The sequence below is a fragment of the Alicyclobacillus acidiphilus NBRC 100859 genome, from assembly GCF_001544355.1.
Classification (GTDB): Bacteria; Bacillota; Bacilli; order Alicyclobacillales; family Alicyclobacillaceae; genus Alicyclobacillus; species Alicyclobacillus acidiphilus.
Map to the genome: position 1 here is coordinate 1 of NZ_BCQI01000013.1, position 89836 is coordinate 89836.

The following is an 89836-nucleotide window of genomic DNA, read 5'->3' on the forward strand; positions in this document are numbered from 1 at the left end:
TGTAAAGATATCGTATCCTCTAATTTTGACCCTTGCAGAGCATTCCTGTAATATTCCGCAGATCTCGATTTTATTAAGCTTACGTTGGTTAACTTTAAGCGACCGGCACTGAATTAACCCAACTATTGCGGCTACTTTACCCACCGCGAGGCTCGTACCTGCCATGAATTCATAACCCGAATCAATGCCTGCCATGCGTGCAAATCCTTGTGGAAGTGCGGGCGGGTAAGTGGTTAAACATAGATGTCTTACGTTTATCTTCCCCTCGCTCGCGTACAGAGGTCCGAAATCTCCTCCAAAACACGCGTAATACGGAACTCCTGTCCTTCGAGGAAGTGCAAGCACGTTATTGTTTTTATCTATAGGAACAACAGGTATCACCCCAGGAACATCCCCAGGGAAATGGATAAGGTTATAATATTCTGGCTGTTTACTCCGGAATGTTTCTATCTGTCCGGCAGATCCAACCACTATGATACCTTTATTATTGGCCTTAGATATCAAATCCCTAAACTCAACGAATAACCCTTGACTTTCCTTTGAATAGTTCTTATAGCTACCAAGACTCAGGTTTATAATATCAACATTGTCCTCGATAGCTGTCTGTAACGCCAATAAAACGGTATTCAAATCCGTACTTTGACCGTCAAACACTCGATAGGGTATTACTCCAATACCTGGGGCAAGGCCCAACATTCTTCCTCGAGCACAAATCACCCCAGCCACCATTGTTCCATGCCCAATTTTATCGTAAGTACTATTATCCTGGGGTAGAAATGATCTGCCTTCGGACAAGATATTCGGTCGTAAATCCGGGTGACTATGGTCAATACCACTATCAATTAAACCGATACATACATCATGCGTGCCAGATTCTATCTTCCAAGCTAGACCACTATTAGTGAGAATTTGAATATCCCAACACCACTTCTGATATAAATCGGCATATTGAAGTTCCGAATCAAATAATTCTGAATTATAACTTAACCCATCCATGTTATAACCCAATTAGTTAACCTCAATCCATGTTCAGGTTTTCGTGTGCCCATATCCCGATCTCTACACGAGACGAGCAATTGCACTTTAATTTTATGTGAGCAACTATTTCTCCAACACGTCTCCGACTTATGTTTAATTCCTTGGCAATCTCAACATCCTTCTTGCCTTGTGCAACCAATTTTGCGACGTCTATCTCGCGTGGACTTAATTGTTCTGTATGATTCATATTAGGCACCCCATGCATGACACGTGGCCTAATAAGGGTTCTAATTGATTGGCCCGTGCCTTAAAGTACTTACCCATTTAACAGCATGAACTAATATATCCTGCCCTTACAGAAAATAAAGCTTTTATATGTCCAATATACTTCCAATTCAGAATACGATCAAGTCCTTGAAACCAAAAATCGGTAGAACAGAGCCGACTTGTTTCCAAATTAGCCCAAGTCTCAATATCGGGCTCTTTTGATAGGCTCCTTCATCGAAGATTCCTTCCGCGAGTTTGGACATTTTCCTCAACTTCTTCTGAAGCAATTCACGCTGTTCAACGGAGAGTCCCTGATCGCCAAGCACAAGAATGGCACTGACGACCAGACCTCGCTCCGTGTCATCCTGCACCTTTGGAATCAGTTCACGCATACTGTCAAAGACATCATCCAGGTTTCCCACGCGCATGTTTGGGCAGGAAGAGGCGCATGCGGTCGCCGGGTTCTCACCGACCAGCACACGGGTGTGCCTCGACTTCGCCCAACGCCAAGTCACCGTCAAGGTGTCTTAGAGAGACGTTCTCAACTCGATAATGTGCGGTACCGATGTTGAGTGTATCCGGCGCGTTTGTGACAATCGCGTGATAGAGCACGACCGTGCGCATCTGCACGCGATGCTCGTTGTCCAATCGCACGTCGTATTTGAAAAAGGCTCTTTTCGTATAGATTGTTGCTCTTTGGACAATAATGTATAATGTCCGACAAATCTCGTCCGAGGAGCGTTTTCAATGAGTTGGAAAGACCTGTACGAAGACTTCGACGAATTGAGTCAAGGTGAAAAACTCGCCTTGTTTGAAGCCATTAAGAATACACTTTTCCCGGAACCACGGTTGAAGTTAGACAAGGTTGCCGAAGAAGTCCGTGACAGTCGGTTTAGTTCGGGTTTGGCGTGTGTCCATTGCGGGAGTACACTGGTCAAACGCAATGGAAAATATCGTTCTCGCCAAAGATACCTTTGCAGAGATTGCGGAAAGTCATTCAACGATACGACGGCAAGCCCCATTTCGGGTACACGTTACCCTGATAAGTGGCTCAAATTTGTCGAGTGTATGCTGAACGGTCTTACCTTGTCCAAAACTGCCAAGTTGTTGGGGATTCATGTATCTACGGCGTTTTACTGGCGACACAAAGTGTTGTATGCCCTTCGCTCCCTCGGTCAAGACACCCTGAACGGGATTGTAGAATCTGACGAAACTTTTTTCTTGGAGTCTTATAAAGGTCGGAAACACATTACCTTTCGGAAACCAAGAAAGCGTGGCGGTGTAGCCCAAAAACGTGGCATTAGCAAAGAGCAAGTGTGTGTTGTGGTCGCCATCGACCGAGATGGAGATATTGTTGCACAGAACGCTGGTCGTGGTCGCATTACGGCAACGGAAATCGACGTTGTACTCGGTACACACCTTGCTCCAGGTTCCTTGCTCTGCACAGACTCTGCTCGGAATTATATTGCGTTTGCGAAGATGAAGGGACTGCATCACGAGATTATCAATGTACGTAAGGGAGTGTATGTTCGTAAAGGTATATACCACGTCCAGCACGTCAATTCATATCACAAACGCTTGAAAAAGTGGATGGAACGGTTCCAAGGTGTTGCCACCAAGTATCTGGACAACTACCTCTTCTGGTTCCGCTACTTGGAACGATACAAAAATCTCTCGCCGTTTGAAGCAAAGCGGGCTATTCTGCGAGATATGTCAAAGCGAGCCAATGATGTAACCGTTGAATATCTACGGGTAGTCTAAAAAACCAAATTCAGGTTATACAGTACCGAACTCTTGAGGTAGTTGTACTGTTCAGCATTCGTATCGCTGAATGCTTCTTCTCAATTTGATGGCAAGTCTTCGTAAATGATAGGTACTATAAACTGAGACTCAGTGAAGTCATAGCGTCGTCCCGATATTCGATTGTAAAAGTGAATTCCTCCAGGCGATTGCGTTTTTAAGATGTCACCGCCGAGTAAGTCGTTCACAACTAATGCGGTAACTCCGCATTGTCCAAGTGCAGGGTTTTCGGGAGTCCATTTTGAACTTGATTTGAGAGACCATACTTTATGCAGAACACGTTGTAAGTCCTGTGGGTTGAGCATTAAGTTAGAATGTTCCATAATCATTCCTCCCAAAAATGTTGATACACATATATTAACAGTAGTCAAATAGGAAAATCAGTAGGTTCATTAGCAACAATCTATACGAAAAGAGCTTTGAAAAAAATCAAACGTGGGCTCGCGCTTCAATATGTGGGATTGCCGGAGGTCCGGCAATCCCGCGGTTGCTTCACTGGCTTGGTCGACGTGGCTGATTCCGAATCCTGGCCACGTAGCGGGAAAGATGCGTAGACCTGTCACGGCTGCACGAGCAACGCCTTCGAATCGACATCGTCTTGTAACCGCGCCCGGAACTGCTCAATGGTCATACTTCCTTGATCTCCCGCCTGGTACTTGCGGACGGAGACCGTGCCCTCATCCAATTCGCGTTGTCCGACGACCAAGGTGTACGGAATCTTCTGCACCTGCGCCTCGCGGATTTTATAGCCAATTTTCTCCGGGCGGGTGTCCGCGTCGACGCGAAGTCCCGCTTCACGAAGTTTGTCGGCAACCTCCTGCGCATAAGGGGCAAAGTCACTTGAAACAGACGCCACGACCGCCTGTACAGGAGCCAACCAGGCTGGGAAAGCGCCTTTGTACTGTTCAATCAAGAATGCCGTGAATCGCTCCATCGTCCCCACAACGCCGCGGTGAATCACGACGGGCCGATGCGTCTTGCCATCTTCTCCAACGTATTCCAAATTGAATCGATTGGGCAGATGGAAGTCCAGCTGGACCGTCGACAAGGTCTCGTCCTTGCCAAGCGCCGTCCTCACCTGCACGTCGAGTTTCGGGCCGTAGAACGCGGCCTCGCCCGGCGCTTCGACGTAATCCAGGCCAAGGTTGTCCATCGCCTGTTTGAGCATGCCCTGCGCGAGTTCCCACATCTCGTCGTTTTGAACGTACTTTTCCTTGTTCGCCGGATCGCGATAACTCAACCGATGATAATAATCCGTGATGCCAAAATCCCGATACACGCGCTCAATCAGGCGCACGACGCGTTCGAACTCGGACTGGATCTGATCCGGCCGACAGAAGATGTGCGCGTCGTTCAACGTCATCGCTCGCACGCGCTGCAGGCCCGCCAAGGCGCCTGACATCTCATAACGATGCATCATGCCGAGTTCGGCGATGCGAATCGGCAGTTCGCGGTACGAGCGAAGCGCATTTTTATACACCATCATGTGGTGCGGACAGTTCATCGGACGCAGCACCAGCTCCTCGTTGTCCAACTGCATCGGCGGATACATGTCCTCGTGGTAATGCTCCCAGTGTCCCGAGATCTTGTACAGTTCGACGCTGGCGAGGTGTGGTGTGTAGACGTGATCGTACCCGAGCGACTCCTCCAAATCGACGATATACCGTTCGATGGTCCGACGAATCTTCGCGCCGTTCGGCAGCCAGAGCGGAAGACCCTGACCGACTTCTGGCGAGAGCATGAAGATATCGAGCTCCTTGCCGAGTCTGCGGTGATCCCGCTCACGAGCCTCCTGCTGCAACCGGTTGTACTCATCCAAATCCGACTTCTTCGCAAACGCGACCGCGTACAAGCGCGTCAACATCTCCCGGCTCGAATCCCCTCGCCAGTACGCGCCAGCCAGGTTACCCAACTGGAACACCTTGATGCGCCCCGTCGACGGGAGATGCGGACCGCGGCAGAGATCGACAAACTCCGCTTGACGGTAAATCGTCAGCGTTGTGTCGGCCGGCAGGTCTTGAATGATCTCGACTTTGAACCGATCCCCGCGGGCCTCGAACATCGCCAAAGCCTCTTCGCGCGAAATCACCTGCCGTTCAAGCGGGTAGTCCGCGTCGATGATCTTTTGCATCTCCGCCGCAATCAGCGGCAAATCGTCCGGCGTGAAATCGTGATCGGCAAAATCGTAGTAAAATCCATGTTCGATCACGGGCCCAATCGCAAACTTGGTGCCTGGAAAGATTCGCGCCACAGCCTGTGCCATCACATGCGCGCAGGTGTGCCGCATGACGTCGACACCATCGGGATCCTTGAGCGTCAACAGTTCAACCGTCACGCCGTTCACGAGTTCCCGCGACAAATCGACAACCTGTCCATCGGCCTTCGCGGCAACCGCTTCCTTGGCCAATCGCGGACTGATGGACGCCGCGACGTCGGCATACGTGGAACCTTCCGGGAACGTTCGGACGGAACCATCCTTCAGTAAAATCGATATCTCGTTTGACACATGTATTCCTCCTCATCTGGCGGACGGCCCGGGCATCATGTCCGAAACCGGCGAAACGAACCCGTTCGCACGCCCAAAAATGGAAAAACGCCCTCATCCCCTATGGGACGACGACGCTTGTCTCGTGTTTCCACCCAATTTCCCCGCCCCCGGATCACAACCCCCCCGGTCTGCAGGCTCGGTACCGTAACGTGGTAAACGGTTCCCGTTTTGGCCTTTGGCCTCCCCGTGAACTGCTTGGAAAGTGGTGTCTCAAAGGAGCGGCGAAGGACACTTGCAGCCACGGTGCCCTCTCTCTTGGCGTCGCTGATTCTTTAAGCTCGTCTTTCCGCATCGCAATCATGTCAAATTCTCTACGTGCACACTACGACAATGCTCGGTCGTGTGTCAAGTCCAGTCGATCGAAGGAAAATCAAAATCCTCCTCCAAGGAACCCATTGGCGGTTGCGATCCACGCAACCTCTCACACGCGTCGCATCGCTCACACATCCGCGCTCGTTCGGCAAAAACCCGGCGAACCGTCTCGACGAACGACGGCCACGAAGCGTCCGGATGCAGATCGTGCAGAACAATTCGACACGGCGATCGCGTGATCAAAATACTCATCGCCAGATCTTCGCTGTCGATCTCGTCCGTCTCCGATTCGATCGCCGCTTGCACAATCTGCTCATCACGAACCAGTTGCCCATGTTCGTCGGTGAGCCACACGCGATCACGGCCGCAAAACACGTGGACTTCCTGCATGATGGACGGTTGTTCATCCAGCATGAACCTCAGCATGGCGACGGATTCTTCGTACTCCCTGTCCAATTCAAAGCGACGAAGCCGATCCGCGAACCGGTCAAACAGCACCGACACGGGTTCACGCAGGCGAAATCGCGTAAATCCGTCGATCGAAAGCGTCGTTCCAGCGCGAACCAACGACGCGATCTCTTCCCGCACAGCTTCTTCCCATTGCTCAAGCGTCTTGTCCCCCAATGGCGTTTGCTCTGTACGAATCTCGTGCAGGTAGACCAGGGACAGATATTCCAATTCGTCGCGACTCACGTGCTCGTGGCTCTTTCGAGCGCGGCGAATCAAGTTGTCGTACAACCATTCGCGGAACAGCACCGAAGTGATGCCTGCAGCCACCTGATTCACGGCCTCCTTCGGCACCTGCAGGACCAGCCGATCACCAGTGAGATCGACCAACGCGTCGACCTTCCCCATGACTACGCCCAGCCGCTCGGCAAACGTGTCGAAAGCGTGCCGAGATCGCAATTCAAAAGCGTACAAGCGCACCTCTCCTGACAGCCGTTTTTTCCAAGTATCTCCTGGACACGTGTCAGTATGAGGTCTTCGCACCCGCTCTATACGTCGCGAGGCGTCACGAGTTGAATTCCATTCCTTTGAATCTCGCCTTGCCCAACCACAGCGCCGTTGCGATCGCGAGCACGGCCGGAATCAAATCCCACAGCACCGTTCTTGTGACCGAAAGTGAAAGCGCAGGGACGAGATGGTGCAAAATCGTGGCTGGAATGTGCGATCTCGTCATCGGCGAGAGCATCTCGTGCGGATCGAACGCGTCGAACGAGCTAGTCTTCGCGGCAGTGCCGGCAAAGGCAGTTTTGAGATCGCCGTGAAACAGATTTTTCTGGATGACACCGAAGATGACGATTCCAATCGTCATGCCAAGCTCGCGAATGAACGAGGTCGTCGAGCTCACGGACCCGCGCGATCGAATATCAAACTCGCCCATCGCCGCCATGCTGACGACGGAAAATGTCGGTCCAATGCCAACGCCGACAACGCCCATGTACACCATGACTTGCCACGTTGCACTCGACGGACCCAAGGTCGTCAGGAGGTACAGCCCTCCGACGAATACGGCGCATGCCCCCAGCAGAATGTTGCGATACGATGTCCGACTCGCCAAGGCGCCGCCGACCGGCGACGTCAAGGCCGATCCCAGCATCATTGGAAGCAAATCGATACCGGCCCGAATCGCGGTTCCTCCGAGCACGCCCTGGATGTAGATGGGGATATACACCACCGCGACGATATAGGCGCTCCCCGTCAACAACCCGAGAAAATTGCTTCCTGCAAAGACGCGGTTGCGAAACATGCTGAATGACACTATCGGCTCAGCAGCACGCCTTTCGGCCAGCACAAACAGAACGAACAGCACGCACGCCACGACGAAGCCAGCGATGATGGGAAGGGAGTCCCATGCATATTGGTTGCCGCCAAATTCGAGAGAGAACATCAGACACACGATGGCCGGTACCAGGGTCGATATGCCGAACCAGTCGATTTGCTGCTTGCTGTGCATCTTGGACTCATGGTAGAAGAATGCTACGAGAATATACGTCACGATGCCAATCGGGACATTGATGTAGAAGACCCAACGCCAACTGAAGTGGACCGTGATGTACGAACCGAGCAGCGGCCCAAAAATGCTTGCGATACCAAACACGGCCCCAAACATGCCGGAAAATTTGCCTGCTTGTTCGCGCGGTACCACATCGAAGATGATCGTGAAGGCAATAGGCATCAACGCGCCGCCGCCAATTCCTTGAATCGCCCGGTATAGCGCCAATTGGTCCATGTTTTGCGCCGTTCCGCAGAGTACCGACCCCAACAAGAAACAAAGCAAGCCAAATACGAAAAATCGCTTGCGGCCGTACATATCCGACAGTTTTCCAAAAATCGGCATACCTGCCATCTCCGTCAACATGTACGCCGCCGTGATCCAGACAATCTTGTCGAGACCGCCCAGTTTCGCAACAATCGTTCCCGTTGCGGTCGACACGACGGTGTTGTCGACAGCGCCGATAAAAATCCCCAAAAGAAGTCCCGTGACGACAAAAGCGATGCGTGTCTTCCGAACCGGTTGCTGAGAAATGATAGATGCCATATCGAACCTCGTCTCCATCGTCGTTTGTCGGCTATGCGCAACCACGCATCGTGCGCGATCCCGCGTCTGAAACGCACGCCCTGCGATCATCGACCGAACCACCCAAGAAGCATTCTACTAAGTCCTGGGTATGGTGTCATCAGACCGGAGGCGTAGTTTTGCTACGATTGGTAGGCGGGCAGGCCAGACAGCTTGTCATATGTAACAAACGTACAATTCATCGCCAGGGCCGTTTCAATGATATACGGAAGAGCATCGACGGTCCCTGCGACATGCCCCGCGCAGTGATGGAGAACCACAGCGTTTGAACGCAAATGAGGAATGACGTTCGCGGCGACGCGAGGGCCGGGAATCCCAGACCAATCGACCGAATCGACATCCCACAATACCGGAACCATCCCTTGGGATTCGACAACCTGCCTCACCCGTTCGTCGATATCACCGTATGGCGGTCGAAAGAAAGCCGGCAACTTGCCGATCACGTGTTCAATCGCGGACGACGTCCGCTCGAGTTCCCGTTGCACCTCGTCCGACGTCAATTTGGTCAAGTACGGATGCGTCCATGTGTGATTACCCACCACGTGCCCCGACGAAGCCATACGTTCCACCCGGTGCGGATAGATCCCCACCTGTTGGCCGATACAAAAAAAGTGGACGGCACGCCGTAGTGATGGAGAATGTCCAAGACCTGATCCGTGTACCTGTCATCCGGGCCATCATCGAATGTCAACGCAAGAATCGGAACTGCCTCCACGTCTTTCACCATGATTCTTCCCCTTTCATGATACAGCTCTGGATACGCCGGGCCGGGAGCCGGGCGCAGGAGGCGGGCGAACTGTGCGCCACCACGCGATCACGAAGGTCTCGTGAGCCAATAAGCGGCCGGGAGACGCTTAAGTGTGTCGAATCATCCGACCTGTGACGAATAAGCTGCCAGGAGACGCTTAAATCACTGAAACCGTTCGATCCCGGGGGGCATGAAGGCAAATAGACGTCTCAGCGACGCTTATTTGCCGTAGATCCGGCCATTTTCACGAAATAAGCGTCTGAGGGCCGCCTATTTGCCCGATCGCCCTCGCCAGCCCTCGCGATCGCGCCGCCTCTCCAGCGCCACCGTAACATTGGAATGAAATTCTTCTTTCATCTCTTCAAAACCTTTTTGTCTTTACTCTGATGAATGGTGGGGGTGTATAACGGTGTGAAAAGTGGAAATCGAGCGGGCTCTATCGTGGGATCCGATAATCTCAGCAAAACGAACGGGGGCCGGGGCCAGTGCGACGCAGCCGAAGCAGTCCCCACACGACCCCGCTGTCGACCCCGCCCCTGCACGCCTACGCGTTCTCTACGTAAAACCGGCATTCCTCTTCCCATGTCTCCGAGGGTGCCAAGAGTACAAATCCAGACACGTCATCCGGCAGACCTGTGTTGGGTGCGTTGACCATATTGGTCTGTGGTTCGGGACAGAAGAATTCACCGCCGGCGCCGTCATTCCAAATCATCCAATGGCGGTAGCGCAGTCCCACATCATACACCAGCTTGACGCCAAGCCGTCGATCCGTAAGAACCATACGATTATGGCCCTCCACGGGACGCGCGGTGTAGTGATTGTCCATCGGCTCGAAGAACGGACTGATTCCGCCATGCGCGATCCGTTGTTCTCCCTCGTTCAAAGGCTGGAAGCGCCCCGTCGGAAGTTTTCTGTCACTCAGTTCCCAACGTTCGCCAATCGTCGCAGTGAACACGTAATCGTCCTTGTCGCTGCCCTCCGCGAATGGTACATTGAGCGCCGTGTGGAAGCCGAGCATGCAAGGCATCGGCCGATCGCTGTGGTTCACGATGCGAACCTGTTGACGAAGTCCATCCTCGGACAACGCGTACAGGACCGAGATCGAAAAAGCGTGCGGCCAATGCGCGTACATCGGATGCGATTGGTCAATATCTTGCCGGATCTCGACAAAGGTTTCCCGACCATCTTCTCCTTGACCCACAACCGGCCATTCCGCTCTATAGAGGAAACCGTGAATGTGGTTATGCGTGGACTCCTCATTGACAGGAAGCTCGTAGCTTTGGCCAGCTGCCGTGAAACGGCCATCCTCGTAACGGTTTGGCGGAAACAAGATGGGAATCCCAAACCGAATGGGTGAGCGTTCAAATCGCTCCATGTCCTCCAACGGTTCCCGAATGAATCGATAGTTCTTGGCGGTGTCGCGAAATGAAACGAGATTGCCGCCCTTTTCGGGCAGCAAAATCGCTTGATAATCGCCACGGGTCATGGTGAGAGCAGGCACTCCGCCATAAGTGGTTTCTACAACTGGCATCGAAACATCACACCCCTTCGGGTCTATATGCAACGCGTTCGTTGAACAGTCCGATTTAGGTTTCAGAAACTCTGCTTCGGAGGTCAAACTCGATTTGCTCCAAGCTCCTGCCCTTCGTCTCGGTCACCTTGCCAATGACGAAGATGAGCGCCAGTATTCCCATCGCGCCGTAAATGATGAACACTGTGCTAATACCGAGCGCATCCAGCATCGCGGGAAATGTCAACGAGACAACGAGGTTCGCCGCCCAATTGGCAACCGCGCCGATGCCCATACCAACGCCGCGAATTCCCAGTGGGAAAATCTCTGACAACATGACCCAAACGACGGGACCCCAACTGATAGAGAAGAAGAAGATATAGACAGCGAGACAGATCAGCGTCAGCCAACCCGTAGCAGCGGACTTGCCAAGGGCCGCGTTCGCAATGCCCAACACAAACAACGACAAGGACATCCCAATACTGCCGGCGACCAGGAGTGGTTTGCGACCGACGCGATCGATCAATCGAACCGCGATCAACGTCATGATCACCTGCACACTTCCGATACCGACCGTTCCAAGGATCGCGGCCGCAGAGCCAAGGCCAACTTCGGTAAACGTCGTCGGCGCATAGTAGATGACCGTGTTACAACCGATAATTTGCTGGAACACAGCCAGACCAATGGCCAACCAGATGGCCGGACGCACCCATTTTGCTTTGACCTCTTGCCAACCGCCTTGTTCGAGTTCGTTCGTCCGCTTGATGTCACTCAGTTCCTCTTCGACGCCCTCGCCTTTGCGCAAGTGGTTGAGTACTTGGCGCGCCTCTTGTTCATTGCCATGCTTCAACAACCAACGCGGACTTTCCGGAAGAAAGAGCATACCGATAAAAAGGATGGCGCCTGGAACAAAGGCCAGTCCCAGCATCCACCGCCACGCCTGAGACGGTGTGAAGACATAGTTGATGATGTACGCCAGCAGAATACCGATGGTAATCATGAGCTGGTTCAAGCTGGACAATGCGCCACGAATGCGAGTCGGGGCCATTTCGGCGAGATACATCGGCACCATGGTCGAAGCAGTACCGACTGCAACGCCCAAGACAATACGGAAAAAGACCAACACACCGGTGCTCGGCGACAAAGCCGAACCGATGGCGCCGATACAGAAAATGAGAGCTGCGGCGAGCACGACTTTCTTTCTGCCGAGTCTGTCCGTCAGCGGCCCGCTGATTGCGGAACCGATAATGGCGCCAATGAGGATAGCGCTTACCACAATCCCCTGGCCAAAAGCCTGCAAGTGAAGCGTTTTCCGAATAAACAGAATCGCACCTGAAATGACGCCTGTGTCGTAACCAAACAACAAGCCGCCAAGAGCGCCAAAGAAGTAAATCACCGAGTTGCTGATTCTAAGGTTCAAAGGGTGTTCCTCCTCACTCGAAGCACACATCAGCGTTCGCCCAAGTCATTAGGTTTTTTCCCAAACACTTGAATAGACGTTTGCAAATAAAACGCCGCAAACCCTGCGAACGCTGGTTGTGAACTTATATCTAGCAGAATCTCCGAATTTATATTTATCTGTATGTTTCTACCACGTGCCGCTGACGTCGACTCGAATGCGAGCGGCGCACGCGGACGGTATATCCGGGTATGTCCCTGTGCCAACGGCTGCACGTGTAGAGTGTTCCCTGCGATGTCTGCCCGTCATTCCAAAAAAGACTGCCCGTTCCAACGAATTTACAATGAGGCGTCCGATCGCCGACGTGATTTCGCCAGTGACTTCAATCGATTCGTACACCGTAGACAGCCAATTCATCGGGATCGGCGCCAATCAGCACGGCTTTCACACCGGACGTGCCGACGTCAATCCGGAAAAAGCCTGCTGCCTCTGATGTCATCGAAATCATTCCACTTCAAGCAAGTATTGATTCAACTTCGCCAACAACACTTCCTGACGGCCAGACTTCGCCATCGAAACCGGCTTGTCGATCACGTACTCTTCCAAAGAGGCGAGGGTCGCCTTACCATCGACGATGTCTTTGCCGATACCGGTCGTGTAACTTTGGTAGCGCTCCGCGATCGCGTCTTCGAACACGCGGTCTTCCAACAGCTTGGCAGCGACCTTCAGCCCGCGAGCGAAGCTGTCCATACCAACGATATGGGAGTAGAAGAGATCTTCCGGCGTCATCGAAGCGCGACGAACCTTGGCGTCAAAGTTCAGGCCGCCCGAGTGAAGCCCGCCGTTCAACAGAATCTCGTACATCGCCAAGGTCGTGTCGTAAAGATTCGTCGGGAACTCGTCCGTATCCCAGCCAAGCAGCGGATCGCCTTGGTTTGCGTCGACAGAACCCAGCATGCCGTGGATCCTGCTGACACGAAGTTCATGCTGGAAGGTATGTCCTGCAAGCGTCGCATGGTTCGCTTCGATGTTGAGCTTGAACCGATCCGCCAAACCATAGGTTTGCAAGAACGAGATAGTCGTCGCCGCGTCGAAATCGTATTGGTGCTTGGTCGGTTCTTTTGGCTTAGGCTCAATCAAGAATTGGCCTTTAAAGCCGATCTCGTCGGCATAGTCGCAAGCCATATGAAGCAGACGCGCTTGGTTGTCCAGTTCCAGCTTCATGTCGGTGTTCAACAACGTCTCGTAACCTTCGCGGCCGCCCCAGAACACGTAGCTTTCGGATCCGACCTCAAGCGCGATTTCAAGGCTCTTTTTCACCTGCGCGGCAGAGAAAGCGAATACATCCGCATCCGGCGAAGTAGCGGCACCATGCGCGAAACGAGGATTCGAAAACATGTTTTGCGTGTTCCACAGCACTTTTACACCCGAAGTTTTCATGTAGTCCTTGATCATCGACACAATCACGTCGAGATTGCGGTTGGTTTCCCGAAGTGTGTCGGCCTCCGGAGCGATGTCGCGATCGTGGAAGCAGAAATACTGAACGCCCAATTTGTCAAAGAATTCGAAAGCGGCTTCAACGCGCTTCTTCGCAAGATCGAGACCCGTGTATCCGTCCCACGGACGAATCATGTTTGCGAGACCGAACGGATCGCTGCCAGGCAACGTGAACGTATGCCAATAGCTCACCGCAAAGCGAAGCTGCTCAGCCATCGTTTTACCCAGGACGATTTCCTCGGGATTGTAGTACTTGAATGCGAGCGCATTCGTAGACTTGTTTCCTTCGTAGCGAATTTTACTCACTTCTGGAAAATACGCCATGTCCATCACCTTTCGGCCTATTGGTTTGTTCAACAAACTTAACTTATGGTAACAAACATAGGGACACAATTCAACGTGATCTTTCCGCTTTCGTTGGCTGAATTGGTGGATATCGTCGAAATTGAACCATAATGGACCATAAAAACCGGAAGGCCTGTTTGATAGCCTTCCGGAAAACACCGTTCAATTTGTATGGAACGTAAACAAATGCAAAGATAGCTCCATGGACACTCATCCGCGATCTTTGACCCGACTCAACGACAGCTTGTCGTTCGGAACGACGGACGTCGCCAACTCGAGTTGCTTGTTCGATGTCTCTCGGCCAAAGAACAGGAAAGGCAAACTGAAAGCGATAAGGACGATGGCAATGGCAAAGAAAATCGTTTCGTTGCTCCATACCTTCAGAAGCGTCGGAATGAAGTATGTGGTGACCACGCCACTGAGTCCCCGGGCGATCATTTCATTGATATAGACGCCGCGTCCACGCAAATCTGTTGGATATTGTTCCGCGACGCACAGTTTCGATACGGGGAAAATACCCAATCCAAAAAACGCGGTCAAAAAGCCTGCAAGAAACACGCTCCAGGTGGCCGACGTGAAAGCGAACAACAGACAGCCGACAGTCGCCAATGCCACATACCAAGACAAAATGTTTTTGCGGCCATAGTGATCGGACAAATGCCCCTGGACAATCGAACCCACGCCGGCCAACAACATCATCAGCCCGGTGTAGAGGATCGAGTTCGACGTCGCGAAGCCCCGCGCAATCAAGAGCGTCGGTCCAAACACCTGCAATACATAGAACAACAGGAGCGCCGCAGTGAGATGAAGCACCACCATGATCGTGCGCCCCAGCAGCGGCTGGCGCAGCAGCGCGAGCACCGTATCGAGCAACGCGTGCGGCGTCGCTTCGAGCGATGCCTGAATGGCGTCGTCGTGCAGCGACTCATCGTGCGGCAGGGAGGCTTGATTTTCCAGTCGTTCAACCATGTGGCGAACGCGATCGATCTTCCCTTTCTCCAACAGGTAGCGCGGCGATTCCGGCAGGAAGAAGTAGATTGGAATCAACATCAGCAGCGGAATGCCGCCGAGCAAAAACGGAACGCGCCATGCGAAATCGGGTGAATATGCGTGCAGAGCCCACAGCGAGACGACGCTGGGTACGATGTACGCCGCGGTCAGGATCCCGTTGGCATAGCCGACACTGATGGCGCGCCGCGACCGCCCTGTGAATTCGGACAAAATCAGGTACGGCATGGGCAGTACCGCACCTTCGCCGACACCCGCCAACAGACGGATGGCAAACAAGGACCAAACATTGGCGACAAGTGCCCCAATGATGGTGAGCACTGAAAACCACAAAATCCCAAGCAGCACAACCCTTCGTCTGCCATACCGGTCCGCGATGACGCCCGACGGGATCATCCCAATCACGACACCCAAGGTAGACGCAATGGCCAGCAGTCCGGTTTGAGACGCAGACAACTTCCATGATTTTTCCAGTGTGGACAGAACCGGTCCAACAATACCGATATCGAACGCCTCGGCGAGCCAAACCAAAGATAGAAGCGCAATGAGAGCAACGATGCCTCGCGTGATCGGGATTCGGTCCAAACGCGTAAGTAGGTTGACTTCGGACGTATTCGTCATCATGCTTGTCCTCCTTGACAATGAACGACACACCGTACAGCCGCACATGCATCAGAGTTCATGTACGGTGATTTCACTTCGCACCAAGAATCGAAAATTCACACCGCTCTGTCCGATTCCTTTCGATATGTAAAATGTCCCCTTGTCCGAATGATGCAGTCCCTGGTATACGCCAGACGCGGCGAGAGGACCCATCGGCTGAAGATAAAAGATGCCCGGCAGCGCGAATTGCTTGCCGTGAAAGTGCCCTGCAATGAGGTAGTCGTACCGGGTCCTGATGGCCAGCGTGATCGTCGGATCATGCGTAATGATTAATGTTGGTTTACCCGTTTCAACGTGTTTGAATGCCTCATCTTCATCGTGGTGACGCGTGCAATAGTCGTCGATCCCGACGATTTGCAAGCGTTCCAGCGAGACGCTCTCGTTTCGCAGCACACGAACGCCAAAGGATTCGAGCAATTCCACAAGGGCGTGAGGGTTCTTCAGCCGATAGTCATGGTTGCCCAGGACCGCAAAGGTTGGCACATGAAACTCTTGGATCATACGGAGAAATGGAACGAGACGCAACATCGCGGCTTCAGTGTCGAGGAAGTCTCCCGTCAAACAGATAATGTCCGGCTGTTCCGAGCGGATCGCGTTGGCCAACGTCGATTTGCGTATTCGGTTTCGTTCAATATGAATGTCGCTGATTTGAACGATCTTGCAGCGCGCACCGAGTGGAACACGCATACGCTCCACTTTTAACCACTGCGTTGGCAACACACTCGACAGATAAAAACCAATGACCGCCAGCGCCAGCCCACAAGCCACAACGCCCAAGATGGAGAAACTGGTCACAACAACACCTCATGTTCCCTGGGAAATGACCGGTCATTTCGCCAATGGTTTTTTCTTATCTCCGTCCCCCCCATCTTACACCGTTACAGTCCTTGACGAGCTTCCATGGACAACGATCCGGACAGCGATCACAGATATGCGCCCGCCCCTCGAACAGACGCAGCACGGTTTCCGAAAAACTCGGCCACTGCGCGTCCGGGTTCAAATCATGGATGACGATGTTGCGCGGCGATCTCGTGATCAACGTCGTCATCGCGCTGTCTTCCTCGTCGACATCCGCTGAATCGTCGTCAGCTTCACTGACCAGATCAATCCAAGGATTGTCGATGACGGCGCCGTTTCGATCCGCCAAATACACGTGATCTGGCGTGCAAAACACGTGCAATTCCTCATCATAGAGCGGCTGCTTCTCCAAAATGGAACGCAGCCCCGCAACAGCGCGCTCAAACTCCAATTCTCTCGCCTGGCGGCGAAGTTGAGCCTCCACCACTTCGCGCAATACAGATGTCAGCGGACGAAGTCGAAAATGCCCAAAACCGTCCACTGACAAGCGATGATTGACGGCAATGATGCCATACAGCGATCGCCTGCTGCGCTCCAGCCAGTTCGCGTAGCGATAACCCTCGGCGATGTCCGCCCCTCGCCGCCACTCGTTGACAACCTTGCACACGCACGCCCTCACGTCGGCATTGGTCAGCCTCGTCGGGGCATCGGTTTGCTCCGCGATGAGTTTTTCGGGAAGCCACGAGACAAGCAAAAATTCAGCCAGACGCTCCGCGAGGCATGCCAATTCGTCATTTGGGCAACGCACGAAGACAATCTGCTTCTCCTCATACACTTGCACGTTCGTTACGTATGGGCATGCCTTGCATTGGGTCACTAAGGCTGGGAACGCGAAACTCGACGTCAAAACCAGACTCGCCACGTTCACCAGTCCTCTCGCGAAGATTTGTGTTACAGACTGGTGTAGCTTACACGTTGCCACGCATGACCTGTATAGGCGTGTGCGGGAACCCGCGCAAAATTACGCTCGTGCCAAGGTCGGCAGCGATGCGATGCGCGTCCACAACTCCGGCGATGCTTTTTGCAGGTTCACGGGCTGTATCACACCATGCTTCACGAACGCATGTCTGGTCGATCCGCGCGCACTCAGACTGCCGTCTGACTTCAATACATCGTACTCGAAGTGAAGCCTTGTCCGACTGCACTCGACGAGCTTCGCGACAATCTCGATATGCTCTTCCGCGCGGAGAGGCAAGATGTATTTGCAAGCGACATCCGTGACGACAATGGTGATGCCGGTATCGTGAAATTCTCTCATGTACTGAATGCCGTGCTCCGCGAGGAAGTGCATTCGAGCAACGGAAAACCAGTCTATAAAAGACGGATGGTAGACAATACCTGCGGGATCGCATTCGCCCCACCGCACTTCAAGACGTGTCGAAACAGTTTCGGCCATCGTTTTTCCTCCATGGACAATGTCACCCCGGCGTGGCGGGACATGTTCCATTGTACCAAAACTCCGATGTGCCAAAACGCTGACGGCGTTCATTCTCCATGTGGACGCGCGTAGCCGTCCGAGGCGGCTTCCGGCTGCACAGGTTGCGCCTGCACTGTCGGTTGCACCTCCTTCGTGTCATTGGACACACCGCCATCATGAAATGGCTGTTGTTCCTCCGACGAGGTCGTCGAAGCCGCCGAACCACTTGGCTGGGTCTTGTCGTGGGATATGAAAACCGTAACCAATGTCACGGCTGCCGCGACGACATTGGTGGCAGCGTTGATCTCCGGGTTCGTGATGACATGCCACCCGATGGCGTCGGTGGCTACCTTCGCAGCCCCAAGCAACCCTGGAACGAGGGTCGTCAATCGCTTATTCTGCAACAACGCGAAGAGGCAAGCCCAAGCCTTCGACAGTCTCTTCATCACAATCCCTCCAAACACGCTCTTCTGAAGTACATGAATATGAAATGCGGCGTCGCGCTGTAGACAGGGACAACCTTCTCGAGTGGACAAACAGGGTGCGGATCCGGGGCAATCGGTGGCCTTGACGGATCGATGGTCGGACTTGGCCATTGAGACAGAAGGCTCGCCCATCTAGAATAGACATGCAGGGACGAGCACGCGTTTGTACATGTCTCTAAGGAGGTCCGTCGTGATGAATGCAGTCAGCCGAACTGTGGCAGCGGGGATCGCGTCATTCGCCGCGATTACAGGTTTCACCGCGTCGGGATTCGCCACGCAAGTCACCGCAGCGACAACCAGCGCGCCGCAGGCCGTGGTCGAGCAAGACGTCGCTGCACAAAAAAATTCCTTTTCCATCCAGTCACCGTTAGCGACGGCCGAAACGCTCGTCAATCAGGCACTTTCTCAGAATCCATATGTCCATCAATTGCTCTCCGGGGTGTCGTACCGTTCTGTGGGATCGACAACAACCGTGACCATGCAGTGGCTGCAAACGGCAGCGCAAACACACCAATTGGATCAATCCATCAAACTGGTTGAATCGACCCTGTTGACACCTGGGATGAGTGCGTACGCGAAGGAATTGGCCATTCACGATTGGATTGTTCAACGCGTCACCTACGACACGTCCTTGACGCGTTATACACCTTACGACGCCTTTCAAGGATCGGCTGTCTGCCAAGGCATCGCGGCCCTCGCCTATCGCATGTTCTCGTTCGCGGGCATTCCAGTCCGCTTTGTACAAGGAACAGCGGATGGACAATCCCACCTGTGGAACGAAGTCGAGGTTGGGGGACACTGGTACCAACTGGACATCACCTGGGACGATCCCGTCGGCGGATCGTCGACAAAGCCAAGCTACAACTACTACAATTTGACGAACGCTCAAATGGCGGTCGATCACACGTGGAATGCCAAAGGTTTGCCCGACGCGACGACCGACTTCGCGACGGTGATCCACAATTTGGCCCCATCGACGAAGGATCCGAGCATCCTGAAGCTTTCAAACAATGTCGAAGTCATGAGTGAGTACGAGCCAAAGGTACAATTGAACAACCTGCTCGCCGCTATGCAAAGTCACATCTCGCTCCAACAGCACCACTTTGTGCTGCAGGTCCATGCGACCCAGGCCGAAGTGCAAAGTACATTGACGCAAAGCGCTTTGGGCACACTCAGAGATTACTCCAGCCTCTCGTACAGTTGTCAGACGAGCCGTTTACCTGGTTATCAATTGTTACAGGTCGATGTCACCTGACACTTTTGGTAATTTGCGATCATCGCCGTATACTGGACGTGTGACAGGTTTGTCATAGACCCAGAGAGAGAGATTGGAGGCATGTGACATGACATCCAGGTTGGCAGGTCAAAGAGCCATCATTACAGGTGCAGGCAAAGGGATTGGCCGGGTGGTCGCGGAGTCGTTCGCAAAAGTCGGCATCCATGTCGGATTGATTTCTCGAACGGAATCCGATGTGACCAGTTTGGCGGCACAACTGCAGCAGTCATACGGCGTTCGCGCTTTCGCTGCGGCGGCTGACGTGAGTGTGCGCAGCGAGATCGAACAAGCGGTAGCGGGCCTCATCAGCCAATTGGGCGGCGTCGATATCCTGATTAATAACGCCGGTACAGCCTCGTTCGGAACCGTTCTCGAGATGCCTGTCGAGCAATGGGAACGAATGATTCAAGTCAATTTGTTGGGAACGTACTACACAACCCGTGCCGCACTGCCGACCATGATTGAACAAAACAGCGGCAATATCATCAATGTCAGCTCTACGGCCGGCGAACGCGGTTCAGCAACCACATCCGCATACTCTGCATCGAAGTTCGGCGTCATGGGTTTCACGGAGTCTTTGATGCAAGAAGTTCGCAAGCATAACATACGCGTCACTGCGCTGGCGCCCAGCACCGTGAATACCGATCTTGCCAAGCGAGTTGGACTCAAACTCGGTGATGAAGATCACCAGATGCAGCCGCAAGATGTCGCAGATTGGATTCTTTCCATTCTCGAACTGCCCCATCGGGTTGTCGTCAAGCAGGCGAGTCTGATCATGACCAATCCGCAATAAGTCGACCGATACGTGAAAACCACGAGATCGATCTCCAACATCGATCTCGACACCGAAAAGGGCCGAAGCGCCGTCATTGCGACGCTTCGGCCCTTTGTGCGTGTACCTCACCTCAGGACGACGTGTTGTTTTCACTCTCGCTGCTGTTGCCAAGCCCCGTCGCGTTCTCCATATCCGTGCTGTTATCTGAAGAAGAACTATTTTCTGAGGAACTGCTTTCTGAGGAACTATTGTCCGATGAGCTGTTCTCAATCGAACTGTTAGCCGTCGATTCGTTGTCAGTACTCGAGTTGTCGCCACCGCTCGTGTTCGTGCTGTTCTCGCTCCCGCCGCCCGTAAAGTTCTGCATCTCTGTTCCGGCGTCGCCGCAACCCACCAGCACAGACGACACCAATGCGACCATGGCAATGAATCGCTTCGTGTTCATTTTCCACACACCCCTCGAGAATACGGATGGTGGATAATTTACCCTCCATATCCAAACATCATGCAATCGGGTGATCGCAAAAGGTCATCCGTCCTCGATTGTTGTTTCTCGCATTGTCCCTTATCATTTGAAGAGCACGCATGCCTCATCGTCATACTTGTTGGTCTATTGAACTGTTTGGAAAGGTCGTCGATCCCGTTGCTGTCCTCATCCACCCGCAACATCTTGTTGATTGTGCTCACCATGACTTCGGGTTGCGTCGATGCTATCAGTTTCCTTGCGCTCGGCCAGGTGTTTACAGCCGCCATGACAGGCAACACCGTGCTGCTCGGCCTATCGCTCATCCACGAATCGGCGTTTTCCCCGCTTGGATACGTTTCAGCCATTCTTGGTTTTATGGCTGGAGCGGCAGCCGCAGCCAGGTTGATATGGCACCGACAAAAAGAAGTCGGCTGGACGCCCGCAGTCACCAAACTGCTCACCTTGGAACTTGCAGCCCTCGCGGTTTTTGCGGCGCTCATTTCGATCACGCCCCGCTCGTCCCATCTTGTGCTCATCGCGCTGCTTGCGTTTGCGATGGGCGTGCAAGGTGTGGCGGCGCGACGCATCGGTGTGAACGGCATCACGACCACGGTGATCACCAGTACGCTCACAGGCCTCATGGAATCCCTCGTCTGGAGTATCAAGACGGCACCCAAGCGCACGAGTGAGCCGCCTTCCCATGGCGGACCGTCGCCCACTGCCTCACCATCTGGCGGCGATGCTCAAAAACGGCCCTGGGGTCCCATGTTGATGTGGTTTTCCGCGATTGTGTTCTATGGCGTAGGAGCAGCCGCCTCCGGCGAATGCGAACGTCACTTCGCTTTGCATGCTGTCTGGCTGCCCATCTGCATGGTCGCAGCCCTCATCCTGTTCGCATTCGAACGACACAAGAGCGAATCCCGGTCGCCGCAGCGCACGTGATCGACCTCACCAGGCCATCACAGAAGTAGGGCATCAAAAAGGCGGCCACTGCATGTATGCAGTGGCCAAATTCTATCGTTAGGGGGGTCAAGAAGAGATGCAATCGGCAATTGGCAATTGGCAATCGACACTCTTCACTGCCTGACATCATCATAGCGTCGACAAATTGAATTTCCATTGAATTACACGGAATTCTGATGAACGAATGGCGAATTGGTGTGAAAATGATTCTTCACGAACCACAAGCAACATGGTATAGTCGTTTGCGGCGGCCATTTTGCCAGATCGGCTCAGCCTGTCCACAACAGGTTGTTGCATGGGTTCTCGGATATTGACGATGTTGATTTGATGAATGGCTACAAGCGTAGTATAGTGTATGAACGATCTTGCATGCCGGGGTGGCGGAATCGGCAGACGCAGCAGACTTAAAATCTGCCGGGCCAAAAGCCCGTACGGGTTCAAGTCCCGTCCTCGGCACCAGATGTATCAAGGGATTTCGAGAGTTTTCTCGGAGTCCTTTTTTCTGTTTTCAGGGCATTGTCTACCGGATTTCTACCCTTCGTGTTCCGAAATATGATTACACCTACAAAGTCCGTTCCCGATTAAACGCGCGCAAATTGAGCAATACAGGAGATCGACCCAAATGCGACATTCGAGGATTTTTGGGGTTGATATCCAGAAGTGCAGGTCAAGAGACGACACAGCTGACGTATATAATGCTGATTTCGATCTCATAACAACACATACAAAAGTATTTACACATACAATTGTATGTGTTATATTTGTTTCAGGAGGTGGGCACCGTCAAGAGTTACTCATCAAGAGAACTTATCAGCATGCTGGAAGCGAACGGCTGGGTACTCAAAGCGGTTGAGAGAAGTCATCACCAGTACATACATCCTAAAACGCGCAACAAAGTGACGGTACCTCATCCGAAAAAAGACATCCCAGTTGGGACAGCGAGAAATATCCTAAAGCGAGCAGGGCTACTGGAGTAGCTCTGCCGAAAGGTGGACTATATATGCACGATTTGCCATCGAAGTACGTTTATCCCGCTATTTTTGATTACGCAGAGGATGGTATCTCCGTGGCGTTTCCGGACCTACCCGGTTGCTTTACGTGCGGATCAAACGACATGGAAGCCCTGGACATGGCAAAAGAAGCGTTGGGTCTGCATCTCTGGAGTATGGAGGAGGATGGGGAGGAGATTCCGGAGCCAAGCGCGCCACTGGCCGTGCCTCATGAGGGGAATCAAATTGTGTGTCTTGTGGAGGTTTGGATGCCACCCATCCGTAGCCGGCTGACGTCGCGATCAACAAAGACGACTGTAACACTGCCGCAGTGGCTCAAAGACAAGGCCGATGAACACCAGGTGAATTATTCTCAACTGCTTCAGAATGCGATAAAAACACACCTTGGATTGGATGATACTCCACGGGGATAATAGGAAAATACCGCGCTTCACACTGACTGACATCGGTGCCGCGCGGTATTCCATTCATCCCGAATTTCATACTCGATTATTCCCTGACTCAATTTTAAGAAATGAAACTTTTGATGTCCTTGTAATTTACCGAACCAACGACCGCCAAGGACCAGCGTGGTATCGCTCGGTCGCTACTTCGATCTGTGTAGTTGATGAAGTGAAAGTAAAGCACGACTTTCGAAATGCCGATGATTTTGTGGCCTATTGCCGAAATTACAGTGTGTTTTCCGAGTCTGAACTCCGTGATTGGTATAATGATTCAAGCAAGAGAAGCGTCTTTGCCATCAAAATGACGTATAACATCGCTCTGGCGAGACGTCTTACTCGAAAAAAGCTTATCGAGGATATCGGGCTGGATCAACACGTCTATTGGGGGTTCATGCCCATAAGCAAGGACCAATTTAAGCGCATTGCTGAGGCAGGTGGAATTGATGAAAGTTTTATTATCTATCAGGCCTAATTTTTGCGGCGAGAAGAACTATGAATATCGAAGAGCGATTTTCAAGCAAGACGTCGACACTATAGTCGTTTATTCGACGAGCCCAGAAGGAAAGATCGTCGGGGAGTTTGAGGTTGAGGAGATCATCCACGATACCGTTGAAAATCTATGGAACGTAACCCGTGATTCATCAGGGACTAGTAAAGCGTTCTTCTTGCAATACTTCCACGACAAGAAGAAAGGCTATGCCATTAAGATAGGGAGGCGGCTTTTATACGAATCACCTATAGATCCAAAGACATCGAATTCTCAGTTTCGGGCGCCACAATCCTTTTGTTACGTGGAATAGAAGAGGCAGTATACACCGCCTCTTCTTGTCTGTCCAAGTACCTCTGAGTTATTTGCCCAGAGGCACGGACGACTGGCGCCTCGTCAGCCAAGCACACATTCACTGTTTAGTAACTGCTTGTTGATTGTTCATTTTCGGTCTACGTTTCCTCACGATTTTCTCACCAAAAAAGGCCACGAGCGATTTGCCCGTGACCTTGTCCCTATGAGGGGTTACTTATGCAACGTTTGCCGCTTGCAGACCTCTCGGTCCTTCCACGATATCAAACGTAACTCGTTGGCCCTCTTCGAGCGTCTTGAAGCCGTTGCCTTGGATTGCGCTGAAATGTACGAATACATCTTCTCCGCCTTCAACTTCGATAAAACCAAAACCCTTTTCCGCATTAAACCACTTAACGATTCCTTGATTCATAAGAATACCTCCGCGTGCTCCCGTGAGCACTTTGATTTGTTCAACTGTTAACTTAAAAAGCCGCCCTGTCCTGCACCCATATGAGGCGCAGAAAGAACGGCTCAGTATGTTATACATTGCAGAACGCTTTTTGAACATACACTCATGATATCATCAAAAATCGAATTGTCAACAATAAAGCACAAAATTGAAACATTATAATATCGATCAAGCTAGCTGTCAGCATGAACCGCGCACTTGACTAGCATCGCCGCAATGTGGGGGAACTCGCCTTTTCCGTGAACCTTTTCCTTGTTCCTCGTTGGACGTCCTCTTAGCCCTAAAAAAAGCTGCCACATTTCTGCGGCAGCGAATGATTCTTACAGCGAATTGTTTGTTAGATCTGTCACCTCCGGTGACGGCGCCTTCTGACGATAATCAGAAGCCTTTGACCGGGATGAAGTACAATCACTCGCGTGCTTCCAGTGCTCATGTGATCACCTCCGTGCTCCATACGTATGCTTGTCATTACATCTCGCACCGGACATTCATTGATATGGACAGCGATATCGTAGTCTAGAGCACACACATTTCCGCGCGTTCTTTATCATTCTCTCGCCTTGTCCACCTTTGTACCTGTCTCCATGACACTTCGGTGAATACGTTGTATCACGCCGCCTTGTGCATGGCTGTTGTTGAAACTTCCAGTCTCAATTTAGAAGGGAGGCTACACATATGGACGGATGCTTTGGTGGATATACTCGATGGGCAGTTGTCTTCTTGATCATCTTCGTGCTGTTCATCCTCTTGGTTCCATACGGGGGTGCATATTGACGCTACGCGGGCCACGGGAAAAATTCCCGTGGCCCTTATGAAGGACTGCAACATTTCGACAGACGCTCTTACATGTCCCAATGCTTGGTGAAACTCACCTACCTCCATTCGCGTATTTTTGAACAGCTTGGCCAAATCGCCCTACCACAGCCGATCACGGATCCATACACTGCGTACATCTCAACACGAGGGAGGTGACAGTCATGGCATCCGATTATCAAACAGCTACTCGACAAATCAGTCTCTTGGCACGTAAACTGGCGAACAATCTGACTTTCCGCAAACAGTTTGAAGATGCCGTAACCGCCCCAGCTGCCGTGCGTCGAGCCCGAGTCCGGTCTGCGCTCACGCAAAACGGCATCAACTATCCGTTTCGCATTGCCTTTAACGCGCCAAGCGCTCGCAATCCATGGGTACAGGTTTGGGCACCTGTGATGGATCCCGCGAACAACGTGATGACGAATGTAGGATTTACGTATCGCATCCTGTCTTAACGATCCGTCGATAGAGAGAGGTCGCTGCCTCTCTCTATCCATCTATCCATACATGTGGCCAAGCTGAATGCGCATATATTCGTCTCAATTCCTCCACCGAGGTGAGCATGTGAAAACTTACGATTTTCAAGCATTCATCCGTGGTGAGCTTGTGCCAGCCAGAAAGCGGCACCGTCGTGTAACGACCTTTCGCAGGGCTGTGTGTCCACTTGTTGTCTTCGCGCTCGACCCCAAACTGCAGAGTTTTATGATCAGCGTCATATCCACCTAATCTCCAATGGACAGTCGAACTCGTAATTTTCAGGCCTGATACTTCGACATACTTCGCATCCCGCATCACATATACTGGTCATCGCCAACCAGGTGGGGCAGCAAATGTGGCTGCCATGGCCGTCAGCGTAGGTGGGGCTGACGGTTTTCAGGTGAATGAGTGCAGCCTGTGAAGTCACAGGCTGCACTTCATTCCAGGCCCCGTCCAAGGCGAGTCGATTTAATCGACTGATTCAACGGACGGCCGAGCGTACTCTTCCTTGATCACCTTTTCGCCAAAGGGCCATTCCTTTTTGCGAGCTGACCATACCAAGAAGACAATGATTCCCAGAACCGTCCACGCAATGGCCAAACGAATCGCGGGCCAACCAGATGAGTAAAACACGTATCCCCAGCCAATAAACGCCAAAATGCTTGGCAGTGGGTACAGCCATTGACGAAATGGCCGCTTCAAGTTCGGCTGGCGTTTCCGAAGAACGGTCAAAGCGACGATTTGGCCCATGAACTGAATGACGATGGACGTTGCCATCAGCGCGTTAATGATTTGCGTCAGATTGAAGAAACAGCAGATCGCCATGATGCAGCCCATTACCAAAAGACTCACGTGCGGGAACTTCAATTTTGGATGCAAGCGCGCAAAGGATTTAAAGAACAAACCATCTCGAGCCGCGTTGTATGGAAGTCTCGAGGCGCCGAGCAGACCTGCGTAAACGGATGCAAAACAGGTCCAAATGATCAACAGCGTGATGAGGATTGCACCAGGTTGTCCCCACACTTTTTGAATTAATTGCGTTCCGATGTCCGTGCTGTGCATGGCCGACTGCCAAGGGATATTCCCAATGATGCTGATGTTCATGCTAAGGTCAATGATGCCTACGAACAAAATGGATAACAAGATCGTCCGTGGAATGGTTCTTCCTGGATTCTTGACCTCATCCCCAAGATACGATGCCGTGTAGTACCCCATATAGTCGTAAATCGATATGAGCATCCCACTGCCAAGGCCAACGAAGAACTTGGATGGGGCAAACGCGCCCTGCGGGAACGAAAAAGCTAATTGTGCGCTGAAATGCGACGCTGCCGCAATGATGACGAGCACGACAGTCAGGATGACACCCACCCACAACACAGTGGTCAGCTTGGCGACCGAATGAATTCTCCGCCAAAGCAGGACAATGGTAATGAAGGTAATCAAAACGGCTGTCAATTTCGCTTCCAGACCCGTCATATGCGGGAAAAAGTATTGCAAATAGTCCGTCAGTCCAATGGCGCCCGTGGACATAATGAGCGGAGTGACGATGATGGTGGACCAAATAAAGAGGAATGGCATAAGTTTTCCAGTTCGGTATTGGAACGCTTCACGCAGGTATACGTACGTACCACCCTCTCCTGGCATGGCGGCACCGAGTTCGCTCCAGACCAATCCATCCAGCATCGCCAAAAGAGCGCCAATCAGCCAGCCGAAAATCGCCTGAGGGCCGCCCATCGTCGATAAAATAATCGGGATCGTGATGAACGGTCCAGCGCCCATCATCTGTGACATATTGGTTGCCGTTGCCTGGAACAGTCCAATGCCACGTTCCAGTTTTGGTCCTTCTTGACCCATAGGATGTTCACCTCGACTTTGAAATGGAAGAAAATGAATCATAAACCCCAGACATGACGAAAATCGGGCAAGCTGAAGCACCGTATGCCCCAGCAAGTTCTCCTAATTTCGCCAATTTCAGATTCGTGTGAATTGGCATGATTTGTTTCAGACGCTGCTTAATTCCGTCGATCAACACTTCCCCTCTTTGGGCGACGCCGCCTCCAAGAATGATCGATGCGGGATTGACGAGCGCAATCATGTGCGCCAACGCAAAAGCCAGGTATTTTATGGTTCTGTCCATCACGTATAGACCTAATTCGTCTCCGTGACTGGCTGCCTCAAACACCGTTTCGGCCCGAATGTCGCCTGCCTGGAGTGTTGAGTTGGGGTACGACGGTAAAAGCGTCTCCGCCTGCAAGCGAATTCCTGTCCCTGATGCGAGTCTCTCGAGCGCACCAAATTGGGAGATGTCTCCCCCATTGTCTGCGAACGGATCGACCGGGACATAGCCAACCTCGCCGGCATAGCCTTCAAAGCCTCGGTGAATTCGGCCGTCGATCATGAGCGCTGCCCCAATTCCGGTTCCAATCGACACAAATATGGTGTCTTTGTCGTCACCACCGGCGCCCATCCACTTCTCGCCGATCAGCGCCATATTGACGTCGTTGTCGATGATGATGGGGCCGGGCAGACTCGATTCAAATGCCTCCCTCAGGTTCACGTCAACCCAATTCAACCCTGGCGCGGCCACCACTGTTCCATCGACATGATTGACTAGACCGGGAACGCCAATTCCGGAACCGACAAACTTGTCCAGTGAAACACCAGATTCCTCTAAAAAGATTTGGGCTTCCTTGCGCAAATGCTCCACCGGATCGAGTCCATCGCGATGAGACGGGATTTTTCGCTGCGAAATGACCGAACCGCTTAAATCGGTTACCATAAACAGCGTCTTCGTCCCGCCTATGTCCATTCCGAAGGAGTAGCGAGCCGTTGGAACAAACTCGAGGTGAACCGATGGACGTCCCCCTTTGACCGTCGAGTCCCCTTTGCCCACTTCACGAACAAATCCTTCTGTGAGAAGGTCATCGACAATATTGGAGACAACGGATCGGCTGATTCCCAACCGTTTCGCGATTTCGGCCCTCGAAATCGGTTGATTCATCCACACCTCCCGGAGCACGTTTGTCCGGTTCACATTGCGCACGACCGTCCCAATGCGCATAGACTCACATCCTTAGCACGATGTTTGTTTGTTCTAGTACCAAACAAACGTTTTGTCGATTATAACTCGGCTTCGCGCTGTTGTAAACGCATTCACACAATACAGTTTTTGTCTAAATCGCATCAACGAGTCTGTCCGTCCGTGCGAACTGCCATCTTGTCGATCACGGCGAGAAATTGCTTGAGCACCTCTGACTGATCCTCACGGCGCCATGCGACACCCATCTCCACTTGAGGCCTTTCGCCTGTGATGGGCAAATACCGGACGTCGCGCGTGTGAACGTGCTGCGTCGATCCCGGCAAAATGCTGACGCCAATCTCCGCACCGACCAATCCGACAACCGTCTGAACCTCTGTCACCTCAAGACGAATGGAGGGGCTCACCCCTGCTTCGTGAAAGAGAGTCACGATGCTGTCGTACAGACCGGGCCATATCGACCGCGATACCAAAATGAGCTGCTCCCCCCGCAACTGCTTCATCGTGATCGACTTCTCCGCAGCCAAGCGGTGGGATACCGGAACGACCGCCACGCACTGATCTCGCCGAATGGTGCGAACTGTCAACGCTGGATGGGACGTCGGTGGGCGCAACACCCCTACGTCGATGGTGCCGTTGAGCAGCGCGTCAATTTGATCTGGCGTGGGCATCTCGTGCAACACGAGATCGACATCGGGGTACTGGTCCTGGTACACGCGAATGACGCTCGGCAGCACATCGTAGGTCGCAGAGCCAACGAACCCGAGAACCAGCCTGCCCATCTTACCAAGCTGCGCTTTGCGCGCCATCTGTTCCGCCTGTTGAAGCAAGGCAAACAGGCGCCTTACCTCGCCGAGATACACGCGTCCCGCGTCCGACAACTCGACACGGCGGTTGGTCCGATGAAACAGAAGCACACCGAGCTCATCCTCAAGCTGACGTATTTGCTGGCTGAGAGGCGGCTGTGTCATCCCTAGGCGCGACGCGGCGCGGCCAAAATGCAATTCTTCTGCCACCGCGATGAAGTACTCCAATTGTCGAAGTTCCACATGGATTCCCCTCTGCAATTAATTCGTATCACGACTCAATTACACAACTTTTATATATTAGACGCACATCATGATCAAGCGTATCCTACTTAAGGAAGGAGGGTTTTCATTGTTTGTGGCTATACGATCGAAAGTGACGCACATCTTTGGGATCATCCTGCAAGTCGCGTGTTTGTTTGGACTCAGCGAGATCGGCACGTGGATATCCAAGGCGTTGGACGTGCCTGTTCCAGGAAGCATTTGGGGACTCATCATCCTGTTTCTGTTGTTGAAATTCAAAATCGTCAAGCTGGAATGGGTTTCTTCCGGAGGGGACTGGCTCATCCGCGAAATGCTGTTGTTCTTCATCCCATCTTCAGTGGGCATTCTCTCCTATGGGAACCTGATGCTGCACCAAGGCATTCAGATTGTGGTGACCATCGTCACCAGCACGGCGCTTGTCATGCTCGTTACCGGCGCGATCGCCGAAACCGTATGGAAGTCGAGACAGCGACGAAACGTGAAGTCAAGGTACGCCAAAGAGGAGGCTTCCTCATGTTGATGTGGATGGGCCTGGTGATGACCGTGGTGTTCTACTGGGGAGGTAAAACGTTATACAAAAAAGTTCGATTTGTTTTGCTCAACCCAATGATTACGTGTCTGATCGCACTCATCGTGGTGCTGCTGTGCACACACATGTCGTACTCGACGTACTTTTCGCGGAGCAAGCTGCTGACGGACATGCTCAACCCGGCGACGGTCGCTTTGGCTATTCCGCTGTATCGCCATTTTGACGTACTGAAGCGGCACATTGCCGAATTCCTGCTCAGTTTGGCATGCGGAGCAACGGTAGCGGTGACTTCCTCCGTCTTGCTGGCGCGCGTCATGCGCTTAAGTGGAAGCATCGCGCTTAGTGTTGCGCCGAGATCGGTCACAACGCCAATCGCCATGGATATTTCACAGACGCTTGGAGGCATCCCTGCGTTGACGGCGGTGTTCGTGATTATCACAGGATTGTCCGGCGTCATTCTCGGCCCACTGATCATTCGCGTCTGCCGCATTCAGTCGTCCGTTGCCAAAGGCACACTGTTCGGCATGGGCTGCCATGGATTGGGTACAGCTCGCGCCTTCGAGATTGGCCAGATGGAAGGCACCTGTGCGAGCTTGTCGATGGTGACCGCGGCTTTCATCACTCTCGCGCTGGCCCCAGTATTGGTTCCACTGCTGCGCGCGTGAATGGTCGGCCGCGGCATTCACGACAATCGCCTGTCGATCACGACGGATGAAGCGATCGTCTTTGCCGCAAATTGAAAACTGGACGCCTGCAGCGCGAGCACAGCCACCGTTATGGCATGGGCGACCGACCTTCGTTCTTCCGCCCCTGCATCAGCCAGCCCCTCGGCGAACGTGCGCGCGTGATGCGCGATGTCGGCGACGGCCAACCCTTTTGTCCGAAATTTCTCATAAACCTCCGCGTACGCAGCCAAAAAGTCCACCGGATGAATCACATCGTCGTCATCGGACCGGGGATCGTTGAAAATGAGTCCCAACATGCGTCGAATGGACTCAAAATCCAATGACGATTTCAGATCCTCGATGACAAAGATGGTCGCGACCTGTTCGACGGAATACTTCTTACCGGCCTGCGGCGTCGCGATGATATCCTTCACGTCACGCTTAATCCAGTTTTGAACCGTCGTCGTCGACAGATTCGCGTACTCCATTTGGTTTCCCAGTGCGACAATATCGTTCATGGAGAAACCGATACTTTTCGATCTCGCCCCCTCCAAACCGATGATCTTATGCAAGATTGGCGGCAGCGTCGGAATGCCCCCTGGCATCGCGAGCGACAGGCCTGCGTCGTTTGATGAGCGGCCCGAAGCATCGCCCAATTCATTCGATCTCGATGATCGCATGGCCGACCAAACGGTCTTCACTAAGGCCAACGCCTCAGTAACATTCATAGCCCGCAAATGAATCAGCAGCTTGGCCATTTGGTACCGAGTGAACATGCCATCCACCCCTTCGAATAGTTCTCATGAACTCATTATACGACCATGAACCCAACAAGCATACTGCATGTTGACACCCTTATAACAAGTTCATATAATATGTTCATAAAATAAGTTCATATGAACTTATCAATCCGAGCCTCCCGTTGTAAGACCATGTCACAGGGAGGCGGTAGAGGGAGAATGAATCCAGTTGAAACGTTTGCTTACCATCATCGTCGCAGCGGCTTTGCTGTTCAGCATGCCAAGCGTCGCGTTCGCACGCAGTTACAGCGGCGGACGAAGCTATCACTCGAGTTATTCGAGCCATAGCTTTGGCAGTTCTTCGTCAGGGCGCTCGTATTCGAGCGGCTCAACGTTCGGGCTGCCGAAAACGGGTAGTCCATCGACAGGCACCTACCGCTCGTCGACGAAGAGTTACAGCGGCGGTTCGACGTATCGTTCGAACAAATCGACGACACGTACGACAACCACGCGGACAACGCGGTCGTCGTTTGGCGGTTCGTACGGTTACGGCGCCAGCGGGTATGGATTCTACCCTGGACATTTCGGATCGTTTGTCTCAGGATTCTTCCTCGGAAGTCTCTTTCATCCATTCGGATGGGGATTTGGCGGTCCGTATTACGGAGGCGGTCCAGGCTACTTCACATCCGGCGGCTGGGGAGGCCCTGGCTATTCACCGTTCTGGTCCGTGATTGGCATCATGGTCGATATCATCGTCCTGCTTCTGTTGATCAAATTGATTGTCGCTATTGGCCGCACCGTGGCTCGACGGAGAAGGTCGACCTATGAAAGGCCTGGATATCGAAGGGGGCATGATCCAATGTACGATGACGACTATATCGACGAAACGATAGAACGAACGGAAACGGTCGAGATCGTCAAAACCGTCGCGACACTCGATGAACAAGCGGTCTGCGACGCCTGCTGCGAGTATGTGGCGCGCGTTCGCCATTGCGATCCGAGCGACGTCACCGTGGACCTGCTCTATGACTACGCTGGCCGCTTCGGTGCAGACATCTGGGTTCGCGGAACAGTCGCGCCGTCGCTGGGAGACGCTGAGTTGAGAGAGGCTGTCGCGGCGTTCGTCGCGGATCGGGAACACGTCACACGGGGCAGAGTGAGTGTGAATCTGAAATTCGAGCCTGGACTCGGCGTCCACGCAGAGGCAGAGGTTCTGTAACAAGTTGTCCGATCAGGCTAAGCGAAACAAGAGGCCGCGTCCCCCACGGATAGTCGACCATATCCGCCGGAACGCGGCCAATTGTACGTAGACTATACCGAGACCTGTTGACTATCGGACGCTTGGCCATTTTGTTCGATGAACGACACGATGCGCTGAACCACCGTCGGTATGCTCGGCGATGGATTGCCACCGACAGGCACGAGTTCGTGCGACGCGTGGTTGACCAGGAGCAATTGCGGGTGATCCCCTTGCGCCTGCAGCTTGTCGTACAACTCAAGGGACAGCCTCGGCGGATCGACCGGATCCTGTTTGCCTTGCACAATCAAAAATGGCGGGTCCCCGGAACGGACGTAGCTGACCGCGCTCGCGTCGCGTATCAACTGCGGCGTCAGTACCCCGAAAGCTGGCGTAGGTCGGGAACCGAATTTTGCCAACCACTTATCTGCATAATAACTTCTGTCCACCGGGCCGAACAGATCGACCACCGCGCGAATCGACGTATTCGAGGTATTCGTTGGATTCGACGTGCCGGAGTCGGCAATTTCACTGGATTTCGTCTTCTCCTGCATCGTCAGGCCAACCAGACTGGCCAGTGCTCCACCTGCGCTGTCACCGATCGTGGTGATGGCATTCGGATTTAGATGTAAACTGGAAGCATGGGCCTGCAAGTATTGAACCGACGCTTTGGCATCGTCAATTTGCGAAGGCCATTTATATTTTGGGGCCAATCGATAATTGACTGAAGCAAAGGCGAATCCATCGTTTACAAGCGAACGTTCGATCTCGCTGATGATCCATTCCTTGCGGTACTTCTGGCCTTTGCGTATGACGGCGCTGCCGCTGATGAGCGATCCGCCGTGAAAGTACACGACCGTCGGCAATGCCTGCCCAGGATTGACGTGTACCGGTTCGAACAGATAGAGCGTCTCACGACATCCATCCACATCTTCATACGTCAACGTTCGCCTGCTCCCGACCAACAGCGGATTCCACACCGACGTCTGAAGCGGACTTGGCTTGGCGTATCCTTGATGGTTGCCCATCATCAATTCTGAAACGGGCGATTGTGGATGGGACGGAGTACCGCCAACCGCCGCAAACACGGGGCCGCACGCCACGGCTCCCACAGTACAAGCGATGAACGCAGAGTACGCACTAAGACGAGTATTCGCCAGCACTTGGCGCAAACGTGAGCGCGCACGACCACGTTCAGAGATGGATCCTCGTCTCATAGCGAGTCTCTCCTCCTGCAAATTCCCGAAGAAGGGTTTTTGATGGGTGTTTATCGTCTTCTATCACCCTGTTTGGTCCGAGACTCAGCATAGCAAGACAGCATCAAAAAATCCTCACAATCCGTCGATGAATGGCGAAAAAAAAGTGACCGTTGGAAAACCAACGGTCAAAGTGTGATACACAAGGGGGTCAAGAAAAGGAATTGCAACTGGCGCAACCTGCCTGGGATCATCGTAGCGAGGAAACATTGAATTTCCATTGAATCGTTCCTTTTCTATGGATTCGCGCGCCTGATTTGATATGATCGTGGTAACCTACCAGTTAGGGGATGACGAATGCTTTCTACGACGTTGGACAACCAAACGATCCAAGCCAGGCGATTCGGAGAAGGTGTGGCGAAATGGTGTTTGTTCTGCTTCTCTGCGTTCGCCGTAGTCAACTACACCTGTAATCTGTCCTATTGGCGCTTTCTCGGGCCAATCTGGGACAAACTCGTACTGGCCGTGATGGCGTACATCGCGCTCGTGAGGTACATTCAAGGATATCGTCCAGAGCGGTTTGCGTGGAGCAAATATGGGGGCTGGTACGTCCTGTACTGCGTCGCGCTCATGCTCGCAGGCGATCACAATCCGGTTCTCGTATTTGACGGGTTCATGATGGACGTAGAATTTATTTTATTTGGGATGCTCATGCCTTATATCGTGGACCGCGACGATCTGCCGAAGATTTTGTACTGCGCGGTCTGTACGTCCATACTTCTCGGCATGCATGGCGTCTTCCAATATATAATGAAAGTTCCCGTACCTGCCACTTGGCTGGACGTTGGTGAATCGGTCCGGACCCGCGTCTACTCGCTGATGCAGTCCCCAGCGGAACTCGGCGCCAACATGGAGCTGGCGCTGCCCGTCCTGATTGCGTTGACCTTTGTCGACCGCCACCGCGTTCGGAAGTGGCTGTACCTCGCCGGCAGCGTATGTTGTCTGGCGACGCTGGTATTCACATTCGATCGCGGTTCTTGGCTGGGGCTTGGCTGCGCCGTGCTGATCACGTCGATTGTTTACGAACGGCGCATCCTGCCAATTCTGATCGTGTTGGCGGCCGTACTGTTTCTGGTGCCGCCGATTCACCACCGAGTCATGGATTTATTTAACGAAGTATATATTGTGAAATCCGCCCAGGGCGGTCGCATCATGCTGTGGCAACAAGCGTTTGACGTCATGGCGAAAGCTCCATTCTTTGGCGCAGGACTGGGACGCTATGGCGGAGCCATCGCCACGTCGCATACGTTCTCCTTGTATTCGGACAACTACTATGCCAAAATACTTGGCGAATCAGGGCTCGTTGGCTTGACGCTGTTTGCCGCGATGCAGGTGGCGATATTGCGCGACGTGGCCCGTGTGCTGCGAAAGGCCGCCGGCAGAACACGCCTGCTCGCCCTTGCTGGACTGACAGGCGTGATCGCGATCCTTGTTCACAGTTTTGTTGAGAACTTATTTGAGTATAGTTATACCGCAAATCTTTACTTTTTAATGGTCGGCCTGATCCTTTTGTGGGGACGAACATTGGAAGAAGACGCCGCGGTACGGAGAGGAACTTCATCATGGTCGAGCTGATGTATGGATTGCTGAATACAATATACGGTGCGCTGCAGCTTATCACAGGGCTTGTTGCGCTTTATCAGCTTGCTCTCTCCATCTTCGGGTTGATTCACCGAAAACGCGAGGTCCTGCTTCCGCCATCGAAACGGTTTGCGATTGTGGTGCCTGCGCACAACGAGGAACGCGTGATTGGTCCGCTCATCGACAGTTTGAAAGCACAAGACTACCCATCGGACTTGTACGAGATTCACGTGATTGCCGATAACTGTACAGACCATACGGCGGATGTCGCCGCCATGCATGGCGCCATTGTCCATCGGCGAACCAGCGCGGACCAGCGCGGCAAAGGCTACGCAATCGAGTGGATCATTGCGGAACTAGACAAGCTGAACGTGCAGTACGACGCGTTAACCATGTTTGACGCGGACAACCTGGTCGATCACGAATTTTTGGCAAGGATGAACGATTTGCTCTGCCGAGGCAACAAAGTGATTCAGGGGTACCTCGGTGTCAAAAATCCGTTCGACACATGGGTCAGCGTGTCACTGGCGATTTCTTATTGGTTCGATAACCGGATGTGGCAGAACGCTCGTCAGAACCTTGGCATCTCATGCGCGCTTGGTGGAACCGGTCTGTGTATCGATCACGGAGTTCTCAAAGAGATTGGCTGGAAAGCCACCGGTTTGACAGAAGACCTCGAATTCGGCGTGCGTTGCCTCCGCAATGGCATTGTGCCTACCTGGGCGCACGACGCAAAGGTCTACGATGAAAAGCCGACCGGGTTCACAGCCTCTTTTCGGCAACGTTTGCGCTGGCAGCAAGGACACTTTCAATGTGCGAAAGAGCACTTATTCCCGTTGCTTTGGGAAGGTATCGTCGGACGCAATTTAGCGAAATTCGACATGGCTGTCTATTTGTTTCAGCCGATGCGCTCGCTCCTTCTCTTTTTGGCAGCCGCGATTTTGTTTTTGGTGCACTTTTCGCCAGCGAGCAAAGTGTCGTCCGCTCACTTCATACCAATCATTCCAACCAACGTATGGGTAATTGTGAACGTCTTGCTGTTCGCGCAAATGCCGTTGGCATTGTTGTTGGAGCGCATCAACTGGCGCGCGTACTTTGGCCTTGCCGTCCTGCCGTTCTTCCTATGGACGTGGGGCCCCGTGACGCTGCAGGCGTACTTGACGCGCAGCAATCGCAAGTGGTACCACACGCCTCATAAACGGGCCATTCGCCTGGACGAATTGCGCGGGCGATAAAGTTAGAGGCTCGTTCACCATCGGTCGATGTTATCGACGATGTGAACGAGCCTCTTTTGCCACTGGCATCAAGAACGAACACGCGCAGCCAAATCGGTCAACTCCGTACTCACCCGCACGATCTCATCGATGGTGTCCGCAAGTGAATCCGTTCCCCGCTGTTGAACCAGGGCGTCCTCAAAGAGCGACTGGATTTTCATATCGATTTCCCGCAGCGCTTGCACGACTTTGTTGGTCGCGTCCAGCACAGTTTTGGACGAAGTTCCGGTCTGCTCTGACAGTTTCCGAACCTCGGCGGCGATCACGCGGAACGATTGTCCCGCTTCCCCTGCACGCGCCGCCTCAATGCTCGCGTTGAGACCAATGATCCGCGTCCTTGCAGACACATCCGCAATCACGTTCGCCATATCGCCAATCAATTTGCTCGAACCCTCGATGGCGTGACTTTCTTCGGAGAGTTCCTTCGAAATGGTCGACAACGCGGTGGCCTTCTCGCGAAGCTGGTCCATGGTCGCGGACAATTGCTGAACCATGGCTGAAAGACTGACGGATGTCGAGTGCAGAATATCTCGATCACGCGTTGAAGCAAACATGCACATGGAGCCAACGACCTTGTCGTCTTCGAATAACGGGACACCCGTTCCCTGGTACGGAATGCCACCGCTGACTTCCGGGTTGCCTACCCGCGTAACGACAACACCCTTCGTCGTCACTTCTCTGCCGATGCTGCCGTCTCGAAACGACTGCCCCGCATCAAAGGCTGGAATGAAGAAGTCGCGACCTGGAATGGAGAAAATATAACCGTTCAGATCCGTCACGACAAAATGGGCATAAGGGATCAATTGATGAAATCGAGGAGCGACCTCAATGACTTGCTCTAGAACCATTGGCATTTACACCCCACACGCGTGATTCGACTTTAGATGACCATGATTCGACTATACCAAGCCCGTTCCCTGCATCCTGAAAATGCTCATTGAAATTCTGACAGGACTGTCACACAATGATCCTGGCAAGCGCAAGTACGGACCCGAGAAGCTCAAGTAGAGAGCAGGGGCGTGCTGTCGGGTTAATCATCGAAGGAGTGGCTGGGATGACGGAGATACAGCTAAAAGGGACAAAGGCACTCGTAACCGGGGCGTCAAGCGGCTTGGGACTCGCGATGGCGGAGGCGTTGCTCGACAGAGGCGCGTCCGTCGTGTTGACGTCGAGATCGAAATCCAAGTTGCAGCCCATCGTGCAGCGATATCGTGCGAGTGGACTGGACGCATATGGATTGGCGCTCGATGTGCGCGACATCGATTCGATTGACGCCACAGTCCAGTGGGTCAAGCGGGAGTGGGGAAAGCTTGACGTGCTGGTGAACAACGCGGGTATCGGCATGCGCACCGTGAATCCGAAATTCATGTTCGAACCGCAGCCGTTCTTTGAAGTGTCGCCAGAGGGGTTTCGCGATGTGATCGACACGAACTTAACGGGTTACTTCCTGGTCTCACGCGCGTTCACACCGTTGTTCGTCGAGCAGAAATCCGGGAAAATCATCAATATCTCCATCAATCGTGAAACCATGGTCCGCAAGGGCTTTGTACCCTATGGTCCCTCTCGGGCCGCAACCGACTCCCTGTCCTATATCATGGCAGAGGACTTGCGTCCGTATGGCGTCACGGTCAACATTTTGCTCCCGGGCGGAGCCACCGAGACAGGGATGCTTCCCGAAGAATACAAAGATACATGGAAATCGATCCCGGGTCTTCTCAAACCCGACATTATGGCGCAACCCATCGTGTTTTTGGCGTCGCATTTGTCTGACAACCTCACGGGCGAACGAATTGTGGCGCGCGAATTCGCGGAGTGGATGAGCGAAAGAGGTATCAAACCGTTCGATTGAGCGGGTGATTCAGGCGGAGAAGCATTGGGAAAGGCCGGACATCGCTCATCGATTCCGGCCCTTGTTTCGCAAGTATGTTCAGTTGCTTTGGCGCACTCGCGCCTGCGCAGATTCACCGTCGTGGAGGGCCGTCAACAACTTCTCGAGCTGCATCAACTTGCCTTCGATCCGGTGCAAGTGACTCTGCATATCGTCGATTTCCTGCTCCGCCTTGTAGTTGATGGCGAAATCGATGATTGACTCATGTTTGTCTCGTGCGGCCTGCCGGTTCTGGCTCATCATGATGATGGGCGCTTGAAATGCCGCAATGAAGGATAGACAAAGATTCAATAGAATAAACGGCGGCTTGTCAAAATGGAAAGGATGAGTGATGCTTAAGGAATTCCACAGGATCCAAAATCCCAACACCGCTCCGAAGATGCAAAGAAACATCCAACTTCCGCCGAACGCAGCGATTTTGTCAGCCAGTTTGTCCGACCAACTTGTCTTCTTGTCGTATTCTTCGTCGACCTGCGTGAGAATCTTCGACTCGTACAAACGCACAAGTCGATCAATCCGGCGCGCGTCATCCTCGTTGAGAGGAATCTCGAACCCTTCAATCGTCGCATTTTCCTCACGGAGTTCATTTGGCAAGACGTAATAGTTGCGCTTTCCCATGTTCAACACTCCCTCTTTCCGGGGAATTGAACATCAAAAGCGTACCCATTTACATCGCGCTCAGCCTCCGCAAAACGCGAACATACGCATGGATGAACAATTCCCCGTTTGTTCGTTCAGGACCTGGAGACATACTGTCCAAGTGCTCATCCCCTTCTGCGCATATCACGCACATCTATAGTATTCGCTCAATCGCAAGGCGGCAAGCCCTTTTTCAATTTGTCGACGCGGGCCGCGCGAATCGCAGGCCCTCCTGCAGTGCATAGCGGGATCGAGAAAGGAAAATCCTGTAGACAGTTTGAAGTGCAGAGCTCAACAGAGGAATGAATGAAGAAGATGGCAATCCATTGGTTGACAGTCGCGCTCACCACCGTCATCACATTTACCATATTGCTCGCGTTGGTCAGGTGGATTGGCGAAACACAAATCAGTCAGGCAACCTATTTTAATTGGGTAGCCGGGGCTTGCATGGGCAACATCGCGGCCAACATGATTACGTCCGAAGGCGCGTCAGGGGTGATTACGGGTGCGATCCAGTTGTTCTTTTTCTCTTGTATCACCATTTTGGCGTCGACGCTTTCGCTGAAAAGTCGATGGTTTCGTCGGGTCGCGAGCGGTGAGCCCGTGATTTTGATCCATCGCGGCGAATACAACTTGAAGCACATGAAGAAAAGCAAGATCGATCTCGATCTTCTCCGACAACTGCTCCGCGAACAGGGGTATTTCGACTATCGGCAAATCGAGTACGCCATTCTGGAGCCAACCGGTAGTCTCAGTGTCTTGCCGATGCCCGATGCGGTGAACAAAAGTGAAACGTCCACGGCGCAAACCAAAAACCCGCAGACGGCACAGCGCGAAGAACTAAATCATACTCACTGACACTTGTTCCTTGGCCCGTGAACATAGCCCTAAATCCGATAAAAAATCGCCTTTCGGAAGATGAGCGTGATCATGGCCACAGCCAACAATACAACCAACATCAAGCCTGCCAAACTGCCATTCGTGTGCGGTGAGGATATCCAGGTGATCCACAAGTCGTAACCGCTGTGAATCGCCATCGTCAGTACGATGCGTCCAGTGATGATGGTGAACAATGCGAGTACTGCTCCGAGAAGGCTGAACAGCAGCCAAGCGCGGACCAGATGACTTTGAAATTCAAAAATATGCCCAGCTCCAAAGGCGAGAGAGCTCATCACAAATCCTGTGGCAAACGCGGCGGTTCGAGTGGATCGAAGGTGCCACTTGGAATGAAGCAAGCGACGCAGCACCACGATGACCGTACCCACCATGCTCCAACGCCACAATTCTTCAAGTCCTGCGACCACAGCCACCAAATAATCCGCGATGGATGGATTCGAGGACACATTGGACTCATTGAACTGCAAAAACATCCCCGTGACGGCGCTGAATAGTTGCAAAAAGCCAATCGCCGCCAGAGGAAAAGCGATGTACAGATACAGGCTCCACGCCACTCGCGCGATTCCAGATAATCGCCCTGACCGCAGTGGATCGTCGGGCCGAAATAAAGTCCGACGGAAATGAGGCAACAGCACGATCAACGAACCTATGCTGAGCAATATGTACAAAAGGCCCAGCCAGATCGCTCCAACGCCGTTGTCGAGATTCGCCAGCGTTGAGAAAACAGCGAATACAACCATATAAACGATTTGCCATGTGCGCAGTCCTCGACCCACACTCTCGGCCAAACGCGACCATCTCATAGATGCCTCCGAACATAATCGGCTATCCCTTCGTGAGGGATAGCCAGTGTCGTTTTCTGTAGTGTAGCATACGCGTCGAATCGAACGTTATTGTTCCTTCGCCGACAGCAGCCTGCGATGTTCGCGTTCAAAGTTGCGATTCTTGACGACGTGAACGCCGGCGGCTTCAGCTCGTTGATCGATGGCGTGATCGTGAGCTCCCGATTCGAACCAAAGCACCTTGGCTCCCGCCTGGATCGCGTCGTCGGCAATTTGTTCCACATTTTTGACGTGATCGGGCACATTGACGATATCGACCGGACCATCGATCTCGGCCAGTGACGATACCGCCGGATGTCCAAGCACCGTGTCGCCGGTACGATTGACCGGGATCACCTGGTATCCTTGAGATTGCTGATATGCTGCCGTACGATACGCCTTCGTGCCTGGATTCGGGGTGACACCGACTGATGCAATGATATGCGCGTCGCTCAGCCAATTGGCCAGCGAATCGTCGGATACGTGCGGCATACGAAAACCTCCCTCAGCGTGGGCGAAATGTGTGGCAGCAGGTGTTCCGAGGCGTTGTCGCTGCGTCGGTCCGCTCCAGATCCACCGCGATCTCGTTCGCGATCTCTTCGGTAAACCGGGAATTGGCCTGATCGTCCACTGTCACCATGATGGCTGGCGCTGTACACGTGTTATGGTTCTTCCAAAAGTAGCAGTTTGACACGCTGCATTTGACGTCGACACCCACGTGATCGCCTCCTTTAGACTGATCTGCGACTATGCGCGCACATCGACGCGCCGCGAACGTAAACGCGCGTTCGTGCCATTAGTGTCCTCCGCAATCCGCAGCCCATCCTGGCAATTGCTTCGGAAGTTGGACACAAGATTCCACGTCCGATTCCACGTCGCGGCAAAAAAATTGTTGACTTCCCGATTACCCGGATATATGATGTAGGCAAATACCCATTTGCATGATCATATGTATGATGCATGAGCCGTTCCTTTCTGGCCTCAATGGGTCAGAGTTGGAACGGCTTTATACATGCAAATGAATTTGGTAAGTGCTGAAAGAGCACCATGGAGGAATTGGAATGCAAGAAGGTATCGTTAAGTGGTTCAACTCCGAAAAAGGCTTTGGTTTCATCCAGATTGAAGGCGGCGACGATGTGTTCGTCCACTTCAGCGCAATCCAAGGCAACGGTTTCAAGACACTCGACGAAGGACAACGCGTAACGTTTGACATCGTAGAAGGCCCGAAGGGTCCACAAGCTGCAAACGTTGTTAAATACTAATCCCTAAATATGAAGAGCCCATGTTCTAAGAACATGGGCTTTTTTTGATCGCCGAATGGGCCAGATGGTTGGAACTCATTCCCGTCACTTGCCGGAAATGAGAGGAAGATCGCGAACACTTTGTTCCATTGGCGACTGACACATTGGACAGGTAGGCTCCGACGCAAAAGAAAAGTCCTTTCTCATCCAAACATTGCAGTCGCCGTTGGTGCATACCCAAATATCGGTGGCGACTTCTGGAATCACTTCTTCGTTGCGTTTCCCGAACATCTGCATTTCCCCTCTCGGCAATCATCGTCCGCGCATGATGGCATGGCACTCACAAGTTCGATAAACAAACGACTTCCCCCAATTGAGAAGTCGCAAAGAATCGTGTTTTGAATGGATACCATCATCATACCACAAACGGGCCGAACAGGAAAGTCCATACAGGCCACCTGACGAGCATTTTGAACTGTTCCATCAGCCCCAGATGAACTCCACTTGCCAGCCGCCTGAACCGCCGCTGCCGGAGGGCATGCCGTATGATTGTTGACCAAATCCGCCCCAGCTTCCACCTGGGAAGATGTGATGACCATGACGGTATGGATAACCTGGCCATCCTTGTCCCCAACTTCCGCCGCCTTGTCCCAACGACGGAATCGTGGTATCGGTCGACGTCGTGGTGGTCGTGGAGAACGATTCACCGTCCGAATTCAGTGATGACGGCGCGATAATCACATTGCCGAAATTGTCCACCAACGCAATAGGCTGTACTTCGTTGCTCGACGCGTTGATTGGATTGCCGTTGACGGTGGCGTTGGTGAAGTTGACCGTACCAGCGTCGGCCAACGGATACAAATCGTTGTTGCCATCTGATGGATCTTCACTGATCCACTCCGCCGAAGTGCCAATCGCCGACGCGTATGTAGAGTTCAGCGACACGGTCACTGTCTTCGACTCAGTCGTGCCAGACGGCGTCGTCACGTTGACCACGAGATTCCAGTTCGTTCCGCTTCCCTTCGAAATACTTGCGGATATGGTCGAGCCGACCGGCACCGACATAATGTTGGTAGCTGCTGCCGGAAGCTTCTCCCAGAAAATCTCGGCGTCTTCCTGTCCGTTCGTCATTTGTTCAGTGGTACCCATTTGCAGCAGGTCTTGATTTGTTACACCGCCGAGGCCAATCCACTGTGCGGCGACCGATCCGTCGTCACCCGTCACATTCGGAACAACCCAGCTGCCAGTTACACTCGTGTACGGATTCGATTGCGAAGATGGTGTCGCGATATATCCACCCCAGTTCGCCGATCCCTGGGTATCGCTCGGGATCGAAATCGAGTCCGAAGTATCACTGGCGGCCGTCGTGTTAAAGCGCCCAGCATACAGACGACCCGGATCGTTTGATGCCACCGACGCCGCCTTGGTTCCTTGCTGCTCCGCCGCGGAGGATGTCCATATCCATGATGAGCTCACCCCAATCGCGCCTACGGCCGCAAGGCATCCAATGAATGGTATGTGTCGTTTTCGAAGACGCATGGATGACGCACTCCTTTTTCTCGATACTATTTACATAGTCATTGTAGAGCGATTTCCTTGAAAAAAGCTAAAAAATACAAGATTGCCGGGGGGCACGGGCGCGTAACGGTCAAAACTTCCCTGTGCGCCCCCGATCACGGAGGCTGGCAGCTGACACGGGTTACGCAGATTTATCGTATCTCCTGTATAATCAGAGAGTCAGTGGTTTCAGGAGGTAGGATATGCGGAAACACACAACCATGATCGGCGTGGCCATCATACTGCTTCTCACAAGCGGCTGCTCGACGCCGTGGATCGAATCGAAGGATGAAGCTTCGAGCCGCAGCCAGTTGCACACGCTCTCGGAACAGGTTCAGCGTACGGTAACCGCCATGTTGCAAACAAACGGCGGATCGGACACGTCCCGTGCCCGCGAACTGCGGCAAGAATCCCGAGCGCTCGATCAGACTCAGATCACGGCCCCGCAAGGAAGCGTCGAGGAGGCAACCTATGCCGATGCTTGCGCGCTGGTCGATCTCGAGCAGTCGGTCGTTTCCGATCATCAGCGGGGTGTTTCGGTGCCAAACACGGTGACGAGCCAGTTGTCCGCCTACCTGAAGAAGCTGCAAAGAAATCTTCGCGTCTACCCCAAATGAGATCAGGGCGTCACGGGCGATCAACCAGGTGTCTGATGGTCTCGCACACAGGTTTCGAGGAGGAACGAACCATGAAATATCGGAATCTGAAACAAAGCGGCTTAAAAGTATCTGAAATTACGTTTGGCTGTTGGGAACTCGGTGGTGGACAATGGGAAAAAGAAAGCGATGAGACCAACATCGAAGCCATCCAGACCGCATTTGAGTTAGGGATCAATTCGTTTGACACCGCTGAGGGCTATGGTCAGGGACACTCCGAAGAAATTGTAGGAATCGCCCTGGAAGGAAAGCGTAAAGACGTCGTGATCGCGACGAAAGTCTCACCGAACCACCTTCGAAAGGACGACATTCAGCGTTCCGTCGAACAGAGCCTTCGCCGCTTGCGGACAGACTACATAGACATCTATTATGTCCACTGGCCAAATCAAGAGATTCCGTTGGAAGAGACCATGGATACGTTTCGAAAGCTTCGGGAAGAGGGCATCATCAAGGCAGTCGCTGTCTCGAACTTCTCCAGGGAACAACTGGAGCAAGCGATGTCGGTCACCTATGTGGACGCCATTCAACCGGAGTACAGCCTGCTCGACCGAAGGATTGAGAAAGCCGTTCTCCCCTATTGTGCCGATCACGACATCGCAGTGCTCACCTACAGCTCGGTCGCGAAAGGTATCCTGACGGGAGCGTACCATTTCGGCGGCAAAAAACTCAAAGACGACGATTTCCGCCAAGGTCGCCGACTGTTCCTTCCGGATCACCTGGAGAAAGAAACGGAGCTTGTGAAATTGGTGAAGGACATCGCGGATGCGCACGGTGTGACGCCGTCCGAGATCGCCATCGCCTGGCTGCTGCACCAAGAGGGCGTAACGTCTGCCATCGTCGGAACGCAAAACGCCGACCACCTGAAAGCGAACGTTCGGGCGGTTGAAGTCGCGTTGACCGATGATCAACTGGCACAGTTGAGTCAGACGAGCGAGCGAGTGATCGCCGCGATCGACGGGAAATGAACCACGCCAAATTCCGTGCCGGGCGAAAGCCCGGCGACGGAACAGGACGCTGGCTGACAGATTACTTGCTTTCCAAGGCTTGCGAGTGCCCATAGGAAATCTCGGGCGACTGACCCGGTTTTGCCCACCGGACAGCGTTGGAAATGACCTGCTGAACGTTGCTGTCGTGATAGGTTGGGTAAGTCTCGTGACCGGGACGAAAGTAAAAAATCTTTCCTTTTCCCCGTGTGTACGTGCAGCCGCTGCGAAACACGTCGCCTCCAGAAAACCATGACACGAACACAATCTCGTCTGGCGTGGGTATATCAAAGTGTTCGCCGTACGTTTCTTCTTGCGGAAGCTCGAAGTAGGCTGGAAGACCTTCCGCGATAGGATGGGCCGGGTTGACCACCCAAAGGCGCTCCTTTTCATCCTCTTCCCGCCAGCGCAGATCGCAGGATGTTCCCATCAAGCGTTTGAACACTTTTGAGAAGTGTCCCGAATGCAGGACAATGAGACCCATGCCTTGCCAGACGCGCTTGACGACGCGTTCGACCACTTCGTCTTGGACCTCGTGGTGCGCCTTGTGGCCCCACCAAATCAAAACGTCCGTATCATTGAGAACGTCGTCCGTCAAACCATGCGACGGTTCATCCAATGTCGCTGTTCTCGTGACGAAGCCGCGCCCTTTGAGCGCGTCGCTCAAGGCCTGGTGAATACCGTTTGGATAGACAGACGCGATATGCTCGTTTTCTCGTTCATGCCGAAATTCGTTCCAAATCGTGACCTTCGTAACTTCTCCCATAAGTACACCTCATTCTTGAAACAGGATGTGATTTCAGGCCCCTTGAAACATTCGTCCAGAGACCATGACACGAGAAGATTGACCACTCAGAGCAAGCGGATTAAAACAGGCGGAACAAATCGTCTACCAAATCCTCGCCAATCGCAAAACCTGCGCCCATTTCAGCGGATTGAACGATTGTGTCCCAGAATCCCCCGCGCTGGCCGCCCATTGGCTGCTGGTATTGCCTAGGATACCGCTGTTGAAACTGATCATACTGCGGATGCGTTTGTTCGAGATGATCGATATAATTTACGGCATTCTGGATCAGCCCCGCCGTCTCCTGATTCAAACCTCGAACCGATAGCGCGATTTCCTTCAATGCGAAGATCAAATCTTGCTTGTCCGCACTGTCGATATTCATGGCCTGAATTCGCTGGGCAGCCTGCTGAAGTTGTTGGACAATCGCCGCATTATGCTGTTGAATCGTGTTTGCCTGTCTCCCCATCTGCTCGAAGTTCATCAGCGTCTCTCCTTCCTTGTCCTGTGTAGTGGCACTATAACGATACTACCTAAAATGCACGTTGAAAAGAAAGCGCCTTCCTGAACGATCTGAGAACATTGGCCAAAATTCTGGCGAGATATAGACATTTGTGTCATGATTCATAGTGTGGAAGTTTGCATACATGAAGAGGGGTTCGCTATGATTACGTTTCTGATTGGATTGATTGGCGGTCTGATTGGGATTATCCAGACCCTCATCAATATGGTGTACAAGCAAAATTACTACCTCGGCTATACTTGGCACAGTTACGGTGCCCTTGCGGCGTCCGTGGTCGGTTTGTATTTCGCCTTCTTGACGCGCAAGCGCCCGCGTATCGCCGGGATCGGCATGTACGTGTGCGGGATTGTGGGGCTCATTAGCGCCTCTTATTCGTACTTCCCCGCCGGCATTGCCTTCATTCTCGCTGGTTCCATTGCCTATTTCATCGAGAGCAGACGAACGGAAGACGCAGACGACTGAACTGTCCATCGAAAGGGATTTGCGGTAAGGTAATGATATTCCACGAAGGTTCTCGAACATGAAAGGGGAGCGTTGCATGAGCGGCGTACGTTATGTCATCAGCGTCATCGTATACGAAGACGGGCATCGCGACGTGATTTGGGATTCGTCAGTCGCGGATGAGGACTGTTATACCCAGTTGAAGCAAGTTACCCAGGACATGGAGAACGCGTTTGGCATTACCCCTCCCACTCCGCCCAATCCGCCAAAGGGTCCCAAAATTACGCGTCTGAAATAGAGTTCAAAGGACCAACGGCTCATAGGTCCCGTGCCTTCAGCGTCCGCGCGGCGCAGTTACCACGCGGACACGAGAGGCTTGACGGCCGCGTCCGAGCCAGTTTCCAGAACGCGCTGATAGATGGCGTGGGTCAACAAGTAGGCAAGGGTCGATTCTGCCCCGCGGTTGATGTTCAGCCCCATCTCGGTGAGGGCGTCGGCGCAGCTGCCGTCCGCCGGATCGGCCAATGGCAAATGGGCGTCATTAGCGCCGGAGAACCAATCGACCGCGAGTTGAACGATGTTCCGGTACTCGTCTTTGCGTGTGACGCTCCAGCCTTCGCTCGCGGCCAAGCCAATGGTCATCACCTCGAGCGGCTGTTGATCCCACATGCTGGTTTGGACGTGATCCGCCCACCCGCGGTTGCCGATTGGGCGAAGCCATCCGCCTGGAGCGGTCATCTTGTGCACCAGAAATGCCATGGTTTCTTCCGCGATCTCGAGCGCGCGAGGCCATTTCAGAGCCCGATGGGCGTGAAAGAGCGCCCATGGCAAGACGCCGTTGTCGTAGGTCATTTGCGGCTCAAACCAGCGCCAGTCGGATGCGCGATTGCTATCGTAAAGGGCGCACAGTTGTTCTGCCCAGCGAACGGCGCGAGGGCGAATCTCGCACCGCAGCCACGTTCGCCAGTCATCATCCGATTCAGCGCCGTTCTCTCCGGCCTCAAGCCAATGAATGAGCAGGCAGCTTGCGGCCAAGGCATGGGCGATACCGCGAGCATAACGAAGCTTGTCGGATGCCCTGAACGCGTCGCGGCAAATGGCGCGGTAACACATCAGCCTGTCGTTGTCGAGCGGCGAGATGGACGAGACCGCAAGTGCCCACAGCGTTCGACCAAGGCAATCGTCCGAAGGTGTTTCCGATTCAAGCGTTCGATCATACGCGACGTTGTTGTGGAAGTCGCCCGACTCCCGCTGAACCCACATCAGGAAACTGAAATAGATATCCGCCAGTTCGACGAGTTCGCCTGCGGCCTCCGTATCGCGAGTCCGCTGCGCGTACCGCAGCCACTCCATGCACAACCAGAGCGCCCGCGCGTTGTCGTCTGTCGAGTATCCTTCCTTGCGCCGAGGAATTTTGCCAAAGCAATGTTCCAGCAGCCCTGTATTGTCGGTCAACTTGCGAAGATGGCGGAGGCTAACGGGTAACAAGCGATAACGCCCCCTGCTCCGTTCCCCGACGCGCTTGAACAACCTCATGGAACAACCGAATATGCTCCGAGCCCACGTGGTTCCAATGCATTTGCTTGCCGATCTCGACAATGCGCCGCTCGCAGGCTTCTCGTTTGTCTTCGTCCGTCAGCATTTCGACAATCCGTTTCGCCCACAGCGCTGAGTCGCCGTAAGGAATCAACAATTCGGGCAGGTCTGCGAGCAGATCCTGAGCATACACGTACGGTGTGGTCAACACAGGCCGGCCAGCACCAACCGCGTACGCCAAGGTGCCGCTTGTGATCTGCTGCATGCCCGGATACGGAGTGATATAGAGATCGCACGCTGAGATGAGATCGATCAAATCGGTCTCGGTTAGGTAGCGGTTGATGAATTGCACATGCCCCGCCAGTTGTTTCTCTTCAATCCGTTGACGCAGATGATTTCGGTACGCCTCTCCATCTCGCTTCAACACTTCTGGATGGGTTTGGCCCGCGATCACGTACAAGAGTTCAGGCACGTCGTTGACTGCGGACGCCAGGGCGTCGAACATGGACTCAATGCCCTTGCCGGGCCCCAGCAACCCGAACGTCAAGATGACCTTCCGATTGCTCCAGCCAAGCCTGTCTCGCAACAGCGACTTTGGTTTATTGGACGAGCCAGGCGTTCCGTGCGGGATGTAGCGGATTTGTTCAGGCTTGACCTGGTAGGTTCTCTCCAAGTATTGAACCGCTCTTTGACTCATGACCGTGACGCGCTCGCTTCGCTTGACGAGTTCGTGCTGGATGTCGCGATAGACGTCATCAGGCTGTTCGAACACCGTATGAAACGTCGTGACGATCGGTTTACGCAGAGTCCGGACAAACTCCAACACGTATTCGCCTGCCGTACCGCCGAAAATTCCGAACTCGTGCTGCAGCGAGACCACGTCGATGTCGCTGTCGTTGACTCGCTCCGCCATTCTCCGATACTCTGTTCGCTCGTCGCGCTGCAGTCGCCATATGAAAGAATCGTACAGGTGCGGTTCGTCCCGACCGACCATCGCGATGACTTGGTCTTCTATCCCAGTCGATCGCGCAGCCTGACGAACGCCTTGCCGCAAGTGGTGGGTATACGTCGCAAGCCCGCACCGTTTTGGGACATATGTGCTTAGGTAAGCCACCTTGATCATCGCTGCATCACCGGCTCTCGCTCATTCGCCGTCTCCTGTTCCCGCACAGCTGCCGATGGGGCAGGACGGCAGGCTTGTGTGACAAACGTCCGGCCGACGACCGCGTCAGAGACGAGTTCCTCCGATCCAACGGTCGCACCTGGCCAAACGATCGAACGGGACACGCTGGCCCCCGCCCGTACAACGGCGTGATCGCCAAGGGAGACGTACGGGCCAACCGTGCAGCCACTTTGGACCACGGCGCCTTCGCCGATCACGACTGGCGGGATAATCGTTGCTCCAGGATGTACACGGGCCTCCTTGCCCATCCACACCCCTTCCCGCGTCATTCGATAAGACATGTGCACCGGCGCGCGTTTCGCGAAAATATCGTCGTGAAGTTGCATGTATCGATCGACGGTGCCCATGTCCAACCAATAACCGTCGACGGGCATTCCGTAGACGCCGACACAATGGTCGATGAGGGCAGGGAAGGTTTCTCGTTCAATCGACGTCTCGCGATTCTTCGGGATCCAATCCAGTACGGACGTTTCCATCACATAGATGCCAGCGTTGATATGGTTCGACGGCGCCTCTTCGCGCTTCGGCTTCTCGACAAAGCGCAGAATCTCGCCCTGTTTGGTCAATTCCACGACGCCGTAGTGCGATGGATCGTTCACTTCCGTCAACCCAATCGTCACAAGGCCGCCATGACGTTCGTGAAACTCTAACAATGGCGCGACATTGACCAAATGAACGATATCCGCATTGAATACAAGGAATCGTCCATCCAATAGATGCTCCGCATTCTTGATTGCGCCAGCGGTCCCTAGCAGAGACTGCTCGTACGCGTATTCGATATGGACGCCAAGCGCTTGGCCGTCTTGAAAGTAGGATTGGATTTTGTCCGCGTGGGTTTTCACTGCCAGAACAAATTCGCGGATGCCTTGGTCTCTGAGGTGAACCATGAGATGTTCCAACCAAGGTCGATTGCAAACGGGAGTCAATGGTTTTGGAAGTTCTTCGGTCAACGGGCGCAGCCGCGTCCCAAGCCCACCAGCTAACAATAACGCCTTCATTTCTCATCCCCCATTGGTCGAGTGTGTTAAACAGGAGCCAATAGAAAACGTTCCATGAAAGTTTGACGATCGTCCTCGAGCCCATCATACGCCGCGGCTTGTCTGGCCACCCAAGGCAGGATCATCCTTATTATTAGCACTCCATCGATGTGGCTGCTAAAATTATATATAAACGTCGGGCTTGATTTCAAGCTCGCAGCAAATCCCGATTGACCAGAGCAGACCGAAAACAAGACGAACATACGTTCGTCTTGTATCGCCCGCAAACTACAGTTTCCCGTCCTCAATTTTCATATTATTAGTTTAAATGAAGAAAAAATATAAGTCTATTCTTGACAAACGAATTCATTTATGATAGCGGGACCGCGCGGAAATTTTCAAAGGAGGAACAGAAGGCCCTATGGTCAAGTATCCGCTGTTATCCAGGGCGCTCGCCCGGTCCCAATTCCGCTGGTTTTACTTTGGCCGCACCATTTCCTTGTTCGGCAGCGCCATGACGCCTGTCGCACTCGCATTCGCCGTCCTGCAATCCCCAGGCGGACAACATCTCTTGGGATTCGTGCTGGCCGCCGAAATTCTTCCTCACTTAGCCATGCTGCTGATTGGCGGAAGCCTGGCGGATCGGTACCGTCGCGACAAGTTGATTCAATTGTCCAATATTGGCTCCGGCGCGACACAGGCCGGCGTCGCCGCGGTGGTACTGCTCCACGACAATCCACTGTGGATATTCCCGTTTGCCATCGCCAACGGCGTTCTCGGCGCTCTGACTTCGCCGGCGATGCGAGGCATCGTCCCAGAACTGGTCGATCCGGCGAATATCAAGCAGGCGAATTCGCTTCTCTCCGCATCGCGCAGCGCCGCCAAGATCGTTGGACCGAGCGTCGCGGGTGTCCTCGTGGCGACGGTCGGCGGAGGCTGGGGGATCGCTTTGGACGCCGCGAGCTTCTTCATCGCTTCGGCGTGCATGTCGCCGGTTCGCATTCCTGCTGCGCCTATCGCGCCGCGCACCTCTCTCGTCGCCGAGATGCGCGAAGGGTGGTCGTACTTCCGCCAACGGAAGTGGATTTGGTCCATCACGGTGACGTTCACCGTGTTGAACCTGATCCAGATGGGCGTCTGGCAAGTCCTTGGACCGATCATCGCCGCGAAAACGTTCGGTTCCGCCGGGTGGGGACTGGCACTCGGGATGAAATCGGTCGGTCTGCTCTTGGCGAGCCTCGTTGTACTCCGGTTGCCCATACGGCGCCCCCTGTGCGCTTCCGTGCTTGGAATGGCCCCCAACGGCATACCGATGATTGCGCTCGGGCAAAGTTCCCTGTTACTCTATTTGCTAGGTTCATCGTTCGTCGCCGGATTGGGCCAGACCTTCGCCGGGATCGGATGGGACACGTCACTGCAGAAAGCCGTTCCTCGCGATAAGTTGTCGCGCGTCATGGCCATTGACGAATTCGGATCGTATATCGCGATCCCCGTCGGCGAGATGCTGGCGACGCCGTTGGCCGGCGCGTTCGGGTACAGCGCAATCGCCACCATCGGCGGCATCGCATTTATCGTCGTGTCGCTGCTTCCGCTGGCACAACGACAAGTACGGAGCACGACGATGGAACAAATCGATGTACTGGGCTGAACACGATGCTTCCCTGGTGAACGGCTTGGAGGATTGGGCATGAAGGCTATCGTATACGGACTGCTGGCGTCGTTCTTTTTCGCCGTGACATTCGTTTTGAACAAGTGGATGAGCGATGCCGGCGGCAACTGGATGTGGAGCGCCTCGTTACGCTACATATTCATGCTGCCCATGTTGCTCATCATCGTCCTCCTGCGAAACAATTTCATGCACCTCATCCGTGAAATGCGCCGACATCCGTGGCGGTGGGCATGGTGGAGTTTCGTCGGATTCGGCCTGTTCTACGCCCCGCTGTGCTTTGCGGCGAAATACAGTCCAGCTTGGTTGGTTGCCGGCACTTGGCAGTTCACGATCGTCGCTGGCTCTCTCCTCTCCCCTTTGTTCCACGAGATCATCCAGACCGAAGTCGGGATCGTCAAGACAAGACACAAATTGCCGATGCGAAGCATCGGCATGTCGCTTGTCATTTTGACAGGCATCATCATCATGGAATGGTCGCAATCGACGCAAGTGTCCTTACGGGACACGGTGCTGGGGATCGTTCCAATCGTGATCGCCGCCTTCGCCTATCCTTTGGGGAACCGAAAAATGATGGAGCTTTGCGAGGGAAAACTGGATGCATATCAGAGGACATTGGGCATGACCATCAGCAGCTTGCCGTTGTGGATTGCCCTATCACTGTACCAGTTGTGCACACACGGATGGCCAAGCGCCGGGCAATCCTTGCAGACACTCATCGTCTCCATCTTTTCCGGTGTGATTGCGACGGTTCTCTTCTTTACAGCGACAGATATCGCCCGGACCCGACTTCATGTGCTGTCCGCTGTCGAAGCCACCCAATCTGGGGAAGTCGTGTTTACGTTAATCGGAGAGTTGTTGCTCATCTCGGGAACGACAATTTCTTATGCCGGAATGATTGGCCTCATCCTTGTGGTGGCGGGCATGGTTTTACACAGCCTGGTTTCGACTCGAGAGGGCCACAAACCCTCGAAGCCTTCACCTCCCTCCGTCACGATGGGCTGAGGCGCAATCAGCACCGTAACTTGCCGGTTTCTTCATTCAGCTTTGAAACTAAGCGGCAGTCGTCTCGCGCAGGCCCAGCAAATCGATTCTTCTGCAGCCGAACATGAACAGCGCAAGCACGACGCAGCGAACCATGATGGTGAGGATAGACCACCACAAGAAATATGAATCCGGGTACGCGTGCCCCCAAAAGATTGGGTTGTCTGTAAGATGCCACAACGCTGTTTGAACCGTATCGCGCAGGATGGGCCAGACGGTCAGCACAATCGACAGAATCCACGGAACAAGGCTCACCGCGCGATTGCGAGTCCACAAATAGAGCGCGAGACACACAATCAGCAGAAGGACATATCCGACGAATTCCGAAGCACCGAACGGTGCGAGAATGGGCCAACTGGCAAAGACCATCGTATGGAGTGAATATTGATGCGTCAGTTTGCCAAGAAACCACACAAGGACAAATGGAGCCAGCGACGCAAACACGGCGGCGCGATCAACAGATTTCCTCGTATAAACCAACATGAAGAACACGACCGCTAGACCGACGAACAGTTGCGCATGAGCCGCCGCAGGGTTGTCGTTCCACCAGAGCACCCACTTGGGCGTCGGGATTTGCTGCGTCGTTCCCGGGATTACGTCATGCCATCTCATGTTCGCAAACAAAGAGACGCCGAATACGACAAGACACGCGATGGACAACGAGACAAACCAATACGGCGGAACGCCGTACGTTTCTCGAACGATCCGGCGTCGAACTTCGCGTACAGTCCCAAACGCGGCCATGGCTTTGGCAATCGCTTCGTCTTCCGTCAATCCACGATTCTCCGCCGAGGTCTTTGCCTCGACGAGGTGGCTCAACATCTCTTCCTTCCACGCCCGCTTCTCTCGCTTCGACAGGTACGTATGCCTAAGAATCTGTGAAACGTAATCATCCAATCTGGTCACTGCGTTGCCGCCTTTCCCAAAAACGTCGAGAGCAATTGCTGTTCTTCCGTCCATTCGCGTTGAATTTTCAACAAGCGGCTTTTCCCGCTCTCCGTCAGTGAGTAATAGCGGCGCCGCGGTCCCGAATCCTTGTCCGTTCCCCAGTAGCCGGAGATCAACTGTTCAGCTTCCAGGCGCCTGAGCGCTGGGTAGAGTGACCCCTCTTTCAAACTTAGCGATCCCTGCGTTCGCTCTTTCACCTCCTGAACAATGGCGTAACCATAGGAATCACCTTGCGCCAAAACGGATAGCAAGATCCCGTCCAAATAGCCGCGAAGCCGTTCCATTCGCATCTCTACAACACCGCCTTATATACATAGATTATATATGTATATAGTATACGACGGCATGTAGCGTAGCAAGCCAATAGGTTTCGACTTGTCCGATTTCCGCGAATCTCGTGGTGCATCCGTTCAATCACGCCGATCCGAGCTGTCATTTAGTGTACCAAAGGAGGGATAAACCATGGTGAATGCTGTACAACGCTTTCACGGATCGTTGACGGCCGGACAAACAGCCGTCGTCAAATGTTGATGAGTTGATGTCCATCCGACCGCGATGCAACCCAACCGTTCGCGCCGCAGCTTCATGGGACACCGCATACGGTATACGAGCCGATTCAAAGCGTGATCGCATTCCATATCTTAGAACATGAAACTCGAGAGGAGGTAAGAGCAATGGACGGATGCTTCGGAGCATACACCCGTTGGGCTGTTGTGTTTTTGATCATCTTCGTCCTGTTCTTCTTGTTGGTTCCTGGATATGGCGCAGGGACTGCGTATTAAAGGGATTCCTGACTTGCCAACGGAACCGGCTGACCATGTGACATGGCTCTCGACTCGTGCAGTACGCTGAAACCGATCGCTCGTTGGAACCACAAAATGATGCCATCAAGATGAGGGAGGGGAAGGAAAGTGCAAAAGTGCCCGCCGATTGTGTGTGATCCGATTTATCAATTTGAAGATTGCTTTGTGTACCGCGAGCAACCCATTGTCCAGCCTGTTATCAAAGTTCGCAGGCATATCGTCGTGAACGTGCCAAGATACTACACGCAGCCCCAGGCGAGAGACGTCGTGATCGACCCAGGCTGCCCCGGCGGACGATGCTAAATCTGCTCATGTGCAGATTGAACCCTGCACCAAGAGGGCCACAGAACCCAATCTGGCGGCCCTCTTGTCCGGCGTTCCTAACTTGCCTCGCCGACACTGTCTTCAGTCCGTTCCGGCTTGCGAAATCGTGCGTTACCCATCCAGAATACCAGCACCATCGAAAGCGTCGCTGGCACCAGATCCCACGCCATCGTGTGCGTCACCGACAGAGATAGAGCATGAACCAGTTTGGCGAGAATCGCCCCAGGAATTTGGGCCCGAGTCTGCGGCAGCAGAATCGCCCGAGGATCCATCTTTGCAAACCCTGACGAAACCGCGCTCATGCCCGCAAATTGCGCCTTCAGTTGCTGCTGAAACACGTTCTTCTGCAGGACGCCCAAGACGACGATTCCGATGGTCATCCCAAGCTCACGGATAAACGAGTTCGTGGAGCTGGCAGCACCCCTGTAACGCGCGTCAAACTCGCTCATCGCCGCCATTCCTCCAACCGAAAACGACGGGCCAATTCCCAGTCCGACGACGGCCATGTACGACATCACCTGCAGCGTGCCGCTCGCGGGAGTCAACGTCGTCAACAGGTAAATGCCAACACTGAACACAAGACAGGCTGGGAACAAAATCGCGCGATACGACAGTCGATTGGCCAGTTGGCCGCCAATGGGCGCCGTGATGGACGAACCCAGCATCATGGGAAGCAACTCAAGCCCCGCGTTCACAGCCGAACCGCCGCGAACACCCTGGACGTAAATTGGAATATAGACCACTGCCACCACGAATGCGGCGCCCGTCATCACGCCGACGAAATTGCTCCCCGCAAACGCTCGATTCCGAAACATCGAGAAGGACACGATGGGCTCCTTCGCCCTCGCTTCCGCGATGAGAAAGCCGACGAACAACAGAGCTGCGACGATAAACCCACCAATGATTTGAACGGAATCCCACGCGTATTGATTACCGCCAAACTCCAGGGAAAACGTTAGACAGACGATAGCGGGAACCAGCGTCACAACGCCCCACCAATCGACCATCTGCTGGACGTGGCGCTTCGATTCGTGATAGAAGAAGCCGACCAAAATCAACGTCACAATGCCAGCCGGTACATTGATGTAGAATACCCACCGCCAGCTCAGGTGCTCCGTAATGTACGATCCGAGCAACGGACCCACAATACTCGACACACCGAACACGGCGCCAAACATGCCAGAGAATTTCCCCATTTGTTCAGGCGGTACCACGTCGAAGATGATCGTGAAGGCGATTGGCATCAACGCGCCGCCGCCAACGCCCTGGATCGCCCGGTAGAGTGCCAATTGATCCATGTTCTGAGCCGTCCCGCATAAAATCGAGCCCAATAAAAATACGGCGATGCCAAACACGTAGAATCGCTTGCGGCCGTACATATCGGAGAGCTTTCCGAAGATTGGCATACCTGACATTTCCGTCATCAGATAGCCCGCGGTAATCCACAGAATCTTATCGATCCCGCCCAAATGCGCGACGATATTTCCCGTCGCCGTTGAGACAACGGTATTATCCATGGCCGATACGAAAATCCCCAGCAAGAGTCCCGTGATCACGAGCCCAAGTTCCATCCTCTTTGATTTCAACGACGCCATCCCCCTCCATCGACATCATGTTCACTCTTGCAGAGTGCACCATCCAAATGAAACGACCGTAACATCGTGCAGCTTCGCTCCATAACCTTTGAGGATGGCGTACGTCAATTTGTCCATCACCGCGCCATCAAATATGGCCTTCTTGACATTGGTCTTGAACGATACGTTGGTCAATGTCGCATTGCGAAATGTCGTTCCTTTCAATCCAGTGTTGTTGAAAACTGTGCCATTCAAGTTCATGCCGTCAAATGAAACCGAGGAGAGGTCGGAATGGCCAAAATCCGTACCGTCCAGCTTACTGCCCTGAAAACTTGCCCCCTTTAAGTTGGAAGCCATGAACTTTGCCTGGCTGAGGTTGGCGCGATCGAACTTCACATTCTCCAAATTGCTGCATTTGAACGTGCTGCCGGATAGGTCTGAATCACTGAAATCTGAACCCCTCAAGTTCGAGTAGTTGAACTTGCCGTCGTGCACTGCGATGGACCGGAAATCCGATTTCTCCAAATTGCTCCTGGACAGATCCATGCTCACAGCCTGCTGCAACTGTCTCGAGTTCTCACTGATGTCCTGAATCAGTTCGGATAGATCTCCAATGGAGTCGACCGTCATCTGAAAAGCCGTCTCATCGTCGTACCCCTGGGATTGCATATCCCGCATCTTGTCCCGTAAATTTTGGTACAGTTCTTCCTTTAACTCGTCCATGGACTTCAGTTCTCCATACGATGAAAACATTTGATCAAGGTAGCGCTGCAGCATGCCTTCCATGTCTGTATCTCCCTTTCACATCAGATTGTCTAAGATCCGCTTTACCTTCTCCCAGTTCTGCTTGTTCTCGGCGTACGTTCTTCTGCCTTTGTCCGTAATACGGTAGTATTTTCGCCGCCCTCCTTGGGTCTCATCGCCCCAGTAGGACGCGATATTCTGCTCTTGCTCCAAACGCTTCAAGGAAGAATACATGGTTGCTTCCTTCAACTCATACTCCTCCCCTGAACCGGCCGACACCAATTTCGATATTTCGTAACCGTATTTGTCACCACTCAACAACAATTTCAAGATGATGGTATCGATGTATCCCCTAATCATGTCAGAGGGGATGGTCGCCATGTGTATCACCTCTTCGATTACACAATATAACGAATTACTATGTGTGTCAATGTAATATGACAACATTGGCATATGCGATATTGACACAAACAAGCGCGGGATCGAAAGGACGACTGGTCTGGAGTGGAGTTGCGGAGCCACGGTGGCGGGGGTGGCAGCGTGATCGCGAAGGGTGGCAGCGTGATCGCGAAGGGTGGCAGGACGGCGGGCGAAGGGGCAAATAGGCGGCCCAAGGACGCTTATTTGCCCCCATTGCCCCCGGAATGGCGCGGTTTCGGGCACATAAACGTCTCTGAGCCGCTTATTCCCCGCCAGTCGGCCGATTCGACACACTTAAGCGGCCTACGGGGGCTTATTTGCCGAGTGTCCACCGTCGCCCGGAATCGCGCGGCGGCGTGATCGCGAAGGGTGGCTTATGTGCCGGGCGGCCTGGCCCCCATCAGAACGTCATGGCTCGAAACGTGCCTTTGTATATCCCTGCCCTGTGGATTCATCATCGTCGCCAATCGGGACTTCGATCCGGAAAGTGGTCAGTTCGTCGTCCGATTCACATCGGATGATCCCGCCATGCTCGTGAATAATGTTGCGACAGACATACAAGCCGATACCAGTACCCAATGCTTTACTTGAAACAAAAGGCTCGAAAATCGTCGATATCATTTCCTTCGGGATCGGCGGTCCACTATTGGAAATTTGGATCATCAACTGATTGCCTGCGCGATATCCCTTGATGATCCGCTTTACCGGGGATGCCGACAACGCGTCTAGCGAATTCATAATGATGTTGATCAAAACCTGCCGAAATTCATCTCGATAACCAAGGAGATAAAGCGAATCGTCGATCTCCCGTTCTATACTCACATTGGTACTCACGATCATGGGATAAAGGAACTCCAGAGTTTCGTCAAAGAGGTGCCCAATCCGAAATGTCTCTCTTTCTTTCCTATCGACGCCCTTCTTCGATATCAGTAAAAATTGTGTAATCCTAAACTTCAATTGCTCTAATTCTTTGGTCAAGATATCGATGTATTCAAGAGAAGGGTACTTGCTTTGCAGAAGCTGAACGAAGCCAATCACAGATGTCAGAGGATTTCGAAACTCATGAACAAAGCTTGAAGACATTTGTCCAAGCAGTGTCAACTTATCCTTGTGGGTCTGTTCAATAAACGAAGATTGCTCCGATATCTGTTGATTTTTGAGTTCTGTGTAATGGAGAACTGCGAAGTACAAAAACCGATCGAACAAAGCGTTGATTGTGTGAATGATGGGCGTAAGTTCGCGGATCGTGAACCCCGTCTCAACCAGGCAATCGAGAATTTCGCTTCTGCCAATCGTAACATTGTAAACAAACTCGCCGATATTCACATTCGCTTCAAGACGCTCAGCCGACACTCTTTGCGCGAACTGCAAAATTCTTGCGTCGTTGATTTGTCTTCCGGACAAGTACGCAATCACCACATCAAGCATACGAGTTCCATTCACGATGATGTGGTCCTTGAAACGGTCATTTGAGTCAATCATGACTTGACTCATCCAACTTTCAAGCAGATATTGACGCTTCGCGTCTAGATAATGTGCAACTTGCTTGGCGACCGCACTATCCACGATCATTCCTCCAGCAACCAAGTCGACCTTCTTGTGGAAACAAAACATGAATCAAAATATTCCAAATACCATCCAAGCTAAAATGTATACAGATGAAGAGCAAAATTGCACTGGTAAATCAATCCATGATAGGCTCCCCGATTCGTTTCAGACGGCATTCAGATAGGTTGTGTAGGTTATACCTATCATCGCTGGACCATGAACGTCGTATGGTGTACATACATGGTATGCAACCCACAAACGAAGCGATCTGATGCGACTGGCTAATGCCTGGAGGAATGTAGATGCCCGACGATGATGCAGAACGCGCATCCCAAGGACCAAGTCAAAAAGTTCAACTCATCCTCCAATTTGTGGTGGAAAACGAAAGCGAATCGATCAAAAAAGAGATTATCGTCGATATCAGCCCCACGATCGAAGAGCAGATGCAAGATCAGAATCCTTTTCGAATCATTAACACGTTGACAGCGGCAGTTCTCAAAGTCTTCAGTGCGACGTCATCTTCCGATGAAGCGTCGGTGTCCGAACCTGTAGTGCACGAACCGAAGAAAGTCGACAGCTCCATGGCCTTCACCCCTCGCGAACTGGAGGTGCTCCACTATTTGCTTACCGGAGCGACCAACCAGGAAATCGCGCAGTCGATGGGAATATCATCAAACACGGTCAAATTCCACATCAAAAATGTCTTCCGTAAGCTGCATGTCAAAAACCGCGTGGAACTGGTCGGCAAGTTCACACATTGATTGAAATCGGGTCACAGGTTATCCACAATACCTACCCAGGTGGAGAGTTATCGCAGCCATCCCCGAGGTCTACCCTGAAAGTGTAGGAAATGACCTTTACACGAAGGGGCTGGATAAAGATGAGCGCACCTCTCTATATGTATTTCATCGTTTTCGCGAAGCTCTTCATTCTGGGACTGGCGTTAATCGGCGGCGTTCCTTTGCTCGAACGACGCGTCGAGAAGCAAGAGGAAGAAATGGGTGGAGTGACGCGTATCGTCAAAAAAGGATCGTGGCGCTACGTGGAGTACGTGGGTACAGATCACCACGAGCCGACCAATCAGCCAATACATGTCGATCAGCAACCGGCACAAACTTTTGCTCGTCAACTGCCTAAGGTAGAATACCATTGACGCATTGAGTGCAGTTGAACGTTGATGATATCGCGAGGCGTATCTACATGTCGAAAACACGCGGCGCACTGCCACCTGGACAAGTTCAAACGAACAAGTTCCCAGCGATTCATACCGGGCCGATCCCCACCGTCGATCTCCATTCGTGGCGTTTTCGCATCTTTGGAATGGTGGACCAAGAAAAATCCCTGACTTGGGATGAACTGATTCAACTGCCCCGGTACGACACAACAAGCGACGCTCATTGTGTCACCACTTGGACATACGCCGACAATCACTGGGAAGGCGTTGCATTTCACACTGTGATGTCGATCGTCGACGTTCTTCCTGAAGCCAATTTCGCACTCGTTCACGCTGAAAACGGATATTCAGTCAGCCTGAACATCGATGATTTATTGCGCGAAGGTGTTATGCTCGCTTTCAAACACAACGGCGAGACTCTGTCGCCAGAGCATGGCTTTCCTGTCCGTCTCATTGTTCCGCACCTGTATTTCTGGAAAAGCGCGAAATGGGTAACGGGCGTCGAATTCTTGGCCGAGTACAAGCCGGGTTTTTGGGAACAACGCGGATACCATCCGCATGGGGATCCGTGGTCGCAGCAACGCTATCGCGAATGAACTGCTCGCGCGGCGTAACCGACCCATCCACCTCGATCATCCAGGTCCAACCTACGTGAGGCCAGATGCCTTCATCTAGATGTCCTTCACGCAGCGAAAGCCAATATTTCCCGTGCTGCTGTCCGGAGTATTGGAACTGCGTGCCGCCACGCGATATCGATTGCAATATGAGTGATGGCACAGATGGGATCCGCCCTTCGTCACTCTCGCGACGCCGTGATCGGGCCCTGTCGGATTCTCCCTAGGCCCATGGACGTGAAATGTTGCGCTAAACCAGTCGGCGCACCATTCCCATACGTTTCCGCAGACGTTGTACAGCCCATAGCCATTGGGCTGGAACGATTTTGCGGGCGCTGTTCCAAGGTACCCATCCGATCCGTCGTTCGTTTGAGGAAACTCACCTTGCCAAATGTTGCACATATGCTCTCCGTTTGGCGTCAATTCGTTTCCCCAGGCAAACTTCCGCCGCTCCAGTCCGCCCCTGGCGGCGTATTCCCATTCCGCTTCTGTCGGCAGCCGCTTGCCTGCCCAGTTGCAATAGGCCATCGCGTCATTCCAGGATACGTGAACCACTGGATGGTCCATTCGATTCGCGATGTCGGAGTCCGGCCCGTCTGGATGCCGCCAATCTGCTCCGTCCACGCGCCACCACCAAGGAGCATTCTGAACGACTTGGCTCACGCGCTTTGACACCCCGGATGAGACAAACTGATAGAACACGAACGACCATCCGAACCGTTCCGCCTCCGTTTGATAGCCCGTGTCCTCGACAAACTGCAGAAATTCGCGATTTGTCACGGCGCATGCATCGATATAAAACGACTTCACAGCGACTTTCCGAACAGGCCCCTCCCCATCCCTCGGGAAGCCTTCTCCATCCTCCGCGCCCATCCAAAACTCACCGGATGGAATGAGAACCATGCCTTCGTAATGATCGTCGATCCGCTGAGATGAACGCGGAATCGGGGCTCGCGCCACAGGTTCATTTGTCTCGACCAAATACGGCTTGCCTGGCATACAGCAAGGGCACTGATTTTCCACAGTAACACTCCTCTCTGCTCCACACAGGGCAATTGTAAAAATTCGCTTACTTTACGTCCCACTGAACGCCTTCAGCCAAACGGGCAGAGTGTGTTCCCCGTGCAACATGTCCAAGCTGTTATCACGGTTGATCACCAAGGTCGGATAGGTGTATGGAACATACTTGGACTGATTGGGATCGAGCAAATAATAGACTTGAAACGACTTCAAGTGAAATGCCTGCAACTCCTGCTGCTCGAGGTGAACAGCCTCGTTCAACGTGGTACCCGGCTTAAATCCCATACTGACGATCAGCGGTTTTTGCACCAACTTGCTCCAGTTCCGGTTCAACAGGACAAGTGTCCGCTGGCAATGTGGACACCAATACGCCTCGAACAACAAAGGATCCTTCGACGCGTCGAGGGTTATTTTGCGCCCCGACGCGTCGTATACGGCGACGTGATCGTAGATCGCCGGATTCGCTTGCGTTGGATCAAATGTGGAAACAGGCTGAACCCTGTCCAACGTGAGTTCATTTCGAAACGGAAGATTGGCCGAACTGGAAGTTCGGGCAACCCCCACCAATTCGGAAACGGATCGCCATCCAAGAACAATGAAGCCTACCGCCAGCACGACGACGAATCCAACCGTACGTATACGGTACCCGGTGCGCATATACGCCACTCCTTACACGCCGCATGGCCCCTTGATTGGGGCACAATCATCGGACTCTGCCTGTTGCTTCATCAACCGGAAACGCCTCTGGGTGTCTCGCCATCAAGTCCTCCGCCGCCCATTCACGTCCCGTTTGGCGCAAAAATTCGACATACGATCGCGCATGTTCCGGACGGGCGTGATGGGGTCCGCCTTCGTGAATCACTGTCCACAGCGGATCGACATCGTGTTTCATGGAGAACATCATGTCATCGTGCCATTGATTCAGGTAATAGACTGCCTCTTGGCAGATATCGCGGCGTGATTCGGCCAGGTTGTGTTGTTCAAAAGGGTCGTCGGCCAGATTAAACAACATCTCCTTGGGGAACGGATGAAATCCATCGTGGTAGGTTCGCACGTACAACCAACGGTCGAAGCGGACGCTTCGCTGGCAAACGTGCGCACATTGAGAAATGACCAAGAAATCGCGACCACTCTCGTCGGCATTGCGCAAGACCGGCGCGTAGCTTTTTCCATCCCACGACGGTGCGGGAGCAACGCCGAACATCTCCGCCAACGTCGGACCAAGGTCTAAGTGGTAGTGGAGACCCTCGTCCACGTGCCCGCGAGCTTGGCCAGGCCAGCGAACGACCATCGGAATCCTGCATGTCGCTTGATCCGCCGTTCCGTGCTCGCCATAAATGCCGAGTTCACCTTGGTTCTCGCCGTGATCGGCCGTGATCACGACGATCACGTCGTCGAGTACCCCTTTTGACCTGAGAGCGGCGAGAATGGTGCCGATTTGATCGTCCACATAACGGATGCCGCAGTCGTACCCGTCAATCATTCTCCGCAGCCCTTCCCTACCGAGAATCTCTCCCGGGTGCCTTGGGTACTGCGGATGCTCCTGGTTGTCATACATGTTGATTTCATGTGGGCCATGCGGACCATAGGAATTGAGGTGCGATTGGAGCACCTGCTCCGTCAGCCATTCCGGCAGCGGATCGTTCTCAAATGGGTTCCCATATTCAAGAGGCACGCGATAAGGCGTATGCGCGTCCCAGTAGTTGACATAGAGGCACCAATTGTCCTTTATCGCGTTGTCATCAATCCACTTGAGGACGGTCGGCGTCACTTCCTCGGCAGACTCCATACCGCTTCGGCCGGTATTGTAAATCTCGTTGAATCCAGCGTAGAACGTCCATGACGAGTGCCGTTCCGCAAACGGACTCACCAATACCGTCTTAAAACCGACTCGTCGTAAAAATGCGGGCAGACTCTGGAACGCGAGCGTATCTTTGAACCCTCGATCCACCCCGTCGTGGCGAACGTCTGCAGCCGTTCCGCCGTGGCCCACCACCCCGTTGTGAATGCCAAAACGCCCCGTCATCAGAGCGGTTCTCGAAGGGAAACACGGCGCGTCCGAAGTGTAGTAGTTTTCAAAGCGCACACCCTGTGCGGCAATTTCGTCGATATGCGGCGACGTATTTCGATGATACCCATAGCATCCCAAATGATCGGGGCGCACAGAATCCAAATCGAAAACCAACATCCTCATCATGATCACCTCAGCGAGATTGATAGGAGTGCCGTTCGAGCACTATTTCGAAGTCAGCACGATTCCTCTCAGCACGTATTTCTGCGCGAAAAAGAAGACCAAAATAGGAACCAGGGCGACGATGGTCGACACGCCCATCAACTGATTCCAAGGCGTGCAGTCGCAACTGCTGGTGAAGGCGGATAATCCGAGAGACAAGGTGTACTTGGAATTGCTGTTGATGTAAATCAGCGGGCCGAGAAAATCGTTCCAGGCCGCCTGAAAATGAAAGATAAACGCGGTCGCGACAGCTGGTTTGGCGAGCGGCATGGCAATTCTCCAGTACAATCCAGGAAATCCGCAACCGTCGATTCGGGCCGCTTCAAACAATTCGTTGGGTATACCCGCAAAAAACTGCCGGAAGAGAAAAATGAGAAACGGCAGCCCAAACCAGGCAGGAACAATCAGCGGATAGTAGGTATCGATCCAACCTAGGTGCTTAAATAATAGATACTGTGGGATCATCACCACAGCATAGGGGATCATCAACCCACTCAATACGCAGACAAACAGGATGTTCTTCCCGCGAAACCGCAGCCTGGCAAATGCGAAGCCAGCCAAAGACGAAGACAGGACGCCGCCGATCGACGATAGAACTGCGATACACGCGGTATTGAAGAAATAACGAACAAACGGCAGGACCGTTAGTCCCTTCAAGTATCCTTCGAGCGTGAATGGATGCGGCATCAAGCTTGGCGGATATTGCGAAATCTGATTGTTGCTCTGCAGGGATGCCGACAGCATCCAGATGGCCGGGAAGACCATAATCAAGGCGCCAACGACAGTCACAAGGATCATGACCCACCGCGCAATCGGTTTTCGCGCAGAGATCGCCGGATTCCCTCTCATGACTCCGTACCTCCCCCGTAATAGACCCACCGAGCGGATGTTTTAAAGATGGCCGCGGTGAGGGCGAGAATGACAAGGAACATAATCCACGCTTCCGCAGACGCCATCCCCATATGGAACGATTGAAACGCGTTTTGGTAGATTGACAGCGAGTACAGATATGTAGCGTAGTCCGGACCGCCGTCCGTCATCATGTACGCTTGCACAAACGTTTGAAACGCGCCGATGAGACCGAGAATCAGATTCAACAGGATTTGCGGCGAAAGCATCGGGAGCGTGATGTGCCGAAGCTTCGTGAACAATCTCGCTCCATCGATATCCGCTGCCTCGTACAGTTCATCCGGAATCGACTGCAACCCGGCGAGGAAAATCAGCATCGACGATCCGATGCTCCAAACACTCATGATGATGAGACCGCTCAGCGCCCAACGCGGATCGCTCAACCATTGCGGACCATTGATGCCAAACAGTTGATGCAGTGCGGCATCGAGAACACCGGTCCGCGGAACGAACAAGAACATCCACAACATCGACGTCGCCGCCATAGGTAGGACATTGGGGATATAGTACAGAGTTCGCAACACTTTCATGCCTGGAATTCGGAGGTTCAAGAGCATGGCGACCAAGAGTCCGAGCACCAGTTGAATGACAACTGTTGCGATTGCATAAATCACAGTGACCCGAACAGACGTCCAAAACAATGGGCTGTGGAAGAGAAATGTGTAGTTTTGGAATCCAATAAATGTGGGAGGAGACAGCACGCTGTAGTTGGTCAAACTGTAGTACGCGGATGCAATCATCGGATAAACCGTCAGAACGGCAAATCCAACCAACCACGGAGAAATGAAGAGGAGAAACCACCGCGCCTCCAATCTCCGCTGCAAGCCCGCTCGTACCCTTTTTCGGCTGACTGGTCTAACGCCAGTTTCGACCGACATTCCCACTCTCATCACCTACCTCACAGGATAGGCGGTCACAGCCGCCTATCCCGATTCATGTTGTTTACAATTCTGCGCGAGCTCCAAGCGGGTTACGGCTGAAGATACTGTTGCCACGCGTTTTGCAGATTTTGCAGTCCCTTGGTGGCGCTCTCCTGACCGTTCCAAACAGGCGCCATCACCTGTGTATAGGCATTGGCGAAGTCCGTAGAATCGTTGATCAGGTTGGATGGATCGGGAATATCTTTCTTCAGGCCGCCTTCAAACACGTTCGTGAATGCAGTGCGACTCATATCGATTCCCGGAATACTAAACACCTCGTTCTCCCATTTCTTGAAATCAGCCGCGTTTCCTAACGGAGGATTGTCTTTCGCCAGTGTGATGAGCTCCTGCTGTCCGGGACCAAATATCGCATATTCAAGCAGCTCGGCTGCCAGTTTCGGGTTGGCGCTCGATCTCGACACATAAAACGCGTTGTCCTCTCGCTGCGCGGTATCCACACCTTTTGGCCCGTATGGGAATGGAGCGATCGCCCATTTGAACGTTGGTTTCGCCACAGCAGCCTGTCGCTCCAACCAACCGCCTGCCACAACATCCATCCCAATCTTTCCGGTAAAGAACGGATTGCCGAGCGCAGACATCGCGGTTTGCTGACCCATCGACGGCGACACATGATATTTGTTCATCAGGTTCGCGAGCCAAGTGGTCGATTGAACCATGCCTGAAGTCGTGGCATAGGTCGCTGTCACAGGTGTGCCTTTGTACGCGCTTGAATCTTGCGGCCCTCCCTTGTCGTTGAATGGGTCAGCCCCCCATAGCCAAGCGAACGAACCAAACGCAAACGAGCTTGGACTAAACAACGCCCCCCAGACGGCCGTTTTCGGATTGGACACGTTGTGGGACAGTTTTTTGGCGTCATTGAGCACCGTTGTCAGATTCCATGACTTGTCGCTCCAATTCGTTGGTGGCAGGGGCACTTTGTACTTTTTAAAGAGATCGACGTTATAGACAATGAAATTTGGATTGCTGTTCCACGGAACGCCGACGACTTCTCCTTGATAGGAGAACTCCGTCTTGTAACTGGCAGGAATCTTGGTCAAGTCGCCTGCTGCTTTCAAGTAGGGTGTCAAGTTGAGCGCCAAATTGTGACTCGTAATGGTATAGACCCCAGTATTCTGCCAATCGGTGAACACATCCGGAGTTTGATTCGAGGCGACAAGCGTGAGCAGTTTTTGTCCGTACGCCGTACTGCCTGGCGTGATCAGCTTGATGGTAACACCTGGGTGCGCCTTTTCAAATCCTTTGACGACAGCGTTCCCCCAACTATCAATCAAAGGGTCTTCTGGCAGCATCCAGGTCAAAGTCGTCGTTGTGGCGGCTTGAGCCGTGATCGTTCCAAACGGGACAACAAGTCCAGCTGAAAGCATTCCGGCAGTTGAAACCAGTATCGCCCTGACGGAGGTTTTCATCTTGATCAACATCCCTTTCCAAGTATGTACCCACGACAAAAAGAGGCGCCCAAATGCCCACATGCGTGAGCATTTGAGAGCCTCCAGTTGTCCGGTCGACCCAACATATTCAACTAAGACGCAGTGTAACACGAAAACCAAGTATGTCAATGTGAATTTCTGCTTACCGCAGAGACCCAGACACCCTGGCGGCACGTTGGCGAATCTTATCTTCGAATACCGGCAGAAGCAATTGACCCGTCGTTGTGACCTCCTCCAAATGTGGATAGCTGGACAGGATGAAAGCCGATATGCCAATGTCGACAAATTCAATCAACCGATCCGCCACTTCATCCGGTGTGCCGACAAACATCAGCGCCCCGCCTCCGCGTATGGCCGAAAGTCCCGCCCACAAATTCGGTCCGACAATGCCATCCGTCTGCTCCGACATGTCGCGCAGCTGATTCTGCCGTTTCTGGTTGGTCGCGTCCGTCTTGTTATGGTACGACTTGGCCATCGCGTAACTGGCGGGATCGGCCCGACTCACGATATTCCGGGCCGCTTGCCAAGCTTCTTCGGCAGTCTCCCGAACCAATACCTGCGCGCGGAGGCCGTAACGGATCGCCCTCGCTTGCCCCGTGCGCTCGCTCTCGACCCTGCGCAGGTCTTCCATTTCTTGAATTTGTTCTTTGATCCACTCCAACGGCTCAGCCCACATCAGGTAGACATCCGCGACTTTTGACGCAACGCGTTTCCCTGCGGGCGAACTGCCGCCAAAATACAGCGGAGGATGCGGGCGTTGCACAGGGGCAGGATAACTGGCCACGGACTCCACCTGGTAGTACTCCCCTTCAAACTTGACGCGATCGCCAGCAAAATAGTTTTTGCCGTTGTCGATCGATTTCTCCCATACATTCTTGACGACTTGAACGAACTCCAGGGTGCGATCGTAACGGGCGTCATGATTGTCATGCAGCGGATCGCCCATCGCTTTCAGGTCGATCGCGCTGTCCCCCGTCACGACGTTGATCAGCGCCCGACCGTTCGATATATAGTCGAGAGATCCCGCCATTCTTGCGGCCAAAACGGGTGATATGAACCCCGGCCTCATGGCCACCAACGGCTTGAACGTTTTGGTCCTTGCAACGATGGCCCCCGCAAGAACCCATCCATCGATACAAGTGCTCCCCGTTGGAATGAGTGCAAATGTGAATCCTGCTGCTTCAGCAGCTTGGGCAACATCGATCATATAATCCAGCGTAGCTTCGCGCTCTGGCGGCACACCGATGTATGGTCCATCTCCGGACGTCGGGATAAACCAGCCAAACTCGATCTCTTCGTTCGTCACTGACATATCGATCTCTCCTCCATTCTTCCGCAACTGCGAATTATTGAAGCACTTGCTGCCAGGCGCTTTGGACAGCTTGCAATCCTTGTTTCGCGGATTCGCGGCCAATCCATACCGGACTCATCAATTGCGTGAACGGATCGCCGAAATCGGACGAATCGTTGAGCAAGTTTGTGGGATCTGGGAAGTCTCGGTTCACGCCTCCTTCAAACACTTGTTCAAAGACACTATTTTTCATAGAGAAGCCAGCAATTTTGTCGACTCCGGCCACCCACTCTTCAAGATATTTGGGGTTGGTATTCGGCGGATCGATCTTCCCCACCTTCACCAACTGCTGCGCTCCCCACCCGGTCGTGGCAAAGACCATGAAGCGAAAAGCCGCGTCGGCGTGTTTACTGGTCGACGAGAGATAAAAGGCATTATCCTCACGCTGTGCGGTGTCTGCTCCACCCGGACCGTACGGGATGGGGACAATACCCCATTTGAACTTGGGTTGGAACTGCGCCGCCTGGCGCCATACCCACCCCGCAACTTCTGAGATGGCAATGTGTCCGGAGAAAAACGCGTTCCCGGTGGTTGACATCGCTGTCAAGGTGCCTTGGTCCGGCATGACGTGGTCTTTTAAACTTAGATCAGCCAGCCACTGCATAGCCTCCACTTCTTTTGGCTGGGTGGCATAAGTCTGGGTCAAAGCCCCTCCTCGGTATGCGGCAGTGTATGTAGGGCCCCCCTTGTTGTTGAGCGGATCGACACCCCACAACCATCCCAACGACCCTATCGATCCCGGCGTCAAATCCACACCCCAGTCGCTGGTCTTCGGGTTGGAAGTCAGATGCGTCAACTTTTTCGCGTCGGCCAGCAACTTGTTCAGTGTCCAAGACTTATCGGTCCAACTCGTCGTAGGCAGCGGAACGTGATATTTGTTAAACAGCGTTTCGTTGTACGCGATGAATGTCGGGTTGCTCAACCAGGGAAGTCCGTAAAGATGGTTGTCCTCCGTGTACTCCTTTTTGTAGGTCGCTGGAATAAAACTGCTCGATATCTTGTCGGCCTTAAAAAACGGATTCAGATCTTGGGCCAAATGATGGGATATAATTGTATAAACGCCCGTATTGGCCCAGTCGGTGAAGATGTCCGGAGTCTGCCCGGCAGCGACCATCGTCAACAATTTTTCATTGTAGGCGGTACTCCCAGGCGTAATCACATCGATTTTGATACCTGGATTCTCTTTTTCATACTGGGTTGCGACCGTGTGGGCATAAGCGTCTACTTCAGTATCCGTAGGAAGAAGCCAGGTGATTGTAATCGTTGAACTCGCGTGCACCATAGGCGCGCTCAAAAGTGCGATGGACAAGGATGCCGCCATTCCATGACTCGCTCTAGTCATCCATTTCTTCATGTTTTCTTCTTGCCCCCTTCAGATTCATCGATCTCAAGTTTGACCCGTCACAAAACAAAAGACCCCCGAAGTACGCGGCAACCACGTACTTCGGGAGTCTCTAGACGTCCAGTCGACTCCTGTTACATACAGGAGACTAAGGTATTATGCAAAGTATGTCAATAGGAATTCGCAACATTCCTTCAAATCGCGAAAATCAACATTTCACGCCTGTATCAATTTGTTCCGTTCTTCCATTTGTGGTGGTTCCTCCATCCATCCGTTTCGAATCATCAACTTCGCACCTTCGTGAGCATATTCAAAGACATCTTTCATAAATACCGTGATCTTTGCGGACAAATCGTTCCGTAAACTGAATGCGGTCCCTAGCGAGTTTCCTCCCATGGAAAAACTGCAGAAGAGACTCACACAATACATCATCAATTTATCGGAAAACGGTGCAACCGTGGATCGCGTCGCGTTTCCTCCCCAACTGGAAGGCGTCTCTATCCCACATTCGAGCAACACTTCACTCAGTTCCTTGATGATCGACTTCGCCAATTCGGTTCCTTCCGAGAAGAACTTCCTAACTTCCGGAGAGTTCGCACACTGTGCAAAGCCCATGATCAGATGCATGCCCGTCACATTGGACTCAATCGCGTGAAACAGATGCGCCACTTCAATGGTATTCAGGCTTCTTTTCTTCGCAAATGGATTCAGTCCGCCCAGGTATTGGGTACTTTCAACAAATTCAATGGATGTTGGCATGGACACCGCTGGGGAACGAGCCAGCAAGCCTCGTTGCATCAAATATTGCGTGCACGCGTTGTAACATTCTTGAGTAATTGCGGTTAACTCCTTGTAGAGTATCACGAGGTCTTCTCGATAAGACATTCCGATATTGAGCGTGTGCATACCCATACTGATTTGTTTGACGAGACGGAGAAGCATGATATCGAACCCGTTGTCGTAGAGCTTGGGAACGGATGGATGAACGTCCTCGGCTGTGAATCCAATCGGGATGACTGTGCCTTCGCGCCGGAATATCTGCTGTATCCGGCTCACATAGGAAGTGATCTTCCCGTATAAATCTGACATGATCTGTCTGGCACCATCGTCTTCCGCACATTTGATAAAATACTCCAACATACGCAAGAGCATCGTCTTCTGCTGATAAGTAATCCACAATGTGCCGAGTTCTGAAGACGTGATGGGTGCTGTTCTCTCCGACATTCACTCGCCTCCATTTCACAGATACGCCGTAGTTTTCCACCAGCGAGATCGATCATACTCATTTTTCGTGCACGCTCACCTTCAGGCGATGAACCAGTCACATGGACGTCTGCCGATTCCAACTGCCGGTAAAAGACAAAAAACTCGTCGAGGCATGAGAGCCCCAACGAGTTCATTGGCTACAACGTGCATTTTGCAAGACCGATGTAACAGTTAGTTCGAAAGTGTCCAGTCCGGACCAACTGGCCAAGCGCCCATTGGACCAAAGTATTTGCTGGGAATATGGACCCGTTTGTTGTAAACCTGCACATCCAGATAATCGAACAGGAAGACAATCGGCAACTGTTGATTGACAAACTTGTTGAAAGCCTGGAATTGCTTGCCTCGTCCCGCTTGCGTGAAGTCAGACGGCAATGCCCAAGTATTTTTGATGAGCTTGTCGATCTCCGGGTTCGAATAATGCCAGAAGTTCCCTGCATCGTGTGTTCCCCATGTCCCTCGTGGATCTGGATCAGGACCTAATTCATTGCCCATCAACCACATGTCGATGCCAGGGGCATCGTTCTGCAGTTGCGAAATGAGCGTGTCAAAGTCAATCGGGTTGTTCAATTCAACATCCAGGCCAACTGCCCGCAAATCCTGCCGAATTGCCGTAGCCTCAGTGCTCTCGGTCGGATTGCCAGATACCACCGCCATGTGAAGCACAAGCGTTTTACCCGTCTTCGGATCGATCCGCCATTGGCCTTTCTTCACATACCCCGCCGCGTTCAACAACTGCTCTGCCTTGCTGGGGTTATATTTATACTGATTGAGCTCACTCTCTGGCGTGCTGGCCCAGCTGTAACTGTCAGGCGTCGGCGAGTTGGTCGGAACCACCATGTTATGGAAAATACCTTTGATGATCGCGTTTCGGTTTATCGCATAAGCGATAGCCTGACGAACACGAACGTCCGAGAAGTACGATTTTTTGTCATCCAAACCCAAAAACGCGTACTCGGTACTCGGCATCGTGGTTTCGACGATGTTGGGATCACTCTTCATCTTAATTTTGTCGTTCGAGGTGATGCCGTTGATGGCAAAGTCAATCTGTCCGTCCGCCATCAATGCTGGTTCAACGTCTGGACTGGTTGCTTTCAGTATCACCTTGGCAATCTTCGGCTTGCCTCGCCAGTAATACGGATTTGCCTTGAACGTATCGACAGACTGAGAGTTTGCGGAAACAGGAATATATGCGCCTGATACGACTGTCGGCAGTTTGTCGTATGACATATCCAGCCATTTCGAGAACGGTATGTTTTTGAGCACATGGTACGGCAGCGGCGTAATGCTCGCCAAATCCGCCGTAAGAAACGCAGCATCCGCCTGACTCACGTGAACCTGAAATTCCTTGTCGTTCACGATAGTAAAACCGCCTGTATCAGCGAACGATTTCGCTTGCCCCTTGAGAATTTTCGACGCACCCACGACGTTCGCCACAAGATACTCCGATTGACCTTGGATCTGCGATCCGTTGTACGCCGGAGAAGCCAAGAAATCCATGTCCAACAAGACGTCTCTTGACGTAATCGGCTGTCCGTCCGACCATTTTGCGTTCGGCTGAAGCCAGCATGTAATGGTCTTGTGATCTTTGGAGTATTGATACTTGGACACCAACCAAGGAATGACTTGAAGTTTGTTATTCACGTTTAACAGCGGATCGAACGACAATTGTGTCATGGCAGCAGTGTATCCGCTCGCGTCCATGTACGGGATAAATTCATCATTCCATGGCGTACCCTGAGCGACGACCAGTGTGTCACCGTTCGACGTTACGCTGGCAGCACCAGTGGATGAGTTTTGGTCTGTCGGCTCTACGCTGTTGTTGGCACAGCCAGCAAGCAGCAACGAAGTCGTCGCTACAACTGCAAAACTGGTCAATACGACCTTCTTCTTTTTCATGTAAAAGCCCCCCTTGCCAATCATAGCTACTCATGTGGAATTTCTCAGGAGCTCAAATGGAGTGTCCACACCGAGCCAGCCTATTGCTGAAACTCCACAATACCAATAGGATTTATAGATTATAATCTCCCTGCAACTCAAGGTCAAACAGGACATATCTCGAAAACTTTGCGGCCATGGCATCCTGGAGCTTGTTCGGCAGAACGATAACCAACGGGGAGTTATATGTGCGTGCCCGGCGCGGTGTTGCCGAAGACGCGGGCCACGATGCCACGCGTAAGTTCAACGTCGCGGACCGAGTGCCACATGGAGAAGTTGGCGTAAAGTAAGACCCGCTTTACACAGTGCTGTTGAACCAAGGTGCGGAGAGACAATAGTCGTATCAGCGATATTTCGCCTGATGTTCATTACAGAATATGGTAAAGTCCTGTACAGAGCGACCGTGTAGGATTGTTTGTTGTGAAGGGACGGGCGGAAAGTCCTCGAGGCATGAAGCCAGCCCATCGCATGAAGCCAGCCCATCGAAGGTGGATTTCATGCACGAGTACATCTTGAGCTTACGTCGGATCCACGCCGCTGCGATTTTGCATGAAAATACAGCACACACGGCTTGACTGTTTTCCGCAAGTGTACTGTGACGGTTGGTATGTGTAGGTGTAGAGGTGAAAGCTGGGCGAAGAATTCCTGCCGTGGTCGATTTTACCTGCTATCGTTTTCCTCTCGTGCAGTTTGGTGGATCATCTCAGAAAAGTAAATCGCGGTTCTCGATATCCCGAGAACCCGCGATTTTACTAACGCTTCACTTGGAGGCTCCAGCCGGATTCGAACCGACGGTACAGATTTTGCAAGGATAGAACGTGCTTCTCAGTGAGTCTTGTCACGTGTTAGCCAATCTGTAAAGACCCTTGACAAGTGGGCGATTATCAGGGGAATTGTATAACACGGTTAAATCGCCCCTTCACATTACGAAATTTGCGGAGTGATGATGACCGAACTGAAGAGCAAAATTCGACGCCCTCCTAGCCAATCATGACGACGAGACGGGCCTACTGTTTAATCTACTTTGTTGAATTTGATGGAGGCGCAAATCCGTTTGCGATAGCTGTGGCAGCTACACTGATCATTGCGTTGTTCAGTCCGTCGATAGCACTTTGCAAATCACTTTTAGCGGCAGCCAGTTCTTTCACCTGTTGGTCATTCAAATAATTTTTCAGTTCGCCGATGGAACTATTTAAGTATGAAGCCGCAACAGACACTTCTTCTTGGTCACCCGAATAGTGGCTTGGAACGCTCATGGTCGCTACGTCGGTGAATGTGTTCGTAAGCGTACTTTGTTGCAGACTCTGCAGTTCATTATAGGCATCCGCGTGGTCTAGACTGCCGTTGGAGACGCCAGTTATGATGCTCTTATACTGGTTCATATCCGACTCAACCTCTTTGTCAATCTGGTCAAACCTTTGCACAGCTTCTTTAGCCTCGGCCCTCTTTTGATCGGACGCAGAAGTGTGCACACTGGCAGTCGTTTTCGCAGAAGTGTCTTCACCGGAAGTCGCTTTTAATCGTGATGAGCTAGAGGTTGCCTGAACGTTAGATACTGTTGTATTGGACACGCTCCTGTGGTTCAGATTCCTGGGACCACTATACAATCCACAGACTGCGGATGAATGTGAGCCAAAACGAGCCATCCTCGCTGGTGCCAATATCAAACCCCAATACTTCACGCTCACCGGTGCCTCGCACGCCAATGGCAATCACAAATGCCATACTCTGAACTCTTCCGCCTTCTCGAACCTTTGGGAACGTTGCATCCAACCACACATACGGATACGCCCCTTCTAGCGGACGATTCTTAAAGGACTGCACCACGTCATCGAGTTCTTTGCAGATGCGGGAGACTTCGCTTTTGCTGATACCCTGATTCCCCAATGACTCAACCAATTCATCCACCTTACGCGTACTCACACCATGCACGTACGCTTCTTGGACTACGGACAGCAGAGCCTTCTCCGCCTTCCGACGAGGCTCCAGGATACTGGTGGGAAGTAGCTGTCCTTTGGAAGCTTCGGAATCTGTAAGTCAATTGTGCCAACGCGAGTATCCCATTCCCGGCTCCGATGCCCGTTGCGGCTGTTACTACGCCTCTCACTACGCTCATACCGTTGTGCACCGATCAGTGAACTGACCTCAACATCCATCACGGCTTGGGTGAGGATTTTCAGCCCTTCCTTTAGAAAATCTACATCCCCTTCTTCCAATCCGATCTTGCGAATCAAATCCAAAAGTGCGATCTTATCCATGTAAGCCATCGATGTGCCTCCTCTACTGATTGCTCGTCACTTTTAGTAGATTGCACTCGATGGCTTTTTCGTCAAGATCCATCTTCAGAATTTACACCACTACCTGAGACTCTAACGTCACGTCTTACCAACGCTTCAAAAGGACGCTGCCGAGGGTCTGGATTTGCTTCTCCGAAGGGCCGAAAAATAAGTTTCGAAACACGAAGGTTTGCAATCGGTTAGCAACTCCACTAAGGACACAAAAAGACGCGGCCCTGAAAACTCTCAGGAACCGCGTCTGGCGTGGCTTTTCACTTGGAGGCGCCAGCCGGATTCGAACCGGCGGTAAAGGTTTTGCAGACCTCTGCCTTACCACTTGGCTATGGCGCCACGTTGCGAAATCCGGAAACCCGCAAAGCCCAGTTCTACTGGTATTCCGCATGCAGGCATCCGTTTTCGCATCCTTGGAGCGGAAGACGGGATTCGAACCCGCGACCCTCGCCTTGGCAAGGCGATGCTCTACCCCTGAGCCACTTCCGCACAATGGTGGCTCGGGACGGAATCGAACCGCCGACACGAGGATTTTCAGTCCTCTGCTCTACCGACTGAGCTACCGAGCCATGTCATGAGACAACGAACAATATACTATAGTTCACGAATTGGCGCAATCCATTTATAACGTATTCGCCATGCCTGACGTCATGTACATATCGCGCATGGAAGCGTATCCCGCTCATTCAACGGCGTCTTATCCGATCACGCCGGCTGGCAACATCGTCCACTCGCATGTCATTTCGAACGCAATCCATCTTAACACAGGTCACCGAGACCTTACAAGTGTGGGTGCTTGGATCGGACTCTGTTCATTTGTAGCTCAGGTTATTGCCGAAATCATCAGAATTTCGCGCCTCAAGACGAGAGGAGCATGGTAAAATGGGCTTAAGATCACGGCGCTCAGGAGGGCATCGAATGAGATTTGCATGCATGACCGCCAATTATGTGGCACGCGAAGTTGGTTACCAAGCAAATACGGTTTCCCACGACTGGGGGATTTGCCACACTGCCACCGTGGACGCGTTCCATGGCGCGCGCTTCGAAGACAAATTTGAAGCCCTCATCTCCGATATACGCGATATTGGATTCGATGCCATTGAACTCTGGGTGGCGCATCTGGATCCGTTTCGCGCAACACCCTCGATGATCGGCCAGGCGGTGTCCATTGTTGAGCGGTATGGCGTCGAGATCATAGGGTATACGGCCGGATTTGGAACGCCTGGGGTGTCGCGCGAGGATGCTTTACGCGTATTCGAAACGGCACAGGCCATTGGAGCGAAAGTTCTCGCGCAAGGCTTCCACCCGGCGAATGGCGAACTCGTTCAAGAACTGTGCACCCGATACAACATTCGCGTGGGACTGGAGAACCATCCGGAGAAAGAGCCGCAAGAGGTGATCGAGAAGGTCAAACCTTTCTACCCATGGATCGGTTCAGCCAACGATACAGGCTGGTTCGCGACGCACGGATACGACGCGGCAAGAGCAACACGCGAACTTCGAGATGTTCTGATCCACGTGCACCTGAAGGACATTCTCGCTGTCGGCGGCCACGACACGTGCGCCCTTGGCGATGGTATCGTTGATATTCGCGGTGTCATGCAGGCATTGCAGGATATGGACTACGACGGAATCATAACCATCGAACACGAACCGATGGACCACGATCCGACCGAGGATTGCAGAACCAGCCTTCTGCGTGCGCAGCAATGGTGGTCGAAATTATCCGAAGCGCCCATCTGACGCGCTGAGCATCTGGTAAGCCCCAAACGTCGTCGCTGCGATTCTGGGAGAGCAGGGACTCATTTCATGATGCCCAAACTGTGCTTGTACGCGAAAATCTCATCGACCGCGCGTCGATATCCTCCCGCAGCACGAAATGATTCTCCAATTCTGTCACAAGCAGTTTTAAACGTCGGATCGCCTAACACGCGTTCCGCCGATTCTCTGAGGGTTGCCGCAGTGAGGTTTTCTCGAGCGAGATTGATTCCTGCGCCCAGGGCAGCGACGCGTTGGGCAATCATTGGCTGGTCCGCGGATTGAGGAAGCACCACCAGCGGCACCCCGTAATAGAGCCCTTCACTCGTGCTGTTCATTCCACCGTGCGTGATAAACAGCTTGGCGTGTCGCAGGACTTCGAGTTGCGGCACATAGTGGCGGACAATGAAATTTTCCGGAATGTCTCCCAGTTCAGTGATCTGGGTTTGGCTCCCGACAGATAGAATGACTGTATATTTCGTGTTCGCAAACGCGTCGATGCAGAGCTTGTAAAACTCGATCGCGCGATTGAACACCGTACCAAGCGATATGTAAATGAGGTTGCTTGTATCTACATGAGAAAAATCAAATTCACCCTGTGAACGCGTGGCGATGGACGGTCCGACAAACTTGTATGAATCGTCGAAGCGCTCGCCATCAGGTTGAAAGTCCCTCGACGTATACACGATGGTCAGTGGCGCAGGATTGAAGAAAACTTCATACGGTGAACCGACACGCACGTGGTATTTCGCTTCCACGTTACGGATGATCTCTTCATACTCCTGCTTCGCACGCTCGTTCTCCTCTGCTGGGAACGTGCGCGAGAGGCGATCTTGCATTTCATGAAAACTGCTTGGCTGCACCACGAAACTTGTACATGAGTTGATTGCCGGAAGCCCCAATATCTGTGCCAGCAAACGCCCGCTGCCAAACATCGCGTCGTGAATGATGTAATCAAACTGTTCTCCCCTGGTTTGGGTTTGCTCCAGCACACTTGGAATCACGACGTCAGCTGCACGCAAAAGTCCTCCGACACGGCCCCAGGGGCTGCGCCCTCCGGCAAGGAACGCCTTGAAGAATTTGTCCGCATCGTACGTGAGCACCTTCGCGCCTGTCGCCTCTACTCGATGTCGAAATGGTTCCGCTGTCAAGTAAACGACTTCTTCGCCGCGTCGGACCAGTTCTTGAACCACGCCAAGCGTAGGATTGATATGTCCTTCCGAACCGGCGTTAATGAATAAAACGCGTGCCATGATCATCCTCCTCAGCCATTGAAGTGATTCTCTGTACTGTGACACAACCATACGTCTATGGCTGGTGTTTTTGCAATCAAAATAAAATCGGACGGGTGTTCACATGGCCGTGAACACCCGTCCAAAGCTCGTTCGTCCGAAGGTGATTTAGATGAATCCGCCATTCACACGTATCGTCTGTCCCGTGATCCAGCGCGCTTTGTCGCTCACAAGCAATTCGACCACATTCGCGATATCCTCGGGTTCACCGAGCCGACCGAACGCGTTCATTTTACGAAACGAGTCGATCAACTCCGGAGATTTGCCGCCCAGAAACAACTCGGTCGCCACTTGCCCTGGCGCGATGCAGTTGATGACGATGTCCTTAGGACCGAATTCTTTGGCCAGTTGACGTGTCAACTGTTCGACCGCGCCCTTCGTCGCAGCATACACGCTGTATGTCGGGAGCATGGCTCCGGAGACAGACGTTGAGAAATTCAAGATCGTTCCGCCTGGCGACATATGTTTCATAGCTTGTTGGCAGGCAAAATACGTCCCTTTCACATTGATGGCAAAATGTCGGTCGAATACATCCTCGGTGACGTCCGCGATCGCGTAATTTTCCATGATGCCAGCATTATTCACCAAAATGTCGATACGCCCGAAGCGTGTCAATGTCTCGGAGAACAGCCTTTCGACTTCGTTTACCTTGCTGACGTCAGCTTGAATCGCCGCAGCTTCGCCGCCGAATTGCTCAATCGTCTTTACGACCTCATCCGCTTGCTCACGGCTCGAGGCATAATTGACTGCCACCCTCGCTCCGGATTTCGCCAATTGGATGGCGATTTGCCGTCCAATTCCTCGTGACGCCCCAGTCACAATCGCAACTTTCCCATCTAACGTCATCGTTGTTTCACTCCTTCACTGTCGTTTGGGCAGATCTGTCATTCGCCCGAGTTGGACCTTGCAAGCTGATTATAGAAAGCGACTGTATCGCGCCGTTAGACCAATCCTGTTCGATCCTTGCCTAATTCTCTTTCACCGCCATATACTGAGAGGAAGAAATAGACTTCCTCGATGGGAGCTGGCCGGATGAATATGATATCTGAATCACAGCGGATGGAGCACGCCTTGCGGCAATTGGCCTCCTTGATACGCCGCCATGCCCCGTCAGACGGCACACATCAGACGCACTTTCCCTCGTTGACATTGATGCGTGCGACACGATTGTCAGAGCCGCTGGAATCCGTATATATGCCGTCCATTTGCGTCGTGGCTCAAGGGGCGAAAGTGGCCACGCTAGCTGGAGAAACCTACAGGTACGATCCGCTGAGTTACCTGGTCACTTCCGTAGAATTGCCCATCAGCGGAAGAATTGTGGAAGCTTCACCCAGTGTCCCGTATTTAAGCTTAAAACTCAACTTTGACACCGATGTCATTTTGGATATCGTTCAAGAGATGAACCATGCGCATTGTGCTCCGGCAGAGGCTTGCCGCGGGATAACCGTTAACAAAATGTCGATCCCGTTGCTCGAATCCCTCGTTCGGCTCATGGAACTGCTCAACGCGCCGGAGGATGTTCCGATTCTCGCGCCGCTCGTTGTTCGCGAGATTCTCTATCGAGTGCTTCAAGGCGAACAAGGCGCACTCATCCGCCAATTTGCCATCATCGGAAGTCATGCGCACAAAATCGCTCAAGCGATTCAATTGATCAATCGACAATTCGACCGTCGAATCGCGATCGAGGAGCTTGCGGAGTCCGTGAACCTAAGCACGTCGGCGTTCTACAAGCATTTCAAGCGTGTAACCGCAATGAGTCCACTGCAATACCAGAAAACTGTCCGTTTGCAAGAAGCGAGACGTTTGATGCTTGTGGAAAACGTTCAAGCCTCGGAAGCCGCCTTCCGCGTGGGCTATGAGAGCCCATCCCAGTTCAGCCGGGAATATGCCCGTATGTATGGGCGGCCGCCGATGTTGGATATTCAAGAGTTGCGAGGCTCAATTGGTAGCACCAACGAGTTCGGGTGAAAACGCGACGTGATCGATCCACACCGATCTCCCATTTACGTGTTTGCCGCCAGCAGCGTCATGCGAAGCCGCTTGATGTCACTGATTGGCGGCAGTCCGAAAAGGCGCGCGTATTCGCGGCTGAACTGCGAAGGGCTGTCGTACCCGACGCGATAGGCGACTTCAGCGGCATCTATCGCTTGCGACAGCAAAAGGCGACGCGCTTCCTGCAGCCGCAGACTTTTCTGATATTGCAATGGGCTCATCGCTGTGACGTCCTTGAAGTGGCGGTGCAGCGACGAAGGGCTCATGTGCGCCAACGTAGCCAACTCTTCAATTCGCAGGGGCTGCGCATAGTCCCTCTTGATTTTGCGGATCACCTCCGCGATACGGTTCGAATTGCTCCCGGCAATCGCGATCTGCCGCAACGACTCCCCTTGGTTTTCAAGCAGGACGCGATACAACATCTCACGGGTGAACAGCGGCGCAAGCACTGGGATATCTCGAGGCGTCTCCAATAGCCGAACAAGCCGAACCGCGGCATCCAATAAGGGCTGGCTCGTCTTGCTGACAAAGAGCCCTCTGCGCGTATCCCCCGCTGCCTTGGACGTGACATCCGTTGCTCGAATCAAGTCGATGACCTGCTGAGGATCGATTTCCATGCGCAGACACAGGTATGGCGCCTCTGGAGAAGCCTCAACCACCTCTCCGGAAATCGGCAAGTCGACTGAGATCACCAGGTAGTCGGATGGGCCATACATGTAACTTTCGCCAGCCAACATTTTCACTTTTTTCCCCTGGACCACGATGCACAGCGACGGCTCATCCACGGTATGAATAGGCAATGTGGTATGCGATCTCCGAATCAGCTGAAGCGACGGTATGGCTGTGCTGTGAATGCCGTCCTGCCCACACAATCGGTCAATGAGCTCGACCAGTTCCTCTCGCTTCTGCTCGGTGTCATGTAACGCGCGATCAGCGGCGCTCAAGCGGATCCCTCCTTCATGAACGGGGCTAGTTGCATCATAAACACTGTGATTCATTTTTACAATCGACGCTGGAGGATTAGGCAATCATCTGAAAGGAATCGACTATCTGTTGCCGTCGTGATCGACCGATAATACACCTGCCGCCTGTTGATCCGGTTCGGTCTCACTTCGGTCTCACCGTGCGGATCGAGCGCTTCAACGGGTGAACTTCCATGCAAGGTGGGTGACCGATTCACGATGACTGACAAGGTTGAACGCGACAATTTTGTACGAGTCATTACTGTTCTTGGGCTATGTTCCATCCTAATTCTTATGCTCGTGTATCTTCCAATCCCTTTCATACCGATGTGGCAAAGCGAGTTCCACGTGACGATGAATATGGCGGATTGGACCAGCAGCGCCTATGGTTTCGCGTATGCGATTGGAAACGTATTTTGGGGAACGCTTTCCGACAGGGTCAGGAGGGTGAGGATCCTCTATCTCGGATTGTTCATGCTTGCGGTGACGACGGGGCTTGTTGCCGTCAGCCCGTCGCTTGCGCTCTTGATTGTCTTCAGGGTGCTTGAAGGCGCGGTTGCGGCGTCCTTTCCTGCCGTCGCGATCGCGTACATCGGCGACGTCCTCGCACCGAGATACCGCGCCATCGCAACATCGGTCGTCAGCTGCGGGTTCCTTCTCGCCAGCATAGGCGGGCAAATTTACGGCAGCTTGATGTCGGCAAGCTGGGGATGGCACGCGGCGTTTCTGTGGCTGGCCGGCGCGTACGCGTTGCTCGGTGCTGGCGTTGCCTTCCTTCTTCCGAAAGGCACCCGCCCGTCCACGCAAACATCCATCGCTTCAACGTACATTCGTACATTCCGGCTCTTCAGGCATATTCCACTGACGCTTGCCTGGGTGGCCACTGTACCCGTACTGCTTAGTTTCATCGGGATGTATTCAGGCTTGGACGATTTATTGTCAACGAGTTATAGAAGTGATACGAGCCAACTAATTGAAGTCCAACTTCTAGGCGCCCCGGGGATTGTGTTGTCGCTCGTCGCGGGCTATGTCATCCGGCACTACGGCGGCAAAAGGGTATTCATGGGCGGCCTGTTGGTTGCCTGCTTGGGCCTTGTCATGGAAGCGGCGTCCCATTCGCTTGGTCTTCTTACGTTCTCAAGCGTCGTCTTTGTGTTTGGCCTGTCTTCGGCCGTACCCGGAATCATTACACTCGTTGGACAGCTCGGGCATGAGGCGCGAGGAAGCGCCACGGCCGTCTACGCTTTCTTCACGTTCATTGGAGCCAGTTTGGGTCCTCTGTTGGAAACATCCGTGGTTGCTTCCTCTGGCGTTCGCGCCTTTTTTCTCGTGCTTTCCGGAATTTTGCTTTTGAATGTGTTGTTGACGGGACTCAGTATCCGATACCCATCGTCGAACAGGGTGGAGATCGTGAACACCCAGGCGCAGGAAAAGCGAGAAGCTTAGGTCGAAGGTGTGCAGTAGGGCGTGATCACTTCAGCGATCACGCCCCAACAAAGGCAGCTTGGGTGTCGATCCGAGAGCGCAGGTGTCAGACCCCGCCTGCGCTGCGCTCAGCTAGCCACTGATCTCGAACCAAGTGCGCGACGTCCGGAACGTTGGTGATGATGACATCCGCGCCGAGATCGAGGAATTTTCGAATGAGATCCGGATCATCCACCGTCCATACACAGCATGTTGCCCCCGCCGAATGGCAGGCAGCGATGGTTTCGCCGTCAGTCCAGTCGTGGCGAAGATTGACCCAATGCCCGGCGTGCGCCCGAAACACTTCGTGCGGCTTCGCCACCGGCGGACCGTAGAGGAAACCGAGTCTGGCGGCGGGCAGCACCTTCGTCAAAGCCGACAAGCAGTCGTGGTGAAACGAAGAAAAGAGAATTTGATCGCGCACATTCGGAAACTGGTCCACACAACGAACCACGGCGTTGACCAAGGGAACGACGTGATCGTCGAACACTTTCAATTCCAAGTTGATGAGCACGTCTGGATGTTCGGCACTCGTCCAAGCCAGGACGTCTGACAACGCGGGCACGGGGCAAGCAGGTACCCCCTGCTCCTTCCAAAGGCAAGCGGCGTTTAACTTTCCCAGCTCCGCCGCGGAGAAGGACCGAACGGGGCCTGCACCGTCCGTGGTGCGATCCACCGTCTCATCGTGCATGATCACCGGCACGCCGTCATCAGAAAGTTGCACGTCGAGTTCGAGACCGTCAATGGGCAGCGTCAATGCCTGTTGAAACGCCAACATGGTGTTCTCCGGATAGCGTTTCGACCATCCTCTGTGAGCAAGAATTACTGGAACTTCATTCATTGAGTGATCATCTCGTTATACTGTTGGATTTTGTGTAGGCGACTCCCGCGTCGCAGAGAGACGCTCTGAAAGATGCTTCCGTCGATTGAACCGAACTCGTTCAGGGTACATAGTTCATGTTAAGGGATGGTGAAAACAGCGTAAAATTTCGACGGATGTGTGTGAAATTTTTCGTAATTCCTGCACAAGGGGGAGCGCCGCCCGAACGGCGCATTAGTTGGATAAGACAGGACTGACGGACAACGCCTTGTTGATCTCCACAGCCTCCGTAATGGTCGAAACGCTCGTCATCCACGGAAACATCCTGAATAGTGAGCCATCTGGGCTATGCAGTTCTGTCACAATGCCTGTCCAACCGTTTCCCTCGAATTGATGAAGCGGGTTTTTCTTGGTGTTTCTGCCCAGTGCAACTGCGCTGCCGTCCGCATTCAGAATCACCACATTGGCTTCGCCGCTGCCCATCGAGTCGTCGACAGCCTTGGTCAAAGCCTCAACCGGCGGTAAAGTTTCGAGGTATTTTCGATACAGCAAAAACCCTACCTCACTGTCGGATTCGCCTTGGAATTCACCGGAAAAGGTTTCACGATACGCCTTATGGTTTTCCAAATACCCATTGTGAGCGAACGCAAATTTGCCCGGCTCAAGATAGGGCTGTGAATTACGAACTTGAAGCGTACTCAAAAATGACGGTCGTCTTAAATGGAACAACACAGCCATCGCCTGCTCTTTGGCGAGCCTCATCTGGTGTTCGTATTCTGTTTCAAGCCTTCCTGCTGAGCGAAAATGCCTCAGTTCCGCCGCCGGTGTAACCCAAGCGACCCCCCAGCCAAATCCGGCTATACCATAGTGTTCAATCTGACTTGCGATAGGCAAAACATCAGCCAAATAGAACGCATTGCTCGCTCTAACGTACAAAATTTCACACATTGGGCTCTCTCCACTCTCTATGCAGTTTTGCGAATGCCAGGGCATTGAAAGTTTATGATTCGCCCCACTCTAATTGCTCGAAATGCCTTGTTTTCTTCATATACCAAACGCCGCTGCCAACCCCGACGTAAAAAATCGCGAGTGATACCAGTGCAACGAGTATCGACGCATAGGGTTCCGGGATCCAGCCTGTACCGCCAAATGTCTTGCCGCCGATGCTGGATAAGAACAAGACCACTGCAAGATAGACTACGATCCAAAGTCCGCCGCGCAATTCCACGTTCTCTTCTTTGTTGAAGAAATAGGTCACGACATAAATTGCGAGACAGATAAGCAGGATAATCCCTGTCTTCCACAGTGTTCCCCAGCCGCTCCAGTAGATGATAAGCGTGGCCACGACAAAGGCGAGCGGCGCGATGACATTCATGCCTTTAATGGTATTGCCCCTGGACAATCCCATCTTACGGAACACGATGGCGGATACGGAACCGGCACAGAACGTGTACACTGCGAGTGCGCCCGTTAAAGAAATGATACCGTACCAGCTCTTCAGCGGGATCAAAAACAACAAACCGACGACAAAGTTTAAAAAGAGTCCTCTTGTCGGAACGCCGTATTTCGGGTTGATGTGCGCGAAAAATCTGGGGAGCAGACGATTTTTAGCCAACGCGTACACATTTCTAGAATTCGCGGCTGTGTACGCAAAACTGGAGCCAGACGGCGAGATGGCGGCGTCTGCCATGAGCATCCAATACAGCCACATGAGGTTTACCGACATGGCGATATCCACAAACGGCGAGTTGAAATTGACACCAGCCCAACCGTGTGTGAGGTCACTGTTTGGTGTTGCGCCAATGAATACGATTTCAAGCAAGATGTAAAGCACAATGGCGACGATCAACGTTGTAATAAGCGCCAATGGCACGTTTCTTCTGGGGTTTTTTGCTTCACCCGAAAGATCGACAGCATTGCGGAAACCTGTGTACGCAAAAACGATGCCTGCCGTGGCAATCGCACTAAGCCCTGCTCCCCAGCCTTTTGGTGCGAATCCGCCAAGTTTGGGATCGGTAAAATGGCTCGCATGAAAACCGTGTACCAATAGGGCGACGACCGTGACGGTTGGCACAATGAACTTGATCGCCGTAATGAAGGTATTGACTCGAGCGAATAATTGAACACCAAAGTAGTTTACACATACGAAGATAAGCATGAGCACAATCGCCGCCCCAATGCCGGAAGCCGTCAAGTTTCCGGAGGTGGCGTTGTACAATCCGCTCAGTGCGTGAAATTGACTCAAATATTGAACGACACCCGACGCTTCCGTCGGCGGGTTTGCAACATAACCAAGCCATAATGCCAGTCCGATAATCGATGCCACAAGAGAACCGTTGGAATACTTCGGATAGCGCACGAGCCCGCCTGACTCCGGCTTGACCATGCCCAGTTCCGCGAATACAATACCGACCAGCATCATCGCGATTCCTCCGACGATCCAACCCACTATGGATTCGGGTCCTGCGAGTTGGGCCGCCTTCCAAGCACCGAACAGCCATCCTGAGCCAATCACGCTGCTTAACGCAGCAGCGGTAAGTGACCAGAAGCCAAGTCCTTTGCGAAGATTGTTATCTTCGTTCATCCTTGAACCTCCTCGAACTTCAGATATCCCTCAAATACACGTATTTGATATTGTAAAACCATATTACAAGAATCATTAGATTTCAATAAAGGTAAGTAAAGGGAAGTGCCGGAACGGCATCATCACGGAATTTTCGATCGAAATGCTTCGAGCGGCGGAAGGGCGTTTTGAGAGAAGTGCGCTTTTTGCCACTTGTTGAGTCTTACAGTGTTCACCCTAACATGCGAACAAAACTTAGTTTGCTGAAAACAAATGCGAACCCTCTTTCATCGGCGAATCAATGAGCTTGTTCAGTTAGTCTAAATACGAATTGTTAGAAATCTTAAAATTCCCTTGAGAAACGTGAAATTGAACCAATGCGTTCACACGCAAGACGTACGTTTTCGCATCTGACCGTTGTTGATCCGAGAACGCCTTGGGATGTTCAAAAATGTGAGCCGCGTATTCTAATGCGTTGGCTGTCGGGGCGCCTTGATTCAGAGAGTCCTCTTTGAACAACTTGTTCCAGACTTTCAGCCGCTGTTGCAACAGGAACCACCGCATCGGACGTACCGTATCGACCTATGTCGTAAGATGCCATGTTCATTTCCGCCACGACTACATTCCATAGCTCCTGCCGCCTGACAGATTCATGGTGACGCTCAAGTGAGTACAGTGTTCCAAACACGACGGCAATGACGAAAAGGACGGAAGCTATCGTGGCGCTAATCCTAGTTCCGTTCACCGGATCACCTCCGAAAATCATAGACAAAAGGCGCCTCGAAAACATGGCACCAAACACCGAATTACCTTACCACTATCTTCATCGGTTGCGATGGAATATTGTAATCCAAGAAAGTCACATTATAAGTTCCTGCTGATGGAATCGAGGTTGTATATGAAAATTGTCCGTCCGTGTTCGTCACCGCAACCCTTCCATCTCCTACGGTGAGCATTGTAACCGCCAAAATGTACAAGGGAGCAATGCGCGCTGACTATCTCGTTGACACGGGACACGTGTCACTACAAGCCCATTTATAAAGCGAGTCCGGAAAACGCTACCTTAGCAGAACTGGACAAGTCTGAAGGGACCTGGGAAGCAAATAGCACGTGTTACTCGGTCCTGGCGCACAAACTGGGATGAACTCGTAACCTCCGGGAATGCGTCGGATTTATACAACCAATCTGATTGAAAGCTACCATAGACAACTTCGTAGGTACGATGACGAAAGGAAAGAGCGTCTTCGCAACGGACGAATTCCTGACGAAAATGCTCTACTTGGCAACCATGGAGGGTACAAAGAAGCAGACGAGCGAGAACTGGGGTGAGATTCTCGGTCAGTTAACGATATGCTTTCCGGAGTGGGTTGAACCCTGCATCCGCTGAATTTGTTTATCGAGTTTACATAAAATTATTGATAAACCTTCGCGATGCAAAATTCATTCATTAACGACGTGGATGTGATGTTGTTGTGCCCATCCCAGAATCGCTCTCTTGATACTATCCCTATCCTCCCAAAGATGCATACGAGCTTGATCTCCTGTAGTAGTAACAATAGTAAACTTTCTTTGAGACAATTTAATCTCCTCAATGTCATGTATATCGTAAAATTTGGACGAAAATTGAATACCATCACTCAAGAAACGTATCTCTTGCCATATCGCGTGCATAACGAAAAATATGATTACCGATGACGCACACCCGACAATCAATCCACCGATAAACGTATGATGGTGCATAAGCGGAATCGCTGTTGCTGCAATCAATACCGGAAACACGAGAATATTCGTATATCTACCGTATGCCGCATGAATAACAATTCGTTGCGACGACTCATTCAATTGAGACTCCTCCTCGGATAAAACGAAACATGTCTCGTATATTTCCCGTACATTATCTCGATGTCAAAACGGAATTATATGATAATGGTCGGGCAATAATATCTTTATAATTTAACACAATGTATCGGCGCGGATCCGCAATACTTATGAATACTCAACCGAGTTTAA

General features: G+C 52.7%; 87 protein-coding genes, 4 tRNA genes and 4 pseudogenes. 31 read left to right on the top strand and 64 right to left on the bottom strand.

Going from position 1 to position 89836, the window contains the following annotated elements; translation table 11 throughout:
• The 3 genes from AAC01S_RS06895 to AAC01S_RS06905 form a co-directional block, all read right to left on the bottom strand.
• Positions 1 to 1008, bottom strand: a 1008-nt coding sequence (locus AAC01S_RS06895) for a S8 family serine peptidase (RefSeq protein WP_067620872.1), incomplete at its 3' end; no start/stop codon positions are given.
• A 10-nt stretch (positions 1009 to 1018) separates the two neighbouring features.
• Positions 1019 to 1243, bottom strand: coding sequence for a response regulator transcription factor (locus AAC01S_RS06900; RefSeq protein ID WP_306307172.1), 225 nt, complete (start codon positions 1241 to 1243; stop codon positions 1019 to 1021).
• Between the two features lie 130 nt (positions 1244 to 1373).
• The gene (locus AAC01S_RS06905; protein ID WP_169794021.1) at positions 1374 to 1760 is read right to left on the bottom strand and encodes a hypothetical protein; all 387 of its coding nucleotides are present in this window, start codon (positions 1758 to 1760) and stop codon (positions 1374 to 1376) included.
• A 232-nt stretch (positions 1761 to 1992) separates the two neighbouring features.
• Here AAC01S_RS06905 and AAC01S_RS06915 point away from each other — a divergent pair, with 232 nt between their 5' ends.
• Complete coding sequence (locus tag AAC01S_RS06915; protein WP_067620884.1) at positions 1993 to 3006, top strand: IS1595 family transposase; 1014 nt, start codon at positions 1993 to 1995, stop codon at positions 3004 to 3006.
• Here AAC01S_RS06915 and AAC01S_RS18725 read toward each other — a convergent pair.
• From AAC01S_RS18725 to AAC01S_RS06975, 14 genes and pseudogenes are all read right to left on the bottom strand, one after another.
• Positions 3003 to 3368, bottom strand: a pseudogene (locus tag AAC01S_RS18725) (YunG family protein). The gene AAC01S_RS06915 and the pseudogene AAC01S_RS18725 sit on opposite strands and share 4 nt — an antisense overlap.
• Before the next feature lie 236 nt (positions 3369 to 3604).
• A complete protein-coding gene (gene thrS, locus AAC01S_RS06920) occupies positions 3605 to 5551 on the bottom strand; it encodes a threonine--tRNA ligase (RefSeq protein ID WP_067620887.1) in 1947 nt (648 codons plus the stop codon).
• A gap of 387 nt (positions 5552 to 5938) precedes the next feature.
• On the bottom strand, positions 5939 to 6826 hold the full coding sequence (ytxC, locus tag AAC01S_RS06925) for a sporulation protein YtxC (RefSeq protein WP_067620890.1): 888 nt from the start codon (positions 6824 to 6826) through the stop codon (positions 5939 to 5941).
• A 91-nt stretch (positions 6827 to 6917) separates the two neighbouring features.
• The gene (locus tag AAC01S_RS06930; RefSeq protein WP_067621039.1) at positions 6918 to 8447 is read right to left on the bottom strand and encodes an MDR family MFS transporter; all 1530 of its coding nucleotides are present in this window, start codon (positions 8445 to 8447) and stop codon (positions 6918 to 6920) included.
• Between the two features lie 161 nt (positions 8448 to 8608).
• Positions 8609 to 9213, bottom strand: a pseudogene (locus AAC01S_RS06935) (polysaccharide deacetylase family protein).
• 565 nt (positions 9214 to 9778) lie between these two features.
• On the bottom strand, positions 9779 to 10765 hold the full coding sequence (locus tag AAC01S_RS06940; protein ID WP_067620893.1) for an aldose 1-epimerase: 987 nt from the start codon (positions 10763 to 10765) through the stop codon (positions 9779 to 9781).
• 55 nt (positions 10766 to 10820) lie between these two features.
• On the bottom strand, positions 10821 to 12164 hold the full coding sequence (locus tag AAC01S_RS06945; protein ID WP_370670815.1) for a sugar porter family MFS transporter: 1344 nt from the start codon (positions 12162 to 12164) through the stop codon (positions 10821 to 10823).
• Between the two features lie 168 nt (positions 12165 to 12332).
• A complete protein-coding gene (locus AAC01S_RS19545) occupies positions 12333 to 12560 on the bottom strand; it encodes a hypothetical protein (protein WP_169794022.1) in 228 nt (75 codons plus the stop codon).
• 87 nt (positions 12561 to 12647) lie between these two features.
• Entirely contained in the window at positions 12648 to 13964 is a 1317-nt protein-coding gene (xylA, locus tag AAC01S_RS06950; RefSeq protein WP_067620897.1) for a xylose isomerase, read from the bottom strand.
• 231 nt (positions 13965 to 14195) lie between these two features.
• Positions 14196 to 15614, bottom strand: a complete 1419-nt coding sequence (locus AAC01S_RS06955; protein WP_067621041.1) for an MFS transporter — start codon at positions 15612 to 15614, stop codon at positions 14196 to 14198.
• A gap of 51 nt (positions 15615 to 15665) precedes the next feature.
• Positions 15666 to 16451: a metallophosphoesterase gene (locus tag AAC01S_RS06960; protein ID WP_245630114.1), complete on the bottom strand. Its 786-nt coding sequence runs from the start codon at positions 16449 to 16451 to the stop codon at positions 15666 to 15668.
• Between the two features lie 55 nt (positions 16452 to 16506).
• Positions 16507 to 17376, bottom strand: a complete 870-nt coding sequence (ytxC, locus tag AAC01S_RS06965) for a sporulation protein YtxC (protein WP_067620899.1) — start codon at positions 17374 to 17376, stop codon at positions 16507 to 16509.
• 99 nt (positions 17377 to 17475) lie between these two features.
• Entirely contained in the window at positions 17476 to 17910 is a 435-nt protein-coding gene (locus AAC01S_RS06970) for an acyl-CoA thioesterase (RefSeq protein WP_067620901.1), read from the bottom strand.
• A gap of 89 nt (positions 17911 to 17999) precedes the next feature.
• Entirely contained in the window at positions 18000 to 18377 is a 378-nt protein-coding gene (locus tag AAC01S_RS06975) for a hypothetical protein (protein ID WP_067620903.1), read from the bottom strand.
• 232 nt (positions 18378 to 18609) lie between these two features.
• Between AAC01S_RS06975 and AAC01S_RS06980 the strand changes: the two genes are divergently transcribed.
• Both AAC01S_RS06980 and AAC01S_RS06985 read left to right on the top strand, forming a co-directional pair.
• Positions 18610 to 19671, top strand: a complete 1062-nt coding sequence (locus AAC01S_RS06980; RefSeq protein WP_067620906.1) for a transglutaminase domain-containing protein — start codon at positions 18610 to 18612, stop codon at positions 19669 to 19671.
• An 88-nt stretch (positions 19672 to 19759) separates the two neighbouring features.
• The gene (locus AAC01S_RS06985; RefSeq protein WP_067620909.1) at positions 19760 to 20485 is read left to right on the top strand and encodes a 3-ketoacyl-ACP reductase; all 726 of its coding nucleotides are present in this window, start codon (positions 19760 to 19762) and stop codon (positions 20483 to 20485) included.
• 112 nt (positions 20486 to 20597) lie between these two features.
• On the opposite strand, the gene AAC01S_RS19225 is transcribed toward AAC01S_RS06985, so the two are convergent.
• Positions 20598 to 20912: a hypothetical protein gene (locus AAC01S_RS19225; protein WP_157071087.1), complete on the bottom strand. Its 315-nt coding sequence runs from the start codon at positions 20910 to 20912 to the stop codon at positions 20598 to 20600.
• 198 nt (positions 20913 to 21110) lie between these two features.
• Here AAC01S_RS19225 and AAC01S_RS06995 point away from each other — a divergent pair, with 198 nt between their 5' ends.
• The 5 genes from AAC01S_RS06995 to AAC01S_RS07010 all read left to right on the top strand — a co-directional run bounded on the left by AAC01S_RS06995 (position 21111) and on the right by AAC01S_RS07010 (position 23821).
• Complete coding sequence (locus AAC01S_RS06995) at positions 21111 to 21875, top strand: YoaK family protein (RefSeq protein WP_083511604.1); 765 nt, start codon at positions 21111 to 21113, stop codon at positions 21873 to 21875.
• 392 nt (positions 21876 to 22267) lie between these two features.
• Positions 22268 to 22355 (top strand) — tRNA-Leu (locus tag AAC01S_RS07000).
• A gap of 314 nt (positions 22356 to 22669) precedes the next feature.
• Complete coding sequence (locus AAC01S_RS18730; RefSeq protein ID WP_281178117.1) at positions 22670 to 22873, top strand: type II toxin-antitoxin system HicA family toxin; 204 nt, start codon at positions 22670 to 22672, stop codon at positions 22871 to 22873.
• A gap of 23 nt (positions 22874 to 22896) precedes the next feature.
• A complete protein-coding gene (locus AAC01S_RS07005; protein ID WP_067620915.1) occupies positions 22897 to 23319 on the top strand; it encodes a type II toxin-antitoxin system HicB family antitoxin in 423 nt (140 codons plus the stop codon).
• Entirely contained in the window at positions 23291 to 23821 is a 531-nt protein-coding gene (locus AAC01S_RS07010) for a hypothetical protein (RefSeq protein ID WP_157071088.1), read from the top strand. Before AAC01S_RS07005 ends, AAC01S_RS07010 begins: the two co-directional genes overlap by 29 nt.
• Positions 23822 to 24365: 544 nt before the next feature.
• On the opposite strand, the gene AAC01S_RS07020 is transcribed toward AAC01S_RS07010, so the two are convergent.
• Positions 24366 to 24560, bottom strand: coding sequence for a cold-shock protein (locus AAC01S_RS07020; RefSeq protein ID WP_067620920.1), 195 nt, complete (start codon positions 24558 to 24560; stop codon positions 24366 to 24368).
• 1016 nt (positions 24561 to 25576) lie between these two features.
• Here AAC01S_RS07020 and AAC01S_RS07025 point away from each other — a divergent pair.
• A complete protein-coding gene (locus AAC01S_RS07025) occupies positions 25577 to 25867 on the top strand; it encodes a hypothetical protein (RefSeq protein ID WP_067620922.1) in 291 nt (96 codons plus the stop codon).
• 490 nt (positions 25868 to 26357) lie between these two features.
• Here the strand turns inward: AAC01S_RS07025 and AAC01S_RS07030 are convergent, their stop codons facing one another.
• The 3 genes from AAC01S_RS07030 to AAC01S_RS07040 form a co-directional block, all read right to left on the bottom strand.
• Positions 26358 to 27743, bottom strand: a complete 1386-nt coding sequence (locus tag AAC01S_RS07030; RefSeq protein ID WP_067620924.1) for an APC family permease — start codon at positions 27741 to 27743, stop codon at positions 26358 to 26360.
• A 7-nt stretch (positions 27744 to 27750) separates the two neighbouring features.
• Positions 27751 to 28950, bottom strand: coding sequence for an ROK family protein (locus AAC01S_RS07035; RefSeq protein WP_067620926.1), 1200 nt, complete (start codon positions 28948 to 28950; stop codon positions 27751 to 27753).
• Between the two features lie 122 nt (positions 28951 to 29072).
• Positions 29073 to 29975, bottom strand: a complete 903-nt coding sequence (locus tag AAC01S_RS07040; protein ID WP_067620928.1) for a LysR family transcriptional regulator — start codon at positions 29973 to 29975, stop codon at positions 29073 to 29075.
• A 115-nt stretch (positions 29976 to 30090) separates the two neighbouring features.
• Here AAC01S_RS07040 and AAC01S_RS07045 point away from each other — a divergent pair, with 115 nt between their 5' ends.
• Both AAC01S_RS07045 and AAC01S_RS07050 read left to right on the top strand, forming a co-directional pair.
• Positions 30091 to 30516 carry a CidA/LrgA family protein gene (locus AAC01S_RS07045; protein WP_245630117.1) on the top strand — a complete coding sequence of 142 codons (426 nt, stop codon included), beginning with the start codon at positions 30091 to 30093 and terminating at the stop codon, positions 30514 to 30516.
• Entirely contained in the window at positions 30510 to 31190 is a 681-nt protein-coding gene (locus tag AAC01S_RS07050) for an LrgB family protein (protein WP_067620930.1), read from the top strand. Before AAC01S_RS07045 ends, AAC01S_RS07050 begins: the two co-directional genes overlap by 7 nt.
• Before the next feature lie 17 nt (positions 31191 to 31207).
• Here the strand turns inward: AAC01S_RS07050 and AAC01S_RS07055 are convergent, their stop codons facing one another.
• On the bottom strand, positions 31208 to 31966 hold the full coding sequence (locus tag AAC01S_RS07055) for a DUF1836 domain-containing protein (RefSeq protein WP_067620932.1): 759 nt from the start codon (positions 31964 to 31966) through the stop codon (positions 31208 to 31210).
• Between the two features lie 193 nt (positions 31967 to 32159).
• Between AAC01S_RS07055 and AAC01S_RS07060 the strand changes: the two genes are divergently transcribed.
• Complete coding sequence (locus AAC01S_RS07060; protein ID WP_067620934.1) at positions 32160 to 33149, top strand: DUF2653 family protein; 990 nt, start codon at positions 32160 to 32162, stop codon at positions 33147 to 33149.
• A gap of 92 nt (positions 33150 to 33241) precedes the next feature.
• Here the strand turns inward: AAC01S_RS07060 and AAC01S_RS07065 are convergent, their stop codons facing one another.
• Positions 33242 to 34384 (bottom strand): alpha/beta hydrolase, encoded by a 1143-nt coding sequence (locus AAC01S_RS07065; RefSeq protein WP_067620936.1) that lies wholly within the window; start codon positions 34382 to 34384, stop codon positions 33242 to 33244.
• A 336-nt stretch (positions 34385 to 34720) separates the two neighbouring features.
• Here AAC01S_RS07065 and AAC01S_RS07070 point away from each other — a divergent pair, with 336 nt between their 5' ends.
• Positions 34721 to 35998 (top strand): O-antigen ligase family protein, encoded by a 1278-nt coding sequence (locus AAC01S_RS07070; protein WP_067620938.1) that lies wholly within the window; start codon positions 34721 to 34723, stop codon positions 35996 to 35998.
• Entirely contained in the window at positions 35986 to 37239 is a 1254-nt protein-coding gene (locus tag AAC01S_RS07075; RefSeq protein WP_067620940.1) for a glycosyltransferase family 2 protein, read from the top strand. Before AAC01S_RS07070 ends, AAC01S_RS07075 begins: the two co-directional genes overlap by 13 nt.
• A 68-nt stretch (positions 37240 to 37307) precedes the next feature.
• Here the strand turns inward: AAC01S_RS07075 and AAC01S_RS07080 are convergent, their stop codons facing one another.
• Entirely contained in the window at positions 37308 to 38126 is an 819-nt protein-coding gene (locus AAC01S_RS07080; protein WP_067620942.1) for a methyl-accepting chemotaxis protein, read from the bottom strand.
• A gap of 206 nt (positions 38127 to 38332) precedes the next feature.
• Between AAC01S_RS07080 and AAC01S_RS07085 the strand changes: the two genes are divergently transcribed.
• Complete coding sequence (locus AAC01S_RS07085; RefSeq protein ID WP_067620944.1) at positions 38333 to 39127, top strand: SDR family NAD(P)-dependent oxidoreductase; 795 nt, start codon at positions 38333 to 38335, stop codon at positions 39125 to 39127.
• A 78-nt stretch (positions 39128 to 39205) separates the two neighbouring features.
• Here the strand turns inward: AAC01S_RS07085 and AAC01S_RS07090 are convergent, their stop codons facing one another.
• Positions 39206 to 39784 (bottom strand): DUF1003 domain-containing protein, encoded by a 579-nt coding sequence (locus tag AAC01S_RS07090; RefSeq protein ID WP_067620946.1) that lies wholly within the window; start codon positions 39782 to 39784, stop codon positions 39206 to 39208.
• 327 nt (positions 39785 to 40111) lie between these two features.
• Between AAC01S_RS07090 and AAC01S_RS07095 the strand changes: the two genes are divergently transcribed.
• Complete coding sequence (locus AAC01S_RS07095) at positions 40112 to 40663, top strand: DUF421 domain-containing protein (protein WP_067620947.1); 552 nt, start codon at positions 40112 to 40114, stop codon at positions 40661 to 40663.
• A 29-nt stretch (positions 40664 to 40692) separates the two neighbouring features.
• Here the strand turns inward: AAC01S_RS07095 and AAC01S_RS07100 are convergent, their stop codons facing one another.
• From AAC01S_RS07100 to AAC01S_RS07110, 3 genes are all read right to left on the bottom strand, one after another.
• Entirely contained in the window at positions 40693 to 41505 is an 813-nt protein-coding gene (locus AAC01S_RS07100) for a CPBP family glutamic-type intramembrane protease (protein WP_067620949.1), read from the bottom strand.
• 87 nt (positions 41506 to 41592) lie between these two features.
• Positions 41593 to 42015, bottom strand: coding sequence for a CoA-binding protein (locus tag AAC01S_RS07105; RefSeq protein WP_067620954.1), 423 nt, complete (start codon positions 42013 to 42015; stop codon positions 41593 to 41595).
• A 13-nt stretch (positions 42016 to 42028) separates the two neighbouring features.
• A complete protein-coding gene (locus tag AAC01S_RS07110) occupies positions 42029 to 42241 on the bottom strand; it encodes a DUF1540 domain-containing protein (RefSeq protein ID WP_067620955.1) in 213 nt (70 codons plus the stop codon).
• A 343-nt stretch (positions 42242 to 42584) separates the two neighbouring features.
• Here AAC01S_RS07110 and AAC01S_RS07115 point away from each other — a divergent pair, with 343 nt between their 5' ends.
• Positions 42585 to 42785 (top strand): cold-shock protein, encoded by a 201-nt coding sequence (locus tag AAC01S_RS07115; RefSeq protein ID WP_067620956.1) that lies wholly within the window; start codon positions 42585 to 42587, stop codon positions 42783 to 42785.
• Positions 42786 to 42869: 84 nt separating this feature from the next.
• Here AAC01S_RS07115 and AAC01S_RS07120 read toward each other — a convergent pair whose 3' ends face one another.
• Entirely contained in the window at positions 42870 to 43055 is a 186-nt protein-coding gene (locus AAC01S_RS07120) for a cold-shock protein (protein ID WP_067620957.1), read from the bottom strand.
• 192 nt (positions 43056 to 43247) lie between these two features.
• A complete protein-coding gene (locus tag AAC01S_RS07125; RefSeq protein WP_067620958.1) occupies positions 43248 to 44303 on the bottom strand; it encodes a G1 family glutamic endopeptidase in 1056 nt (351 codons plus the stop codon).
• Positions 44304 to 44524: 221 nt separating this feature from the next.
• Here AAC01S_RS07125 and AAC01S_RS07130 point away from each other — a divergent pair, with 221 nt between their 5' ends.
• Together AAC01S_RS07130 and AAC01S_RS07135 are read left to right on the top strand one after the other, a co-directional pair.
• A complete protein-coding gene (locus AAC01S_RS07130) occupies positions 44525 to 44938 on the top strand; it encodes a hypothetical protein (RefSeq protein WP_067620960.1) in 414 nt (137 codons plus the stop codon).
• A 71-nt stretch (positions 44939 to 45009) separates the two neighbouring features.
• On the top strand, positions 45010 to 45942 hold the full coding sequence (locus AAC01S_RS07135; protein WP_067620965.1) for an aldo/keto reductase: 933 nt from the start codon (positions 45010 to 45012) through the stop codon (positions 45940 to 45942).
• 61 nt (positions 45943 to 46003) lie between these two features.
• On the opposite strand, the gene AAC01S_RS07140 is transcribed toward AAC01S_RS07135, so the two are convergent.
• Together AAC01S_RS07140 and AAC01S_RS07145 are read right to left on the bottom strand one after the other, a co-directional pair.
• A complete protein-coding gene (locus AAC01S_RS07140; protein WP_067620966.1) occupies positions 46004 to 46726 on the bottom strand; it encodes a ThuA domain-containing protein in 723 nt (240 codons plus the stop codon).
• Positions 46727 to 46826: 100 nt separating this feature from the next.
• Entirely contained in the window at positions 46827 to 47228 is a 402-nt protein-coding gene (locus tag AAC01S_RS07145) for a hypothetical protein (protein ID WP_067620967.1), read from the bottom strand.
• Between the two features lie 180 nt (positions 47229 to 47408).
• Between AAC01S_RS07145 and AAC01S_RS07150 the strand changes: the two genes are divergently transcribed.
• On the top strand, positions 47409 to 47729 hold the full coding sequence (locus AAC01S_RS07150; RefSeq protein ID WP_067620968.1) for a hypothetical protein: 321 nt from the start codon (positions 47409 to 47411) through the stop codon (positions 47727 to 47729).
• A gap of 76 nt (positions 47730 to 47805) precedes the next feature.
• Complete coding sequence (locus AAC01S_RS07155; protein ID WP_067620970.1) at positions 47806 to 48006, top strand: hypothetical protein; 201 nt, start codon at positions 47806 to 47808, stop codon at positions 48004 to 48006.
• Positions 48007 to 48062: 56 nt separating this feature from the next.
• Here AAC01S_RS07155 and AAC01S_RS07160 read toward each other — a convergent pair whose 3' ends face one another.
• From AAC01S_RS07160 to AAC01S_RS07170, 3 genes are read right to left on the bottom strand one after another with little or no spacing between them, the layout of a single operon-like run.
• Positions 48063 to 49196 (bottom strand): hypothetical protein, encoded by a 1134-nt coding sequence (locus tag AAC01S_RS07160; RefSeq protein WP_067620972.1) that lies wholly within the window; start codon positions 49194 to 49196, stop codon positions 48063 to 48065.
• Positions 49183 to 50367, bottom strand: coding sequence for a glycosyltransferase family 4 protein (locus AAC01S_RS07165; protein ID WP_067620974.1), 1185 nt, complete (start codon positions 50365 to 50367; stop codon positions 49183 to 49185). Before AAC01S_RS07165 ends, AAC01S_RS07160 begins: the two co-directional genes overlap by 14 nt.
• Positions 50364 to 51425 (bottom strand): nucleotidyltransferase family protein, encoded by a 1062-nt coding sequence (locus AAC01S_RS07170; protein ID WP_083511596.1) that lies wholly within the window; start codon positions 51423 to 51425, stop codon positions 50364 to 50366. Before AAC01S_RS07170 ends, AAC01S_RS07165 begins: the two co-directional genes overlap by 4 nt.
• A 400-nt stretch (positions 51426 to 51825) precedes the next feature.
• Here AAC01S_RS07170 and AAC01S_RS07180 point away from each other — a divergent pair, with 400 nt between their 5' ends.
• Both AAC01S_RS07180 and AAC01S_RS07185 read left to right on the top strand, forming a co-directional pair.
• Positions 51826 to 53052, top strand: a complete 1227-nt coding sequence (locus AAC01S_RS07180; RefSeq protein WP_067620978.1) for an MFS transporter — start codon at positions 51826 to 51828, stop codon at positions 53050 to 53052.
• A gap of 39 nt (positions 53053 to 53091) precedes the next feature.
• Positions 53092 to 54075, top strand: coding sequence for a DMT family transporter (locus tag AAC01S_RS07185; protein WP_067620980.1), 984 nt, complete (start codon positions 53092 to 53094; stop codon positions 54073 to 54075).
• Positions 54076 to 54123: 48 nt separating this feature from the next.
• Here the strand turns inward: AAC01S_RS07185 and AAC01S_RS07190 are convergent, their stop codons facing one another.
• A complete protein-coding gene (locus tag AAC01S_RS07190) occupies positions 54124 to 55020 on the bottom strand; it encodes a permease prefix domain 1-containing protein (RefSeq protein WP_067620981.1) in 897 nt (298 codons plus the stop codon).
• Entirely contained in the window at positions 55017 to 55352 is a 336-nt protein-coding gene (locus AAC01S_RS07195; RefSeq protein ID WP_067620982.1) for a PadR family transcriptional regulator, read from the bottom strand. The genes AAC01S_RS07190 and AAC01S_RS07195 overlap by 4 nt, the downstream gene beginning before the upstream one ends.
• Before the next feature lie 621 nt (positions 55353 to 55973).
• Between AAC01S_RS07195 and AAC01S_RS07200 the strand changes: the two genes are divergently transcribed.
• Entirely contained in the window at positions 55974 to 56168 is a 195-nt protein-coding gene (locus AAC01S_RS07200; protein ID WP_067620983.1) for a hypothetical protein, read from the top strand.
• Positions 56169 to 56245: 77 nt separating this feature from the next.
• Here AAC01S_RS07200 and AAC01S_RS07205 read toward each other — a convergent pair whose 3' ends face one another.
• The 4 genes from AAC01S_RS07205 to AAC01S_RS07220 form a co-directional block, all read right to left on the bottom strand.
• Positions 56246 to 57760, bottom strand: coding sequence for an MDR family MFS transporter (locus AAC01S_RS07205; RefSeq protein ID WP_245630118.1), 1515 nt, complete (start codon positions 57758 to 57760; stop codon positions 56246 to 56248).
• A 45-nt stretch (positions 57761 to 57805) separates the two neighbouring features.
• The gene (locus AAC01S_RS07210; protein WP_067620988.1) at positions 57806 to 58549 is read right to left on the bottom strand and encodes a pentapeptide repeat-containing protein; all 744 of its coding nucleotides are present in this window, start codon (positions 58547 to 58549) and stop codon (positions 57806 to 57808) included.
• Between the two features lie 15 nt (positions 58550 to 58564).
• Entirely contained in the window at positions 58565 to 58888 is a 324-nt protein-coding gene (locus AAC01S_RS07215; RefSeq protein ID WP_067620989.1) for a PadR family transcriptional regulator, read from the bottom strand.
• Positions 58889 to 59335: 447 nt separating this feature from the next.
• Positions 59336 to 60493 carry a histidine kinase N-terminal domain-containing protein gene (locus AAC01S_RS07220; RefSeq protein WP_067620990.1) on the bottom strand — a complete coding sequence of 386 codons (1158 nt, stop codon included), beginning with the start codon at positions 60491 to 60493 and terminating at the stop codon, positions 59336 to 59338.
• Positions 60494 to 60777: 284 nt separating this feature from the next.
• Here AAC01S_RS07220 and AAC01S_RS07225 point away from each other — a divergent pair, with 284 nt between their 5' ends.
• The 3 genes from AAC01S_RS07225 (at position 60778) to AAC01S_RS07235 (ending at position 62245) form a co-directional block, all read left to right on the top strand.
• Entirely contained in the window at positions 60778 to 61236 is a 459-nt protein-coding gene (locus AAC01S_RS07225) for a response regulator transcription factor (RefSeq protein ID WP_067620992.1), read from the top strand.
• A gap of 119 nt (positions 61237 to 61355) precedes the next feature.
• Positions 61356 to 61628: a hypothetical protein gene (locus AAC01S_RS07230; RefSeq protein WP_067620993.1), complete on the top strand. Its 273-nt coding sequence runs from the start codon at positions 61356 to 61358 to the stop codon at positions 61626 to 61628.
• 47 nt (positions 61629 to 61675) lie between these two features.
• Positions 61676 to 62245, top strand: coding sequence for a sulfite oxidase-like oxidoreductase (locus tag AAC01S_RS07235; RefSeq protein ID WP_067620994.1), 570 nt, complete (start codon positions 61676 to 61678; stop codon positions 62243 to 62245).
• A 75-nt stretch (positions 62246 to 62320) separates the two neighbouring features.
• On the opposite strand, the gene AAC01S_RS07240 is transcribed toward AAC01S_RS07235, so the two are convergent.
• From AAC01S_RS07240 to AAC01S_RS07315, 15 genes and pseudogenes are all read right to left on the bottom strand, one after another.
• The gene (locus tag AAC01S_RS07240; RefSeq protein ID WP_083511598.1) at positions 62321 to 63262 is read right to left on the bottom strand and encodes a formylglycine-generating enzyme family protein; all 942 of its coding nucleotides are present in this window, start codon (positions 63260 to 63262) and stop codon (positions 62321 to 62323) included.
• Between the two features lie 75 nt (positions 63263 to 63337).
• Positions 63338 to 63940 carry a thioredoxin domain-containing protein gene (locus AAC01S_RS07245; protein ID WP_067620996.1) on the bottom strand — a complete coding sequence of 201 codons (603 nt, stop codon included), beginning with the start codon at positions 63938 to 63940 and terminating at the stop codon, positions 63338 to 63340.
• 46 nt (positions 63941 to 63986) lie between these two features.
• Positions 63987 to 65477, bottom strand: a complete 1491-nt coding sequence (locus AAC01S_RS07250) for a sulfatase family protein (RefSeq protein WP_067620998.1) — start codon at positions 65475 to 65477, stop codon at positions 63987 to 63989.
• Between the two features lie 42 nt (positions 65478 to 65519).
• The gene (locus AAC01S_RS07255; protein ID WP_067621000.1) at positions 65520 to 66365 is read right to left on the bottom strand and encodes a carbohydrate ABC transporter permease; all 846 of its coding nucleotides are present in this window, start codon (positions 66363 to 66365) and stop codon (positions 65520 to 65522) included.
• Positions 66362 to 67315 (bottom strand): carbohydrate ABC transporter permease, encoded by a 954-nt coding sequence (locus tag AAC01S_RS07260; protein WP_245630116.1) that lies wholly within the window; start codon positions 67313 to 67315, stop codon positions 66362 to 66364. The genes AAC01S_RS07255 and AAC01S_RS07260 overlap by 4 nt, the downstream gene beginning before the upstream one ends.
• An 80-nt stretch (positions 67316 to 67395) precedes the next feature.
• Positions 67396 to 68772, bottom strand: a complete 1377-nt coding sequence (locus AAC01S_RS07265; RefSeq protein ID WP_169794024.1) for an extracellular solute-binding protein — start codon at positions 68770 to 68772, stop codon at positions 67396 to 67398.
• Between the two features lie 163 nt (positions 68773 to 68935).
• The gene (locus AAC01S_RS07270) at positions 68936 to 70105 is read right to left on the bottom strand and encodes an LLM class flavin-dependent oxidoreductase (protein ID WP_067621003.1); all 1170 of its coding nucleotides are present in this window, start codon (positions 70103 to 70105) and stop codon (positions 68936 to 68938) included.
• Between the two features lie 34 nt (positions 70106 to 70139).
• Positions 70140 to 71498, bottom strand: a complete 1359-nt coding sequence (locus tag AAC01S_RS07275; protein WP_067621004.1) for an ABC transporter substrate-binding protein — start codon at positions 71496 to 71498, stop codon at positions 70140 to 70142.
• A gap of 204 nt (positions 71499 to 71702) precedes the next feature.
• Positions 71703 to 72710 carry a DUF3231 family protein gene (locus tag AAC01S_RS07280; protein WP_067621009.1) on the bottom strand — a complete coding sequence of 336 codons (1008 nt, stop codon included), beginning with the start codon at positions 72708 to 72710 and terminating at the stop codon, positions 71703 to 71705.
• A gap of 213 nt (positions 72711 to 72923) precedes the next feature.
• Complete coding sequence (locus tag AAC01S_RS07285; protein WP_067621010.1) at positions 72924 to 74648, bottom strand: ABC transporter substrate-binding protein; 1725 nt, start codon at positions 74646 to 74648, stop codon at positions 72924 to 72926.
• A 1058-nt stretch (positions 74649 to 75706) separates the two neighbouring features.
• Positions 75707 to 76258, bottom strand: a complete 552-nt coding sequence (locus tag AAC01S_RS07290) for a hypothetical protein (RefSeq protein ID WP_157071089.1) — start codon at positions 76256 to 76258, stop codon at positions 75707 to 75709.
• A 28-nt stretch (positions 76259 to 76286) separates the two neighbouring features.
• Positions 76287 to 76954, bottom strand: a pseudogene (locus tag AAC01S_RS18735) (IS256 family transposase).
• Between the two features lie 286 nt (positions 76955 to 77240).
• Positions 77241 to 77314: transfer RNA gene (locus tag AAC01S_RS07305), tRNA-Cys, on the bottom strand.
• A gap of 75 nt (positions 77315 to 77389) precedes the next feature.
• Positions 77390 to 77464: transfer RNA gene (locus tag AAC01S_RS07310), tRNA-Gly, on the bottom strand.
• Positions 77465 to 77468: 4 nt separating this feature from the next.
• A tRNA-Phe gene (locus tag AAC01S_RS07315) sits at positions 77469 to 77544 on the bottom strand.
• A gap of 349 nt (positions 77545 to 77893) precedes the next feature.
• Here AAC01S_RS07315 and AAC01S_RS07325 point away from each other — a divergent pair.
• Positions 77894 to 78718: a sugar phosphate isomerase/epimerase family protein gene (locus AAC01S_RS07325; protein WP_067621020.1), complete on the top strand. Its 825-nt coding sequence runs from the start codon at positions 77894 to 77896 to the stop codon at positions 78716 to 78718.
• Positions 78719 to 78777: 59 nt separating this feature from the next.
• Here the strand turns inward: AAC01S_RS07325 and AAC01S_RS07330 are convergent, their stop codons facing one another.
• Entirely contained in the window at positions 78778 to 79986 is a 1209-nt protein-coding gene (locus AAC01S_RS07330) for a macrolide family glycosyltransferase (RefSeq protein WP_067621021.1), read from the bottom strand.
• 147 nt (positions 79987 to 80133) lie between these two features.
• Complete coding sequence (locus AAC01S_RS07335) at positions 80134 to 80871, bottom strand: SDR family oxidoreductase (protein WP_067621023.1); 738 nt, start codon at positions 80869 to 80871, stop codon at positions 80134 to 80136.
• A 186-nt stretch (positions 80872 to 81057) separates the two neighbouring features.
• Here AAC01S_RS07335 and AAC01S_RS07340 point away from each other — a divergent pair, with 186 nt between their 5' ends.
• A complete protein-coding gene (locus AAC01S_RS07340) occupies positions 81058 to 81993 on the top strand; it encodes an AraC family transcriptional regulator (RefSeq protein ID WP_067621025.1) in 936 nt (311 codons plus the stop codon).
• 35 nt (positions 81994 to 82028) lie between these two features.
• On the opposite strand, the gene AAC01S_RS07345 is transcribed toward AAC01S_RS07340, so the two are convergent.
• Positions 82029 to 82967: an AraC family transcriptional regulator gene (locus AAC01S_RS07345; protein WP_370670816.1), complete on the bottom strand. Its 939-nt coding sequence runs from the start codon at positions 82965 to 82967 to the stop codon at positions 82029 to 82031.
• Positions 82968 to 83198: 231 nt separating this feature from the next.
• Between AAC01S_RS07345 and AAC01S_RS07350 the strand changes: the two genes are divergently transcribed.
• Positions 83199 to 84425 carry an MFS transporter gene (locus AAC01S_RS07350; protein WP_067621029.1) on the top strand — a complete coding sequence of 409 codons (1227 nt, stop codon included), beginning with the start codon at positions 83199 to 83201 and terminating at the stop codon, positions 84423 to 84425.
• Between the two features lie 85 nt (positions 84426 to 84510).
• Here AAC01S_RS07350 and AAC01S_RS07355 read toward each other — a convergent pair whose 3' ends face one another.
• The 3 genes from AAC01S_RS07355 to AAC01S_RS07365 form a co-directional block, all read right to left on the bottom strand.
• On the bottom strand, positions 84511 to 85284 hold the full coding sequence (locus AAC01S_RS07355) for a glycerophosphodiester phosphodiesterase (protein ID WP_067621030.1): 774 nt from the start codon (positions 85282 to 85284) through the stop codon (positions 84511 to 84513).
• 213 nt (positions 85285 to 85497) lie between these two features.
• Positions 85498 to 86211: a class II glutamine amidotransferase gene (locus AAC01S_RS07360; protein WP_067621031.1), complete on the bottom strand. Its 714-nt coding sequence runs from the start codon at positions 86209 to 86211 to the stop codon at positions 85498 to 85500.
• A 52-nt stretch (positions 86212 to 86263) separates the two neighbouring features.
• Positions 86264 to 87847, bottom strand: coding sequence for an APC family permease (locus AAC01S_RS07365; protein ID WP_067621032.1), 1584 nt, complete (start codon positions 87845 to 87847; stop codon positions 86264 to 86266).
• Positions 87848 to 88841: 994 nt separating this feature from the next.
• On the opposite strand from AAC01S_RS07365, the pseudogene AAC01S_RS20360 reads away from it, so the two are divergent.
• Positions 88842 to 89213 (top strand): annotated as a pseudogene (locus tag AAC01S_RS20360) (transposase); the annotation flags it as partial.
• A gap of 53 nt (positions 89214 to 89266) precedes the next feature.
• On the opposite strand, the gene AAC01S_RS07380 reads toward AAC01S_RS20360, so the two are convergent.
• The gene (locus AAC01S_RS07380; RefSeq protein WP_067621037.1) at positions 89267 to 89668 is read right to left on the bottom strand and encodes a hypothetical protein; all 402 of its coding nucleotides are present in this window, start codon (positions 89666 to 89668) and stop codon (positions 89267 to 89269) included.
• Positions 89669 to 89836 lie beyond the last annotated feature (168 nt).

Coding starts and splice junctions, on each gene's coding strand:
- AAC01S_RS06900 (WP_306307172.1), bottom strand. CDS start 1,243: ATGCATGGGGTGCCTAATATGAATCATACAGAACAATTAAGTCCACGC.
- AAC01S_RS06915 (WP_067620884.1), top strand. CDS start 1,993: ATGAGTTGGAAAGACCTGTACGAAGACTTCGACGAATTGAGTCAAGGT.
- AAC01S_RS06930 (WP_067621039.1), bottom strand. CDS start 8,447: ATGGCATCTATCATTTCTCAGCAACCGGTTCGGAAGACACGCATCGCT.
- AAC01S_RS06940 (WP_067620893.1), bottom strand. CDS start 10,765: ATGCCAGTTGTAGAAACCACTTATGGCGGAGTGCCTGCTCTCACCATG.
- AAC01S_RS19545 (WP_169794022.1), bottom strand. CDS start 12,560: ATGAATTGGCTGTCTACGGTGTACGAATCGATTGAAGTCACTGGCGAA.
- xylA (WP_067620897.1), bottom strand. CDS start 13,964: ATGGCGTATTTTCCAGAAGTGAGTAAAATTCGCTACGAAGGAAACAAG.
- AAC01S_RS06955 (WP_067621041.1), bottom strand. CDS start 15,614: ATGACGAATACGTCCGAAGTCAACCTACTTACGCGTTTGGACCGAATC.
- AAC01S_RS06970 (WP_067620901.1), bottom strand. CDS start 17,910: ATGGCCGAAACTGTTTCGACACGTCTTGAAGTGCGGTGGGGCGAATGC.
- AAC01S_RS06975 (WP_067620903.1), bottom strand. CDS start 18,377: ATGAAGAGACTGTCGAAGGCTTGGGCTTGCCTCTTCGCGTTGTTGCAG.
- AAC01S_RS06980 (WP_067620906.1), top strand. CDS start 18,610: ATGAATGCAGTCAGCCGAACTGTGGCAGCGGGGATCGCGTCATTCGCC.
- AAC01S_RS06985 (WP_067620909.1), top strand. CDS start 19,760: ATGACATCCAGGTTGGCAGGTCAAAGAGCCATCATTACAGGTGCAGGC.
- AAC01S_RS19225 (WP_157071087.1), bottom strand. CDS start 20,912: ATGAACACGAAGCGATTCATTGCCATGGTCGCATTGGTGTCGTCTGTG.
- AAC01S_RS07005 (WP_067620915.1), top strand. CDS start 22,897: ATGCACGATTTGCCATCGAAGTACGTTTATCCCGCTATTTTTGATTAC.
- AAC01S_RS07020 (WP_067620920.1), bottom strand. CDS start 24,560: ATGAATCAAGGAATCGTTAAGTGGTTTAATGCGGAAAAGGGTTTTGGT.
- AAC01S_RS07025 (WP_067620922.1), top strand. CDS start 25,577: ATGGCATCCGATTATCAAACAGCTACTCGACAAATCAGTCTCTTGGCA.
- AAC01S_RS07030 (WP_067620924.1), bottom strand. CDS start 27,743: ATGGGTCAAGAAGGACCAAAACTGGAACGTGGCATTGGACTGTTCCAG.
- AAC01S_RS07035 (WP_067620926.1), bottom strand. CDS start 28,950: ATGCGCATTGGGACGGTCGTGCGCAATGTGAACCGGACAAACGTGCTC.
- AAC01S_RS07050 (WP_067620930.1), top strand. CDS start 30,510: ATGTTGATGTGGATGGGCCTGGTGATGACCGTGGTGTTCTACTGGGGA.
- AAC01S_RS07055 (WP_067620932.1), bottom strand. CDS start 31,966: ATGTTCACTCGGTACCAAATGGCCAAGCTGCTGATTCATTTGCGGGCT.
- AAC01S_RS07065 (WP_067620936.1), bottom strand. CDS start 34,384: ATGAGACGAGGATCCATCTCTGAACGTGGTCGTGCGCGCTCACGTTTG.
- AAC01S_RS07070 (WP_067620938.1), top strand. CDS start 34,721: ATGCTTTCTACGACGTTGGACAACCAAACGATCCAAGCCAGGCGATTC.
- AAC01S_RS07075 (WP_067620940.1), top strand. CDS start 35,986: ATGGTCGAGCTGATGTATGGATTGCTGAATACAATATACGGTGCGCTG.
- AAC01S_RS07080 (WP_067620942.1), bottom strand. CDS start 38,126: ATGGTTCTAGAGCAAGTCATTGAGGTCGCTCCTCGATTTCATCAATTG.
- AAC01S_RS07085 (WP_067620944.1), top strand. CDS start 38,333: ATGACGGAGATACAGCTAAAAGGGACAAAGGCACTCGTAACCGGGGCG.
- AAC01S_RS07090 (WP_067620946.1), bottom strand. CDS start 39,784: ATGGGAAAGCGCAACTATTACGTCTTGCCAAATGAACTCCGTGAGGAA.
- AAC01S_RS07095 (WP_067620947.1), top strand. CDS start 40,112: ATGAAGAAGATGGCAATCCATTGGTTGACAGTCGCGCTCACCACCGTC.
- AAC01S_RS07100 (WP_067620949.1), bottom strand. CDS start 41,505: ATGAGATGGTCGCGTTTGGCCGAGAGTGTGGGTCGAGGACTGCGCACA.
- AAC01S_RS07105 (WP_067620954.1), bottom strand. CDS start 42,015: ATGCCGCACGTATCCGACGATTCGCTGGCCAATTGGCTGAGCGACGCG.
- AAC01S_RS07115 (WP_067620956.1), top strand. CDS start 42,585: ATGCAAGAAGGTATCGTTAAGTGGTTCAACTCCGAAAAAGGCTTTGGT.
- AAC01S_RS07120 (WP_067620957.1), bottom strand. CDS start 43,055: ATGTTCGGGAAACGCAACGAAGAAGTGATTCCAGAAGTCGCCACCGAT.
- AAC01S_RS07125 (WP_067620958.1), bottom strand. CDS start 44,303: ATGCGTCTTCGAAAACGACACATACCATTCATTGGATGCCTTGCGGCC.
- AAC01S_RS07130 (WP_067620960.1), top strand. CDS start 44,525: ATGCGGAAACACACAACCATGATCGGCGTGGCCATCATACTGCTTCTC.
- AAC01S_RS07135 (WP_067620965.1), top strand. CDS start 45,010: ATGAAATATCGGAATCTGAAACAAAGCGGCTTAAAAGTATCTGAAATT.
- AAC01S_RS07140 (WP_067620966.1), bottom strand. CDS start 46,726: ATGGGAGAAGTTACGAAGGTCACGATTTGGAACGAATTTCGGCATGAA.
- AAC01S_RS07145 (WP_067620967.1), bottom strand. CDS start 47,228: ATGAACTTCGAGCAGATGGGGAGACAGGCAAACACGATTCAACAGCAT.
- AAC01S_RS07150 (WP_067620968.1), top strand. CDS start 47,409: ATGATTACGTTTCTGATTGGATTGATTGGCGGTCTGATTGGGATTATC.
- AAC01S_RS07155 (WP_067620970.1), top strand. CDS start 47,806: ATGAGCGGCGTACGTTATGTCATCAGCGTCATCGTATACGAAGACGGG.
- AAC01S_RS07165 (WP_067620974.1), bottom strand. CDS start 50,367: ATGATCAAGGTGGCTTACCTAAGCACATATGTCCCAAAACGGTGCGGG.
- AAC01S_RS07170 (WP_083511596.1), bottom strand. CDS start 51,425: ATGAAGGCGTTATTGTTAGCTGGTGGGCTTGGGACGCGGCTGCGCCCG.
- AAC01S_RS07180 (WP_067620978.1), top strand. CDS start 51,826: ATGGTCAAGTATCCGCTGTTATCCAGGGCGCTCGCCCGGTCCCAATTC.
- AAC01S_RS07185 (WP_067620980.1), top strand. CDS start 53,092: ATGAAGGCTATCGTATACGGACTGCTGGCGTCGTTCTTTTTCGCCGTG.
- AAC01S_RS07195 (WP_067620982.1), bottom strand. CDS start 55,352: ATGCGAATGGAACGGCTTCGCGGCTATTTGGACGGGATCTTGCTATCC.
- AAC01S_RS07205 (WP_245630118.1), bottom strand. CDS start 57,760: ATGGAACTTGGGCTCGTGATCACGGGACTCTTGCTGGGGATTTTCGTA.
- AAC01S_RS07210 (WP_067620988.1), bottom strand. CDS start 58,549: ATGGAAGGCATGCTGCAGCGCTACCTTGATCAAATGTTTTCATCGTAT.
- AAC01S_RS07215 (WP_067620989.1), bottom strand. CDS start 58,888: ATGGCGACCATCCCCTCTGACATGATTAGGGGATACATCGATACCATC.
- AAC01S_RS07225 (WP_067620992.1), top strand. CDS start 60,778: ATGCCCGACGATGATGCAGAACGCGCATCCCAAGGACCAAGTCAAAAA.
- AAC01S_RS07230 (WP_067620993.1), top strand. CDS start 61,356: ATGAGCGCACCTCTCTATATGTATTTCATCGTTTTCGCGAAGCTCTTC.
- AAC01S_RS07235 (WP_067620994.1), top strand. CDS start 61,676: ATGTCGAAAACACGCGGCGCACTGCCACCTGGACAAGTTCAAACGAAC.
- AAC01S_RS07240 (WP_083511598.1), bottom strand. CDS start 63,262: ATGCCAGGCAAGCCGTATTTGGTCGAGACAAATGAACCTGTGGCGCGA.
- AAC01S_RS07245 (WP_067620996.1), bottom strand. CDS start 63,940: ATGCGCACCGGGTACCGTATACGTACGGTTGGATTCGTCGTCGTGCTG.
- AAC01S_RS07250 (WP_067620998.1), bottom strand. CDS start 65,477: ATGAGGATGTTGGTTTTCGATTTGGATTCTGTGCGCCCCGATCATTTG.
- AAC01S_RS07255 (WP_067621000.1), bottom strand. CDS start 66,365: ATGAGAGGGAATCCGGCGATCTCTGCGCGAAAACCGATTGCGCGGTGG.
- AAC01S_RS07260 (WP_245630116.1), bottom strand. CDS start 67,315: ATGAGAGTGGGAATGTCGGTCGAAACTGGCGTTAGACCAGTCAGCCGA.
- AAC01S_RS07265 (WP_169794024.1), bottom strand. CDS start 68,772: ATGAAAACCTCCGTCAGGGCGATACTGGTTTCAACTGCCGGAATGCTT.
- AAC01S_RS07270 (WP_067621003.1), bottom strand. CDS start 70,105: ATGTCAGTGACGAACGAAGAGATCGAGTTTGGCTGGTTTATCCCGACG.
- AAC01S_RS07275 (WP_067621004.1), bottom strand. CDS start 71,498: ATGAAGAAATGGATGACTAGAGCGAGTCATGGAATGGCGGCATCCTTG.
- AAC01S_RS07280 (WP_067621009.1), bottom strand. CDS start 72,710: ATGTCGGAGAGAACAGCACCCATCACGTCTTCAGAACTCGGCACATTG.
- AAC01S_RS07285 (WP_067621010.1), bottom strand. CDS start 74,648: ATGAAAAAGAAGAAGGTCGTATTGACCAGTTTTGCAGTTGTAGCGACG.
- AAC01S_RS07325 (WP_067621020.1), top strand. CDS start 77,894: ATGAGATTTGCATGCATGACCGCCAATTATGTGGCACGCGAAGTTGGT.
- AAC01S_RS07330 (WP_067621021.1), bottom strand. CDS start 79,986: ATGGCACGCGTTTTATTCATTAACGCCGGTTCGGAAGGACATATCAAT.
- AAC01S_RS07335 (WP_067621023.1), bottom strand. CDS start 80,871: ATGACGTTAGATGGGAAAGTTGCGATTGTGACTGGGGCGTCACGAGGA.
- AAC01S_RS07340 (WP_067621025.1), top strand. CDS start 81,058: ATGAATATGATATCTGAATCACAGCGGATGGAGCACGCCTTGCGGCAA.
- AAC01S_RS07350 (WP_067621029.1), top strand. CDS start 83,199: ATGACTGACAAGGTTGAACGCGACAATTTTGTACGAGTCATTACTGTT.
- AAC01S_RS07355 (WP_067621030.1), bottom strand. CDS start 85,284: ATGAATGAAGTTCCAGTAATTCTTGCTCACAGAGGATGGTCGAAACGC.
- AAC01S_RS07360 (WP_067621031.1), bottom strand. CDS start 86,211: ATGTGTGAAATTTTGTACGTTAGAGCGAGCAATGCGTTCTATTTGGCT.
- AAC01S_RS07365 (WP_067621032.1), bottom strand. CDS start 87,847: ATGAACGAAGATAACAATCTTCGCAAAGGACTTGGCTTCTGGTCACTT.